General features: G+C 66.7%; 100 protein-coding genes and 2 tRNA genes (2 of these 102 cut by a window edge). 48 read left to right on the plus strand and 54 right to left on the minus strand.

Annotation, left to right across the window (positions count from 1 at the left end):
- On the minus strand, positions 1-1,327 hold the 5' portion of the coding sequence (locus tag AC1DZT_RS03315; RefSeq protein ID WP_478005178.1) for a glycogen/starch/alpha-glucan phosphorylase. It extends 1,079 nt beyond the left edge of the window; 1,327 of the gene's 2,406 nt are visible here — the first part of the coding sequence; the start codon lies at positions 1,325-1,327; its stop codon lies beyond the left edge, outside the window.
- A 475-nt stretch (positions 1,328-1,802) separates the two neighbouring features.
- Here AC1DZT_RS03315 and AC1DZT_RS03320 point away from each other — a divergent pair, with 475 nt between their 5' ends.
- Together AC1DZT_RS03320 and AC1DZT_RS03325 are read left to right on the plus strand one after the other, a co-directional pair.
- Positions 1,803-1,943: a hypothetical protein gene (locus AC1DZT_RS03320; protein WP_478005179.1), complete on the plus strand. Its 141-nt coding sequence runs from the start codon at positions 1,803-1,805 to the stop codon at positions 1,941-1,943.
- 111 nt (positions 1,944-2,054) lie between these two features.
- The gene (locus tag AC1DZT_RS03325; RefSeq protein WP_478005180.1) at positions 2,055-2,384 is read left to right on the plus strand and encodes a TfoX/Sxy family protein; all 330 of its coding nucleotides are present in this window, start codon (positions 2,055-2,057) and stop codon (positions 2,382-2,384) included.
- Between the two features lie 16 nt (positions 2,385-2,400).
- Here the strand turns inward: AC1DZT_RS03325 and ndk are convergent, their stop codons facing one another.
- A complete protein-coding gene (ndk, locus tag AC1DZT_RS03330; protein ID WP_478005181.1) occupies positions 2,401-2,823 on the minus strand; it encodes a nucleoside-diphosphate kinase in 423 nt (140 codons plus the stop codon).
- 538 nt (positions 2,824-3,361) lie between these two features.
- Here ndk and AC1DZT_RS03335 point away from each other — a divergent pair.
- From AC1DZT_RS03335 to AC1DZT_RS03345, 3 genes are all read left to right on the plus strand, one after another.
- Positions 3,362-5,215 (plus strand): ABC-F family ATP-binding cassette domain-containing protein, encoded by a 1,854-nt coding sequence (locus AC1DZT_RS03335; RefSeq protein ID WP_478005182.1) that lies wholly within the window; start codon positions 3,362-3,364, stop codon positions 5,213-5,215.
- Positions 5,216-5,292: 77 nt separating this feature from the next.
- The gene (locus AC1DZT_RS03340; RefSeq protein WP_478005183.1) at positions 5,293-5,919 is read left to right on the plus strand and encodes a MarC family protein; all 627 of its coding nucleotides are present in this window, start codon (positions 5,293-5,295) and stop codon (positions 5,917-5,919) included.
- Positions 5,919-6,491, plus strand: a complete 573-nt coding sequence (locus tag AC1DZT_RS03345) for a retropepsin-like aspartic protease family protein (protein WP_478005184.1) — start codon at positions 5,919-5,921, stop codon at positions 6,489-6,491. Before AC1DZT_RS03340 ends, AC1DZT_RS03345 begins: the two co-directional genes overlap by 1 nt.
- Here AC1DZT_RS03345 and AC1DZT_RS03350 read toward each other — a convergent pair.
- Both AC1DZT_RS03350 and AC1DZT_RS03355 read right to left on the minus strand, forming a co-directional pair.
- Positions 6,488-7,237 (minus strand): hypothetical protein, encoded by a 750-nt coding sequence (locus AC1DZT_RS03350; RefSeq protein ID WP_478005185.1) that lies wholly within the window; start codon positions 7,235-7,237, stop codon positions 6,488-6,490. The genes AC1DZT_RS03345 and AC1DZT_RS03350 overlap by 4 nt on opposite strands.
- Positions 7,234-8,052, minus strand: coding sequence for a sulfite exporter TauE/SafE family protein (locus tag AC1DZT_RS03355; protein WP_478005504.1), 819 nt, complete (start codon positions 8,050-8,052; stop codon positions 7,234-7,236). Before AC1DZT_RS03355 ends, AC1DZT_RS03350 begins: the two co-directional genes overlap by 4 nt.
- 118 nt (positions 8,053-8,170) lie before the next feature.
- On the opposite strand from AC1DZT_RS03355, the gene AC1DZT_RS03360 reads away from it, so the two are divergent.
- Complete coding sequence (locus AC1DZT_RS03360) at positions 8,171-9,346, plus strand: multidrug effflux MFS transporter (protein WP_478005186.1); 1,176 nt, start codon at positions 8,171-8,173, stop codon at positions 9,344-9,346.
- Positions 9,347-9,355: 9 nt separating this feature from the next.
- On the opposite strand, the gene dusA is transcribed toward AC1DZT_RS03360, so the two are convergent.
- Complete coding sequence (dusA, locus tag AC1DZT_RS03365; RefSeq protein WP_478005187.1) at positions 9,356-10,387, minus strand: tRNA dihydrouridine(20/20a) synthase DusA; 1,032 nt, start codon at positions 10,385-10,387, stop codon at positions 9,356-9,358.
- Positions 10,388-10,633: 246 nt separating this feature from the next.
- On the opposite strand from dusA, the gene AC1DZT_RS03370 reads away from it, so the two are divergent.
- From AC1DZT_RS03370 to AC1DZT_RS03380, 3 genes are read left to right on the plus strand one after another with little or no spacing between them, the layout of a single operon-like run.
- On the plus strand, positions 10,634-11,290 hold the full coding sequence (locus tag AC1DZT_RS03370; RefSeq protein WP_478005188.1) for a TerD family protein: 657 nt from the start codon (positions 10,634-10,636) through the stop codon (positions 11,288-11,290).
- 3 nt (positions 11,291-11,293) lie between these two features.
- Positions 11,294-12,247, plus strand: coding sequence for a hypothetical protein (locus tag AC1DZT_RS03375; protein ID WP_478005189.1), 954 nt, complete (start codon positions 11,294-11,296; stop codon positions 12,245-12,247).
- Positions 12,248-12,250: 3 nt separating this feature from the next.
- Positions 12,251-13,006 carry a VWA domain-containing protein gene (locus AC1DZT_RS03380; RefSeq protein ID WP_478005190.1) on the plus strand — a complete coding sequence of 252 codons (756 nt, stop codon included), beginning with the start codon at positions 12,251-12,253 and terminating at the stop codon, positions 13,004-13,006.
- Between the two features lie 15 nt (positions 13,007-13,021).
- Here AC1DZT_RS03380 and AC1DZT_RS03385 read toward each other — a convergent pair whose 3' ends face one another.
- On the minus strand, positions 13,022-15,412 hold the full coding sequence (locus AC1DZT_RS03385; RefSeq protein ID WP_478005191.1) for a heavy metal translocating P-type ATPase: 2,391 nt from the start codon (positions 15,410-15,412) through the stop codon (positions 13,022-13,024).
- A gap of 90 nt (positions 15,413-15,502) precedes the next feature.
- On the opposite strand from AC1DZT_RS03385, the gene AC1DZT_RS03390 reads away from it, so the two are divergent.
- Both AC1DZT_RS03390 and AC1DZT_RS03395 read left to right on the plus strand, forming a co-directional pair.
- Positions 15,503-15,961: a MerR family transcriptional regulator gene (locus tag AC1DZT_RS03390; RefSeq protein ID WP_478005192.1), complete on the plus strand. Its 459-nt coding sequence runs from the start codon at positions 15,503-15,505 to the stop codon at positions 15,959-15,961.
- A gap of 3 nt (positions 15,962-15,964) precedes the next feature.
- A complete protein-coding gene (locus AC1DZT_RS03395; RefSeq protein ID WP_478005193.1) occupies positions 15,965-17,305 on the plus strand; it encodes an MFS transporter in 1,341 nt (446 codons plus the stop codon).
- A gap of 43 nt (positions 17,306-17,348) precedes the next feature.
- On the opposite strand, the gene AC1DZT_RS03400 is transcribed toward AC1DZT_RS03395, so the two are convergent.
- The 6 genes from AC1DZT_RS03400 to AC1DZT_RS03425 all read right to left on the minus strand — a co-directional run bounded on the left by AC1DZT_RS03400 (position 17,349) and on the right by AC1DZT_RS03425 (position 22,489).
- Positions 17,349-18,440, minus strand: a complete 1,092-nt coding sequence (locus AC1DZT_RS03400) for a FliM/FliN family flagellar motor switch protein (RefSeq protein WP_478005194.1) — start codon at positions 18,438-18,440, stop codon at positions 17,349-17,351.
- 154 nt (positions 18,441-18,594) lie between these two features.
- Positions 18,595-19,575, minus strand: coding sequence for an ABC transporter substrate-binding protein (locus tag AC1DZT_RS03405; RefSeq protein WP_478005195.1), 981 nt, complete (start codon positions 19,573-19,575; stop codon positions 18,595-18,597).
- 18 nt (positions 19,576-19,593) lie between these two features.
- A complete protein-coding gene (locus AC1DZT_RS03410) occupies positions 19,594-20,439 on the minus strand; it encodes an ABC transporter permease (RefSeq protein WP_478005196.1) in 846 nt (281 codons plus the stop codon).
- A complete protein-coding gene (locus AC1DZT_RS03415; protein ID WP_478005197.1) occupies positions 20,436-21,320 on the minus strand; it encodes an ABC transporter permease in 885 nt (294 codons plus the stop codon). Before AC1DZT_RS03415 ends, AC1DZT_RS03410 begins: the two co-directional genes overlap by 4 nt.
- On the minus strand, positions 21,317-21,652 hold the full coding sequence (locus AC1DZT_RS03420; RefSeq protein ID WP_478005198.1) for a hypothetical protein: 336 nt from the start codon (positions 21,650-21,652) through the stop codon (positions 21,317-21,319). Before AC1DZT_RS03420 ends, AC1DZT_RS03415 begins: the two co-directional genes overlap by 4 nt.
- A 45-nt stretch (positions 21,653-21,697) precedes the next feature.
- A complete protein-coding gene (locus AC1DZT_RS03425; protein ID WP_478005199.1) occupies positions 21,698-22,489 on the minus strand; it encodes an ABC transporter ATP-binding protein in 792 nt (263 codons plus the stop codon).
- Positions 22,490-22,545: 56 nt separating this feature from the next.
- Here AC1DZT_RS03425 and AC1DZT_RS03430 point away from each other — a divergent pair, with 56 nt between their 5' ends.
- Positions 22,546-22,941: a cupin domain-containing protein gene (locus AC1DZT_RS03430; protein WP_478005200.1), complete on the plus strand. Its 396-nt coding sequence runs from the start codon at positions 22,546-22,548 to the stop codon at positions 22,939-22,941.
- A gap of 5 nt (positions 22,942-22,946) precedes the next feature.
- On the opposite strand, the gene AC1DZT_RS03435 is transcribed toward AC1DZT_RS03430, so the two are convergent.
- The 3 genes from AC1DZT_RS03435 to AC1DZT_RS03445 form a co-directional block, all read right to left on the minus strand.
- Positions 22,947-23,327, minus strand: coding sequence for a hypothetical protein (locus AC1DZT_RS03435; RefSeq protein WP_478005201.1), 381 nt, complete (start codon positions 23,325-23,327; stop codon positions 22,947-22,949).
- A 19-nt stretch (positions 23,328-23,346) separates the two neighbouring features.
- Complete coding sequence (hydA, locus tag AC1DZT_RS03440; protein WP_478005202.1) at positions 23,347-24,798, minus strand: dihydropyrimidinase; 1,452 nt, start codon at positions 24,796-24,798, stop codon at positions 23,347-23,349.
- A 70-nt stretch (positions 24,799-24,868) separates the two neighbouring features.
- On the minus strand, positions 24,869-26,119 hold the full coding sequence (locus tag AC1DZT_RS03445; RefSeq protein ID WP_478005505.1) for a Zn-dependent hydrolase: 1,251 nt from the start codon (positions 26,117-26,119) through the stop codon (positions 24,869-24,871).
- A gap of 139 nt (positions 26,120-26,258) precedes the next feature.
- Here AC1DZT_RS03445 and AC1DZT_RS03450 point away from each other — a divergent pair, with 139 nt between their 5' ends.
- The 4 genes from AC1DZT_RS03450 to AC1DZT_RS03465 all read left to right on the plus strand — a co-directional run bounded on the left by AC1DZT_RS03450 (position 26,259) and on the right by AC1DZT_RS03465 (position 30,336).
- Positions 26,259-26,891, plus strand: a complete 633-nt coding sequence (locus AC1DZT_RS03450) for a TetR family transcriptional regulator C-terminal domain-containing protein (RefSeq protein WP_478005203.1) — start codon at positions 26,259-26,261, stop codon at positions 26,889-26,891.
- 85 nt (positions 26,892-26,976) lie between these two features.
- Entirely contained in the window at positions 26,977-27,435 is a 459-nt protein-coding gene (locus AC1DZT_RS03455) for a heme-degrading domain-containing protein (protein WP_478005204.1), read from the plus strand.
- A gap of 105 nt (positions 27,436-27,540) precedes the next feature.
- A complete protein-coding gene (locus AC1DZT_RS03460) occupies positions 27,541-28,146 on the plus strand; it encodes a TetR family transcriptional regulator C-terminal domain-containing protein (protein WP_478005205.1) in 606 nt (201 codons plus the stop codon).
- A gap of 141 nt (positions 28,147-28,287) precedes the next feature.
- Positions 28,288-30,336, plus strand: coding sequence for a potassium transporter Kup (locus tag AC1DZT_RS03465; RefSeq protein ID WP_478005206.1), 2,049 nt, complete (start codon positions 28,288-28,290; stop codon positions 30,334-30,336).
- 139 nt (positions 30,337-30,475) lie between these two features.
- Here the strand turns inward: AC1DZT_RS03465 and iolB are convergent, their stop codons facing one another.
- The 12 genes from iolB to AC1DZT_RS03525 all read right to left on the minus strand — a co-directional run bounded on the left by iolB (position 30,476) and on the right by AC1DZT_RS03525 (position 47,054).
- Positions 30,476-31,291 (minus strand): 5-deoxy-glucuronate isomerase, encoded by an 816-nt coding sequence (iolB, locus tag AC1DZT_RS03470; protein WP_478005207.1) that lies wholly within the window; start codon positions 31,289-31,291, stop codon positions 30,476-30,478.
- A gap of 99 nt (positions 31,292-31,390) precedes the next feature.
- Positions 31,391-33,223, minus strand: coding sequence for a 3D-(3,5/4)-trihydroxycyclohexane-1,2-dione acylhydrolase (decyclizing) (gene iolD, locus AC1DZT_RS03475; RefSeq protein WP_478005208.1), 1,833 nt, complete (start codon positions 33,221-33,223; stop codon positions 31,391-31,393).
- Positions 33,220-35,139, minus strand: coding sequence for a bifunctional 5-dehydro-2-deoxygluconokinase/5-dehydro-2-deoxyphosphogluconate aldolase (locus AC1DZT_RS03480; protein WP_478005209.1), 1,920 nt, complete (start codon positions 35,137-35,139; stop codon positions 33,220-33,222). Before AC1DZT_RS03480 ends, iolD begins: the two co-directional genes overlap by 4 nt.
- A 127-nt stretch (positions 35,140-35,266) precedes the next feature.
- Complete coding sequence (locus AC1DZT_RS03485) at positions 35,267-36,106, minus strand: MurR/RpiR family transcriptional regulator (RefSeq protein ID WP_478005210.1); 840 nt, start codon at positions 36,104-36,106, stop codon at positions 35,267-35,269.
- 147 nt (positions 36,107-36,253) lie between these two features.
- Positions 36,254-37,678 (minus strand): trehalase family glycosidase, encoded by a 1,425-nt coding sequence (locus AC1DZT_RS03490; RefSeq protein WP_478005211.1) that lies wholly within the window; start codon positions 37,676-37,678, stop codon positions 36,254-36,256.
- 90 nt (positions 37,679-37,768) lie between these two features.
- Positions 37,769-38,083, minus strand: a complete 315-nt coding sequence (locus AC1DZT_RS03495; protein WP_478005212.1) for a 2Fe-2S iron-sulfur cluster-binding protein — start codon at positions 38,081-38,083, stop codon at positions 37,769-37,771.
- A 144-nt stretch (positions 38,084-38,227) separates the two neighbouring features.
- Positions 38,228-38,440 (minus strand): hypothetical protein, encoded by a 213-nt coding sequence (locus AC1DZT_RS03500; RefSeq protein WP_478005213.1) that lies wholly within the window; start codon positions 38,438-38,440, stop codon positions 38,228-38,230.
- Positions 38,441-38,465: 25 nt separating this feature from the next.
- Positions 38,466-39,683, minus strand: coding sequence for an acetate/propionate family kinase (locus tag AC1DZT_RS03505; protein WP_478005214.1), 1,218 nt, complete (start codon positions 39,681-39,683; stop codon positions 38,466-38,468).
- Positions 39,680-41,071, minus strand: coding sequence for a bifunctional enoyl-CoA hydratase/phosphate acetyltransferase (locus tag AC1DZT_RS03510; protein WP_478005215.1), 1,392 nt, complete (start codon positions 41,069-41,071; stop codon positions 39,680-39,682). The genes AC1DZT_RS03505 and AC1DZT_RS03510 overlap by 4 nt, the downstream gene beginning before the upstream one ends.
- A 24-nt stretch (positions 41,072-41,095) precedes the next feature.
- Positions 41,096-41,863: an enoyl-ACP reductase FabI gene (fabI, locus tag AC1DZT_RS03515; protein ID WP_478005216.1), complete on the minus strand. Its 768-nt coding sequence runs from the start codon at positions 41,861-41,863 to the stop codon at positions 41,096-41,098.
- 2 nt (positions 41,864-41,865) lie between these two features.
- Positions 41,866-43,623, minus strand: coding sequence for a PHA/PHB synthase family protein (locus tag AC1DZT_RS03520; protein ID WP_478005217.1), 1,758 nt, complete (start codon positions 43,621-43,623; stop codon positions 41,866-41,868).
- Between the two features lie 137 nt (positions 43,624-43,760).
- Positions 43,761-47,054: a beta strand repeat-containing protein gene (locus AC1DZT_RS03525; protein ID WP_478005218.1), complete on the minus strand. Its 3,294-nt coding sequence runs from the start codon at positions 47,052-47,054 to the stop codon at positions 43,761-43,763.
- Positions 47,055-47,314: 260 nt separating this feature from the next.
- Between AC1DZT_RS03525 and AC1DZT_RS03530 the strand changes: the two genes are divergently transcribed.
- Complete coding sequence (locus AC1DZT_RS03530; protein WP_478005219.1) at positions 47,315-48,073, plus strand: heparan-alpha-glucosaminide N-acetyltransferase; 759 nt, start codon at positions 47,315-47,317, stop codon at positions 48,071-48,073.
- A gap of 190 nt (positions 48,074-48,263) precedes the next feature.
- On the opposite strand, the gene AC1DZT_RS03535 is transcribed toward AC1DZT_RS03530, so the two are convergent.
- From AC1DZT_RS03535 to AC1DZT_RS03545, 3 genes are all read right to left on the minus strand, one after another.
- Positions 48,264-48,338: transfer RNA gene (locus AC1DZT_RS03535), tRNA-Asn, on the minus strand.
- Positions 48,339-48,461: 123 nt separating this feature from the next.
- Positions 48,462-49,331: an MBL fold metallo-hydrolase gene (locus AC1DZT_RS03540; protein WP_478005220.1), complete on the minus strand. Its 870-nt coding sequence runs from the start codon at positions 49,329-49,331 to the stop codon at positions 48,462-48,464.
- A gap of 116 nt (positions 49,332-49,447) precedes the next feature.
- Positions 49,448-52,090: a PAS domain-containing protein gene (locus tag AC1DZT_RS03545; RefSeq protein ID WP_478005221.1), complete on the minus strand. Its 2,643-nt coding sequence runs from the start codon at positions 52,088-52,090 to the stop codon at positions 49,448-49,450.
- Between the two features lie 711 nt (positions 52,091-52,801).
- Between AC1DZT_RS03545 and AC1DZT_RS03550 the strand changes: the two genes are divergently transcribed.
- From AC1DZT_RS03550 to glpD, 5 genes are all read left to right on the plus strand, one after another.
- A complete protein-coding gene (locus AC1DZT_RS03550) occupies positions 52,802-53,830 on the plus strand; it encodes a UDP-2,3-diacylglucosamine diphosphatase (protein ID WP_478005222.1) in 1,029 nt (342 codons plus the stop codon).
- Positions 53,831-53,864: 34 nt separating this feature from the next.
- Positions 53,865-55,013: a glycosyltransferase gene (locus AC1DZT_RS03555; protein WP_478005223.1), complete on the plus strand. Its 1,149-nt coding sequence runs from the start codon at positions 53,865-53,867 to the stop codon at positions 55,011-55,013.
- Entirely contained in the window at positions 55,010-55,576 is a 567-nt protein-coding gene (locus AC1DZT_RS03560) for a DedA family protein (protein WP_478005224.1), read from the plus strand. Before AC1DZT_RS03555 ends, AC1DZT_RS03560 begins: the two co-directional genes overlap by 4 nt.
- Positions 55,573-56,247, plus strand: a complete 675-nt coding sequence (locus AC1DZT_RS03565) for a glycosyltransferase family 2 protein (RefSeq protein ID WP_478005225.1) — start codon at positions 55,573-55,575, stop codon at positions 56,245-56,247. Before AC1DZT_RS03560 ends, AC1DZT_RS03565 begins: the two co-directional genes overlap by 4 nt.
- An 88-nt stretch (positions 56,248-56,335) precedes the next feature.
- Positions 56,336-57,895 (plus strand): glycerol-3-phosphate dehydrogenase, encoded by a 1,560-nt coding sequence (gene glpD, locus AC1DZT_RS03570; protein WP_478005226.1) that lies wholly within the window; start codon positions 56,336-56,338, stop codon positions 57,893-57,895.
- A 97-nt stretch (positions 57,896-57,992) separates the two neighbouring features.
- Here glpD and AC1DZT_RS03575 read toward each other — a convergent pair whose 3' ends face one another.
- Positions 57,993-58,370, minus strand: coding sequence for a VOC family protein (locus tag AC1DZT_RS03575; RefSeq protein ID WP_478005227.1), 378 nt, complete (start codon positions 58,368-58,370; stop codon positions 57,993-57,995).
- Positions 58,371-58,533: 163 nt separating this feature from the next.
- Between AC1DZT_RS03575 and AC1DZT_RS03580 the strand changes: the two genes are divergently transcribed.
- Positions 58,534-58,932 carry a winged helix-turn-helix transcriptional regulator gene (locus tag AC1DZT_RS03580; RefSeq protein ID WP_478005228.1) on the plus strand — a complete coding sequence of 133 codons (399 nt, stop codon included), beginning with the start codon at positions 58,534-58,536 and terminating at the stop codon, positions 58,930-58,932.
- A 65-nt stretch (positions 58,933-58,997) separates the two neighbouring features.
- Here the strand turns inward: AC1DZT_RS03580 and AC1DZT_RS03585 are convergent, their stop codons facing one another.
- On the minus strand, positions 58,998-60,026 hold the full coding sequence (locus AC1DZT_RS03585; RefSeq protein ID WP_478005229.1) for a LacI family DNA-binding transcriptional regulator: 1,029 nt from the start codon (positions 60,024-60,026) through the stop codon (positions 58,998-59,000).
- A gap of 331 nt (positions 60,027-60,357) precedes the next feature.
- On the opposite strand from AC1DZT_RS03585, the gene AC1DZT_RS03590 reads away from it, so the two are divergent.
- The 5 genes from AC1DZT_RS03590 (at position 60,358) to AC1DZT_RS03610 (ending at position 65,368) form a co-directional block, all read left to right on the plus strand.
- The gene (locus AC1DZT_RS03590; RefSeq protein WP_478005230.1) at positions 60,358-61,317 is read left to right on the plus strand and encodes a substrate-binding domain-containing protein; all 960 of its coding nucleotides are present in this window, start codon (positions 60,358-60,360) and stop codon (positions 61,315-61,317) included.
- A 94-nt stretch (positions 61,318-61,411) separates the two neighbouring features.
- Positions 61,412-62,476 carry an ABC transporter permease gene (locus AC1DZT_RS03595; RefSeq protein WP_478005231.1) on the plus strand — a complete coding sequence of 355 codons (1,065 nt, stop codon included), beginning with the start codon at positions 61,412-61,414 and terminating at the stop codon, positions 62,474-62,476.
- Positions 62,473-63,300, plus strand: a complete 828-nt coding sequence (locus tag AC1DZT_RS03600) for an ATP-binding cassette domain-containing protein (RefSeq protein ID WP_478005232.1) — start codon at positions 62,473-62,475, stop codon at positions 63,298-63,300. Before AC1DZT_RS03595 ends, AC1DZT_RS03600 begins: the two co-directional genes overlap by 4 nt.
- Before the next feature lie 89 nt (positions 63,301-63,389).
- On the plus strand, positions 63,390-64,412 hold the full coding sequence (locus tag AC1DZT_RS03605) for a Gfo/Idh/MocA family oxidoreductase (RefSeq protein WP_478005233.1): 1,023 nt from the start codon (positions 63,390-63,392) through the stop codon (positions 64,410-64,412).
- A complete protein-coding gene (locus AC1DZT_RS03610; RefSeq protein WP_478005234.1) occupies positions 64,409-65,368 on the plus strand; it encodes a sugar phosphate isomerase/epimerase family protein in 960 nt (319 codons plus the stop codon). Before AC1DZT_RS03605 ends, AC1DZT_RS03610 begins: the two co-directional genes overlap by 4 nt.
- A 280-nt stretch (positions 65,369-65,648) precedes the next feature.
- On the opposite strand, the gene AC1DZT_RS03615 is transcribed toward AC1DZT_RS03610, so the two are convergent.
- A tRNA-Thr gene (locus AC1DZT_RS03615) sits at positions 65,649-65,724 on the minus strand.
- 50 nt (positions 65,725-65,774) lie between these two features.
- Positions 65,775-67,403 carry an ABC transporter permease gene (locus AC1DZT_RS03620; RefSeq protein ID WP_478005235.1) on the minus strand — a complete coding sequence of 543 codons (1,629 nt, stop codon included), beginning with the start codon at positions 67,401-67,403 and terminating at the stop codon, positions 65,775-65,777.
- Between the two features lie 124 nt (positions 67,404-67,527).
- Between AC1DZT_RS03620 and AC1DZT_RS03625 the strand changes: the two genes are divergently transcribed.
- The gene (locus AC1DZT_RS03625) at positions 67,528-68,415 is read left to right on the plus strand and encodes a hypothetical protein (RefSeq protein ID WP_478005236.1); all 888 of its coding nucleotides are present in this window, start codon (positions 67,528-67,530) and stop codon (positions 68,413-68,415) included.
- A 70-nt stretch (positions 68,416-68,485) separates the two neighbouring features.
- On the opposite strand, the gene AC1DZT_RS03630 is transcribed toward AC1DZT_RS03625, so the two are convergent.
- Entirely contained in the window at positions 68,486-68,740 is a 255-nt protein-coding gene (locus AC1DZT_RS03630; protein ID WP_478005237.1) for a DUF2312 domain-containing protein, read from the minus strand.
- Positions 68,741-68,869: 129 nt separating this feature from the next.
- Between AC1DZT_RS03630 and AC1DZT_RS03635 the strand changes: the two genes are divergently transcribed.
- The gene (locus AC1DZT_RS03635; protein WP_478005238.1) at positions 68,870-69,094 is read left to right on the plus strand and encodes a hypothetical protein; all 225 of its coding nucleotides are present in this window, start codon (positions 68,870-68,872) and stop codon (positions 69,092-69,094) included.
- Positions 69,095-69,100: 6 nt separating this feature from the next.
- Here the strand turns inward: AC1DZT_RS03635 and AC1DZT_RS03640 are convergent, their stop codons facing one another.
- The 3 genes from AC1DZT_RS03640 to AC1DZT_RS03650 form a co-directional block, all read right to left on the minus strand.
- A complete protein-coding gene (locus AC1DZT_RS03640; RefSeq protein WP_478005239.1) occupies positions 69,101-70,978 on the minus strand; it encodes an enoyl-CoA hydratase-related protein in 1,878 nt (625 codons plus the stop codon).
- Positions 70,979-71,077: 99 nt separating this feature from the next.
- A complete protein-coding gene (locus tag AC1DZT_RS03645) occupies positions 71,078-71,299 on the minus strand; it encodes a hypothetical protein (protein WP_478005240.1) in 222 nt (73 codons plus the stop codon).
- Positions 71,296-71,613, minus strand: coding sequence for a TraR/DksA family transcriptional regulator (locus tag AC1DZT_RS03650; protein WP_478005241.1), 318 nt, complete (start codon positions 71,611-71,613; stop codon positions 71,296-71,298). The genes AC1DZT_RS03645 and AC1DZT_RS03650 overlap by 4 nt, the downstream gene beginning before the upstream one ends.
- 148 nt (positions 71,614-71,761) lie before the next feature.
- Between AC1DZT_RS03650 and AC1DZT_RS03655 the strand changes: the two genes are divergently transcribed.
- The 4 genes from AC1DZT_RS03655 to AC1DZT_RS03670 all read left to right on the plus strand — a co-directional run bounded on the left by AC1DZT_RS03655 (position 71,762) and on the right by AC1DZT_RS03670 (position 76,015).
- Positions 71,762-72,625, plus strand: a complete 864-nt coding sequence (locus AC1DZT_RS03655; protein WP_478005242.1) for an MBL fold metallo-hydrolase — start codon at positions 71,762-71,764, stop codon at positions 72,623-72,625.
- Between the two features lie 38 nt (positions 72,626-72,663).
- Positions 72,664-73,086 (plus strand): YeeE/YedE family protein, encoded by a 423-nt coding sequence (locus AC1DZT_RS03660; protein WP_478005506.1) that lies wholly within the window; start codon positions 72,664-72,666, stop codon positions 73,084-73,086.
- Position 73,087: 1 nt separating this feature from the next.
- Positions 73,088-73,951, plus strand: a complete 864-nt coding sequence (locus AC1DZT_RS03665; RefSeq protein ID WP_478005243.1) for a DUF6691 family protein — start codon at positions 73,088-73,090, stop codon at positions 73,949-73,951.
- A gap of 291 nt (positions 73,952-74,242) precedes the next feature.
- Positions 74,243-76,015: a cation:proton antiporter domain-containing protein gene (locus tag AC1DZT_RS03670; RefSeq protein WP_478005244.1), complete on the plus strand. Its 1,773-nt coding sequence runs from the start codon at positions 74,243-74,245 to the stop codon at positions 76,013-76,015.
- A gap of 18 nt (positions 76,016-76,033) precedes the next feature.
- On the opposite strand, the gene AC1DZT_RS03675 is transcribed toward AC1DZT_RS03670, so the two are convergent.
- Positions 76,034-78,067 (minus strand): calcium-binding protein, encoded by a 2,034-nt coding sequence (locus AC1DZT_RS03675; RefSeq protein WP_478005245.1) that lies wholly within the window; start codon positions 78,065-78,067, stop codon positions 76,034-76,036.
- 290 nt (positions 78,068-78,357) lie between these two features.
- Between AC1DZT_RS03675 and AC1DZT_RS03680 the strand changes: the two genes are divergently transcribed.
- The 4 genes from AC1DZT_RS03680 (at position 78,358) to trpE (ending at position 83,629) form a co-directional block, all read left to right on the plus strand.
- Positions 78,358-78,690, plus strand: coding sequence for a DnaJ family domain-containing protein (locus AC1DZT_RS03680; RefSeq protein WP_478005246.1), 333 nt, complete (start codon positions 78,358-78,360; stop codon positions 78,688-78,690).
- Between the two features lie 248 nt (positions 78,691-78,938).
- Positions 78,939-80,123 (plus strand): aminotransferase, encoded by a 1,185-nt coding sequence (locus AC1DZT_RS03685; RefSeq protein WP_478005247.1) that lies wholly within the window; start codon positions 78,939-78,941, stop codon positions 80,121-80,123.
- Positions 80,124-80,228: 105 nt separating this feature from the next.
- The gene (locus tag AC1DZT_RS03690; protein WP_478005248.1) at positions 80,229-82,118 is read left to right on the plus strand and encodes a SurA N-terminal domain-containing protein; all 1,890 of its coding nucleotides are present in this window, start codon (positions 80,229-80,231) and stop codon (positions 82,116-82,118) included.
- Between the two features lie 2 nt (positions 82,119-82,120).
- Positions 82,121-83,629 (plus strand): anthranilate synthase component I, encoded by a 1,509-nt coding sequence (gene trpE / locus AC1DZT_RS03695; protein WP_478005249.1) that lies wholly within the window; start codon positions 82,121-82,123, stop codon positions 83,627-83,629.
- A gap of 302 nt (positions 83,630-83,931) precedes the next feature.
- On the opposite strand, the gene AC1DZT_RS03700 is transcribed toward trpE, so the two are convergent.
- Complete coding sequence (locus AC1DZT_RS03700; RefSeq protein ID WP_478005250.1) at positions 83,932-85,287, minus strand: divergent polysaccharide deacetylase family protein; 1,356 nt, start codon at positions 85,285-85,287, stop codon at positions 83,932-83,934.
- Between the two features lie 578 nt (positions 85,288-85,865).
- On the opposite strand from AC1DZT_RS03700, the gene AC1DZT_RS03705 reads away from it, so the two are divergent.
- On the plus strand, positions 85,866-86,453 hold the full coding sequence (locus AC1DZT_RS03705; protein WP_478005251.1) for an anthranilate synthase component II: 588 nt from the start codon (positions 85,866-85,868) through the stop codon (positions 86,451-86,453).
- Positions 86,450-87,466 carry an anthranilate phosphoribosyltransferase gene (gene trpD, locus AC1DZT_RS03710; RefSeq protein WP_478005252.1) on the plus strand — a complete coding sequence of 339 codons (1,017 nt, stop codon included), beginning with the start codon at positions 86,450-86,452 and terminating at the stop codon, positions 87,464-87,466. Before AC1DZT_RS03705 ends, trpD begins: the two co-directional genes overlap by 4 nt.
- A gap of 155 nt (positions 87,467-87,621) precedes the next feature.
- On the opposite strand, the gene AC1DZT_RS03715 is transcribed toward trpD, so the two are convergent.
- Positions 87,622-88,404, minus strand: a complete 783-nt coding sequence (locus AC1DZT_RS03715; RefSeq protein WP_478005253.1) for an SDR family oxidoreductase — start codon at positions 88,402-88,404, stop codon at positions 87,622-87,624.
- Positions 88,405-88,531: 127 nt separating this feature from the next.
- On the opposite strand from AC1DZT_RS03715, the gene AC1DZT_RS03720 reads away from it, so the two are divergent.
- Positions 88,532-89,557: a Hint domain-containing protein gene (locus AC1DZT_RS03720; RefSeq protein WP_478005254.1), complete on the plus strand. Its 1,026-nt coding sequence runs from the start codon at positions 88,532-88,534 to the stop codon at positions 89,555-89,557.
- Positions 89,558-89,655: 98 nt separating this feature from the next.
- On the opposite strand, the gene lpxB is transcribed toward AC1DZT_RS03720, so the two are convergent.
- The 11 genes from lpxB to frr form a co-directional block, all read right to left on the minus strand.
- Positions 89,656-90,780, minus strand: a complete 1,125-nt coding sequence (lpxB, locus tag AC1DZT_RS03725) for a lipid-A-disaccharide synthase (RefSeq protein WP_478005507.1) — start codon at positions 90,778-90,780, stop codon at positions 89,656-89,658.
- On the minus strand, positions 90,777-91,583 hold the full coding sequence (locus tag AC1DZT_RS03730) for an LpxI family protein (RefSeq protein ID WP_478005255.1): 807 nt from the start codon (positions 91,581-91,583) through the stop codon (positions 90,777-90,779). Before AC1DZT_RS03730 ends, lpxB begins: the two co-directional genes overlap by 4 nt.
- Entirely contained in the window at positions 91,580-92,368 is a 789-nt protein-coding gene (gene lpxA / locus AC1DZT_RS03735; RefSeq protein WP_478005256.1) for an acyl-ACP--UDP-N-acetylglucosamine O-acyltransferase, read from the minus strand. Before lpxA ends, AC1DZT_RS03730 begins: the two co-directional genes overlap by 4 nt.
- Before the next feature lie 4 nt (positions 92,369-92,372).
- A complete protein-coding gene (fabZ, locus tag AC1DZT_RS03740; RefSeq protein ID WP_478005257.1) occupies positions 92,373-92,840 on the minus strand; it encodes a 3-hydroxyacyl-ACP dehydratase FabZ in 468 nt (155 codons plus the stop codon).
- Between the two features lie 128 nt (positions 92,841-92,968).
- Positions 92,969-93,739, minus strand: a complete 771-nt coding sequence (locus AC1DZT_RS03745) for an OmpH/Skp family outer membrane protein (protein WP_478005258.1) — start codon at positions 93,737-93,739, stop codon at positions 92,969-92,971.
- The gene (gene bamA, locus AC1DZT_RS03750) at positions 93,739-96,216 is read right to left on the minus strand and encodes an outer membrane protein assembly factor BamA (RefSeq protein ID WP_478005259.1); all 2,478 of its coding nucleotides are present in this window, start codon (positions 96,214-96,216) and stop codon (positions 93,739-93,741) included. The genes AC1DZT_RS03745 and bamA overlap by 1 nt, the downstream gene beginning before the upstream one ends.
- A gap of 178 nt (positions 96,217-96,394) precedes the next feature.
- The gene (gene rseP / locus AC1DZT_RS03755) at positions 96,395-97,735 is read right to left on the minus strand and encodes an RIP metalloprotease RseP (protein WP_478005260.1); all 1,341 of its coding nucleotides are present in this window, start codon (positions 97,733-97,735) and stop codon (positions 96,395-96,397) included.
- 13 nt (positions 97,736-97,748) lie between these two features.
- Positions 97,749-98,933, minus strand: a complete 1,185-nt coding sequence (gene dxr / locus AC1DZT_RS03760; RefSeq protein WP_478005261.1) for a 1-deoxy-D-xylulose-5-phosphate reductoisomerase — start codon at positions 98,931-98,933, stop codon at positions 97,749-97,751.
- Positions 98,934-98,941: 8 nt separating this feature from the next.
- Positions 98,942-99,790 carry a phosphatidate cytidylyltransferase gene (locus AC1DZT_RS03765; RefSeq protein WP_478005262.1) on the minus strand — a complete coding sequence of 283 codons (849 nt, stop codon included), beginning with the start codon at positions 99,788-99,790 and terminating at the stop codon, positions 98,942-98,944.
- A complete protein-coding gene (uppS, locus tag AC1DZT_RS03770; RefSeq protein WP_478005508.1) occupies positions 99,787-100,464 on the minus strand; it encodes a polyprenyl diphosphate synthase in 678 nt (225 codons plus the stop codon). The genes AC1DZT_RS03765 and uppS overlap by 4 nt, the downstream gene beginning before the upstream one ends.
- A gap of 142 nt (positions 100,465-100,606) precedes the next feature.
- On the minus strand, positions 100,607-101,173 hold the full coding sequence (frr, locus tag AC1DZT_RS03775; RefSeq protein WP_478005263.1) for a ribosome recycling factor: 567 nt from the start codon (positions 101,171-101,173) through the stop codon (positions 100,607-100,609).
- A 582-nt stretch (positions 101,174-101,755) separates the two neighbouring features.
- On the opposite strand from frr, the gene AC1DZT_RS03780 reads away from it, so the two are divergent.
- On the plus strand, positions 101,756-103,315 hold the full coding sequence (locus AC1DZT_RS03780) for a calcium-binding protein (protein ID WP_478005264.1): 1,560 nt from the start codon (positions 101,756-101,758) through the stop codon (positions 103,313-103,315).
- 62 nt (positions 103,316-103,377) lie between these two features.
- On the opposite strand, the gene pyrH is transcribed toward AC1DZT_RS03780, so the two are convergent.
- Complete coding sequence (pyrH, locus tag AC1DZT_RS03785) at positions 103,378-104,106, minus strand: UMP kinase (protein WP_478005265.1); 729 nt, start codon at positions 104,104-104,106, stop codon at positions 103,378-103,380.
- Positions 104,107-104,247: 141 nt separating this feature from the next.
- On the opposite strand from pyrH, the gene miaA reads away from it, so the two are divergent.
- The 6 genes from miaA to AC1DZT_RS03815 all read left to right on the plus strand — a co-directional run bounded on the left by miaA (position 104,248) and on the right by AC1DZT_RS03815 (position 112,615).
- Complete coding sequence (gene miaA / locus AC1DZT_RS03790) at positions 104,248-105,111, plus strand: tRNA (adenosine(37)-N6)-dimethylallyltransferase MiaA (RefSeq protein WP_478005266.1); 864 nt, start codon at positions 104,248-104,250, stop codon at positions 105,109-105,111.
- Between the two features lie 116 nt (positions 105,112-105,227).
- On the plus strand, positions 105,228-106,025 hold the full coding sequence (locus tag AC1DZT_RS03795; RefSeq protein ID WP_478005267.1) for a helix-turn-helix domain-containing protein: 798 nt from the start codon (positions 105,228-105,230) through the stop codon (positions 106,023-106,025).
- Positions 106,026-106,379: 354 nt separating this feature from the next.
- The gene (locus AC1DZT_RS03800) at positions 106,380-108,020 is read left to right on the plus strand and encodes an ABC transporter substrate-binding protein (RefSeq protein ID WP_478005268.1); all 1,641 of its coding nucleotides are present in this window, start codon (positions 106,380-106,382) and stop codon (positions 108,018-108,020) included.
- Between the two features lie 122 nt (positions 108,021-108,142).
- Positions 108,143-109,228, plus strand: coding sequence for an ABC transporter permease (locus AC1DZT_RS03805; RefSeq protein WP_478005269.1), 1,086 nt, complete (start codon positions 108,143-108,145; stop codon positions 109,226-109,228).
- Between the two features lies 1 nt (position 109,229).
- Positions 109,230-110,396, plus strand: a complete 1,167-nt coding sequence (locus AC1DZT_RS03810; protein ID WP_478005270.1) for an ABC transporter permease — start codon at positions 109,230-109,232, stop codon at positions 110,394-110,396.
- Positions 110,397-110,530: 134 nt separating this feature from the next.
- Positions 110,531-112,615 (plus strand): dipeptide ABC transporter ATP-binding protein, encoded by a 2,085-nt coding sequence (locus tag AC1DZT_RS03815; RefSeq protein ID WP_478005271.1) that lies wholly within the window; start codon positions 110,531-110,533, stop codon positions 112,613-112,615.
- Between the two features lie 73 nt (positions 112,616-112,688).
- Here the strand turns inward: AC1DZT_RS03815 and AC1DZT_RS03820 are convergent, their stop codons facing one another.
- Positions 112,689-112,716, minus strand: partial view of an ion transporter gene (locus AC1DZT_RS03820; protein WP_478005272.1) — the end only. Its footprint extends 839 nt past the window's final position; 28 of the gene's 867 nt are visible here — the last part of the coding sequence; the start codon falls outside the window, past its right edge; its stop codon occupies positions 112,689-112,691.

Genomic DNA, 112,716 nt, shown 5'->3' on the forward strand with positions numbered 1-112,716 from the left:
CGTTCAGTTCGGGGAAGAGCGAGGATTTGACGAGGTCGGAGTGCAGCGCCGAAACCCCGTTGACCTTGTGCGCCATGACGAAGGCCAGTTCGCCCATCCGCACCTCGTGGTGCTTGACGATGCCGACGTAATGCGGCCGGGTCGGATAGGTGTTCTTGTGCCAGGCGTCGATCCGCTCGACGATCTGCATGTGGCGCGGCAGGACATTGCCGAAGGTGAAGGTGGCCCAACGCTCCAGGGCCTCGGGCAGAAGCGTGTGGTTGGTATAGCCCAGGCAGCCACGCGCGGTGTTGACCGCGTCGTCGAAGGGCATGTGGTGTTCGTCGGTCAGAAGCCGCACCAGCTCGGGCCCGGCGATGGCCGGGTGGGTGTCGTTCATCTGGATCGCCACGAACTTCGGCAGGGCCTTGAGGTCGGTGTGGTTGGCCAGATAGCGGCGCAGGATGTCCTGCAGCGCGGCCGAGGTCAGCAGGAATTCCTGCTTCAGGCGCAGCTCCTTGCCCTGGTAGGTCGTGTCATCCGGGTAAAGCACGCGGCTGAGGGTGCGGGCCAGCGCCTCCGGCTCGGCGGCGGCGGCATAGTCGCCGCGGTTGAACCGGTCGAGGTCGAAGAGCGTGGTGGGCCGGGCCGACCAGAGCCGCAAGGTATTGGCCCATTTGCCCTGCCAGCCGATCACCGGCATGTCATAGGCCGAGGCGAAGACCGTCTCGCCCGGCACCCAGACCTCGCGCCCGTCGCGCATTTCGACGGTGCCCTTGAAGGGAATGGTGTAATTGGCCTCGGGGCGCTCGAACTCCCACGGATTGCGGTGCTGCAGCCAGTCTTCCGCCGCCTCCACCTGCTGGCCATTGACGAAACGCTGGCGGAAGAGGCCATGTTCATAGCGGATGCCGTAGCCGTAGGCCGGACAACCCACCGTCGCCATGCTTTCGATGAAACAGGCGGCCAGGCGGCCAAGCCCGCCATTGCCGAGCGCGGCATCGGGCTCGTCCTCGACGATCTCGCGGAAGTCCTGGCCAAAGCCCGCCATGACCTCGATCGCGGTGTCGCGCAGGCCGAGGTTGACGGTGGCATCCTCCAGAAGACGCCCGATCAGGAATTCCATCGACAGGTAATAGACCCGCTTGCGGTCTTCGCCCCAGGTCCTGCGGGTCGAGGTGAACCACGGGTCCACGATCCGGTCCCGGATCGCGTAGGACAGCGCCATGCGCCAGTCGAAAACGGAAGCATTGGGCACGTCCTTGCCCAGGGTCGAGGTCAGATGCCGCAAGACATCTGCCTGCAAGATCTTCGGGGTGAGGCTCAGATCGTTCACTGTCTTGTCCACCGGGTTATTATTCTTCACGATCAAGCCTAGTGAGCTTTACGCCACCGTCAAGCAGCGAGGCCCTGCGGCAGGGCCAAAGCATGCCGTTTCAAACCGCTTTACTGTTACCGCAAACAGTTCGGGAAATCTTCCCTAATCGCATAGTTTTACAGCATTGGTGATTTTTCAAATCGCTTTGGGAACTTAGGTGATGCTGCAGGGCAGCATTTCGCCGGATCGCGCTTGGAATCGGCCTGCGCCGGCGCCCGCAGGCCCGGCCCTGCGCCCCGGCGCTGAAACAGCCCGTGCAGACCTCGGCGGAAGGTCGCGCAGAGGTGATCGGCAGCGCCTCTGCTAGCGCTCGCAGACCGTTGCAACCGTGACAAAGCCCCACTAAATGACGCGAATATACCTTGGTTCAGACCTCAAGAGGCCCCAGACCCGGTAGATAACGAAAAGACAGGCGGAATGCCGCAACCGGACCATGGAGCAGATCATGTCCCACACGACCACGCAACAAGGCAGCGCCCCGGCGCCGCAGGGCCAGCAATCGGGCCAGAGCCAGACCACCCCGCAGCAGACCGGCGGCGCGCAACCGGCGCCCAAGCCGATCATCCGCGACTGGGCGGCCTTCTGACCCGCGCCTTGCGGCGCGATCACCTCAGAAGCGACTTGGCAACACCGGGGGTCCGCCGTTAGGCTGGCCCCTGTTCTGTTTGCGGATGAGACAAAGGGTGAACGTGGCGTGATGGCAGCCATCTCGACGATCAAGAACCTCGGCCCGGCCTCGGAGGCGCAATTCGCCCGCGCCGGCATCACCACGGCGGAAGAGTTACGCGAGCTTGGCGCCCACGAGGCCTATCGGCGCAGCCTCTTGACCGGAACGCCGCCGCATTTCATCGGCTATTATGTGCTGGTCATGGCGCTGCAGGGCCGGCCCTGGAACGATTGCAAGGGCGAGGAAAAGAAGGCGCTGCGCGTGAAGTTCGACGCGCTGCTCCTTGAAACCCATGCAAAAGGCCGCTCCGAGCTGGAAGCGGCCCTTGATTTCTTCGGGGTGGTCCAGCGCCGGGCCTGACCCGGCGCCGCTGGCGTCAGCCTACCAGTTCGAGGCCCGAGAAGAAGAACGAGATTTCGCGCGCGGCGGAGGCGGCGCTGTCCGAACCATGGACCGAGTTCTCGCCGACCGAGAGGGCGAATTCCTTGCGGATCGTGCCTTCCGCGGCATTGGCCGGGTTGGTGGCGCCCATCACTTCGCGGTTCTTGGCAATGGCGCCTTCACCTTCCAGAACCTGCACGACGACCGGTTCGGAGGACATGAACTCGCAGAGCTCGCCGTAGAAGCCGCGCTCCTTGTGCTCGGCATAGAACTCGCCAGCCTGACCGGCGGTCAGGTGGATGCGCTTGGAGGCGACGACGCGCAGGCCGGCATCCTCGAACTTGGCAACGATCTTGCCGGTCAGGTTGCGCTTGGTGGCGTCGGGTTTGATGATCGACAGGGTACGTTCGATGGCCATGTGGGCTACTCCATAGAAAAAGGCGCGGAACGGGGCCCCACGCCGGAAAGATTGCCGCGCCTCTAGCATGCGGGCCGGAAATTGGAAAGCAGCAATCCTGTGACAGGAGTGCCGGAGGGGAATTGTCCGGCGGCTGGCCTGCCGGAAAGCCGCGCGCGCAATTTTCACACCCTGCGCCCCGGTGATGAAATTCTAGGCGCATCTGCCGGGAAATGCACCGGTCTGCGGCTTGCCAGGTCCCGCAAAGATGGGCGCATCGCCCATCCTACCGCTGAACGTCGGCGCGGTGGAAACCGGGGCGCGCGCGGTGACTGCGCGGTCATCCTGTGCCTGCGGCGGGAGGGCTGTCCGCCCTCCCGTGCCCTCCCGAGAGTATTTGGCAGAGAGCAAGGGAAAGGGGCTCTTGCCTTTGCGCTTTGTCCAAATACTCCGCAGGGAGGTCCGGAGGGACGCGAAGTCCCTCCGGCTTGGGTCCGGGCGCGCGCTTTCCCGCCTTCCCCGCTTGACCCCGGCGCCAAGGTGGGGCAAGGCCCTGCCCATGCTCAAGATAGACAACATCACCTATTCCGTCGAAGGCCGGCCTTTGTTTGAAGGCGCCTCTGCCACCATTCCCACCGGCCACAAGGTCGGCATCGTGGGGCGCAATGGCGCGGGCAAGACCACGCTCTTCCGCATCATCAAGGGCGAGCTGGCGCTGGAGGGCGGGTCGATCTCGATGCCGAGCCGTGCCCGCATCGGCGGGGTGGCGCAGGAGGTGCCGGGGTCGGATGTGTCCTTGATCGACACGGTGCTGGCGGCCGATACCGAGCGCGCCGCCCTGATGGCCGAGGCGGAGACCGCGCATGATGCGCACCGCATCGCCGACATCCAGGCGCGGCTCAATGACATCGACGCCTGGTCGGCCGAGGCGCGGGCCGCTTCGATCCTGCGCGGCCTCGGCTTTGATCCCGAGGCGCAGCGGCGGCCCTGTTCGGATTTCTCGGGCGGCTGGCGGATGCGGGTGGCCTTGGCGGGGGTTCTCTTCTCGCAGCCCGATTACCTGCTGCTGGACGAACCGACCAACTATCTGGACCTTGAAGGCGCGCTCTGGCTGGAAAGCTATCTGCAGAAGTACCCCCATACCGTGCTGATCATCAGCCACGACCGCGGGTTGCTGAACCGCGCCGTTGGCGCCATCCTGCATCTGGACCAGAAGAAGCTGACGCTGTGGAACGGGCCCTATGACCAGTTCGCCCGCCAGCTGGCCGAGCGCCGTGCCAATCAGGCCGCCGAGGCCAAGAAGCAGGACGCCCGCCGCGCCCATCTGCAAAGCTTCGTCGACCGCTTCAAGGCCAAGGCCTCCAAGGCCGTGCAGGCCCAGTCGCGCGTCAAGATGCTGGAGAAGATGACCCTGATCACCCCGCCGGAAGAGGCGCGGGCCGTGGTCTTCACCTTCCCCGAGCCCGAAGAGCTGGCGCCGCCGATCATCAACATGGACAATTGCGCCGTGGGCTATGGCGGGCCGCCGATCCTGAAGCGGTTGAACCTGCGCATCGACCAGGACGACCGGATTGCTTTGCTGGGCCGCAATGGGCAGGGCAAATCGACCCTGTCGAAGCTGCTCGCCGGCAAGCTCGAGGCGTCGGAGGGCAAGATCACCCGCTCCTCCAAGCTGCGCATCGGCTATTTCGCCCAGCACCAGGTCGATGAGCTGCATATCGACGAGACGCCCTTGCAGCACATCCAGCGCGTCAAGCCGACCGAGATGCAGGCGCGGTTGCGGGCCCGGCTGGCCGGGTTCGGCCTTGGGCCGGATCAGGCGGAGACCGCGGTGGGCCGCCTGTCGGGCGGGCAGAAGGCGCGGCTGTCGCTTTTGCTGGCGACCATCGAGGCACCGCATCTGCTGATCCTCGACGAGCCGACCAACCACCTCGACATCGAAAGCCGCGAGGCCCTGGTGGAGGCCTTGACCCAGTACAAGGGTGCTGTCGTGCTAGTCAGCCATGACATGCACCTTCTGGGCCTGGTGGCCGACCGGCTATGGCTGGTCAAGAACGGCGCGGTGACGCCCTATACCGAGGATCTGGAGGCCTACCGCAAGCAGCTTCTGGCCGGTGACGAGGTGGAGAAACCCGTGCCGAAAGTCGTGGAAAAGCCCAAGAAAACCTCGCGCGAGGAGATGTTGGCCCTGCGCGCCGAGGTCCGCAAATGCGAGGACCGGCTCGCCAAGCTCAACGACATGCGCGACAAGCTGGCCAAGAAGCTCGCCGACCCCGAGCTTTACGAGGATGGCCGCAAGGGCGAGCTCGACACCTGGAACAAGAAATACGCCGAGGTGATGGAGGCGCTCGACAAGGCCGAGGCGATGTGGCTTTCGGCCTCGGAAAAGCTGGAGCAGGCCCAGGCGGCCTGATCCCGCCGGGCGGTTTTCGTGCTGGGCCGCCGAGGCTTCCCATTGACCGGACGCCATAAAACCCTGAGGGTGGCGGGATGAACCCGCTTCTGATCAGTGCCTTCGCCACGCTTTTCGTCGTCATCGACCCGCCCGGTCTGGTGCCGCTCTACATTGCCCTGACGCAAGGGATGGAGCCGGAGCGGCGGATGGCGATGGGGCGGCGGGCCTGTCTGATCGCCTTTGCCATCCTCGCCCTCTTTGGCCTGTCGGGCGAGGCGGTGCTGGGCTTCATCGGCATCTCGATCCCGGCCTTCCGCATCGCGGGCGGCATGCTCTTGTTTTTGACCGCACTCGACATGCTCTTCGAACGGCGCACCCAAAGGCGCGAGGGGCAGTTGCCCGACCCCGACCATGACCCATCGGTCTTCCCGCTGGCCACGCCGCTGATTGCCGGGCCGGGGGCGATCACCTCGATGATCCTGCTGATGGGGCAGGCGCCGGAATGGCCGGGCAAGATAGCGATCCTCGTCCTTTTGGCGGTGATGATCTTTGCCACCTTCCTGTTCCTTCTGGCCGCCCCGCCGATCGAGCGTCTGATGGGGCGGACCGGCACCCTGGTGGTCACCCGGCTGCTTGGCATGTTGCTCGCCGCACTTGCGGTGCAATATGTCGTCGATGGCATCCGCGGCACCGGGCTGATCCCGACGGGGCTTCTGGGCTGATGCCGGACGACAGCGTGATGCGGATCGTCTACCTCGCGCTGCTTCTGGCGGCGCTGGCCGGCTGGGCGATGGTCGAGCTGCGCAAGAACTTCGGCAAGACGCTGAAGCTGGTGCTGGCCTGGGGCATGATCTTCATCGGGATGATGGCGGTCTATGGGCTTTGGGGCGATCTGCAGCGCGGGATGAAGCCGCGCCAGCAGGTCGGCGCGGGCGAGATCACCCTGCCCCGCGCCCAGGACGGCCATTACTATGCCGATCTCGTGGTGGGCGGCGTGCCGGTCACCTTCATGGCCGATACCGGGGCCTCCTCGGTCGTGCTGACCGAGAAGGATGCCCGCAGGGTCGGCATCGACCCCGGCGCGCTGGCCTATATGGGCGAGGCTTCGACCGCCAATGGCATCGTGCGCACCGCCCGCGTCACGCTGAAGGATGTCAGATTCGGCCCCTTCGAGGATGCGAGTCTGCCTGCCTCGGTCAACCGGGGGGAGATGGATATCTCCTTGCTGGGGATGGATTATCTCGGCCAGTTCCAGATCAGCATCGCCGGCGACGAGATGGTGCTGCGCCGTTAGGGGCGCAAAAGCCAATCCTGGACCGAGGCCATCAGCGGGCGAAAATAGGCGATGATCCTGCCCTCGGGCGGGGCTGCGGCGCCTTCGGTCCAGGGCGCCACGCCATGCAGGGTCAGGCGGTGCAAAAGCAAGGCCTCGCCCGGGGCGGTGGGCAGGGGAAGGCGGGTGCAACTGGCAAAGACCTCGCGGCGCGCCGCGGCATAGGCTTCGGTTAGGTCGATATCGCCCCAAAGCGCCGGATCATGTGGCGACAGGGCCTTGAGCAGGGCCGCGCGCAGGATCTCGTGGCTCCCCTCCCAGACCACGAGGGGCGAGGCGGCACAGGGGTTGAGCGGCAGGCCGAGGATCCAGCCATGCGGCTCCTTGACCATGCGCTGGCGGTCGGGGCCTACCGGCAACAGCCCGTCCAGATGCGCCGCATCGCGGTTGCGGCGAAAGGCAAAGGCGCTGGCGCTTTCCTCCGCCGAAGGCTGCGGATAGCCGGGGTGGATGGTGGAAAGCTGGGCGCGGTGCAGGGGCTCGGGTGGAAGGCCGAGATCGGCCCAGGGCAGATCCACCCCCGCGATGCGGCCCGTGGCGTCATTGGGCAGAAGGTCGAGGCCGACCGCCCAAGTGCCGCCACAGCGCAAAGGCTCGGTCGTCGCGGCCAGCGCCACCTCGGCCAGCGGCCTTGCCGCCGCGGCCCAGGCGGCGATGCCCGGCGTCGGGCCGATCCGCCGCCAGCCTGTGGCGCCCGCCGTGCTCAAAACCCCGCCGCCTTGCGCAGCATGTTGCCCCCGACCAGGATGATGAAGATGGCAAAGGCGCGTTTCAACGGCTTGGGGTTCATCGCATGGGCCAGCCGCACGCCCAGAGGCGTGGTGAACAGCGTCATCGGGATGATGATGGCAAAGGCCGGCAGGTTGACCGCCCCGATCGAGAAGGGCGGCGCATGGGGCACCGACATGAAAAGGAAACCCACCAGCGAGGGGAGCGAGATCAGAAGGCCAAAGCCCGCCGCCGTGGCCACCGCCCGGTGGATCGGCAGGGAATAAAGCGTCATCAGCGGCACGCCGAAGGTGCCGCCGCCGATCCCCATCAGGGCCGAGCAGAAGGCCAGGATAAAGCCCTCCACCGCGCGCAAGGGGTTCTGCGGCATCGCGCTGCCCAGCCGCCATTCGGACCTGCCGAAGGCCATGTAAAGCCCCGCGATCATCGCCAGCGCGCCGAAGATCGCCTTCAGCGCCGTGGTCGACAGGAAATAGGTGGTCAGCATGCCGCAGAAGGCACCCACAGCGATGAACAGGGCCCAGTCCTTCAGGATCTGCCAGTCCACCGCGCCCTTCTTGTTGTGCAGAAGGACCGAGCGGACCGAGGTCACCACGATGGTCGCCGCCGAAGTGCCGATGCAAACCTGCATCAACTGGTCCGACCCGAAGCCGAGCTTGTCGAAGATATAGAAGAAGGCCGGCACCAGCACGATGCCGCCGCCCACGCCCAGAAGCCCGGCAATCACCCCGGTCACCGCGCCGAGCACCAGCAGAAGCGCCAGCATCGGCAGTAGAGTCGCATAATCCATGATCACCTCGCGCGGATTTCGCGCCAGCCTAGCCGCAGCGCGGCAAAGGCGCCAGAGCCGGTCTTGCCCTTGGCCGCCCCGCCCGATAGGCAGGCCGCACCCCTCGCGCGAAAGGTTTCCCATGTCCGGCTCTCTGGCCCGCCCCGCCCTTGTCCTGGGGCTTTTGTCCTGCATCGGTCCCTTCGCCATCGACATGTATCTGCCCGCGATGCCGGTCATCGGCAGCGACCTCGATGTCTCGCCCCAGGTCGTGCAGGGCACGATCACTGCCTATTTCGCGGCCTTTGGCGTGGCGCAGATGTTCTATGGGCCTTGGGCCGACCATTCCGGGCGCAAGATGCCGCTTTATGCCGGCATCGCGATGTTCGTCCTGGGCACGATCCTGTGCCTGAGCGCGCAAAGCGCCACCGGCCTGATCGCCGGCCGCTTCGTGCAGGGCTTGGGCGGCGCGGCCCTGGGCGTGGTGCCGCGCGCCATCGTGCGCGACATGTTCACCGGGGCGCAGGCGACGCGGATGATGGCGGCGATCATGCTGGTCTTCTCCGTCTCGCCGATGCTGGCGCCACTGGCCGGATCGGCCCTGCTGACGGTGACCGGCTGGCGCGGCATCTTTGCGGCGCTTCTCGTCGCGGCCATGGCCAGCCTCGCGCTCCTCGCCTTCGCCCAGCCCGAGACCCTGGCCCCGGAAAACCGCCGCGCCTTCAGCCTGGGCTTCGTGCTCAAGGGCTGTGCCGGGCTTTTCACCGACCGCGCCTTCCTGCTTCTGACCTTCATCGGCGCCTTCGGCTTTGGCAGCTTCTTCATCTTCCTCGCCGCCGCCCCCTTCGTCTATCAGGAGGGGTACGGTCTGTCCGCCAACCAGTTCTCCCTGGCCTTCGCGGTCAACGCGATGGCCTTCATCGGCGCGAGCCAGGGGGCGAGCCGGGCCAGCGTCCGCTTTGGCACGGTGCGGGTGCTGAAGGCCGCGAGCCTGCTTTTCGCCTGCGGCACCTGCGGCCTGTTGGGGTTGAGCCTGCTTGGCCTTGCCACCCTGCCCTTCTGCATGATCGGGCTGGCCCTGGGCAATTGCGGACTGGGGCTGATCCTGCCCACCACGATGGTGCTGGCGCTGGACGATCAGGGCGACAAGGCGGGGCTGGCCTCCTCGCTCGGCGGGACCTTGCAGATGCTGACGGGGGGCGTGTTGGTGGCCGCCCTTGGCCCCTGGCTCGGCGCCGATCCCCAGCCGATGATCGCGGGCATCGCCTTTGCCGCCGCCGTGACGCTGGTCCTGACGCTGATGGTGCGCAAGTCCTGAAACCGGACCTCAGGCGGCCGAGCGCGCCCCGGCCTGCACTTGCGCCAAGGCCTCGAGCACCAGATCGGTGCCGGCCCCGGGGCGCGAGGCGCCTTCCGACAGCACCCGCCGCCAGCCCCGCGCGCCCGGACGCCCGGTGAAAAGGCCAAGCATGTGGCGCGTGATCTGATGCAGACGCCCGCCCTCCGCCAGATGGTGCGCGATATAGGGCAGCATCGACAGGACCACATCGAAGGCATCCGGCGCGAAATCCTCGCCCCAAAGCGCATCGGCCCCGATCAGCACCGCCGCCGGGTCATGATAGGCCGCCCGCCCGATCATCACCCCGTCCAGCCCCTGATCGAGCAGGCCTTTCGCCTGCGCCAGCGTGGTCACCCCGCCGTTGAGGCAGATCGTCAGCTCCGGAAAGTCGCGCTTCATCTGCAGGACGAGCGGGTAGTCGAGCGGCGGAATCTCGCGGTTTTCCTTGGGGCTGAGGCCCTGAAGCCAGGCCTTGCGGGCATGGATCACGAAATGCCGCACCCCGGCCGCCGCCACGGTTTCCAGAAAGCGCGGCAGAACCTCGGCCGGGATCTGGTCATCCACCCCGATCCGGCATTTGACCGTGACCGGCACCGGGCTTTCGGCCTGCATGGCGGCGACGCACTCGGCGACCAGCGCCGGACGCTCCATCAGCACGGCACCGAAACAGCCCGACTGCACCCGGTCCGAGGGGCAGCCGCAGTTGAGGTTGACCTCGTCATAGCCATAGGGCAGCGCCGCTTTGAGCGCAGCCGCAAGCTCGCGCGGGTCCGATCCGCCAAGCTGCAGGGCCACCGGATGCTCGACCGCGTCAAAGCCCAAAAGCCGGTCGCGGTCGCCATGCACCACGGCGGGGGCCGTCACCATCTCGGTATAGAGCATGGCGCGGCGGCTCATCTGGCGGTGAAAGACCCGGCAATGGCGGTCCGTCCAGTCCATCATCGGCGCCACCGAAAGCCGGTGCGCGCCAAGAGAGGCGCCTTGCGCGGGAACGGGGGCTGGGGTCCGGAAGGGTGTCACGGCCAGATCTTCTTTCGTCACGCGGGTTTGGGGGCCAGGGAGAAGGCTCAGACCGGCGCTGATACAGCAAATCTTGCCGAGCGTCCAGAAAGGCCGGGCGGTGCGGGCCCTGCGTGACGTCAACCGATGATTGTTCCCCCCTTGTCGCAGTTGAAACCCCGCGCCCGCCGCCATAGCTTGGCCCTTGGATGCGACGCGGTGCCGATGTGTGCCGCGCGCCGGATCATCCGGGAAAGGGGAGACGCCGTGCTGACGCTTGCGCTTGATAAACCCGGGCTGAAGGCGCCCAAGCTGGTCCTGTCGCTGAACAAGGGGGCGCGGTTCACCGTGACCGTGGCCTGGTCCTGCAACGCCGACCATCAGGACGATGTCGACATCCACGCCCTTGCCGCCCGCAACATGGGCGACGGCGCCCGGGTGCAGGCGCTGGAGGATGTGCTCTCGACCTACAACACCAAGCGGATGAACCCGCGCGGCGGGGTTCTGCCCAACAACCCGGACGGCTCTTTCCAGACGCCGGATGGCGGGCTGTCGCACAGCGGCGACATGCGGGTGCAGAACAACAGCGAAAGCATCGTGATCGACGGATCGAAACTCGCCCCCGGCGTCAACGAAGTGCCGATCTTCGCCACGGTCCACGAGGCCGACCACGGCGGCGGCCATGCCGAAGAGGCGGATGAGGACGAAGAGGGCGCGGCCTTCGGCGACATCGACCTGTGCACCATCACCCTGACCGATGACAGCGGGCGCGAGATCGGGTCGTACCGGCTTTCCGACGAGTTCCGCCATTTCAACGCGGTGCAGCTGGGCAATATCATGCTCGGGCCGCAGGGCTGGGAATATGTCGCCGTCGGGCGCGGCTTCAACGGCACGCTGAACGACGTTCTGGCGCATTTCTCCTGACCTATGGCGCAGGACCCGCCCGACCGGCCACCCAAGCCCCTGCGCGCCACGGTGATGCCCGAGGGTCCGGGCAAGCCTCTGGCGCGCAAACCCGCACCGAAAAGCCCCGAGGCCGGCGCCCTGCCCCGGCTGGCGCCCACCGCCATGCCGGGCAGCGCGCCGCAGCGGCTGGCGGTCGCGCCGGACCAGCTCCGCCGCCTCGCCCCCAAGGCCGCGCCCGCCATGCTCGAGGCGGCGATGGCCCTGTTGACCCGGCTGGTTCCGGCGCATCTGAGCGACCGCGACGCGCTGTTCTGGGCGCAGGACCTGCAGGAGGATCATGCCGCACTGGTCAACGATCGCCTCGCCCTCCTGCGCGCGCCCGAACTGCGCGAGGTGCCGGTGCATCTGGCGCGGCTGAAGGCGCTGCTCGGCCGCTTTGACCTGACCGCACTTTGCAGCAAGGGGCTCATGTCCGCCGCCTTCCGCAAAGCCTCGCGCGTGATAGACACCGGCGAGGAGATCCAGGCCGCAAGGGTCGAGATCGCCGAGCTGATGGCGCATCTGACCGGCGCGCTCGACGGTCTGGCGGCGCTCAAATCCCGGCTGGAGGCGCAGGCCCTGGCCCTGCAGGCGCTGGCGGTCAAGGTCGAGGCGGCGCTGATCGCGGCGGCCTTCCTGGCCGAGGCTGCCCCGCCGCATCTGACCCGCAGCTTTCAGGACCGCCGCCACAGCCTTGGCCTCACCCTCGTGCAGATCCGCACCGCCGACCTGCAACACCCGGTCGAGGCGAGCCTGCCCGCGCGGCTGGTGGTGGCGATCCAGAACATCGTCCTCGTGGCGCTTCCGGCCTGGCTGGAAAGCCTCGGCCACTTCCAGTCGCGGCTGGACCGCGGCATGGGCCCCTCGCTGACCGAGGCGCGCGACCTCACCTTTCGTCTTGCCGATCTGATCCCGCTTTTTCCCCAAATGGAGTAGACCATGCCGCTTTCCCTGGACCTGACCAAAGCCGCCCGCTCGCTGCGCCTCTCGCTGGACAAGGCGGGGGTGGCCTCCGATGTGAAGGCAGAGTTGATCATCGACATCGACGTGTCGGGGTCGTTCGAGCATGAACATGAGGAGGGGACGACCAACCGCCTCGTCTCGCGCCTGGTGCCTTACGGCATGGTGCTGGACCCCGATGGCCAGGTCGATGTCTTCACCTTCAGCCACGGGGCGGAGAACGCGCATTACGTCGGCACGGTGAACCCCGAAAGCTCGGACCGGTTCGTTCTGGACCGCGTGGTGCAACGGGTGCCGGGCTGGAACGGCGGGACGACCTACAGCTATGTGCTGGAACGCAACCTGCAGCATTTCGGCTGGCTGCCCTTTGCGCAAAAGCCGCAGGGCTTTCTCAGCCGCTTTCTCGGCCTGCCCGCGGCCCCGGCCCCGGCCCCCGCCCCGCGCAAACGCTCCATCGTAATCTTCATCACCGATGGCGAGAACCACGCCACCGACATGGAGCGCACGGCGAATATCCTCGCCGCCTCGCAAAAGCGCGGCGACGAGGTCTATTTCCTCTTCATGGGCGCCTGCGAGCATGAGGTGGAGTTCAAGTTCCTCCATACCATCGCGAAGAACTATGCCAATACCGGGGTGGTGATCATCAATGACCTCGACAGCTTCGTCGAGCTTTCGGATGAAGAGCTGAACGAAAGGCTCCTGGTGCCCGAACTGCTGGACTGGCTGCGCAAGTAAGCCGGGCGGCTGCGCTTATTTCCGTTCCGGATCAAAGCGCAGCATCCGCAGCGCGTTCAGCGTGACCAGGACCGTGGCCCCGGTATCGGCCATGATGGCAATCCAAAGCCCGGTGACGCCCAGGATCGTGGTGACCAGGAACACCGCCTTCAGCCCGAGGGCGAGGGCCACGTTCTGCCGGATGTTGGTCATGGTCGCCCGGGCCAGCCGGATCATCGCGGCCACATCGCCGACACGGTTGCGCAACAGCGCGGCCGAGGCGGTTTCCAGCGCCACATCGGTGCCCGAGCCCATCGCCACGCCGACCGAGGCCGCCGCCAGCGCCGGGGCATCGTTGATCCCGTCGCCGACCATGATCACGCCGCCGCGGCGCGCCATCTCCTTGATCGCAGCCACCTTGTCCTCGGGCATCAGATCGGCGCGGTGGCTCATGCCAAGGGCGCCGGCGATCGCGGCCCCGGTGCGGGCATTGTCGCCGGTCAGCATGACCGAGGTCACACCCATCGCGGTCAGTTCGGCAACCGCCTTGCGAGCATCCTCGCGCGGCTCGTCGCGCAGCGCGATGAGGCCAAGTGCCCGGCCGGGCCGGAAGACCACGACCACGGTCTTGCCCGCAGCCTCCATCTCCCCGGCGCGCGCCATGCCCGCCGCATCCAGCGCCCCCGCCTCAAGCGCAAACCGCGGGGCGGCCACCCAGGCCTCCTCGCCCGCGACCAGCGCGGTGGCGCCCTTGCCGACGAGAGCCTTGGCCCCGCTGGAGGGCAGCGCCGCCACCCCGGCCTGTTCGGCATGGCGCAGGATCGCCTCGGCCAGGGGATGGCTCGACCCGGTCTCGACCCCGGCGGCCACGGCGAGGAGATCGGCCTGCTCCCCCGCCAGCACGACGATATCGGTCACCAGGGGCCGCCCCGCCGTCAGCGTGCCGGTCTTGTCGAAGGCCACCTGCACCGTGCGCGCCACAGCCTCGATCACCGAGCCGCCCTTCATCAGGATGCCGCGCCGCGCCCCCGCCGACAGCGCCGAGGCGATCGAGGCCGGGACCGAGATCACCAGCGCGCAGGGGCAGCCGATCAGCAACAGCGCCAGCCCGCGGTAGATCCAGGTGTCCCAGTCCTGCCCAAGCGCCAATGGCGGCAGCAATGCCACCAGAAGCGCGAGCCCGGTGATCGCCGGCATATAGGCCCGGCTGAAACGGTCGATGAACCGCTCGGTCGGGGCGCGGGCGGTCTCGGCCTCTTCGACCAGCGCGATGATGCGGGAAATCGTGTTGTCTTCGGCCTCTTTGCCGACGGTGATCCGCAAGGCCGCCTCGGCATTGATCGAACCGGCAAAGACCGCAGCCCCCGGCCCCTTGGTCCGCGGCATGGATTCGCCCGTCACCGGGCTTTCGTCGATGCCCGAGGTGCCCTCGGCAATCGTGCCATCGGCGGGGATGCGGTCGCCGGGACGGACCAGCACCACCTGGCCGATCCGCAGGCTGGCGGCATCGACCTCGCGCGGCGTATCTCCCTCGACCAGGAGCGCGGTCTTCGGCACCAGATCCGACAAAGCGCGGATCGAGGCGCGGGCGCGGTCGGCCGCCACACCCTCCAGCACCTCGCCCACCGCGAAGAGGAAGACGACGAGCGCCGCCTCCTCCGCCGCGCCGATGAAAAGGGCCCCGATGGCGGCAATGGTCATCAGGCCTTCGATGGTGAAGGGGATGCCGGCGCGCAGGGCCAGAAAGGCCCGCCGCGCCACCGGCGCCACGCCGATCACACAGGCCGCGACAAAGGCCCAATGCGCCACCTGAACCGAGGCGAAAAGCTTGACCGCCGTCGCCAGCGCCAGCAGGAGGCCGGTGCCGATCACCAGCCGGCCCTTGGCGGTCTGATACCAGGCCTTGCCCAGATCCTCGGGCGAAGTGGCATGGCTGTGACCCGGACCACCGTGGCCGGACGCCTCTGCCTCGGCCTCATGGTCATGACCATCGTGATCATGACCCTCATGATCGTGGCCTTCGTGGTCATGACCCTCGTGATCGTGACCCTCGTGATCGTGACCCTCATGGTCGTGACCTTCATGGTCATGGCCCTCATGGTCGTGACCTTCATGGTCATGGCCCGCATGGTCCTCCACCGGCGCCTCGGGCAGGACGAACTTGCGCTTTGTCCCGGCCTGACCCTTGGGCAGGATGCCAAAGCCGAGCGTCTTGACGACATCCTCCACCGCCGCGGGTTCGGTGGTGCCGGGCTGCAGGCGCAGGCTCAGCCGTTCGGACATCACGCCGACCTGCACATCCTCGACCCCGGGCAGGCGCCCCAGCGCCGTGGTGATCTTGGTGGCGCAAGAGGCGCAGTCCATGCCGGTCACGGTCCAGTCGTGACGCTCGGTCGTCTGGCGCGCGCGCTCGTCCTTGGCGGTCATGTCATGTCCTTTCGCCGCCCAAGGCAGCGCTTGTTTCGCTCTGACCCCAGATGTAATCTCTCTAGTAACTAGAGGTTCAAGGGGCTTTTCATGCTGACCATCGGAAAACTTGGCGCGGCCACCGGGGTCAAGGTGCCGACCATCCGCTATTACGAACAGATAGGGCTGCTTCCCGGCGCGGAAAGGTCTTCCGGCAACCAGCGGCTTTACCCCAGTTCCGTGCAGGACCGGCTGACCTTCATCCGCCACGCCCGCGACCTTGGCTTCACGCTGGAGGCGATCCGCGACCTTCTGGGCCTGTCGGACCGGCCCGACCAGTCCTGCGCCGAGGTCGATGCCATCGCCCGCGCCCAGCTGCACGCGGTCGAGGGGCGGATCGCCCGGCTGCAATCGCTCAAGGCCGAGCTGGAGCGGATGGTCGATCACTGCGCCGGCGGCCGCATCGCCGATTGCCGGGTGATCGAGGTTCTGGGCGACCACAAGCATTGCAGCGGCGACCACGCGCGCGAGGGGGAGGCGGCCTGGGACCTGCACCGGGCGGCGGGTTAGGCCATGCTCGGGCTCCTGAATGACCCGACTTTCCGGCGGCTTTACGCGGCGCAGGTGATCTCGCTGATCGGGACCGGGCTTGCCACGGTGGCGCTGGGGCTTCTGGCCTGGAAACTGGCGGGGGCAGAGGCCGGGCTGGTGCTGGGCACGGCTCTGGCGATCAAGATGGTGGCCTATGTCGGGCTTGCGCCCCTCGCCGCGGCGCTGGCGGGGCGGGTGCCGCGCCGGGCTTTCCTCGTCAGCCTCGATCTGATCCGCGCCGTCGTGGTGCTGTTCCTGCCCTTCGTGACCGAGGTCTGGCAGATCTACCTGCTGATCTTCCTGCTGCAGGCCGCCTCGGCAGGCTTCACCCCGGCCTTTCAGGCCACGATCCCCGATGTCCTGCCCGAGGAGCGTGATTACACCCGGGCCCTGTCCCTGATGCGGCTGGCCGAGGATCTGGAGCAGGTGCTGAGCCCGATCCTCGCCGCCGCCCTGCTGACGCTGGTCAGTTTCCCGGTGCTCTTCGGCGGCACGGTGGCGGGGTTCTGCGCCTCGGCGGCGCTGGTGCTGGCAAGCCGCCTGCCCGCCCGCTTGGCCGTCCCGGAGGAGAGCCTGCGCCATGCGGCGTTGAAGGGGCTGCGGATCTACCTTGCGACGCCGCGCCTGCGCGGGCTGATGATGATGGAGATGGCGGTCGCCGCCGCAGGGGCGATGGTCTATGTCAACACGGTGGTTCTGGTGCAGGCAAGGCTGGGGCTTGGCCCCTCGCAGGTGGCCCTGGCCTTTGCGGCCTATGGTGGCGGCTCGATGCTGGCGGCGCTGGCCCTGCCCCGGCTTTTGCAGCACCGCGCCGACCGTCCGGTCATGCTGACCGGCGCCGGGCTGATGGTGGCGAGCCTGACGCTGGTGCCACTGGTACATGGGCTTGGCGGGCTGATGGCGCTTTGGGCGCTGATCGGCTTTGGCTATGCGCTGAGCCAGACGCCGATCGGCCGCATCCTCAACCGTTCGGCCCAGGCGCAGGACCGTCCCTCGGTCTTTGCCGCGCAATTCGCCCTGTCACATGCCTGCTGGCTGATCGCCTATCCGATGGCCGGCGTGATCGGCAGCCGGTTCGGGCTGGCGGCGGCGGCCTTCAGCCTGGCAGGGCTCGGCGCCCTGGCCCTGGCGCTGGTGCTGGCCCTGTGGCCGGCGCAGGACCCCGTGGAGCTGGCGCATGACCACGCCGACCTGCCGCCCGACCACCCGCATCTGGCCGCCCATCGAGGCCAAGCGCCTGCACGCCATGCCCATGCGGTGACGATCGACGCCCTCCACCCGCGCTGGCCGGCCCGCAGCTTGCCCGACACGGGAGAGCTTTGAGCGCAGGGACACGCCGCGCCCCCTGCACCGCCTGCGCGGACCGTCAATCGGTTCCGGTGGCAAGGAAATCCGGCATGTCCCCGGCCCCGAGCGCCGGGAAATCCATCGCGGGGAAATCCATCGCCGGAAAGTCCTGTTCCAGCCCGCCCGCCGCCAGCGGCGCCTCGCCCAGCCCGGGGAAACCCATCCCGCCCAGGGCCGCCTCGCCACCGCCATAGCCGGCAGCACCCATCTCACCCTCCGCAGCGCCCTGCGCGCCGCGTTCGGTCAGCCGCACCGCGCGCATGCCGCGGTTCTGGCCAAGCTTGCCTTCCGCAACACGGCGGCCATCGAGCCCTTCGAGGCTGATCCGGTCGATGGCGGCATCGTGCAGCGGCAGGATCATCCCCTCGCTCAAGCCCATGACCTGGGCCAGCGGCATGGTCAGACGGGCCAGCACCGCCTCCACCCGCGACTGGGCGCCGTTGATCCGTTCGGCCAGCGCCTGCATGAAGGCCGGGCCATGATCCTCCAACAGGCCATCGGTCTGCGGCGGCGCGGGACGCGGACCGCGCCCCTCGGCCGGCAGGGCCAGAAGGACCTCGCCGTTGCGAAAACCGCCGGCCAGCGCCACCTCGGCCCGCATCAGGCGCAGCGGCGCATCTTCCAGCAGCAGGGGCAAGGGGCGCGGATCGTCGAGGAAAGAGGCATAGCGAAAGCCGCCGGCCCAGACCAGATCGGCCTCTTCGGCGAGGGCCTGTTCCATGCCGGACAGGGCCGCGTCGATCACGCCCACGACCATCGCGGCATCGGTGCGCGTCGGCTTGCGCGGCACGAGTTCCTGGTTGCGCACCCTGCCGATCGTCTGCGCCTCGATCAGACCGGCGAGGACGGGCTGGTCGATGATGATGGCGCCAAGCCCCTCGGCCGGGCCTTCCAGAATGGCGACCAGCGCGAGATCTGGCACCAGTTCGGCCAGTTCGGCCAGCGAGCGGCGCTCCACCGTCAGCTTGCGCACATCGAGCGAGACCTTGAGCACGTTCTGCGCCGCCCGCGCCAGCCCGACCCGCCAGCCGCGATCCGCCCCCGGCCCGCCTTCGGCCGAAACGACGCGCTGCGCCGCCAGCTTGCGACGGATGATTCCAGCCTCTGCCATCACGCACCCTGCCTTGACTGGGCCCACTCTGGTCGAAGCCGGTTAGCAAATGGTTGAGATCGTAACACCGCCCGGCCGGTTTTTGCCCGCGCCGCAGCCGCCATGCAAAAGGGCGGCCACCGGGGCCGCCCTTTCCTCCGCTTCAGCCTTGAGCTTACTTCAGCGCGGCATCGGTGATGACATGGGTGAAGGCGCCTTCCGGCTGCTTGGTGATCACCGGGTCCGAACCGCCCGCCATCAGGGTCGCCACGGTGCGGGCATAATCCGCCTCGTCCAGCGCGCCATTCGAGCCTGCGGTCAGTTTCGCCACTTCGCCCATCATGAACTTCTGGTGCGCTTCGGTCTGGGCGCCGGTCTGGTCGGCCTCCAGCACGATGCCCGCAGCCTCATCCGGGTTCGATTCGGCATATTTCCAGCCCTTCATCGAGGCGCGGACGAACTTCACCATCTTAGCGTCGAAGGCCTCGTCCTTCAGGTTCGGCTCCAGCACATAAAGCCCGTCCTCCAGGGTCGAAACCCCCATATCCTCGTATTTGAAGGTGACGAGGTCCTCCGGCTTGATCCCGGCATCCAGCACCTGGCCATATTCGTTATAGGTCATGGTCGAGATGCAGGCCGCCTGCTTTTGCAGCAGAGGATCGACGTTGAAACCCTGCTTCAGCACGGTCACGCCATCCGCGCCGCCGGTGGTCGGCAGCTTCAGCTGGCTCATCCAGGACAGGAAGGGATATTCGTTGCCATAGAACCAGACGCCCAGGGTCTTGCCCTTGAAATCGGCCGGGGTGGCGACGCCGGAGTCCTTGAGGCAGGTCAGCATCAGGCCGGAATGCTTGAAGGGCTGGGCGATGTTGACCAGGGGCAGGCCCTTTTCACGGGCAGCCAAAGCGGCCGGCATCCAGTCCACGATCACATCGGCGCCGCCGCCGGCGATGACCTGCTCGGGCGCGATATCGGGGCCGCCGGGCAGGATCGTGACGTCCAGACCCTCGTCCTTGTAATAGCCCTTGGCCTCGGCGACGTAATAGCCGGCGAACTGGGCTTGGGTCACCCATTTCAGCTGCAGCTTGACCGTGTCATTGGCCTGGGCCGCCGTCGCCAGCGCCATGGCCGCCGCCGTGATCAGAAACTTCTTCATTTTAACCTCCATGTTGTATCACCTCCCTCTTTGTGAGGGATGCCAGAAGGTGACGGCCTTTTCTGCCGCCGCCACCAATGCGTAAAAGACCGAGCCTGCGACCGCCGCCACCGCAATCTCGGCCCAGACCAGCGGCAAGGCCAACTGCCCCACCGCGGTCGAGATCCGGAACCCCATGCCCACCGTCGGCGAGCCGAAATTCTCGGCCACGATAGCGCCGATCAAAGCGAGGGTCGCGGCAATTTTCAAGCCGTTGAACAAAAAGGGCATGGCGGCGGGCAGGCGCAGTTTGAAGAGGGTCTGCCAGTAGCTCGCCCCCCAGGTCGCCATCAGATCGCGCTGCATCCGGTCGCTGGCCGACAGGCCTGCCACCATGTTGACCAGCACCGGGAAGAAGACCATGACGACAACGACCGCCGCCTTGGAATGCCAGTCAAAGCCGAACCACATCACCATGATCGGCGCGATGCCGACGATGGGCAGGGCCGCAACGAAATTGCCGATCGGCAAGAGACCGTTCCTGAGGAACGGCACCCGGTCGACCAGCACCGCCACCACGATCCCCGCGCCGCAGCCCATCAGATAGCCGAAGAGCCCGCCCTTCAGGATGGTCTGGACGAAGTCGATCCAGAGTACCGGCAGATTCTCCGCAATCGCCGTGGCGATCCGCGAGGGCGCTGGCAGGATCACCTCGGGCACGGCAAAGCTGGTGACGATCCCCTGCCACAGCACCAGGATCGCGAGGCCGAACAGGGCGGGAATGGCGATCCGGACCCAGGCCTGCCCGGCAAGCCGCGACCGGGCGAGGAGGGCATTCACCCCCCAGGCCGCAAACCAGATGACGAGCGCCAGAGAGATGCTCATGCCCTGACCCCCATCCGCCGCACCACAAGGCTTTCGAAAAGCCGCACCACCAGGATCAGCACCCCGGCCAATATCGCCGCCGCAAAGAGGGCCGCCCAGACGATGATGGGTGATCCGAACTGGCTGCCGATCAGCATCCGCGCCCCCAACCCCTCGATCGCCCCGGTCGGCAATTCGCCGACAATGGCGCCGACGAGGCTCGCCGCGATCCCCACCTTCAGCGAGGTGAAGAGATAGGGCACCGAAGACGGCAGACGCAGCTTCATGAACCCCTGCAGTTCCGAGGCGTTATAGGTCTTGAGCTGATCCAGCTGCATCTGATCGGGGCTTCTGAGCCCCTTGATCATGCCGACCAGCACCGGAAAGTAGCTGAGATAAGCCGCGATGATGGTTTTCGAGACCAGCGCATTCGACACGCCCAGATGGTCGCCAAAACCCAGGGAGTTCGACAGGACCACGATCATCGGCGCAATCGCCACCACCGGCACGGTCTGGCTGATGACGGCCCAGGGCATCATCCCCAGCTCCAGCGTCCGGCTGCGCACGATGCCGACCGCCATCAGGATGCCAAGGACCGTGCCCAGCAGGAATCCCCAGAAGGTCGCAACCAACGTCACATAGCCATGATAGACCAGACTTTTCTTCGAAGTGACGCTATAGGCGGTCAACCCCTTCCAAAGCTCCGCCGCGACCTGATGCGGCGCGGGCAAGACCGGGCGGTCCTGCGCCATCGTATCGGCCAGAAGGCTCGCGAAAGTGACCTCGCCCCCTGACCGCGCCGCCTGATCATAGGTCCAGGCCGCATTCATCGCGACCGAGCCCGCATACCAAAGCGCCAGGATCACCACCAGAACCGCCAGAACCGGACCTGTCTGCCTCATGCCGCACCGCCTTGCGGCCAGACGATCATCGTCACCGCCACCACCCCCAGAACCAGCCCCGCGATCTGCAGGGGCGTCGGTCTTTCGCCAAAGACCACCACCGCCATCAGCGTGATCGCGATCAGCTGGAAGATCAGCGACAGCGCGATGGCAAGGCCGAGGCCGTTCTCGCGCATCACCCGGACCATCAGGAAATTACCGACACAGAAGAGCGCCAGCGCGCCGGCCAGAACCCAGGGGCCGCCCTGCGCCGCATAGGTCTTCAAGGTCGCATTCGCCGCCATGAAGACCGCGGTCGAACCGGCGAGGTAAGCCAGAATGACCCCGTTCATGTCTTCACCCGGGGAAGACCAAAGGAAGACGCATGGAAGACCGGTTCACTCATCGGAATGCCCCGCTCTCAGGCCCTCGCGGACGCGGTGGGCGATCTCGATGAATGCCTTGCTGTCGCGGATGTCCAGCGGGCGCTCGCGCGGCAGAGGGCTGTCGATCACATCGGTGATCCGGCCCGGACGGGGCGACATCACGACGATCTTGGTCGAAAGATAAACCGCCTCGGGGATCGAATGGGTGACGAAGCCGATGGTTTTCCCGGTGCGGTTCCACAGCTTCAGCACCTCCTCGTTCAGGCGGTCGCGGACGATCTCGTCCAGGGCGCCGAAGGGTTCGTCCATCAGCAGGATATCCGCGTCGAAAGCCAGCGCCCGGGCGATCGAGGCGCGCTGCTGCATCCCCCCCGACAGCTGCCAGGGGAATTTCTTGCCGAAGCCCTTCAGCTCGACCAGATCCAGCACCCGCTCGACACGGGCTGCCTGCTCCTCGGCCGAAAATCCCATGATTTCAAGCGGAAGCGCGATGTTCTTCGCAATGGTCCGCCAGGGGTAAAGCCCCGCCGCCTGAAAGACATAGCCATAGGCCCGCTTCCGCCGCGCCTCGTCCGGCGTCATGCCGTTGACGGTGAGCGTGCCGCTCGTCGGATGCTCCAGCGCCGCAATCGCGCGCAGGAAGGTCGTCTTGCCGCAGCCCGAGGGCCCGATGAAGCTGACGAAATCCCCCCGGTTGACGGTCAGGTTCACGTCCTTGAGCGCATGAACCGGGCCGTCATTGGTCTGGAAGACCAGATTGACTTGCCTTGCCTCGATGACCGGAGCGGCTGTCGTATCTTTCATCAAATTCTACCCATTTCTGCGCTACACTCCCGGCCATACCCCAAAGGAGCACCGCCATGAAGGACTGTCGCAAACTCCGCCCCACCGGGCTTTTTGCCGGAAAACAAGGGTTTACCTATAACGAGGGCGTCTCGAAGGAATCGGTCGGCGCCGATGCCATCTGCATGCACCTCTTGACCATCCCCCCCGGCGGCCGCGCCAGGGCCCACAAACATGCCACCCACGAGACCGCCATCTACATGCTGGAGGGCGTGACGATCATGCACTGGGGTCAAACCCTTGAAAACACGATGGAAGTGGTCGCTGGCGACATCCTCTACATTCCCGCCGACATGCCCCACCTGCCCTACAACCCCGGCCCCGGCATCGCCACCGCCGTGATCGCCCGCACCGACCCGCATGAGCAGGAAAGCGTGGTCCTGCTGCCGGAATTGGAGGGGTTGGTGGGGTGAGAGGGTCATGCCACACCTCCACCATTTGCAATGCTTGCTTTGCGTAGATGCAGGAACGCCCGCAATGCCAGGATCAAAGTCACGATAGCAAGACCCGGACCAATCACCCCAAGATAAAAGTAATCCACCACTCCACCCGGGCCATCGCAGTTGAAGATCATCATGCCCTCGCTACCAGCTGCCGACTGAGCCTCAGTCGGAGCGACATAGGTCGGCTCAGCCGAGCAGAAACGTTTGAGCCGGACCAAGTCGTAGATCAGCCACGCATAGGCAGCCAAGGAAAGACCGAGTTCCCATTTTGCACCCAGCCAGCGCCGCACCGCCCACAAGATCATGACAGAGGCCAAGACCACCAGTACAGAGGCGACCACCATCGCAAGGATCATGATGAAGGCGGTTGCCAGATTACACCCCCGTCGCCGGAATCCCCGTCCGCACCACCGGGCGCGGGGCGGTCAGGCCCTTCCAGGCGCTCAGCGCCCGGTTCACCGCCGGGCGCGCCTCGCGGGCGACGAACTGGCCGTGGCCCTCGCGGGTCTTGACTGTGCCCTCCTCGACCGCCACCACGCCCCGGGTCAGGGTAAAGCGCGGCAGGCCCTTGACCTTCTGGCCCTCGAAGACGTTGTAGTCGATCTTGGACTGCTGGGTTCCGGCCGAGATCACCTTTTCCTTCGCCGGGTCCAGCACCACGAGGTCGGCATCCGCCCCCACCAGTACCGCGCCCTTCTTCGGGTAGCAGTTCAGGATCTTCGCGATATTGGTTGAGGTTACGGCGACAAATTCATTCGGCGTCAGCCGACCCGTCGCCACCCCATGGGTCCAGAGCATCGGCATCCGGTCCTCCAGCCCCCCCGTCCCGTTCGGGATCTTGGAGAAATCGCCAAGGCCGAAGCGCTTCTGCGTCGTGGTAAAGGCGCAGTGGTCGGTCGCCACGCAAGACAGGCTGCCGCTTTGCAGACCGGCCCAAAGACTGTCCTGATGCTTCTTGTCGCGGAAGGGCGGCGACATGACGCGGCGGGCGGCGTGGTCCCAGTCGGAGTTGAAATACTCGCTTTCGTCCAGCGTCAGGTGCTGGATCAGGGGCTCGCCCCAGACGCGCTTGCCCTGCATCCGGGCGCGGCGGATGGCCTCATGCGCCTCCTCGCAGGAGGTGTGGACGACATAGAGCGGCACCCCGGCCATGTCGGCGATCATGATGGCGCGGTTGGTCGCCTCGCCTTCCACCTGCGGCGGGCGGGAATAGGCATGGGCCTCGGGGCCATTGTTGCCCTCGGCCAAGAGTTTCGCGGTCAGTTCGGCCACCACATCGCCGTTCTCTGCATGGACCATGGCGAGGCCGCCGAGATCGCCAACCCGTTTGAAGGATTGATACATTTCGTCGTCATTGACCATCAGGGCGCCCTTGTAGGCCATGAAATGCTTGAAGGAGGTCATGCCGGCCTTGACCGAGGCCTCCATATCCTCCCAGACCTTCTGGCCCCACCAGGTGATCGCCATGTGGTAGGAATAGTCGCAATTGGCCCGGGTCGATTTGTTGTGCCACATCTGGGCGGCATCCATGAGGCCCTGACCCTGCCCCGGCAGCACGAAGTCCACGACCATCGTCGTCCCCCCCGCCAGCGCCGCCCGCGTGCCGCTCTCAAAATCATCGGCAGAATAGGTGCCCATGAAGGGCATCTCGAGGTGGGTATGCGGATCGATCCCGCCGGGCATGACATAGCAGCCGGTGGCATCCAGCACCCGCTCGCCGGTGAGGTTCGGCCCGATCTCGGTGATGATGCCGCCTTCGATGCGGACATCGGCCTTGTAGCTGAGGTCCGCGGTGACGATGGTGCCGTTCTTGATGATGGTGGTCATGATCCGTCCCTCGTATTTCATTGGTCCATAAATATCCCGGGGGTCCGGGGGCTGGCCCCCGGCCTTGGCGTCAGGCGACGACCTCCGCCACCTCAAGCACGGCGTGCAGCAGAACATCCGTCCCGGCCGCCGCCCATTCCGGCGAAATCTCCTCGGCCTCGTTGTGGCTCAACCCATCGACGCAGGGGCACATGACCATCGTGGTCGGCGCCACGCGGTTGATCCAGCAGGCGTCGTGGCCGGCGCCGCTGACGATATCCATATGGGAATAGCCAAGTTTCTCAGCGGATTGGCGGACGATCTTCACAAGGCCGGGGTCGAAGGTAACGGGGTCGAAATGGCCGACCTCCTCGATGCTGCAACCAAGGCCCAGTTCGGCTGCGACGGCATGGGCGTGGCGGATCACCTCACCTTTCATCAGGTCCAGCTTGGCCTGCTCGGGGCTGCGGATGTCCACCGTGAACACAACCTTGCCGGGGATCACGTTGCGCGAATTGGGGAAGACCTTGACCTGGCCCACCGCACCCACGGCATTCGGCTGGTGCGCCATCGCGATCTGGTGGACGCGTTCGGTGATCCGCGCCATGCCGAGGCCGGCATTGACCCGCATGTGCATGGGCGTCGAGCCGGTATGGGCGTCCTTGCCGGTCAGCGTGATCTCCAGCCACCAGAGACCCTGGCCGTGGGTGACGACGCCGATGGTCTTGCCCTCGGCCTCGAGGATCGGGCCCTGTTCGATGTGCAGCTCGAACATCGCCTTCATCTTGCGGGCGCCGACCTTCTCATCCCCGACCCAGCCAATGCGGGCCAGTTCCTCACCGAAGACCAGACCGTCCAGATCCTTGCGGCTTTTGGCATAGTCCTCGGTATGAAGCCCGGCAAAGACGCCGGAGGCGAGCATGGCCGGGGCAAAGCGCGCGCCCTCCTCGTTCGTCCAGTTGGTCACGACGATCGGGTGCTTGGTCTTGATCCCCATGTCGTTCATCGAGCGCACCACCTCCAGCGCGCCCAGAACCCCCAGCACGCCGTCATATTTGCCGCCCGTCGGCTGGGTGTCGAGGTGCGAGCCCATGTAGACCGGCAAAGCCTCCGCATCCTCACCGGCGCGGGTGGCGAACATGTTACCCATCGTGTCGAGGCCCATGGTCATGCCCGCCGCCTCGCACCAGCGCTTGAAGAGGTGGCGGCCCTCGCTGTCGGCATCGGTCAGGGTCTGGCGGTTGTTGCCACCCGCCACACCAGGGCCGATCTGGGCCATCTCCATCAGGCTGTCCCACAGGCGTGCCGAATTGATGCGCAGGTTTTCCCCCGCAGAGGGCATCTTGGGTGCAGGCATGGTCGTCTCCCTTGGACTACAGGGGTCTTGATGCCCCTTGCAGCGAATCTTTTCCTGACCGTATGGTCAAATGAAACGCACCATAGCCTGACCAAGCGGTCAAGAAAATTCTGATGCCCCGCCGATGACCGAAGCCCAACGCCCGATCCGCCGCACCGAAATCCGGCAGCAGAATGAAACGCTGATCCTGCAGGCGGCCGAGAAGGTCTTTGCCGAGGCCGGATTCGGCGGGGCCACGATGCAGCTGATCGCCGACATGGCCGGGCTGCCGAAGGCCAACCTGCATTACTACTTCGCCACCAAGGAAGAGCTTTACCGCCGCGTCGTGCAGGAGATCTTCGAGATCTGGCTCAAGGCCGCCGAAAGCATGGATGACGCGCCCGGACCGGCGGAAGGCATCGGCGCCTATATCGACGCCAAGATGGAAATCTCGCGCTCTCACCCCGATGGGTCGAAGGTCTGGGCCTATGAGGTGATGCATGGCGCGCCGGTGATCCAGGATTACCTGGAGACCACCTTGCGCGACTGGACGGCGGGGCGGGTGCGGCTCATCGAACGCTGGATGGACGAGGGCAAGATGGCGCGGGTCCAGCCGGAGCATCTCCTCTACATGCTTTGGGCCACGACCCAGCATTACGCCGATTTCAACCACCAGATCGCGACGCTGAACGGCGGCACCCCCCTGTCCGAGGCGCAGTGGCAAGAGGCCAAGGACAGCGTGAAGAGCATGATCCTGCGCGGGATCGGGGTGCTGTGATCCACCCGCCATATCCAAACCGGCAGAGGCCGCCTATGCTGCGCGCAAAACCATAAGCCCGCCCATCCTTCAGCCTGAGGACATCATGACCGAACTCACCATCGCCGCCCTTGAGGCCGAAGCCGCCCGCCTGATCCTGCCGAGCTTTGACGAGACGGTCGCCTGGCATCTGGGCAGCCTGCTGGTCGGTCTGGCCCAGGTGCGCGGCCTGCCGGTGGTCATCAACATCCGCTCCGCCGGGCGCACCTTCTTTCACGCGAGCCTGCCCGGATCTTCGGCCAACAATGACAATTGGGCGCGGCGCAAGTCGAATGTGGCGCTGCTGATGGGCTGCGCCTCGCTGATCGTCGGCATGAAGAATGCCGAAAAGGGCCGGACCCTTGCCGCCGAGGGCCTGGCCGAGGCCGATTATGCCGACCACGGCGGCGCCGTGCCGCTGGTCGTGGCGGGGGCCGGGATCGTCGCGGTGGCCACGGTGTCCGGCTTGCCGCAGGTCGAGGATCACAAGCTGGTGGTCGAGGGGATCCTCGCGCTGATCGCCTGAGCCGCCCCGCCAGACACCCCCACGAAACCCGTTTGCATCCCGCGCCAAACTGCGGAACTCTGCGCCAGTGCCGGAAAGTCCGGCCCGAGTGATCCGGGACCCAAGATGCTCAAAGCCAAGACACGCATCCAGGAACGCAACTCCCGCGCCATATTGGAGGCGGGGCTGGAGGTGTTTTCCGCGCAGGGGTTTCGCGGCGCGACACTCGACCAGATCGCAGAGGTGGCGGGCCTGTCCAAGCCGAACCTGCTTTATTACTTCCCCTCCAAGGATGCGGTCTATCACGCGCTTTTGGAGCATCTTCTGCAGACCTGGCTTGACCCTTTGCGCGCGATGAACCCCGAGGGCGAGCCGGTGGCCGAGATCCTCGCCTATGTGCAGCGCAAGCTGGAGCTGGCGCGGGATTTCCCGCGCGAAAGCCGGCTTTTCGCCAACGAGATCCTGCAGGGCGCGCCCCGGATGCTGGACGAGATCGAAGGCCCGCTGAAAACCCTGGTCGAGGAGAAATCCGCCGTCCTGACCCGCTGGATGAACGAGGGGCGGATCGCGCGGATGCATCCGGTGCATCTGATCTTCTCGATCTGGTCGCTGACCCAGCATTACGCCGATTTCGACGTGCAGGTCCGCGCCGTGCTCGGGCCGGGCCATGACCCCTTCGCCGAGGCGGGAAGTTACCTTGACCAGCTTTTCCGCAAGATGCTTGCGCCTTAGGAGCAAGGCCGCACTGCGGGACTTTTTGGTGACGTTTTGGCGGCGTGTCACGCCCATCTCACGCCCCGGTGAAAGGCCGTGCTGGACGCGGAGCCGGTGCGGGTGTAGCTAGCCGGTCAAATGGGGCCACAGCCACAAGTCATGATTGATAAAAGCACGACACCCGAAACGGCTTCTTCTTCGGACGAATCCCAACCGACATTGCCCGCAGCCGGGGTCAATCCCCCCGCAGGTGCGGCGAAACCGGCGGCAGGGCCGGCGGGCGGGGCTCCCGCAGGCGCCACACCGCCCGATTCCCCCAAACCGCCGCCCGCCCCGCCGGAAGACCCGCATCATCCGCCGCAGAACCTGTGGAAGCTGATTCTGGGCTCGATCGGTGTGGTCTATGGCGATATCGGCACCTCGCCGCTCTATGCCTTGCGCGAATCCCTGCATGGCGCGAAATGGGACGGCAAAAGCCCGGAAGAGGTGGTGGGGATCGTCTCGCTGCTCTTGTGGACGCTGGTTCTGATCGTCACGGTCAAATATGTGCTTCTGGTCATGCGCGCCGACAACCGTGGCGAGGGCGGCACGCTGTCGCTGGTGGCCTTGGTGCAGCAGGCGCTGAAAAAGCGGCCGGGCTGGCTGATCGCGATCGGGGTCATCGGCATCTCGCTCTTCTTCGGCGATGCGATGATCACCCCGGCCATGTCGGTTCTGTCGGCGGTCGAAGGTATGGCCATCGCCGTGCCACGGTTCTCGCCCTATGTGGTGCCGGTCACGTTGGCCATCATCATCGGGCTGTTCCTGTTCCAGGCCCAGGGCACCGAGCGGGTCTCGATCCTGTTCGGGCCGATCATGGTGGTCTGGTTCCTGACCATGGCCGTGGTGGGGTTGATCCACCTCGGCGACGACTCGCGCATCCTGGCCGCGCTGAACCCCTTGCACGCGCTGGAGTTTCTGGGGCGGCACAAGCTCGGGTCCTTCTTCGTCCTCGGCTCGGTCTTCCTTGCCGTCACCGGGGGCGAGGCGCTTTATGCCGACATGGGCCATTTCGGCCGCCGCCCGATCCGCCTGGCCTGGGCCGGGCTGGTCTTTCCGGCGCTGGCGATCAGCTATCTCGGCCAGGGCGCCTTCGTGCTGAACCATCCGGAATCGGCCTATGACCCCTTCTTCCTGATGGTGCCCAAGGCCTTCCTGCTGCCCCTGGTGCTTCTGGCGACCGCGGCCACGGTGATCGCCTCGCAGGCGGTGATCTCGGGCGCCTTCTCGATGATGCAGCAGGCGGTCCAGATGGGCCTTCTGCCGCGGCTGGAGATCCGCCACACCTCGGAAACCCAGCACGGGCAGATCTACATGCCCAAGGTCAACATGATCCTGCTTTTCGCGGTGATCTGCCTGGTGATCGCCTTCGGCTCCTCGACACGGCTCGCCTCGGCCTATGGCATCGCGGTGACGGGGGATATGGTGATCACCTCGATCCTGAGCTTCGTTCTGCTGCTGAAGGCCTGGAAATGGCCGCTGGCGGTGGTGGTGGGCATCATCGCGCCGATCCTGATGGTGGAGGCGATGTTCCTTGCCGCCAACCTCGTGAAGCTGGTCGACGGCGGCTATGTGCCGGTGGCGATTGCGGCGACGATGTGCCTGCTGATCTGGTCCTGGGTCCGCGGCACGGCGCATGTGAAGCGCAAGGCCTCGGATTCGGCGATCCCGCTGGTCAAGCTGATCGCGATGCTGGACAAGTCGCAGCCGATGGAAGTGCCGGGAACGGCGGTGTTCCTGACCCAGGACCCGGATGTGGCGCCCTCTGCCCTCTTGCACAACCTCAAGCACAACCGGGTGCTGCACAGCCAGAACTTCATCGTGACGGTGCAGGTCGCCAATACGCCGACCGTGTCGGACGACAAGCGGATCGCGATGGAGCGGTTGTCGGAGCATTTCGTCCGCGTCATCATGACCTTCGGCTATATCGAGACGCCGAACGTGCCCAAGGCCCTGTCGCTGGCGCGCAAGCGGGGCGAGAAGTTCGACATCATGACGACGAGCTTCTTCCTCAACCGCCGCACCTTCCGCTCGGCCCGGCATCAGGGCCTGCCCTTCTGGCAGGAGCGGCTTTTCATCGGCCTGTCGAAATCGGCGGCGGATGCGACGGCCTTCTATTGCCTGCCTTCGAACCGGGTGGTCGAGATGGGCCAGCAGATGGCGATCTGAACCGTCGGGCCGGAAGGCGCGCGGCGGCCCCGGCTGGGGGGCTGTCTGCCCCCCAGACCCCCCGAGGATATTTGCATCTGGATGAAATGGGAAAAGGGCGCGAGGGGGAACCTCGCGCCCTTTGTCTTTGGGGTTTGCGTCAGACCGGCGGCGCGTCGCGCTTGGCGATCCAGTCGTGGTCGGGGTCATTGGCGAAGCGCCATTTGCGCAGCGGGCCGGCCATGACGTTGAGGTAGTAAAGCTCGTAGCCATAGGGCGCGCCACAGGGGTGGTGGCCTTTCGGGACCAGAGTCACGTCGTGGTTCTTGACGCTCATCGTCTCGTCCAGGCTGCCGTCCTCGGTATAGACGCGCTGGATGGCGAAGCCCTGGGCGGGGTTGAGGCGGTGGTAATAGGTCTCTTCCAGATAGGTCATCCGGGGGAAGTCGTCCTCGTCATGGCGGTGGCTGGGATAGGAGGACCAGTTGCCCGAAGGGGTGAAGACCTCGGTCACGAGGAGCGAGCCTGCGACATCGCGGCCCTCCATCGCGATGTTGTTGACAAAGCGGGTATTGGCGCCGGTGCCGCGCGGCAGCATCGAGATGCCCTCCGGCCCGATCCTGCGCGCCGGGTAATCGCCCTGCGCCGGGGCGGTGCAGACGGCCAGCGTGCAATCGGTGGTGGCGGTGGCCTGCCACTCCACCCCGCCGGGCAGGTAGAGGCAATGCGGCGGGGTCTTCTCGAAGACCGACATCCGCTCGCCCATCTCGCCGAAATCCTGGCCCGCGCCGCTGATCCGTGCCTTGCCCTCGACCAGCACGAGGATGACCTCGCGGTCGCCGGTCACCTCGGACACGGACTCACCCGCAGCAAGCCGGTAGAGGCCGAAGCCGACGTAGCCCCAGCCTGCGCTTTCGGCACTGATGTCATGCACTTTGCCATGGATGCCGTTCGGCTTGCGCAAAAGATCGGGCATCTTCGCCTCCTTCATTGGTCCATAAATATCCCGGGGGGTCCGGGGGGCTGGCCCCCCCGGCTTGGGCTTGGTCCGGGGGGCTGGCCCCCCGGCTTAGCTTCAGTTCACCAGCGCTTGGCGCCGGATCGCGGCCTCGTAGCCTTCGCGGGCCGCGCGCACCTCGGCTCGGTCCGAGACTTCGGGCACGGCCACGTCCCACCAGGTGCCGCCGGCGCCGGTGCCCGGAACCGGGTCGGTGTCGATCACGATGACGGTCGGGATGCTGGCGCCCTTCGCCTTCTGCATCGCAGCCTCGAGTTCGGCGACCGAGCCTGCCTTGACCACCTTTGCTCCCATGGCACCGGCATGGGCGACGAAGTCGATGTTGGCCGGGTTCACATGATAGCTGTCGTCCAGCATGTTGTTGAAGGGCGCGCCGCCGGTTGCCTGTTGCAGCCGGTTGATGCAGCCGTAGCCGCGGTTGTCGGTCAGGACCACGGTGAAGGGAATGCCCATCATCACCGCCGTCGCAAGCTCCGAATTGGCCATCATGTAGCTGCCATCGCCCACCATGCAGACCACATCCGCGTCGGGCCGGGCCATCTTGATCCCCATGGCGCCGGCAATCTCGTAGCCCATGCAGGAGAAGCCGTATTCCATGTGATAGCCGGCCTGCGCCGCCCGCCACAACACGTGGAGCGCGCCCGGCATCGTCCCCGCCGCACACATGACGACCGAGGACTTGCCGGTGTTGCGCTGCACGGCGCCGATCACCTGGGCATCGGTCGGCAGGTCATTGCCCGAAGGCTCTGCCATCAGACCGTCGGTCGTGGCGAACCAGGCCGCACGCGCCGCGAAATCCGGGTCGGCGAAGCGGTGGCTGCCAAGGGCGGCGCCGATCTTCTCCAAGGCCACCCGCGCATCGGAGACAAGGGCCTGCGCCCCGCGCTTGTCCGCATCATAGCCGTGGATGTTGATCGACAGAAGCTTGCGCCCCGGGGCCGAGAAGACCGTCCACGACCCGGTGGTGAAATCCTGGAACCGCGTGCCGACGCCGATCACCAGATCCGCCTCGGCCGCCAGCTTGTTGCCGCAGCCGGTGCCGGTCACCCCGGGCGAGCCAAAGTGCAGGGGATGCTCCCAATCCACCGCGCCCTTGCCGGCCTGGCTTTCGACCATCGGGATGTTGTGCCGGGTCGCAAATTCCGCCAGTGCTGCCTCGGCGCCGGAATAGATCACCCCGCCACCGGTCACGATCAGGGGCTTCTTGGCGGCACGGATCGCGGCCACGGCGGCCTCCAGCTCGCGCTGGTCGGGCTCGAGGCGGCGGATGTACCAGACCTTCGGCTCGAAGAAGGCGACCGGATAGTCATAGGCCTCGGCCTGGGTGTCCTGGCAGAAGGCCAGGGTCACCGGGCCGCAATTGGCCGGGTCGGTCATCACGCGCAGCGCGCGCGGCAGGGCCGTCAGCAGATGTTCGGGGCGCGAGATGCGGTCGAAATAGCGGCTGACCGGCTTGAAACAATCATTGGCCGAGACACTGCCATCGTCGAAATCCTCGATCTGCTGCAGCACCGGGTCGGGCGCGCGGTTGGCGAAGACATCGCCGGGGATCAGCAGAACCGGCAGCCGGTTCACATGCGCCAGCGCCGCCGCCGTCACCATGTTCAAGGCCCCCGGCCCGATCGAGGAGGTCACCGCCATCGCCCGCCGCCGCTTCATCGTCTTGGCATAGGCGATCGCCGCATGGGCCATGGTCTGCTCGTTCTGGCCACGCCAGGTCGGCAGCGCCTGACCGATGCCGTGCAGGGCCTCGCCGATGCCGGCCACGTTGCCATGGCCGAAGATCGCCCAGACGCCTTCGATGAAACGCTCGCCCTCTTCGGTCCTCTGCACCGAGAGCCATTTCATCATCGCCTGCGCGGCGGTGAGCCGGATCGTCTGGGTGGTCATGCTGCTTCTCCCTTGCCCAAACGGGCCTCGTCCCAATAGCCGCAGAGGCGGCGGAAATTCGCGGCCATTGTGGCCACGGCGGTCGCGTCGTCAATCTTGCCGGCGATCCAGTCGCGGCCCACATCGCCATGGATGGTGCGCCCCACGGCAAAGCCCTTGACCAGCGGGAAGGGCGCCGCCAGCCGGAAGGAGGCGGCAAGCTCCTCCTCGCTCTGGCCAAGGCCGAGGATCACGATGCCCTGCACATGGGGGTCATTGGCCTCGATCGCGGCACAGGTGGCGGCCCAGGCTTCGGTGGTCTGCATCGGCTCCAGCTTCCACCAGTCGGGGAAGACCCCGATGTCATACCAGCGCTGGATCAGCCGGGCATTGGTCAGATCATCGACCGGGCCGACCTTGGAGGGGATGATTTCCAGAAGCATCTCCAGCCGGTTGCGGCGGCAGGCGGCGAAAAGGCGGGTCACGGTGTCCTCTTGCGCGGCCCGCATCTCGGGCGTGTCATCCGGGTGACAGAAGCACAGGACCTTGACCACATGATCCAAGGGCCATTCCGAGAGGCCGCCGAAATCGGGGCCGATCTCGGGCTCAAGCGTCAGGGGGCGCGAGGCGGGCCATTCGACCGGACGCCCGATCCAGAGCCCCTGCCCTTCGGCGCGGTAGAGGGCCGAGCGGCCGAGACGGCTGTCGCACAGCAGGCCGTATCCCTCGCGGCCGGCGGCAACCTCGGTCGTCACATCGACGCACAGCTCCTTGAAGGCGGCGATCTTTTCCGGCGTGGCGCCGGGGATCTCTTCCATCTGGATGCGGTGGTCATAGGCAAAGGCGCGCACTTCGGTCCAGCGCTTGCGGCGGTTGGTCGACCAATGCACCTGCTCCAGCGCCAGATCCTTGCGCAAGGCCTTGTTGACGATGCCGCGGTTGAGGAAGAACTGCAGCTCCTCCCAGCTTGGGTAAGCCGGGGTGCAGCCATGGCGGCTGACCGCGAAGGCCCCGCAGACATTGGCGTATTTCAGAGCGGTCGGCCAGGGTTCGTCATCCAGCCAGCCCTTGATCAGGCCCGACATGAAGCCATCGCCGGCGCCCAGCACGTTGAAGACCTCGATCGGAAAGCCCGGGCCGGTCTGGCCATCGTCCAGCGAATCCGGGATGTCGCCCTCGAAAGCCACGGCCCCCATCGGCCCACGCTTGCAGACCAGCGTGGCCCTGGACACCGCCCGCACCGCGCGCAAGGCGGCGATCGTGTCGGTGGAGCCGCCGGCGATGTGGAACTCTTCCTCGGTGCCGACGATCAGATCGAAGAAATGCAAGCTGGATTGCAGCTTGGCGGTGACCGCGGCGCTTTCGATGAAGCGGCTTTCGCCGTCGCCATGGCCGGCCAGACCCCAGAGGTTCGGGCGGTAGTCGATGTCCAGCGCGGTGCGCGCGCCATGCTTGCGGGCCAGCGTCAGGGCCTTCAAGACGGCACTTTCGGTGCGGGGATGCGACAGATGGGTACCGGTGGCCACGACCGAGCGGCTTTCGGCGATGAAGCCCTCGTCGATATCCGCCTCGCAGAGCGCCATGTCGGCGCAGTTTTCACGGTAGAAGATCAGCGGGAACTGCTTCTCATCCCGGATGCCGAGCAGGACCAGCGCCGTCAGACGCTCCTTGTCGGTGATGACGCCGCGCACATCGACGCCTTCCTTGGCAAGCTCCTCGCGGATGAACCGGCCCATATGTTCATCGCCGACCCGGGTGATCAGCGCCGATTTCAACCCCAGCCGCGCCGTCCCCGCCGCCATGTTGGTGGGCGAGCCGCCGATATATTTCTGGAAGGAGCCCATATCCTCCAGCCGCCCGCCAACCTGCGCGCCGTAAAGGTCGACCGAGGAGCGGCCGATGGTGATGACGTCGAGGGGTTTCCCGGTGGTTTTCATGGTTTCTCCCAAAACAGAACGGCGGAAACGGAACAGAGGTGCCAAGACTCAGCGGCTGGCGCCGCTTTTGGAATATTTATTCTATTTTTGGCGAAAGGCAAAGCGAATTCTGCGCCCTGCCCCAAGGTCAGCCGCCGCGCGCCGTGCCCACCGCCACGGCCAGCGCCATGACCATGGCCATGGTCGCGGAAAGCGAGCGGAAGGCGCCGAAATCGACCTCGGACAGGGTCAGGATCGCGTCGCTGTAGCGCGCGAGGGGCGAGGTCATCCGGTCGGTCAGCGCCACGACGGGAAGGCCGCGCGCCTTGGCGGCCTCGGCCAGGGCGATGGTCTCTTCGGAATAGGGCGCGAAGGTGATGGCCAGCACCGCATCGCCACGGCGCAGCGCCGAGCGGTGGTCAAGCCGCCCCACCGCATCATGCAGCATCGCCGGAACCGACATCTTCTCAAAGACATAGGCCAGATAACAGGCCACCGGAAAGGCGCGGCGCAGGCCGACGATATGCACGGTCTTCGCCCCGGCCAGCAGGCCCACCGCCTGTTGCAGCGCCGCCTCGTCCGCCGATTTCGCCAGCGATTCCAGCGAGAGGCGCCCGGCCTCGATGAACTCGGCCAGAAGGGCGGTCGGGCTGCCCGCCCCGCCCTGCTTGAGGTTCTTCAGCCGGGTCGAATAATCCGGCCAGCCGGGGGTATAGGCCTCGCGGAACAGGCGCTGCATTTCGGAAAAGCCCGAAAAGCCGAGGATCTGGCAAAAGCGCATCAGGGCCGAGGGCGGCACATCGGCCCCGGCGGCAAGCTCGGCCACGGTGGAGACGGCGATCCGGTCGGTGTTGGCGGCGATATAGTCGGCGCATTGCCGCAAGCGGCGCGGCAGATCGTCCAGCACGCCGGTCAAGCGGATGCGAAACTCCTCCACCGTCGTCGGGGCGGTCTGGGGAAGCGCGCCAAGGGCTGAAGTCTCGTCCATCATGTTCCTGCGCCGGTCCTGCCAAGGTTTGGAACAGGCTAACAGTCTGGAACGAATATTCCAACCAAAAATGAAATCTGGCGGTCTGGAACGCGTCTTGAACCCGTCTTGCCCGCGTCTTCCTTTCGTCTCTACGCGGGGAAGACGCTAGGCGTCGGCAAGGTCGAGATAGACGCCATTGGTCCAGCCAAAACCGTCCTGCAGGGCATATTCCCCGCCGCCCGAGGCGGCCAGCGGGTCGAGCACGTTGTACTTCTCGACGAACTTGCCCGAGGCCGCAAAGACCGCATCGCAGGTGGCAAGCCAGCGGGTGCGCAGGGCCTCGGCCAGATCCTCCATCCCATAGCGGCGCAGACCCTGGATGGCGATCCATTGCAGCGGCGCCCAGCCGTTCGGCGCATCCCATTGCTGGCCCGAGGTCACGTCCGAGGTCAGAAGACCGCCCGGCGCCAGAAGATGCACCTCCATCCATTCCGCCGCGCGTGCTGCCTGATCGGGACGGGCCGCACCGGCATAGAGCGCGAACATCCCCGCCGCCGTGGTGATCGGCACCAGCTTGCCATCGGCAATCTGGACATCGCAGAAATAACCGCGCTCCTTGTCGAAGAACCGCTGCGAAATGGCGCGGCGCCGCGCATTGGCGGCGGTGACATAGCGGGTATGGCCGGTGGCCTGGGCCAGGATCTCTTCATAACGCAACAGCAGGCAGTTGAGGTCGATGGCCCAAAGCTCGGTCGTGCGCACGGTGCCGAGGTCGGCAGGATCGGTCAGCCAGCGCGACGAGAAATCCCAGCCGCTTTCGCAGGCCGCCCGCAGGTTGCGGAAGAAATCGGGGTGGCTGCGGGCATGGTCGAGCCATGCCAGATCGGTGCCATACATCTCGATCCGCGGGCTGTTGGCATCGTCCCAATAGCGCGCGAGCCCGCCGACATTATGCGAGGAGGACATGAAATAGCGGTATTCGGCCTGCATCGCGCCGCGGTAACGGGCATAGGCCCCGGCCAGATCGCCGGTCGCGCGGCCATAATCCTGCACCATGGCGGCGAAGAAGGGCGGCTGCGAGCGGGTCAGGAAATAGCTGCGAAAGCCGTTCGGGATATGGCCGATCGTGGCGATGGCATGGGCGAAATTGTCGAGGCTGGCGCGGACCAGATCATGCTGGCCGGACCGCAGAAGCCCGAGGTGGCTGAAGTAGCTGTCCCAGTAATAGGCCTCCTGGAAGCGGCCCCCGGCGACGATATAGGGGTGCGGCAGCGGAAAGCGGGTCGAGCGTTCCTGCGGGTCGTCGGCCGGGCGGATCAGATGCGGCCAGACCGCGGCGAGATGGTCCTGCGGGGCATGGGCAGGGTTGGTGCGGTAGGCGGAGGCGCCCGCCGCGACCGGGCGGAACCAGCGGGCGAAGAAGGCGGCAAGGTCGGGCGTGCCCGCCGCTTTGGCCTCGTCATAGGCGGCGAGGATCTCGCCCGCCGGGGCCAGAAGCACCGCGTCGGCGATCACCTTCTGATCCGGCCAGAGGCCGGAGGTCTGCAGATCGACAAACAGCCCTTTCAGGCTTTGGTCCAGATATTCCATTGGCCCCCCCGATCTAAAGCGCTTTGGGTGTGATCCACCTCGGGGCTTGCGTCAAGGATTCGGCTTGGCCGGGGCCATGGGGGCGCGGTTTCAGGCCTCGGGGACCGTGACGCGGATGCCGTCGAGCGCCGCACTCATCCGGATCTGGCAGGAGAGGCGCGAACAGGGCTGGCGTTCGGCATCGGTGCTGTCGAGCATGTCATCCTCCATCGTGCCCGGGCCGCCGGTCTTCGCGAACCAGTCGGGCGCCACCACGACATGGCAGGTGGCGCAGGCGAGCGCCCCGCCGCATTCGCCGATGATGCCGGGGATGGCGCGGGCAGTGGCGGCCTCCATCAGGGAGGTGCCGGGCTTCACATCCAGGGTGATCTCGCGCCCGTCGTGCAGGGTCCAGGTGGCTTTCATGTGTCGTCTCGTCCAGAAAAGGGCCCCGGCCTTGGCGGCGGGGGCGTTGCGCGGCCGCCCCGGCAGGCTGTGTCCCTGGGGCGGTCTCTGGACATTTCGCGCCGGCGCCGCCCCTTGTTACAGGGGGGCTTGGGCGGGGGGCGCTTACTTCGGCTCTTCCGCCTTCTTGGCGGCGGCGGCGGCTTTCATGCGGGCCAGCAGCTCTTCCTTCGTCATGCGCAGGTTGAGCGGCGCGCCAGGGGCGCCCTTGGCCTTGTGGCCCTGGACGCGCGGCGTGTTCTTGTCCGCCCGCGGGTAGCCAGATTTGCTGTAATCCATCGTGATCTTCCCTTGGCTGCCTATCAAGCCGCCGCTCATGCCTGAAACCGGGGCCTTCCGCAAGTCAGGCTTGCGGGGCCTGCAGAAGGCAGCGGAGGGCGCGTGCGATGGGAAGCTCTTCGTTGGTGGGCAGGACGAGGGCGGTGACCGGGCTGTCGGCGCGGCTGATCACCCCCTGCCCCGCCGCATTCCGCCTTGGGTCCAGCGCCAGCCCGAGCCAGCCGAGCCGGGTGCAGATGCCGTCGCGCACCCGGGCGGAGTTCTCGCCGATGCCCGCGGTGAAGACCAGCGCATCGAGGCCGCCGATGGCGGGCAGCAGGGCAGCGATCTCGCAGGCGGCGCGGTGGCAGAAGAGGTCGATGGCGAGCTGTGCCGCGGGTTCCGGGCTCTCCTCCAGCACCCGCATGTCGCCGCTGAGGCCCGAGACGCCGCGCAGGCCGGAGTGTTTGTAAAGCAGGGTCTCGACCTCTCCCGCGGTCATCCCGCGCTGCTGGATCAGGTGGAGGATGACGCCGGGGTCGATGCTGCCGCAGCGTTCCCCCATCATGAGCCCGTCGAGTGCGGTGAAGCCGGTGGAGCTGGCCTGACTGCGCCGCCCCAGCAAGGCGCAGGCGCTGGCGCCATTGCCCAGATGCGCCACGACCACCCGCCCCTCGGCCCGCGCGCCAAGATGGGCGGGCAGTTCGCCGGCGATATAGTCGTACGAAAGCCCGTGAAAGCCATAGCGCAGGATGCCCTCCTCGGTCAGCTGCCGTGGCAGGGCGAAGATCTGGTGCAGGCGGGGCTGGCTGCGGTGAAAGCTCGTGTCAAAGCAGGCGACTTGCGGCAGGTCCGCGGCCCATGCGGTGCAGGCGCGGATGCAGGCGAGGCTGAAGGGCTGGTGCAGCGGGGCGAGCGGGACAAGGGCGGTCAGATCGGCAAGCACCGCGGGGGTGACAAGCGCCGGGCCGGTATGGGTCTGCCCGCCATGCACCACGCGGTGGCCGATGCCGCGCAGGGTGATCCCGGCATGATGTGCGGCGATCCAGTCGAGAAGGCCCTTGATCAGCGCCGCCAGCCCGGCATCGGGGGCGATCTGCGCGAGGGCGCCGGGGTCCAGCGCCCTGCCCCCGGCATCCTCGGCCCGGAACTGCGGCGTGGAGCCTATGCCCGCGATCTTGCCCCGGATCAGCGCCGCAGCCTCGGCAAGAGGGTAGAGCGCGAATTTCAGGCTGGAGGAGCCGGCATTCAGGATCAGGAGGCCCTCGGTCTGCGGTTCTGCCGCCGGGACGGACGCGCTCATCCCGCTTTGCCCTGCGGGCGGGCGATGTAGATCTGCGCCAGGGCGCAGGAGGCGAGGCGGGTCAGCGTGTCATCGGCGCGGCTGGTCAGGATCACCGGCACCCTTGCGCCGATCACGATGCCCGCGGCCTCGGCCCCCGCCAGATAAATCAGCTGCTTGGCCATCATGTTGCCGGCCTCCAGATCGGGCGCCACGAGGATATCGGCCTGCCCCGCCACGGCGGAGGTGATGCCCTTGGTTGCCGCCGAAGCCATCGAGATCGCATTGTCGAAGGCCAGGGGCCCGTCCAGCACCGCCCCCTTGATCTGCCCGCGCTCGGCCATCTTGCACAGCGCCGCGGCATCGATTGTGGAACTCATCGCCGGGTTCACCGTCTCCACCGCCGAAAGGATCGCGACTTTCGGCAGGGCAATCCCCATCGCATGGGCCAGATCGACGGCGTTCTGCACGATGTCGCGCTTGGTCGGAAGATCGGGGGCGATGTTGATCGCGGCATCGGTGATGAAAAGCGGCTTGGGGTAATGCGGCGCGTCGAGCACATAGATATGGCTCATCCGCCGGTCGGTTCTGAGGCCAAGGGTCTTGTCGACGATGGCGGCCATCAGCTCGTCTGTGTGCAGGCTGCCCTTCATGATGGCCTGGGCGCGGCCCTCATGCACCAGCGCCACGGCGCGGGCGGCGGCGGCATGGCTGTGGGGGGTGTCGATCAGCTCGACCCCGGTGAGGTCACGACCTGCGGCGCGGGCGGCGGCCTCGATCTTGGCGCGGGGGCCGACCAGCAGGGGCAGGATCAGCCCGGCCTCTGCCGCCTCCATCGCGCCGGCAAGGGCGGCGTCGTCGCAAGGGTGGACGACGGCGACGGTGACCGGCGCGCGCACCCGGGTCGCGTCGATCAGCGAGCGGTAGAGCGCCCCGGTCTCGTGTAGATGGACCTCTGGCAACAGGGTGCGCGGGCGGCGGACCTTGACGGTGGGGGCCACCACCTCGGCCTGGCCCGCGATCACCACCTTGCCTGCCTGATTGGTGCAGGTGCAGTTCAGCGTCAGGCGGTTCTTCGGTTCCTTCGCCGTCACCTCGACCCGCACGGTGATCGTATCGCCGACCGAGACCGGCGCGTCAAAGCGCAGGCTCTGGGTGAGGAAGATCGTCCCCGGCCCCGGCAGTTCGGTGCCCAGAACCGCCGAGATCAGCGCCCCGCCCCACATGCCATGCGCGATGATGCGGTGGAACATGTCGGTCTTGGCATAGTCGGCATCGACATGGGCCGGGTTCACATCGCCCGAGACGACGGCGAAAAGCTCGATGTCGCGGGGTTCCAGCTGGCGGACCAGTTGGGCGGCGTCACCGACCGCGATCTCGTCATAGGTCTTGTTCTCGATATACTGCATCTTCAGGCCTTTTCTGTCAGGGGATCAGGCCAGAACATGCATTCCGGCATCGACATGGATCACGTCGCCCGAGACGTTGCGCCCGGCATCGCTGGCCAGAAAGGCCGCCATGGCGCCGACATCGGCGATGCTGACCAGATCGCGCAAGGGGGATCGGGTGCGGGCCGCCTCGATCAGGTCGTCGAAATGGGCGATGCCGGAGCCGGCGCGGGTCTGCAGCGGGCCGGGCGAGATGGCGTTGACGCTGATCCGCTTCGGCCCGAGCTCGGCGGCCAGAACCCGCACCGTGCTTTCCAGTGCGGCCTTGACCGGGCCCATCAGGTTGTAATGATCGACCACCTTTTCGGCGCCGTAATAGCTCATGGTCAGGATGGCGCCGCCTTCGGTCATCAGGGGTTCGGCCAGCCGGGCGAGGCGGATCAGGGAATGGACCGAAATGTCCATCGCAAGGCCAAAGCCCGCGGCAGAGCTGTCGGTGACGCGGCCATGCAGATCCTCGCGCGGGCAGAAGGCGATGGAATGGACGAGGCAATCCAGCCTTCCCCATCTTTCGGCGATGGCGGCAAAGACCGCTTCCATGGCGCCTTCGGTCTGCACGTTCATCGGCAGGACCAGGGCCGCGCCAAGCCTTGCTGCGACCGGCTCGACATGGGGGCGCGCCTTCTCGTCGGCATAGGTCACGACCAGGGTCGCCCCGGCTGCCGCCAGGGCCTCGGCGCAGCCGGTGGCGATGGAGTCCTCGTTGGCGACGCCGACGATCAGCGCCACCTTGCCTGTCAGGGAAAATGTCATGGTCATTCCTGCATCACATAAGTGCCCGGCGCCGCGCAGAGCGCCCGGTATTTGCCAGAGGCCTGCCCCAGCGGCGGCGGGTCCACCGGCGGAGATGAGCGCGCGTCGAGCCAGTCCGACAGCGCCTGCCACCAGGAGCCGGGGCGTTCGGGGCTGGCCGCCGCCCAGGCCTCGCCATCGCGGTAGGGTGCGCCGACCTTGGTCGTGTTGACCCGGTAATGCCGGTTCGGATGGCCGGGCGGTGCTACGATGCCGGCATTGTGCCCGCCGCTGGCCAGAACGAAGGTCACCTCGGTATCGGCCAGAAGATGCAGCTTGTAGACCGATTTCCACGGCGCGACATGGTCCTCCTCGGTGCCGACGGCAAGCACCGGCGCCGTGATGTCCGAGACGGTGACCAGCCCGCCCCCCGCCCGATAATGGCCGGCGGCGAGTTCGTTGCGCAAGAACAGCTGGCGCAGGTATTGCGCATGCATCGTCGCGGGCATCCGCGTGCCATCGGCATTCCAGGCCAGAAGGTCGAACATCTTCACCGGCTGCCCCATCAGGTAATCATGCACGTTCTTCGACCAGATCAGATCCGCCGAACGTAACAATCTGAAGGCACCGCCCATCTGATCGGTGGCCAGATAGCCCTGTTGCCACATCATGTCTTCCAGATAGCTGACCTGCGCCTCGTTGATGAACAGCGTCAGCTCGCCCGCTTCGCTGAAATCGGTCTGGGCGGCGAGCAGGGTCAGGGTCTTGAACCTAGCATCGCCATCGCGGGCCATCGTCGCCGCCGCAATCGCAAGAAGGGTGCCGCCCAGGCAATAGCCAAGCCCATGCACCGCCCCCTGCCCGGTGATGGCGGTGACCGCCTCCAGCGCCTCCATCACGCCGAGGCTGCGGTAATCCTCCATCGACAGGTCCGCATCCCCGGCCCCGGGGTTCAGCCAGGAGATCATGAAGACGGTATAGCCCTGCCCGACCAGGTAGCGGACCAGCGAGTTTTCCGGTGAGAGATCAAGGATATAGTATTTCATGATCCAGGCCGGAACCATCAGGATCGGTTCGGGGCGCGTGGTTGCGGTGGTGGGGGCATATTGGATCAGCTCGATCAGGCGGTTGCGGAAGACCACCTTGCCGGGGGTCACCGACAGATCGCGGCCGACCTGAAAGGCCTCGGCCCCGTCGGGGCGCTGGTGGCGCAGGGCATGGGCGATGTCCTGGGCCAGGTGCCCCGCGCCGCGGATCAGGTTCATGCCGCCTTCCGCGGCGGTGGCCTGCAGGACCTCGGGGTTGGTCAGCGGAAAGTTGGCGGGCGAGACGGTGTCGAGCATCTGGCGCATCACGAAGGCCGCCACCTTCTCATGCGCCTCGGTCACGCCGGGGACGGTGGTCAGGGCCTGATCCCACCAGCGTTCCTGCGCGAGAAAGCCCTGCGCCATCAGGTTGAAGGGAAAGCCTTGCCAGGAGGGGTCGGCAAAGCGGCGGTCGCCGGGCTGGGGCTGGGCCACAGGCACAGCCTCGGCGCCGAGGGAGGCCTGCGCGCCATAGCGGGCAAGCTCGGCGCCCATCCGCAGCGCCTGGCCCGCCAGCGCCATCTGGGTGCCGGGCGCGGTCGCCAGATGCTCGGCCCAGTCGGTGAAGGCCTGGGTCAGAGCCGATGGCGCGATGCCAAGCGTCATCCGCGCCATCATGGCGTGAAAGGCCTTGTCGATCACGGCATGGGCCGCAAGGGTCGGCACCTTCGCAGCTTCGGAAACTGGGGCGGGCATGGCGGGCTCCCTTCTGGAGAAGATGCAGAGACCCGCGCGGGGGCGACCTGCTTGTCGCCCCAGATTGCCCTTCTTGCCGCGCCGCGGCGTTGATCTGGATCAGACCGGGCGGAGGGATTGCCGCCGCCCGGACCGGATCAGAGGTTGAAATCGGCCGCGGTATAGGCCGAAGCCAGCACGCCGCCATCGGCGATCAGGATGACAACCTCGAAAGCCGCGTCATTGTCGGTGTTCAGGCGCACCAAAGTATCGGTGCCGCTGTCGACGACCGACAGCCCGCCAAGCCCGGTCGAGCCGAAGATGAAGCTGTCGTTGACGCCCAGATTGCCATCGGCATCGATCGCCGAGACGTCGATGAGGTCGCCCTTGCCAGCGCCCGCCGACTCGAAATCGGTGATGCGGTCCGGAGTCAGCGTGTTCGAGGAGCTGAGCGTGTCGAAGACGAAGGTGTCGCGCCCGATGCCGCCGGTCAGCTGGTCGACCCCGGCGCCGCCCACGATCACATCCGCCCCGGCGCCGCCGTCGATCGAGTCATTGCCGCCAAGGCCGGTCAGCGTGTCGTTGCCCTGATCGCCGCGCAGCGAATCCGCCCCCGAGGCCGCCGTGATGCTGTCATTGCCGCCCCCGCCATAGCCAAAGATCGTGGCGCTGAACCCGGTGTTGAAGCTGATCTTGTCGTCGCCAGACGAGCCCTGCAGCGAGAAATACGAGGTCAGGCCGGAGGAAAGCGTGATCGCAGCCGTGCCACCGACCGTCAGCCGGACCGCGGCGCCGGTATAGCCGACCCCATAGCCCTGAACGAGCGAGAAGCTGTTGAGCTGCGCCGCCGTCAGCATCACCGTGCCATTGGTCGCCAGCGTCTCGAACCCGGTGACCTTGCTGCCGGTGATGTCATAGCCATTCTCGAAGCGCAGCGTGTCATTGCCCAGACCGCCGTCCAGCAGCGCGGGCAGGCTCTCGGCCACGGCGACGAGGTCGTTGTTGTTGCCGCCATAGACGCTGTCGCCCAGCCGGGCGACCAGCACGTCATCCCCGACCCCGCCGACGATGGAATCGATGCCAGTGCCGCCGTCGATCGTGTCATTGCCGTTCTGGCCGTTCAACACGTCGTCGCCATTGCCGCCATCGATGGAATCGTTGCCGTTGTAGCCGAAGATGCTGTCGTTGCCGTCCTCGCCGCGCAGGCTGTCATTGCCCGAGGCCGCGGTGACGCTGTCATCGCCGCCGCCGGTATAGGCATAGATGATGCCGGTATAGGCCGGGCCGAAGGTCAGGATATCTGCATCCGAAGAGCCGGTCAGGCTGAAATAAGAACTGAGCGAGGCGGCCAGGTTGATCGTGGCGGTGCCGCCTTCGGACAGGGTGACGCCGGCGCTGGTATAGCCCGCGTTATAGGCGGAGACCGTGGTGAAAAGCCCAAGCTGGGTCGCGGTCATCGTGTCGTTGTTGTTGAGGTTCAGCTGCTCGATCCCGGTGATGGTCGAACCGGTGATGTCGTAGTTGCCCTCGAAGCGCAGGATATCGAAATTGGCGCCGCCATCCAGCGTGGCGGGGTAATTGTCGTTGACCGACAGAAGGTCGTTGTTGGCCCCGCCATAGGCGCTGTCCCAGAAGCGCAGGATCAGAAGGTCGTCGCCATTGCCGCCATAGAGCGAATCCACCCCGGTGCCGCCATCGAGGCTGTCATTGCCGAGCGAGCCCGCCAGCGTGTCGTCGCCATCGTCGCCGCGCAGGCTGTCATTGCCGCTGGAGGCGAGGATGCTGTCATTGCCGCCACCCATCGCGACATTGACCGCGCCGAGATAGCCGCCGGTGAAGGTCAAGGCATCGGCCTCGGCCGAGCCGGTGATGGCGATATAGCTCGACACGGAGGCCGCCACGGTGACATTGGCCGATCCGCCATGGGTCAGGTTCAGGGTCGCCGTGGTATAGGCCGGGCTGTAGCCCGCGACCGTGGCGAATTGCGCCAGCTGCGCCGTGGTCAGCGAGGTGGTGGCATAGGCGTTCAGCTGCTCGAACCCGGTGATCGTGGTGCCGGTCAGATCGAAGCTGTTCTCGAAGCGCAGCGTGTCATTGCCGGTGCCACCGTCCAGCGAGGCCGGCATGTTGCCGCTGAGCGAGAAGAGGTCGTCGCCGAGCCCGCCCAGAACGGTGTCGCCGTAGCCCGCGATCAGGAAGTCATTGCCCGCGCCGCCGTTGACCGAATCCGCGCCGCTGCCGCCGTCGATGGAATCGTCGCCGTTCATCCCCAGCAGCGTGTCATTGCCCGTCTCGCCCCGGATGCTGTCGGCCCCGCCCGAGGCCGTGACAGAGTCGTTGCCGCCGCCCATATAGGCGTAGATCCTGGCGTTGTAGCCGGGGGCGAAGGTGATCAGGTCAGCCTGCGACGATCCGGTCAGCGCGAAGTAATTGCTCAGCGTCACCGACAGCGTCACATCGGCCGTGCCGCCCTGGGTCAGCGTCACCCCCGCCGTGGTGTAATTGGTGTCATAGCCCGAAACCTTGGTGAACTGATCCAGCTGCGCCGCGGTCATCATCGCGTTGCTGCCCGCCAAGAGCTGCTCGAACCCCGAAAGGGTGGCGCTGCTGATGTCATAGGCGCCCTCGAAGCGCAGCATGTCGACATTGGCCCCGCCGGCGAGGATGGCCGCGCCATTGCCCGCGATCGAGATCAGGTCGTCGCCATTGCCGCCCGCAGCAGTATCGGCGCCATAGACGATGAGGTAATCATTGCCGTCGCCGCCCAGCATCGAATCCGCACCGACGCCGCCGTCGATGGAATCGTTGCCGCCAAGCCCGGCCAGCGTATCGCTGCCATCCTCGCCGCGCAGGGAATCGTTGCCGCCGGCCGTGGTCACCTTGTCGTTGCCAAGGCCCATATAGGCATAGATCGTATGGCCATAGCCCGGATCGAAAGTGATCCGGTCCGCCATCCCCGACCCGGTGAGCGAGAAGTAATTGGTCAGGGTGGAAGAGAGGACCACCGTCGCCGTGCCCCCTTCGCTCAGCGTGATCCCCGCCGAGGTATAGCCGGCGTTATAGCCCGAGATCAGCTGGAAGCTGGCCATCTGGGCGGTCGTCATCACCGCCGTGCCGGCAATCCAGGCCTGTTGCAGGTTGACGAGGGTGGAAGACGAGATGTCATAGCCGCCCTCGAAGCGCAGGATATTGGTGCCCGTGCCGCCATCCAGCACCGAAGGCCCGTCGCCCCCGACCGACAGCGTGTCGTCGCCGTCGCCGCCATAGGCCAGATCATCGGTCCGCGTCCACAACAGGTCATTGCCCGTGCCGCCGTAGAGCGTGTCGATGCCGCCATAGCCGCCGTCAATCGAATCGTCCCCGCCCAAGCCGGAGAGCTCGTCGTCCCCGCTTGTCCCGAAGATGGAATCGTTGAGGTCGGAAATTGCCAGTGAAGAAGATGCAAATGCCATCAGTCAGCCCCCGGAAAGGTGAGAAAAAGTGATCAATTACGTCGAAATTAAGGAACTCTAACAGCGCGGGTGATTCGTCGCCAGAGAGATCACCAGCGCAAAATCCGGAAACCAGCGCAACTTCCGGCTGGCCGGAATGCGCCGAAGGGCGGTTCACGCTAGGCGGTGCCGCGAACGCCGCCGCTTCGCCCTGTTCCTGCCACCGGCCCCGCCCTATAGACGCCCTATAGACTAGGCGTGCAAGCTCGGAGGCCGCGGCGATGACAGAGGCGAGACTGGACCGCGCCACGGCGCCGCGCGGCGCGCGGATCATCGGCCTCGACCTTGCGCGATCGGCCCTTCTGGTCGCGATGGCGGTGTTTCATACCGCCAAGGATCTGGAGATGTTCGGCCTGATCCCGCCGGGGACCACCTTCAGCGGCGGCTGGCCGATCTTTGCCAAGACCGTGGCGGCGGGGTTCCTGTTCCTCGTCGGGGTCGGCCTGCAGCTCGGCCATGGCGCGGGCATCCGCTGGACGCCGTTCTGGCGCAGGCTGGCGAAGATCGTGGCGGGTGCCGGCCTCGTCACGCTGGCCACGCGGATCGCCCTGCCGCAGGGATTCGTCTTCTTCGGCATCCTGCATTCGATCGCCGTGGCGAGCGTGCTGGGCCTGGCCTTCCTGCGCCTGCCCGCCCTCCTCACCCTCGCCGTGGCGGGCGTGGTCTTCGTGGCGCCGCAGGTCTACCATTCCGCCGCTTTCGATCCGGTCTGGCTGCAATGGATCGGCTTTGCCGACCGCCTGCCCCGCACCATCGACTTCGAGCCGGTCTTCCCCTGGTTCGCCCCCTGCCTTCTGGGCATCGCCGCTGCAAAGATCGCACGCAGCCTTACCCCCCGGCGTGTCACCGCCCCCCGCAGCGAACCCTCTGCGCTTCTGCGCCGCCTCGCCTGGCCCGGACGCCACGCGCTGGCGGTCTATCTGATCCACCAGCCGGTCCTGCTGGCGATCCTCTGGCTGGGCATCAAGCTTTTTCGCTGAACCACGCCCGACGGTGCGCGCAGGACTGACGCGCCCAGCTGATTGCAAAGACATATCAGCAGGTTGCAGGCCGAAGCTCACACACGCGCTGAAGAGCGCATCCTGGGTCAGAACGGGGATTTTCAGGGGATCTTGCCAGTTTCCTCCACGGAGAACCAAGGTGTATCACCTTGATTCTCCTGGAAGAAGTTGGCTCCGGCGGTAGGGATCGAACCTACGGCCAGCTGATTAACAGTCAGCTGCTCTACCGCTGAGCTACGCCGGAACATGGGGGTCCTATAGCAAGGGTGTTTGGGGGCGGCAAGGGGGGAGCGGGGGAAAAATGCGCGGGGCGACAACTTCTTGTCTGCGTCTTGCGGTTTGGGCCGTCCTTGGCGCGCGGCGCGGGTCAGGTCCTGTGGAAGCGCGCCTGCGCCAGGGGGCCCGGCCCGGCGGCGACTTCGCCGCGGGCCACAAGGTCGATCAGATGGGCCAGCACATTGCGCGTGGCGGCCGGGATCAGCGCTGGCGGCGTGGTGGTGTAGATGCGCCGCGCCAGCCCTTCCGCCGTATCGGGCCCCGCCGCCAGCGCCGCCAGAACCGAGGCCTCGCGGCCCTTGCGGTGGGCGATCAGCTCGGCCAGGCGCGCGGCGGGATCGGCGATCACCTCGCCATGACCGGGCAGGAAGCGGTCCCAGTCGCGCGACGCCAGAAGCTTCAGCGAGTGCATATAGGCCGCCATATCCCCCTCGGGCGGCGAGACGATCGAACTGGACCAGCCCATCACATGATCGCCCGACAAAAGCGTCTGCCCGAGCGCGAGGCTGATATGGCCGCCCATATGGCCGGGGGTATGGATCACCTCGATCATCATCCCAGCCAGATCCAGGATCTCGCCATCCGCCACCCTCCGGTCAGGGGCAAAGCCCGTGTCGCTGCCCTCGCCCCCGGTCAGCCCCTCTTCGGCCAGGCGCAGCATCAGGGGCGACAGGCCGGCCCTGGCATCGCCAAAGGCCAGAACCTCGGCCCCGGTCATTGCGGCGATGCGCGGGGCCAGGGCGGAATGGTCAAGATGGGCATGGGTGACGAGGATCGCCGCAAGCTTCGCGCCATTCAGGGCCTGCAGCAGCGCCTCCTGATGGCTTTGCAGATCGGGGCCGGGATCGACGAGGACCAGCCCCGTCTCGGGCCGGCCCAGAAGATAGCTGTTGGTGCCGGTTCCGGTGAAGCCTCCCGGATTGTCGGCGCGCAGCATCCGGATCGGCGGGGAGGAGGTCATCGGGCAGGCTCCGCAAAAGGGCTGTTCAGGGCCTTGGCCCCGCCCGCAGGATTGCGCGCGCGCCGCGCCACCTCAAGGCCAAAGTCGGGGCAAGGCGGCGCGGCTCTGGCCGGGTCTCAGGCCCCGGCGCCCGAATGGCCCTCTGGCGACGGCGCCCAGGCGCTGCTGCGCCGGCTTGGGCCTGATGCGAAGACCTCCTGCAGCTTTTCGGCCAGATCGCGCAGCTGGTAGGGTTTGGCGAGGAACCGCACCCCTTCGTCCAGCCTGCCGTTGTGGATGATCGCATTTTCCGAATAGCCCGAGGAAAACAGCACGCGCAGGCCGGGAAACTCGGCCAGGGCCAGTTCGGCAAGGTCGCGCCCGCTCATGCTGCCGGGCATCACGACGTCGGAAAACAGCAGTTGCACATCCGACCGGCTGCGCAGGATCGCCATGGCCTCCTCGCCGGTTTCGGCCTGGCTGGCGCGGTAGCCCAGCCGTTCCACCATCGCCACGACGAAGCGGCGCAGCTGCGGGTCGTCCTCGACCACCAGCACATGCTGGCCCTTGCCGAGGGCGATGCCGCCCGCCGTGACCGGTGGTGCGGCCGCAAGCCTGCCCTTGCTGCGCGGCAGGAAGAGCGAGACCGTGGTGCCGATGTTGACCTCGGAATAGACCCTGGCATGGCCGCCCGACTGCTTGGCAAAGCCCCAGACCATCGACAGGCCAAGGCCCGAGCCCTTGCCCAGGGGCTTGGTGGTGAAGAAAGGGTCGAAGGCCCGCGCCAGCACATCGGCCGTCATGCCATGCCCGGTGTCGGTGACATCGATCCGAAGGAACTCGCCCGGGCGCGCCTCGGGGTCGGACATCCGGTAGCTGTCGTCGATCACCCAGGGGCGGCTTTCGATGGTGATCCGCCCGCCCTCGGGCATCGCATCCGAGGCATTGACGCAGAGGTTGAGCAGCGCGGCGTTCAGCTGGGTCGGGTCGGCCTCGACCAGCCAGATATCGGGGGGAATCACGGTTTCCAGCTTGACCCCGGCCGGCAGGGTGCGGCGCAGCAACCCGTCCATCTCGGCAAAGACCGCCGCGATGTCGAGCGGGCGCGGCGTCAGCGGTTGCTGGCGGGCAAAGGCCAGAAGGCCCGAGGTCAGCTCGGCCCCGCGCCGCGCCGCGATGGCGACGTTGCGGGCCAGTTCGCGCTGCGCGGCGCCCAGGGTCGCATCGCTTTCCATCAGATCGGCGCTGCCGAGGATCACGGTCAGCAGGTTGTTGAAATCATGCGCGACGCCGCCGGTCAGCTTGCCGATCGCCTCGAGCTTCTGGCTCTGGCGCAGGCGGTCCTGGGCCGCGTATTCCTCGCTCACATCCTCGATGCCGCCGATGACCTGCAGGGCCTGGCCCGCGTCGTCCCGCAGAGAGATCATCCGCTCGCGGACCCGGGCATAGGTGCCATCGGCGCGGGCAAAGCGGTATTCCAGCTTGGCATAGCGTTCGGTCCCGCCGACGAAGTTCAGGAATTCGCTGCGGGCGCGTTCGCGGTCCTCGGGATGGACCAGCGGCTCCCAACGGGTCAGGGCGGGTTGCGGGTCGGACCAGTCATGGCCGAAGGTCTTGGCCATGCCGTCGGAATAGCGGAAGGTGCCCGCCGCCACGTCATATTCATAGACCGCATTGGCCGCGACCTCGACCACGGCATGAAGGCGCGCCTCCTCTTCGTGCAGCGCGGTCACATCGACGATGGAGCCGACGATGCGGATCGGCCGGCCCGCCTCGTCCCGGGTGATCTGGGCGCGGTCGATGACGCTGTAAAGCGCCCCCGCCGCGCCCTGCAGCCGATAGCGGATCTCGTAGCGCGGGGCATCGCCCTTCAGCGCCTGCTCGCGTTGGTGCAGGTAGGAGGGGCGGTCGGCCGGGGCGATCAGATCGACCCAGGCCGCCGGATGGCGCGAGACCATCGTCGGGTCATGGCCATAGCGGTTCTTCAGCGACTCGTTGAGCCAAAGATAGCCCGCCTCGAGGTCCAAGCTGTAGATCACGTCCTGGGCCGCGGCGGCGGTCTGGCTGAACATCAGCTCCACCTTGCGCAGTTCGGACACATCGGTCAGCGTCGAGATCGAGCGCGCCACCGTCCCGTCCGGCCGCCGGAAGAATCGGGCGCGGTCCAGCACGGTGACATAGCTGCCGTCGCCCTTGCGCATCCGGTATTCATCGACCCATTCCGCCGCCGTCCCGCGCCGCGCCGCCGTATGGCTGGCCATGATCCGCGCCTGGTCGGCCGGATGCACCAGATCGAACCAGCGTTCCAGCACATCGGGCTGCACCAGCGGTGCATGGCCGAAGGTCAGGGTGAAGGCCTGGCTCCACCAATGTTCGTTGCGGTCGAAGTCGAGAAGGAAGATCACCTCCCGCGTCGCCGAGGTGGCAAGGTTGAACCGCTCGATCGCCGAGGTATGGGCCGAGATATCGGTGATGACGCAGAGATAGCGCTGCTGGTCGGCATCGGGCAGGGCAATCGCCGCGCCGAAGATCGACACGGTCAGCATCTGCCCCGAGGCGCGTGACAGCCGGGCCGAGATCTGGAAGCGCGGCTGCCGTCGCGCCTCGGCCTCGTAAAGCGCCTGCAGCACATGCGCCCGGTCGTCGGGATGCAGGAAGGCCACGAGTTCGGCCAGCCCCGCCGGCGCCGCCCGCCGGTCCTCTGCCTTCCAGACCCAACCGGCCGAGGGCTCGATTTCCAGAAGCAATGGCAGATCCGAGGCGATGTAATTCCGTGACACGCGTCGACACTCCCCCGTCCCCGGCCCGAAATTGCCCACCGTCAAAGGCGAGCACGTCCCGGCCCCCACTCTACCTTGGCGCGAAACGCCCCGGGGCGCAAAGCCGTTCTGCGCCAGCCTTGCGTTTTTCTGCCCGCCCTTGCGCTTTGTGCAAATACTCCGGGGCACGGGGCAGCGCCCCGCCCTGGCCCCGGGCGACCGAGGGTGCAGTAGGATGGGCGATCCGCCCATCTTGCCCGCCCTGACGCCGGACCGACCGGAAGCCCCCTGCGCAGGACGCCCAAGAGACAGGCAATCAGCCCGCCCTTTCACCACGATCCGCCCCGACGCCGGGTTTCACCAGACGGAAGAGTCGCACGAGGCCAGAAGGCCGGGACGCGGCGGGCCGGAAAGGCGTAGGATAAGGTCATACCGCCCAGGGTGAGATCGGCCCAATCCCCCTGCGCCATCGCCGCGCAGGCCGCGCCCTGCCCCACCATCTCTGGTGCCAAGATGCAAGTTCTACACCGCCCCTGCCAATTCTGCGGAACCTGTCACACCGCCGTTGCGTTGCGCTTCTATCACCTCGCAAGGAAGGCCCGGTCACCTCTGACGCGGGTGCTTTCGCCGGAAAAGGACGGGCCCGACGTGAAACCCGCAGGATCCGGCGGGCGCGCGGGGCAGAACGAGGTGCGGCGCCTTGCGGGGCACGGCAGCAAAGGAGCGGACAAGATGGCACTGCACATGGCCGATTTCCTGCCGCCCGCGGCGCTGGACCGTGAAAACCACCCGTTCGAGGCGCTGAACCTCAGCGTCCTGGCGCAAAACCTCGCCCCCAATCCGCCCCCCGCCGCCCAGACGACCCCGCCGGCGCGGCATTTTCCGGTGCTTTTCCTCTCCGACCTCCACCTCGGCTCGCGCGCCTGCCGGGACAAGGCGCTTTTGTCCTTTCTGCAGGGCCATACCGCCGAGGTGATCTACCTCGTCGGCGACATCATCGACACCTGGCTGCCCCTCGGCGCGCATTGGACACAAGAGCAGCACCAGATCCTCGCCCTCCTCTTCGACCGCGCCCGCAGGGGCACGCGGCTGATCTACACGCCCGGCAACCACGACGCCTTCTTCCGCCGCTTCATCGGCTATGAACTGGTCGGGGTCGAAGTGGTCGACCGCATCGTCCATCAATCCGCCGATGGCACGCGCTACCTCGTGGTGCATGGCGACGAGGGCGATCTTTTCGAGCGGGTCTTTCCGCGCCTGTCGCGGCTGGGCACGAGGATAGACAATGCGGTGCGCGGGGCGATCGGCTGGGTCAACCGGCAGCGCGCCCGGGTCGGCTGGTCGGAATGGCAGCTGGTCGACCGTCTGGTCAAGGGTTTCAACGACGTGGTGCGCTCCTGCGACGCGTTCGAGGAGCGTCTGGCCGAGGTCGCCCGCGCCCATGGCACCGATGGCATCATCTGCGGCCATTTCCACAAGCCGGCGCTGCACCGCGACCATGGCATCGCCTATGCCAATTGCGGCGACTGGGTGGAAAACGCCACCGCGCTGGCCGAAACCGCCAGCGGCAGGCTTCTGCTGATCGACTGGGCCGCGCATGACAGCCTGCGCGGCGGCACCCGCGATGCGGCCGAGGCCGGCGCCACGGCCGAGCCCGGCTTTGCCCCGGCATTCGTGCAGGGCTTCGGGAAGGGCTTCGGGCTGGAAATGACCGGGGCCGAGGTGCAAATGGGTTTCGGATCCTTGCCCAAGCGTATATGACGCGCTGCGACAGACCCTTGCACAGGCATTCCTGATGGGCGGCGCCCTGATCTGGCTTTTCCTCTTCACGTCCTTCTGCCTCGCCTGCCAATGGGCGGGGCTGGCGCTGGCTTGGCTGGCCCTCGGCCGCAAACCAGCCGGCGATCCGGGCTTCCTGCCGCCGGTCACCGTGCTCCGCCCGGTCTGCGGGCTGGAGAATTTCCTCGAGGAAACCCTCGAGACCACCTTCCGCGCCGATTACCCTGAGTTCGAGCTGATCTTCTGTGCCGCCGATCCCGCCGACCCGGCCTGCGCGCTGGTCGAACGCCTGATGCAGCGCCATCCCGCTGTCGCGGCCCGGCTTCTGACCGGCGATGACCGGGTCTCGGGCAATCCCAAGCTCAACAACCTCGTCAAGGGCTGGGAGGCCGCGCGCTTCGACCATGTGCTGATGTCGGACAGCAATGTGCTGCTGCCGCCCGATTACCTGCGCCGCTGCATGGCCGAGTTCACACCCGACACCGGCCTCGTCTCCTCCCCCCCCATCGGGATCAGGCCCGAGGGCTTCTGGGCGCGGGTCGAATGCGCCTTTCTCAACAGCTATCAGGGGCGCTGGCAGATGGCGACCTCGGTGCTTGGCAATGGCTTTGCGCAAGGCAAGATGCTGTTCTGGGACGCGAAAGTGCTGCGCGACGCGGGCGGCATCGCGGTTCTGGGGCGCGAGATGGCCGAGGATGTCGCCTCGACCAAGACGGTGCGGGCGGCGGGCAAGGTCGTGCGCCTGCCGGGCCGGTTCTTCGAACAGCCGATCGGGCCGCGCGAGGGCGCTGTGGTCTGGGGCCGGCAGGTCCGCTGGGCCAAGGTGCGGCGTCTGGGCTTTCTGCGCTATTTCCTGCCCGAGCTTCTGGCCGGCGCGGCGCTGCCCTTTCTGGCCGTGCTGTTGGCCTGCCTGATCGGCGCGCCGCTTTGGGTCCTGCCCGGCTTCCTGATCCTGTGGTATGGGCCAGAATATGCCCTGGCCGCCGCGGCGGGCTGGCCGCGCGCGCCGGCCGATCTGGCCGCCTGGGTGACCCGCGACGCGCTTTTGCCGCTGTTGTGGTGCGCGGCCTGGCGGGGCAATTCCTTTGAATGGCGCGGCAATGCGATGACAGCCGCCGAAGTGAAAGCGCCGCCGGGCCCCGGCGCCGGGGACAAGAGCAGATGACCAAGGAAGCCGTGCTGGTCCTGATGCAGAACCACGGGCTGTGGCTCGTCGGGCCGATGTCGATCATCGAGGGGCCGATCGTCACCGTCATCGCGGCCTACCTGGCCAAGCTTGGCTATATGGCGGTGGTCAGCGTCTACCTCGTCTGCCTTGCAGGCGATCTGGTCGGCGACGGGATGTATTACTGGATCGGCCGCCTCGGCCCGGCGCTGCTGCCCGACCGCTGGCTGAACCGGCTGGGCATGTCGCAGGCGCGGCGGATCGCGCTGGAGGGGCATTTCGCCGAACAGGGCGGGCGCACCCTGCTGATCGGCAAATGGACCCATTCGGCGGGCCTGCCGATCATGCTGGCCTCCGGTGCGGCGCGGATGAATTTCACCGCCTATATGTGGTACAACCTGATCGGCTCGATCCCGAAGACCGCCTTCTTCACCGCGATCGGCTGGTTCATCGGTTCGGCCTATACCGCCATCGACACCTGGATCTGGCGCGGCTCGCTGGCGATCATCGTGGTGGCCTGCGTGATCGGGCTGATCCTGTGGCAGAGAAAGCGGCAAGCATGAGGCTGACCTGCGTCATCCCGGCCTATAACGAGGCGGGCCGCATCGGCAGCGTGCTGCAGGCGGTGCTGGGCCATCCCATGATCGACGAGGTTCTGGTGGTCGATGACGGTTCGGCCGATGCGACCTCTTCCGTGGTGGCGGGCTATCCTGCGGCGCGGCTGATCACCCTGCCCCGCAACGGCGGCAAGACCGCCGCCCTCGCCCGCGGCTTTGCCGAGACGGAGTCCGAAATCGTCCTTCTGATCGACGCCGATCTGGTGGGCCTGTCGCCCGAGCATCTGACCGCGCTGATCGCCCCGGTGAAGGCGGGCCGCGCCGCCATGTCGATCTCCTTGCGCGACAATGCGCCCTTCCTCTGGCGCTGGATCGGGCTCGACTATATCTCGGGCGAGCGCGCCCTGCGCCGCGACCTTCTGAAGGGTCAGGACGAGGCCCTGCGCCGCCTGCCGAAATTCGGCTTCGAGGTCTTCCTGAACGCGCTGGTGATCCGCGCCGGGGTGCCCTTGGCCGTGGTGCGGCTGCCGGGGGTGAAGAGCCCGCTCAAATCGGCGAAATACGGTGCCTGGGCCGGGATCAAGGGCGATATCGGCATGATGCGCGACCTGTTCCGCGCCGTGCCGCCGCGCGGTCTGCTGCGCCAGATCGTGGCCATGCGGCGGCAGCGGGTCTGAGGCGGGGCGCCATCCCTCGGACCGCAGCATTCAGCACCGCTTGACCGGCCCTGACAGGCCAAGCACAGTCGGCAAAAAGGGCAGAGCCATGGACCAGATCAGCGACCTCTTCATCATCGGCGGCGGCATCAACGGCTGTGCCATCGCGCGGGATGCCGTCGGGCGCGGCCTGAGCGTGACACTCGCCGAACAGGGCGACCTTGCGCAGGCGACCTCCTCGGCCTCGACCAAGCTGTTCCACGGCGGCTTGCGCTACCTTGAATATTTCGAATTCCGCCTGGTCCGCGAGGCTTTGGAGGAACGCGAGACCCTGCTGGCCGCGATGCCGCATATCTCCTGGCCGATGCGCTTCGTGCTGCCCCTCTCGCCCGAGATGCGGTTTGACGGCACGACGCCGACCTCGCGCCTGCTGGGCCTCTTCATGCCCTGGATGAAGGGGCGCCGGCCCGACTGGCTGATCCGGCTGGGCCTTTTCCTCTATGACCATCTCGGCGGCCGCAAGGTCCTGCCCGGCACCAGCGTCCTGGATCTGACGACCGATCCGGCGGGCAAGCCCCTGAAGCCGCAGTACAGGAAGGCTTACGAATATTCCGACTGCTGGGTCGAGGATTCCCGCCTCGTGGCGCTGACCGCCCGCGACGCGGCAGAGCGTGGCGCCCATATCCTGACGCAGACCCGCGTCACCAAGGCCAGCCGCGCCGGCGATGTCTGGGAGGTTGCGACCGAAAACGCCCTCGGCCACCAGACCCACCGCGCCCGTGCCGTGGTCAATGCCGCCGGCCCCTTCGTCGGCGCCGTGATGAAGGAGGTGCTGCCCACCACCTCGAAGGAAGGCGTCCGGCTGGTGCGCGGCTCGCATATCGTGGTGCGCAAGCTTTACGACCATGACCGCTGCTATTTCTTCCAAGGTCAGGATGGCCGGATCATCTTCGCCATCCCCTACGAGCAGGATTTCACCCTGATCGGCACCACCGATGCCGACCACAAGGGCAAGCCGGGCGAGGTCCGCATCTCGCCCGAGGAGGAGGCCTATCTCATCGCCTTCGCCAACCAGTATTTCCGCGAAAGCCTGACGGCCGAGGATGTGGTCTGGACCTATTCGGGGGTCCGCCCGCTTTACGCCGATGGGGCCAAGTCGGCGACGGCTGCGACGCGGGACTATGTCCTCAGCCTCGACAACCCGGGCAATGCGGCGCCGATCCTGAACATCTTCGGCGGCAAGATCACCACGCACCGCCGTCTGGCCGAACATGCGCTGGACAAGATGGCGCCGTTCTTTCCGGCGATGAAACCCGCCTGGACCGCCCGCGCCCCCCTGCCCGGCGGCAGGTTCGCCCTGACCGACAAGGCGAAACTGGCCGAGGATCTGCGCGCCGCCCATCCCTACCTCACCCCGCGACACGCCGCCCGCCTGATCCGCGCCTATGGCACCGACGCCGCCCTCATCCTCGGGCAATCGACCAGCGCCGAGGCGCTCGGGCTCGACTTCGGTGCCACCCTGACCGAGGCCGAGGTGCGCTGGCTGATGACCCATGAATTCGCCCGCCACGCCAGCGACGTGATCTGGCGCCGCAGCAAGCTTGGCCTGCGGATGACGGCAGCCGAGGTCGAGCGGCTGGACGCCTGGATGCAATCGGCGGAGCTCTAGGCCGGACACCCGCAAGAGCGGAACGGCGATCCCGGTCCCGGTGCCCGGACGCTGAGGAACCGGGTGGCCCGTTCACGCCCTTGGTCCCGCTGGCGCCTCACCCTTTGTGGACGACCTCGAAGGAATAGCCATCCGGGTCCAGCACATCGGCGGCGTAATAGCCGGGGTAGTATTCCAGCCTTGCCCGCGGGGAGATATTGTCCCTTGCCCCGGCCGCGATGGCGCAGGCATAGACCTCGTCGACGCGCGCCTGGCTTTCCGCCTTGAAGCCCCAATGGATCGCACCGGGCTGCGGGACCCCCTCCTTCAGCCAGAAGATCGCGCTTTGGCCATCGCCAAAGCCCCAGAGGTCGGGATGCCCGTCCTTCCCCTTGTAGGGCAGGAAGAAGGCGATGTTCAGCGGCTTCAGCGCCGCCTCGTAAAAGGCCAATGACGCCGGGATGTCGCGGACGGTCAGGATGATGTGGTCCAGCATGGATCTCTCCGTTGAGGTGCAGGCGGCAAGGCCTACTCCCCGGGGGGAGAAGCGATTGCCATGAACTGCGATTACAGCTAACGTTTCGTAAGTGACTTCTATATGGTAAGCTGCATGCCAACAAGAACGCACGTAAATCTCTGCCACTTACAAGGCTGTAAGCATGCGAAAAACCACCGCGAAACGTCAGCTTGAACCGGGGCTCTTGTGCCGCAACGAGGACCCTGTCCTCTTCCGCGAACTGCTGACCAAGGTTGGCGACAAGTGGAGCATCTTCACCATGCTTGCCCTGTCCATGCTCCCCGGCGCGCGCGCGCGGTTTTCCGAGCTGAACCGCTCGATCCCGACGATTTCCGAGCGGATGCTGGCACTTACCCTGCGCAGCCTGGAACGCGACGGCCTGGTTGCGCGGGAGATCTTTGCCGAGATTCCGCCCCGCGTCGAATATGAGCTGACCGCGATGGGCCGAAGCCTTCTGCCCGCATTGCAGGGCATGGTGGACTGGGTGGCCGAGAATTCCGAAAGGGTCAAAGCCGCCCGCAGCACCTTTGACGCAAAGTAGCGCGCCGGGCCGCCAAGACGGCGCCGAAGGTCATCAGGGGTGATCCCCCAAGGCGCTTGCGGGGATCAAATGCTTTCCGGGCTGTGCATCTCGAACCCGATGGTGACCCTGTAGACCCCCGCGCCGGGGCCGGCGGTCTTGGCCTTCATCAGGGTGGCGACGGTCTCGCGGGCGAAGCGTTCGATCGGGTGCGCGATGATCAGGGAAAAGGTCCCGTCGATCAGCGCGGCCCGCGTGTCGTCGAACACCTCGTAGCCCACGACGACGAAATCCTCCCGCTTGGGGGTGGCGCGCAGGGCGGCGATGGCGCCGGTGACACCGCCGCCGGAAATGAACATGCCGCACATGTCTGGGTGATCGGTCAGCAGCTTTTCGACATGTTCGCGGGCCACGACCGCCGATTCATAGGTCGGCAGCGGCTCCAGCAGGGTGAAGCCGGTGTTGTGTTCGCGGAAATAGGACCGGAAGCCGCTTTCGTTCATCTCCTGGTTCCGCAGCCGGTGGCTTCCGACGAGGATGCCGATCTTGCCCGGGACCCGCACCATGCGGTCGAAGGCCCAGGCCGCCGTGCGCCCGACCTTCCAGTTGTCAAGGCCAACGAAGCTGATGCTGCCCTTGGCTGACAGCGGGCCGATCAGCGAGACGACCGGAACGCCGCGCTCCAGAACCGTGTCGATCGCATCGGCAACCAGGGGATGCTGTGGCGCCACGATCGCCAGCGCCTCGCAGCGTTCCCCAAGCGAGATGATGTGCGGCGCGACCTTCTCTGGTGTGAGGTCCTCCAGAAACTCGACGGTCAGCTCGATATGGGCGCCGGGAAAGGCCTTGGCCGCCTCGGCAATGGCTTCGCCCAGGATGCGGTAGAAGGTGCGTTCCTTGCGTTGCAAGAGAACCCCAAGCCGGTGCGTGGCCTGCGGCACCTTCGCCGCCTGTTCGATGGTGCCGAGGCCATAGAAGCCGATCTGCTCGGCGGCGGCCAGAACGCGGGTCAGGGTCGAGCGTCGGACCGAGTCCGGCTGGTAGAGCACGCGGTTCACCGTCGAGACAGAGACGCTCGCGGCACGGGCAAGATCTGGGATGGTCGGCCGTTTCATTTCAAATCTCTCCAGCCTTTCTGCACGCGCAAACGTCAAAACACCTCAGATCGCAATCCAGACGAAATGATTTGAGACGATTTTTTGACGCGTTCAGCATCGTGATTGACCCGAAAGATGTCAACCATGCATGGAGAGGGCGTTGGCAGTGCTCACGGAGAATCGAGCCGCAACGCAAGGGGGAGGCCCATCGCAACCGCTGAAAAGACCCGCACCCGGCGCAAGCGCCCGGGGCTGGATCTTGCGCCCCAAGCGCAGGACAGCGGCCGATTGGCCAAACTTGATTGACGAGCCGCAATGACGCGGCATGAACCCGAGGGAGGACTTCGACATGAACTTCACCAAAACCATCGCCGCGGCGGTGACGGCCACGCTGATGGCGTCCGGCGCCTATGCGCAGGACATCGCCGTGATCGTGGGCTCGGCCCAGGATGGCTTCTGGAACATGGTCAAGAAGGGCGTCGATGACGCGACGCTGGTGGTCAAGGCCAATGGCGGCACCGTGAACTTCATGCAGACGCAGAACTACGACAACTTCGGCCCAGACCTGGCGGCCCTGATCGAGCAGGCCGTGGCGCAGGGCGCCAAGGGCATCGCCATCCCGAACTGGCTGCCCGAGTCGGAAACCCCGGCGCTCAAGGCGGCCCGTGAAAAGGGCGTCGTCATCATGTCCTTCAACGCCGGTCAAAGCGAGATGGGCAACTATGACGCGCTGAATTACTTCGGTTCGGACGAGTACATCGCGGGCAAGGAGGGCGGCAAATACCTCGCGGCCCATGGTGCGAAGAAGATCCTGTGCCACATCCAGAACCCGGGCGCGGTGAACCTGGAAACCCGCTGCAAGGGGGTCGAGGATGGTGCCAAGGAGGGCGGCGCAGCGACCTATATCCTGCGGGTTCCGGCGAACCTCGATCAGGACATGGTCGGCACGGCCGAAGCCATCAAGTCCGAGCTGATCGCCGATCCCTCCATCGACGCCGTGATCACCCTTGCCGCCTGGGCGGCGGATGCGGCCACCGACGCGATCAACCAGCAGGGTGCGACGGGCAAGATCCAGCTTGGCAGCTTCGATCTGTCCGCTGCGGTGCTGGATCGCATCTCGAAGGGCACCCAGACCTTCGCCATCGACCAGCAGCCCTATCTGCAGGGCTTCCTGTCGACCACGATGCTGTTCGACTACCTGAAGTTCGGCACCAGGATCGCCACCAGCCCGGTTCTGACCGGCCCGGCCATCGTCGATGCCTCGAACGTGGCGACCGCCATCGAAGGCGTCAAACTCGGCGCCCGCTGAGCTTTCCCCATGGCAGAGGGCCCGGCCAAGCTGCGGCCGGGTCCGACCAGCGCCCCGTTCAGGACCAATGCGAATGACAAAGGAACCCGTCCCAATGACCGATGCCAAAGCCGATATCGCCTCGGGTGACAGTCCGGCGATCCCGTTCAGATCCGGGGGCTTTTCCGTTCTTGCCTTCCTGCGCAGCCCCGCCGCCGGCGCCTTCATGGGCTTTGTCGCGGTTTTCATCCTGTTTTCGATCTTTGGCTACAGCCGAAACTTCCTCTCCGTCCCCGGCGTGACCACCTGGGTGAACTATGCCTCGCTGGTTGGCATGATCGCCATTCCGGTCGGCTTCCTGATGATCGCCGGAGAGCTCGACATTTCGACCGGCGCCGTGCTGCCCGCCGCGACGATGACCATGGCCATCGTGTCGGAACATTACCAGATGCCGGTTCTGGTCGGGGTGATCGCAGCCCTGGGGATCGGCGCGCTGATCGGTTTCATCAACGGATATATCGTGACCCGGACCCGGGTGCCGTCCTTTATCGTGACGCTGGCCACGCTGTTCGCGGTGGCGGGGGTCACGCTTTACCTGTCGATCTTCTTCATCAACAACACGAACTCGTTCTACCACGCCCCCGATTGGGCCAAGTCCTTGTTCGGCGGCAAGGTCTATGGCTTCAACTCCTCGGTCTTCTGGTGGGCCGGGCTGGTCGCGGCCTTCACCTTCTTCCTGCATCATTCGCCGAAAGGCTCCTGGGTCTTTGCCCTTGGCGGCGACCAGGAAAGCGCCCGAAATGCCGGCATCCCGGTGGCGCGGCTGAAGATCGGGCTTTTCATGCTGTGTTCGACCTCTGCCGCCTTTGCCGGGGTCTTGCAGGTCATCACCTTCAGCTCGGCCACCTCTCAGGCGAACTTCGGGCTGATCTTCAACACGATCATTTCGGTTGTGGTGGGTGGGGTGCTGCTGACCGGCGGGTTCGGCACGGTGATGGGCATCGTCTTTGGCGTCCTGACGCTGTCCATCGTGACCCAGGCCATCGGTTTCACCGAGATCGACCGGAACCTGTCCTTCCTGATCATCGGGGTGATGCTGCTGATCGCCGTCCTGCTGAATGACACGTTCCGCAATCTGGCGACCAGCTGGTCGGCGAAAAAGAAGGAGGGCGCGCGATGATGGCGGACAAGAAACCGGTTCTGGAACTGCGCAAGGTCGACAAATCCTTCGGGCCGATCGACGTGTTGCACGAAATCAGCCTGAAGGTCGGCGCGGGCGAGGTTCTGTGCCTTCTGGGCGACAACGGCGCCGGCAAATCGACCCTGATCAAGACGCTGGCCGGGGTCTATCGACCCAGCCGGGGCGAGATCCTGATGGACGGCCAGCCCACCACCCTGATCAGCCCGCGCGATGCGCAGGACCGCGGGATCGCCACCGTGCACCAGTTCGGCGGCACCTATCCGCTGATGTCGGTCGGGCGGAATTTCTTCATGGGGGCGGAGCCGACCCGGGGCTTCTGGCCGTTCAAGGTGTTCGACCGCAAGACCGCCAACCGCATCGCGGTGGAGGAGGTCCAGAAGATGGGAATCACCCGGATCACCGATGGCGACCGTCTGGTGGGCGGCCTCTCAGGCGGGGAGCGGCAGTCGCTCGCCATCGCGCGGGCGGTCTATTTCGGGGCAAGGGTGCTGATCCTGGACGAGCCGACGGCGGCCCTGGGCGTGAAGCAGGCGGCGCATGTGCTGCGCATCGTGAACCAGGCCAAGAAGCGCGGGCTGGCGGTGATCTTCATCACCCATCAGGTCATGCATGCGATGGCGGTGGGCGACCACTTCGCCGTGCTGATCCGCGGCGCCATCGCGGCCGATTTCCGCAAGGGCGAGAAGAGCCGCGAAGAGATCGCCGACCTGATGGCGGGCGGCGAATCCATGGCCGACCTCGAGGCGCATATCGACGGTGTCATGGACGCCCGCGCCGGGCAGCCGCCGGCGCCCCCTCTCTGACGGACCGGCGGGACAGGCCGCCGGACCTTCAACCACTTCAAAATCAAAGGGTCGATCTCTGGTCGCACCGAAGGAAAGGAAATTGTCCGATGACGCGACTGGCGATCATAGGCGCGGGTCTGATGGGTGAGGATCATGCAAGCATCGTGGTGCGGGAGCTGCCGGGGGCCACGCTTCAGGTGGTCTGCGACATGGACCCCGCCCGGGCGAAATCGGTGGCGAATGCCTTTGGCGCGAGGGATGTGGCGAGCGACCCGCAGGCCACGATTGCCCGTGCCGATGTCGATGCGGTGATCCTGGCGTCGCCGGATTTCACGCATGCGCCGCTGTCCCTGGCCTGTATCGCGGCGGGCAAGCCCGTGCTGTGCGAAAAGCCGCTCTCGCAGTCGCCAGAGGAATGCCGCGAGGTCATGGCGGCCGAGGCCCGATCCGGCCGCTCTTTCGTGATGCTGGGCTTCATGCGGCGTTACGATCAATGCTATATCGAGATGCGCCAGGCCCTGGCCGATGGCATTCTTGGCCGCGCCCTGATGATGCACAACTTCCACCGCAACGTGGAAACGCCTGCCGTCGATTTTACCGGCGCCATGGCGATCACCAATTCCGCCCCGCATGAATTCGACGTGGTGCGCCATGTGCTGGGCACCGAATTCACCGCCATCACCGCGCATCAGCCGCGCCGCTCCGACGCCCGGGTGGCCCCCGTCGTCATGGTGCTCGACACCGCGGATGGCCAGCTCGTCACCATCGAGGTCAACAACAACGCGGCCTATGGCTATGACGTGCGCGCCGAACTGGTGGGCGAGGCCGGGTCAATGGCGATGAACACCATGGCCCATACCCGCACCGACCTGCGGCTGGCCTCGTCCACCCGCTACGATGCAGATTGGCGGGGGCGCTATCACGAGGCCTATGTGCGGCAGAACCGGGATTTCCTGCGCTTTGTGCAAACCGGGGTCTTTCCGGCAATCGCCTCGAATGCCTGGGATGGCTACTGCGCGGCCGTGGTCGCCGCGGCCGGGGCAAAGGCGCTGGCCAGCGGGCAAAGACAGCCGGTCACGCTCATCGCCAAACCGGCATTCTACATGGGTCAAAAAGGAGCAGCGGCATGAAACTTGGCTTTGTATCCGACAGCCTTGGCGGCATGGGGTTCGAGGCGATGCTGGACCATGCCGCGCGCATGGGCGTCAGCGGCGTCGAGGTGAACACCTGCGGCTGGTCCACCGCGCCGCATTTCGACCTTGCGGCCATGGAGAAAGATGCCGGCGCGCGCCGCGGCTTCACAAGGGCCTTCGCTGACCGCGGGCTGGAGATCATCGCGCTCAATGCCAACGGCAATCCCTTGCACCCGACCGACCCGGCGCAGGGTCAGGGCCTGCGCGACACCATAAGGGTTGCGGGCGAGATGGGGATCAAGACCGTCTGCACCATGTCCGGCCTGCCTGCGGGCAGCCCCGGCGACACGATGCCGAACTGGGTCGTCTCCTCCTGGCCGCCCGAAACACAGGCGATCCTGCGCTATCAGTGGGAGGAGAAGCTCCTCCCCTTTTGGACCGAGATCGCGGCCCTGGCCCGCGAGAGCGGCGTCGAACGGATTGCGCTGGAGCTGCACGGCAACCAATGCGTCTACAACGTGCCCGCGCTGCTCAGGCTGCGGCAGGAAATCGGGCCGGTCATCGGCGCCAATCTCGACCCCTCGCACCTGTTCTGGATGGGCGCCGACCCGCTGGTCGCTGCCGAGGCATTGGGGGCCGCGATCTACCATGTCCACGCCAAGGACACTCTGCTGAACGCGCCCGTGCAGGCCACGACCAGCCTTCTGGAAAATGGTTCGCTGATGGATATTCCCGCGCGCAGCTGGTCCTATATCACCCTGGGCTTCGGCCATGGCGAGACCTGGTGGCGGCAGTTCTGTTACCGTCTGAAGATGGCGGGCTATGACGGCTGGCTGTCGGTCGAACATGAGGATGTTCTGCTCAACGCCTTGGAAGGGCTGGAGAAATCCGTGACCTTGCTGAAAGCTGTCATGCCCTCGGCCGCCGCCGATTACAAACCGCAGGACATCTGAGATGGCTTTGGCCTCGGCCTGAGGACCTGTCCCGCCGGGGTCTGGACGTACTGGAAAGGACCAGCGCGAACCCCCCATTCGGCGGGCTTGCGTCACGCCCCGAACATGCGACAGCTGTTCACCGGCTGTCCGCTTTGGGCCCGGGCAGGCCAGAACCTCTGCCGCAGGCTCCGTCTCTCTGTGCCATGATGGAATGCCGCTGAACGGCTCGGAGACGTCATCCGACGCAAGGGTAATGGTCCGGCGCCCAACACCCTGCTTCGTCCGACGATTCTGAGTGTGGTGCCCCCAGCAGGGATCGAACCCGCGACCCCCTGATTACAAATCAGGTGCTCTACCATCTGAGCTATAGAGGCTTGGCGCTGACATAGCGGCGAAACGGCCTTGGTGCAAGTCCCCGAAACGCTCAGGCGCGGGCGGCGCGGGCCATCACGGCCACGGCGACGAGGCTGACCGCGATGACCAGAAGGGCTGCGGGGGCGGCCTCGCCGATCTTCTCCAGGCTCGCGAGGTCATAGGCGCGGGTGGCCAGCGTGTTGAAGTTGAAGGGGCGCAGCATCAGCGTGGCGGGCAGCTCCTTGACGCAATCCACGAAGACCATGAGCAGCGCCGTGCTGACCGAACCGCGCATCAGGGGCAGATAGACCCGCGCCAGCACCCCGCCCGAGGTCTGCCCCAGCGACCGCGCCGCCATCGGCAGCGAGGGCGAGACCCGCCCGAAGGCCGCATCCACCGCGCCCTGGGCGATGCCGAAGAACCGCACCGCATAGGCCAGGACCAGCGCCGCCGCCGTGCCGGTCAGCAAGAGCCCGGGGTCATGCCCGGTCAGCGCCAGGATCGCATCGGCCAGCCGGTGGTCGAGGGCGGCGAGCGGGATCAGGATGCCCACGGCCAGGACCGCGCCGGGTGCTGCATAGCCCACCGCCGTCAAGGGCAGCACGAAGCGGGCGAGCCTGCGCCCGGCGAGCCGCATCCCATGCACGAGGAAGGTCGCCGCCGCCACCGTCAGCACGGCCGCCAGCCCGCCGACGACCAGCGTGTTGACCACCGCCCGCCCCAGACCCGGCGCCAGCCAGACCTGCGGCTTTTGCACCGCATGGCCCGCCATCACCGCCACCGGCAACAGGAACCCCATGGCAAAGGGCAGAAGGCACAGACCCAGCGCCAGAAGGCCGCGCCAGCCGCGCAGCTGCAGGGGCGAGACCGGCCGCACCGCGCGCGAGGGTTTGTGGAAGCGCGCATTCCTCCGGCTCGCCCGCTCAACCAGGATCAGGCCGAGGATCAGCACCAGGATCACCCCGGCCAGCTGCGCCGCCCCGCCGGCATTGTCACCGTTGAGCCAGGTCGAGAAGACCCCCGTCGTCAGGGTCTGCACCGCGAAATGCTGCACCGCGCCGAAATCGGCCACCGTCTCCATCAGGACCAGCGCCATGCCGACGGCGATGGCCGGCCGCGCCAGCGGCAGGCCGACGCGCCAGAACAGGCCGAAGGGCCCGGCGCCGAGGGCACGGGCAACCTCGTAGGTGCCGCCCGATTGCTCGCGAAAGGCGGCGCGCGCCAGAAGGTAGACGTAAGGGTAATAGGCCGCCGCCAGCACCACGATGCAGAAGCCCAGCGAATGAACCTCGGGGAAGGCATAATCCCTCGCCGTCTTCCAGCCCATCGCGAGCCGTAGCCCGACCTGCAACGGGCCGGAGTAATCGAGGAAATCGACCAGCGCATAGGCCCCGATATAGGCCGGGATCGCGAGCGGGAACAAAAGCGCCTGGTCCAGAAAGCGCCTCCCCGGAAAGCGGTACATCACCACCAGCCAGGCCGCCCCCGTCCCCACCGCCGCCGCAAGCAGGCCCACGCCCCCCGCGAGGATCAGCGTATTGGCCAGATAGCGCGGCAGGACCGTGGACAGAAGATGCGGCCAGATATTCTCGGTCGGGTGAAAGGCCAGCCAGACCACCGCCAGCACCGGCGCCACCACCACCGCCCCGATCAGAACCGCGCCAAGCGACCAGAGGTCAGGCAGGACGATCCGCTGCATGAAGGAAGGCTTTGCCTGAGCGTTTTGCTGGGTCATAACCGGCTGTTAACGGAAACCTGTTTCCCTGTCCAGAAAACCCCGTATATTCATCGCCAAAGAACAAAAAGCCGGGCAGGAACACAGGATGCGGATTGTCTACCACCTTGGCGCGCATTGCACCGATGATGAACGCCTGCTGCGCTGCCTGCTCAAGAACCGCGGCGCGCTTGCGGCGCAGGGCATCGTGGTGCCGGGGCCCACCCGCTACCGCCACCTGATGCGCGACACGGCCATAGCACTCAACGGGCAGGCGGCCTCGCCGGATACCCAGACCATGGTGCTGGACCAGATCATGGAAGAGGACCGCGCCGAAAGGCTGATCCTGTCCTGGGACAATTTCCTGTCCTTCCTGCCCTGGGTCGTCGATGGCGGGCTTTACCCCGCGGCGGGCGACCGCACCCGCGCCTTCGCCCAGATCTTCCCCCAGCTTCCGGCAGAGTTTCACCTGGCGATCCGCAACCCGGCGAGCTTTCTGCCCGCGGTCTATGAGAAGCAAAAGACGATGAAGGGCGGCAAGCCGAAGTTCGAGGATTTCCTCGGCGGGATCGAACCTTCCGCCCTGCGCTGGTCCGATGTCATCGCCAGCATCCGCGCCCAGAACCCCGAAGCTGCCCTGACCGTCTGGTGCGACGAGGACACGCCGCTGATCTGGCCCGAGGTTCTGCAGGCCGTCGCAGGCCACGCGCCCGGCACCGTGCTGGAGGATGAGAACGACCTTCTGGCCACCCTGATGCCGCCCGAGGGGCTGAAGCGGATGCAGGCCTATATCGACACCCATCCCGTCACCTCGGTCGAGATGCGGCGCCGGATCGTCTCGGCCTTCCTCGACAAGTTCGCCCTGCCCGAAAGGATCAATGTCGAGGTGGAGATCCCCGGCTGGACCGCCGCCACGGCGGAGCGTCTGACCCAAGGCTACCTGACCGATGTGGCGCGGATTGCCGCCATGCCCGGCGTGCGGCTGATCGCGCCCTGAGCCTGCCGCGCCAAAGAAAAGGCCGGCCCGAGGGGGCCGACCGGGGTGTTTTCAGTCGCTGACGCGGGCCTCAGCTCATGCCGAGCGCGGCCTTGTAGACTTCGAGGACGGCATCCTCCTCGGCCAGTTCGTCGGGCTTGCGCTTGCGCAGGGCGAGGATCTTGCGAAGGACCTTGGTGTCATAGCCGCGGCCCTTGGCCTCGGCCATCACTTCCTTCAGCTGCTCGGCCAGGTCCTTCTTTTCGGCTTCAAGCTGTTCGAGACGTTCGACGAACTGGCGCAGCTCGTCGGCGGTGACGGAATAGGGATCGTTGGGACTGGACATGGGCGGGCCTCGCAAATGGGGTTTGCCGTCCTCCTATCCCACGCGGCGGCAGGGGTGCAAGGCTGGACAGGCGCGCGGGAAGAAGCTAGGCGGCGCGGGACCGGATGTGCAACCGAAAGAGGCCTTGGGATGAATGCAGCGATCTTGGCAGGCTTGATCTGGGGCGGCGCCCTGGTGACCGTTCTGGGCGGCATCGGGCTTCTGGCCTGCGGCGTGGCCTCGATGCGGGCGCGCAGCATGGTGCCCGAGGCGGCGCGGGCCGTGATGCAGAAGGTCGTGGTCTGGAACCTCGCCGCGATGGGGGTCAGCGTGCTGGGGCTGGCCGCGCTCGTGACCGGGCTGGTGCTGCGCTGAACCCTGTCAGCCCTGATCGAGGTCGGCGAATTTCTGCCCCTCGCTGATCAGATCGTCGATCACCTGCGGCACGGCAAAGACCGGCGCGGAAAGCTTGCGCAGATCGGCACGCAGGACCAGAAGCCCGCGCTGATCGGCCAGGAACATCGGCCCGCCCTGCCAGCGCGGGATCAGACCCGAAAGCAGCGCCACCGCGTCGATGTCGCAGGGCCGGCGGGCGCGGCCATCCTGCAGCATCCGGGCGCCCTCGGCCGCGAGGGCGGCAAGGCAGGTCTGCACGATCGCCTGCCCGCCACGCGGCATCGCCGGCAGATGGCGCAGCGCGCCGACGCCAAGGCCGAAGGCGCGCAGCGCCGCCGCAATCGCCTCGGGCGTCTGGCCCTGCGCCTGCAGCGCCTGTTCGGCATCCTCCAGCGCCAGCCGCAGGCCCAGCTCGATCGGGCCGCCCGGCCCCGCCGTCACCACCCGCCAGTTGAGCCGCCGCCCCAGCGCCACCAGCCGCAGCACGAGGTCGGGCGCCGCCGTCGCGTCAAAGGACAGCTCCGCCAGCCCCCCCATCACCTCGGGCACGGTCAGCCCCGCACCGCAGAGGTCGCCCGAAGCCGCCACCGCCCCCATCACCGCTGAGGGCAGGCCTTCGGGAAGGGCGGCAATCGGCGTCTCGGCCCCGTCGAGGGCGCGGGCGATCTCCTCGCCGCCCAGAAACACCAGATCCACCCCGGCCAAAGCCTCGGGCGTCTGGGCCGAGGAGAGCCGAGCCCAGGCCGCATCGCGCAGATCCTCGGTCATCTGGCCCTCGGCCACCGCCTGATCCTGCTTGGCGGCGATCCGCCCCAGCGTATCGGCAAGTCGCGGCCGGTCGGCCTCGCACAGCGTGACCTTCATCCCCGCGGCCAGCGCCTGCAGGGCAAGGTCGGCGGCGGGGTCTTCGGCGCCGAGGATGCCGAGGCTTTCGACCACGGGCAGGCTGCGGCCCGCCACGAGGGGCGGCGGCTGCAGCGCGCGGCGTTCGGCGATGAAGGTGTGGTGCAGACCCTTGGCCTGCGGGCTGGCGGCCAGATCCTCGAAAGCGGCGGCCTCCATCGCAAGGCCCATCTCGAAGGGCAGAAGGGCTGCCGCCTCGACACAGTCGATGATCCGGGCGGGGGCCGGCAAGGGGCTGGAGGCGCCGGGCAGCACCGCGTCGGGTTTGAGGGCGGCGCGGGCGGCGGCGACTGCGGTCTGATGGCCCGGCATGTCGCGCAGGGGAAGGCCCGAGGTCGGGCGCGGCGGCAGCGCCTCCTGCGCCATGGCAAGGGCGGCCTCGCCAAGGTTTTCGGTCACCACGCGGTCGATCAGGCCAAGCGCCAGCGCCTCGCCGGCGCGGATCGGCAGGCCGACGAGCAAGAGCCGCAGCGCCTGCTCCGCGCCGATCAGCCGCGGCAGACGCTGGGTCGTGCCGGCGCCGGGCAGAAGGCCGAGGCCGACCTCGGGAAAGCCCAGCACCGTCGCGGCATTGGCAATCCGGTAATGCGCGGCCAGCGCCAGTTCGCAGCCGCCCCCCAGCGCCGTGCCATGCAGGGCCGCGATGACCGGCTTGGGGAAATCCTCGACCCGACGGCAGAGCCGGGCGAGTTCGGCCCGCCGCGCCTGCTGGCCCGCCTCGCGGATATCGGCGCCGGCGGAAAAGCCGCGCCCCTCGCCGCGCAGGATGACGGCGCGGATCTCGGGATCGGCGGCAATCTGGTCCAGCGCCTGCAGAAGCGCCCGTTGCAGCGTGCCGGTCAGGGTATTGACCGGCGGATGCGTCATCACCAGCACGGCCACCGCGCCGATCCGGTCCAGCCGCATCACGCCCGCATCTGCCGCCATCGCACCTTCAGAGGCCGAACCCGTTTCCTGCACCTTGTCCCCCTCCGCCTGCCCCGGCCCTGTTCGCCAGCCGGCCTTATTCAAGAGCCAAAGCCGGTCGCTTGTCCATGGGTCTGGCGGTGGATCAGGGCCTTAAAGCGGCATGTTGTCAAAGCCTTCTTCGATCCGCGCCTCGCGGGCCTGCGCTTCGGCCCGCTCCAGCGGCTCGGAGGTGCCGCCGAACAGCACGGCCAGACCCTGCATCTCGGCCTTGAGGGCGGCCAACCCTGCCGCCTCGGCGGCCACGGCAGCCTCGGTCCATTCGCCCATCAGTTCGGCCGCGACGACCAGGGCGGGGGCATTGGGATCTTTCATGTCGCATGTTCCTTGCAAAAGGGGGTGTAGGGCAGAAGGTCAAGCCGCGCGGGAGAGATGGCGGCGCCGCAGATCTGGCACTGGCCATAGGTTCCGGTCTCGATCCGCTTCAGGGCCGCATCGATGGCGCGCAGCTCGGTCTGGGCCTCCAGACCCAGGCCCTCCATCACCTCGTCATCCTCGCGCTCGGTGGCGCGCTCCTCCCAATCGGTCTCGGCATGGGAATCGAGGCTTGCGGCGATGCCGCCGATCCGGGCCCGAAGGTCACGGGCCCGCGTCTCCAACTGGATCTTGCGTTCTGCGATGGATGTCATGATCTGCTCCCTGATGCGCGATCCTGCGCCAGAAGGCAGGCGCGCGCCTTGATTCACATCAATTCGCGCGTCGCCGGATCAGGGCAGCCTTATGGCGGCGGCAAAGGCGTTATATGCTGCCCGGAGTTCCAACGCAGCGAGGTCAGCCATGCATCCCAGCGTTCATGCCTTTTTCGACGAGGCGACCAACACCGCGACCTATGTGGTGGTCGAGCCCGAGGGGAGCGCCTGCGCCATCATCGATTCCGTCCTCGATTTCGACTATGCCTCGGGGCGCACCGACACCCGCGCCGCCGATCAGGTGATAGCCTTCATCAAGGATAAGCGTCTGCGGCTGGAATGGATCCTCGAGACCCATGTCCATGCCGACCACCTTTCGGCAGCCCCCTATTTGCAGGAGGCGCTGGGTGGCAGGCTCGGCATCGGCGACCGGATCACCGTGGTGCAGGAGACCTTCGGCAAGGTCTTCAACGAGGGCACCCGCTTTGCCCGCGACGGGTCGCAGTTCGACCATCTCTTCAAGGACGGCGACAGCGTGATGATCGGCCAGATGCGCTGCGAAGCCTTGCACACGCCGGGCCATACGCCGGCCTGCATGACCTTCGTCATCGGCGATGCGGCCTTTGTCGGCGACACGCTTTTCATGCCCGACTATGGCACGGCGCGCTGCGACTTTCCCGGCGGCTCGGCCGCGGTGATGTATGACAGCATCCAGCGCATCCTTGCCCTGCCCGAGGCGACGCGGATCTTCGTCTGCCACGATTACAAGGCGCCGGGCCGCGAGGATTTCGCCTGGGAAACCACGGTCGGCGCGCAGAAGGCCCTGAACAAGCATGTCGGCGCCGGCCGCCCCAAGGCCGAGTTCGTCGCCATGCGCGAGGCGCGGGATGCGACCCTGCCGATGCCGCGGCTGATCATTCCCTCCTTGCAAGTCAACATGCGGGCGGGCCAGATGCCCGAGCCCGAGAACAACGGATTGTCCTATCTGAAGGTGCCGCTCAACGGGCTGTGACGGCACAGGCTCCGCACGACAGGGAAGATCGCGAGATGATGCATTGGGATTGGCTCTGGGGCTTTGCCGGCGGGCTTCTGATCGGCGGGGCGGCTTCGGCCTATCTCTTGCTCAATGGCCGGATCATGGGGATTTCGGGGATTTTCGGCGGGCTGGTCGATCGCAGCGGCTGGAGCGACTGGCAGGGCGCGCTGGCCTTTGTCGCGGGGCTGGTGCTCTTGCCCTGGGGTCTGTCGCATCTGATGCCGGCGGCCACGCATCTGACCGGGAATGTCGTGGTGATCGTGGCGGGCGGGCTTCTGGTCGGGGTCGGCACGCGGCTCGCCAATGGCTGCACCTCGGGGCATGGGGTCTGCGGCATGTCGCGGCTGTCGCTGCGGTCGATCGTGGCCACGGTCTTCTATGTGCTGACCGGAGGGCTGACGATGGCCGTGCTGCGCCATGTGCTGGGGGTGTTGTAGCATGGCGCGGCTTCTGGTCTGCCTGGCTTGCGGCGCGGTCTTTGGCGCGGGGCTTCTGATCTCGGGGATGACGGATACGCTGAAGGTGCAGGGCTGGCTGGATGTCTTCGGCGCCTGGGATGCGACGCTGGCCTTCGTGCTGGGCGGGGCGATCCTGCCGATGGCGCTGGCCTGGCGGGTCGCGGCGCGGCGCAAGGCCTCGGTCCTCGGCTTCGCCCTGCCCGCCCCGCCCAAGACCGAGATCGGCCCCGACCTCGTGATCGGCTCCACCCTCTTCGGTGCGGGCTGGGCCCTGGCTGGGCTGTGCCCCGGCCCGGCGCTGGCCTCGCTCGGCTTTGGCGGCTGGGGCGGTCTGGTCTTTCTTCTGGCCATGACGGCAGGTATGCTGGCCACTCCCCATCTGCGCGCCCGGTTCTCTGGCGCCCCCGTACTCAGGAGCAACATGGACATCCGCGCCATCACCCCGACCTATGCCGTCTCGCCGCAGATCACCCTGGCCGATCTGCCCGCGATCAAGGCGGCAGGCTTCACCACCGTGATCGACAACCGCCCCGATGGCGAAATCCCGGCCGCGATCCAAACCGCAGCGATGAAGGAAGCCGCCGAGGCGCTGGGCCTGACCTTCGTGGTCAACCCGATCCTGCCCGGCAATTTCTCGCAAGAGGTTCTCGCGACCCAGCGCGCCGCGATCGAGGCCGCCACCGGCCCGGTCTTCGCCTATTGCGCCTCGGGCAACCGCTGTTCCTGCGTCTGGGCGCTGGCCTATGCCGGCACGAGGCCCGCGGATGAGCTGATCGGGCTTCCGGCGCGCTTTGGTTACAACCTCGAACCGCTGCGCGACCGGATCGAGGCTGCAGGCGCCTGAGCCGCGCCACGGTCCGTCGCAAGGCGATTTTTCGCAGAAAAATCGGCCTTGCATCCGGATCACGATTTTTCTGCGAAAAATCGAGTTGCGCCGCTGGTCACGATTTTTCTGCGAAAAATCGATCTTGATCTGCCCCACGATTTCTTCAGCGAAAAGTCCCCCTGACCTTCCCTCACGATTTTTCGCCGAAAAATCGCTCCTGCGCCGGTGATTTGCCCGCGCAGGGTTGACCCGCGCGACGTGATGCAAGACCCTGTCTCCACAGTAAAATCCTCAACAATTGGAGCGGGCGTGGCAGCAGCGATCGATATTCAGACCTATAGTGACGTTTTGGTGGTTCTCGGCACGGCAGGGGTCGTGGTTCCGGTGGCGCGGCGCTGGGGGCTCAGCCCGGTTCTGGGCTATCTGGCGGCGGGGGCGATCCTCGGGCCGCTCGGCCTTGGCTCGCTCATCGCGCAGTTTCCGGTCCTTTATTGGATCACTGTGGTCGATGACCAGAACGTCGCAAGCATCGGAGAGCTGGGGGTCGTCTTCCTGCTGTTCCTGATCGGGATGGAGCTGTCTTACGAACGTCTGAAAACCATGCGGCGGCTGGTCTTTGGCCTGGGCGGCCTGCAGGTCCTGCTCTCCACCCTCGCGATTTCGGCCGTGGCGGCGCTGGCCGGTCTGGCGCCGGGGGTGGCGGTGATCGTGGGGGGCTGTCTCGCCCTGTCCTCCACCGCCATCGTGATCGAGGTTCTGTCGGCGCAGGGCCGGCTTTCGGCCGCCTCGGGGCGGGCGAGCTTTGCCGTGCTTCTGGCGCAGGACCTTGCCGTCATCCCGCTGCTTCTGTTTGTCACCATCCTCGCCGGCGGCGCGCATGGCTCGGTGCTGATGAGCCTTGGCTATGCGCTTCTCAACGCCGCCGTGGCGGTGGGCGGCATCGTGATCGTCGGGCGCCTTGCTTTCCGCCCGATCTTCCGACTGGTCGCCAGCACCGGCGCGGGGGCCGAGCTTTTCGTCGCCACCACGCTTTTCGTGATCATCGGCACCGGGGTGGTGGCGGCGCTGGCCGGCATGTCGATGGCGCTCGGCGCCTTTGTCGCAGGCCTCTTGCTGGCCGAGACCGAGTTCCGCAAGGCGATCGAATCCACCGTCGGCCCCTTCAAGGGCCTGCTGCTGGGCCTGTTCTTCTTCTCGATCGGCATGAAGATGGACCTGCGCGAGGTTCTGGCCCAGCCGCTCTGGCTTCTGGGCGCGGTGATCGGGCTGATCGGGATCAAGACGGCGATCCTGGCCGGGCTTGGCCGCTATTTCCGCCTGTCCTGGCCTGCCGCCCTCGAGGCGGCCCTGCCGCTTGGCCCCGGGGGCGAATTTGCCTTCGTCGGCATCGGCATGGCCTCGGCCCTCGGGCTGATCGGGGCGGAGGCCTCGAGCTTCATCCTCACCGTCACCTCGATCACCATGGCGCTGATCCCGGCGCTGGCCTGGCTCGGCCGCAGGCTGGCGGTGAAACTGCCCGAGACGCGGCCGCTCGACCCCGAACTTCTGGTCCGCCCGGAGGTCGCAGCCCAGGGCGCGGCCGGGCATGGCCACAGCATCGTCATCGGCTATGGCCGCGTCGGCCAGGTGGTCTGCGCCATGCTGGAAGAGCACCGCCTGCCCTATATCGCCGTCGACAATGACATGCGCGCCGTGCCCGCGCACCGCCGCAACGGCAGCTCGCTCTACTACGGCGATGCGACCGACCCGGTGTTTCTGGAGGCCTGCGGTCTGGAAGAGGCCGAGGCGGTCATCGTCACCGTTTCGGTCGCCTCCGAGATCGATGCCATCGTGGCCCATGTCCGCCGCCTGCGGCCCGATGTGCTGATCGTCTCGCGCGCCAAGGATGCCTCCCATGCCGAGCATCTCTACACCGTCGGCGTCACCAATGCCGTGCCCGAGACGATCGAGGCCAGCCTGCAGCTGTCGGAAGCGGCACTTCTGGGGCTGGGGCGGGCGGCGGGGCTGGTCATCGCCTCGATCCACGAAAAGCGCGACGTCTTCCGCAAGCAGCTGCAGGAGGCGGCGCGAAGCCGCCGGTAGGGTCAGGTCAGGCGCGGGTCAGAGGAGCGTGATCATCTGGCCCGAATTGGCATCCTGAAGCTCGAGGGCGCCGATTGCGCCGGCATCCTTCAATTGCCAGAGGATCGGCCCACCCGCACCAAGCCGGATGATCAGATCCGGCGTCGCCTCGTCGCCCAGGCCATGGACCGCGCGGATCTCGACCGCAAAATCGTCGCGCGACATGGTCTGGGCGCCGTCATAGACGAGGTAATCGCCCTCGGCATCGGAGAAGTCGCAGATCACATCCGACCCGCGGTCGCCGCCGCGGAAGACGAAGCCATCCGCACCGCTGCCGCCCCACAGCCGGTCGGCGCTGTCGCCGCCCGCGATCAGATCGTCGCCATCGCCGCCATAGATGAGGTCGCCGCCCGCCTTGCCGTCGATCACGTCATCGCCGGTCCCGCCGTAAAGCGCATCGCGCCCGACACCGCCGACCACCCGGTCATTCCCGGCGCCGCCAGAGATCGAATCATTGCCCGAGCCGCCGAACAGCGTGTCATTGCCCGCCATCCCGTCGATCGCATCGCTGGAGGCGAGGGAATCGATCCGGTCATCGCCCGCCAGCCCCTGCATCGAATCCGACCTCATGCTGCCCATGGTGAACTTGGCGAGGGCAAATTCCAGCACCAGGGTCTCATGCGCATTGAGATATTGCGCCAGCTGCCCCGAGGCGAGCAGCGCCGAGATATCGGCCGGTGTAAGCTTGATCGCGGCATCGGCCTCTTCCCAGGGCTGCAGCCCGGTCACCCCCTTGTAGCTGCCATCCGCGGTGGCCGTGTCCACCTGCATCAGCTGTGCCGAGGTGACCTCGTATCGGTCCATATAGGCCGAGAGGTCCATCTTCACCCGCATGCCCTGATCGATCAGCGAAGAGACGAAGACCACCGCATGGCCATGGCCGGAAAAGGCATGGATGTCGAAATTGTCGGAATGGACCGGGACTTCGGTCGCCTTGGTGCCGACAAGGTCGCGCGCCATGATCTGGAACAGGGTGCCGGCGGCCTGCAGCTCGCCATGGTAATCGCCAAGGCTGGTCGCATTGTACATGGTGGACCAGAAATCCAGCTGATCCACGCCACCTTTCACGAAAGTCGTGAACATTTCCAGCATGACCGGGATTTGCTGCAACCCGTAATCGGCGGCATCGCGGTAATTGACGTTCCATTCCGAATAGATCGTATCCATGGGGCGCCCGGTCAGGGCGGACCATTCCTGCATCATGCTGAGAGAATAACCGATCGAGGCCGAGATATTGGTATAGGTGTGGTAATTCTCCTTGCCGGCATTGATGCCCTCCCAATAATAGAAATGGTCGGTGACAGCGGTGATGGCCGAAAGCTCCTCGGCGCTGAACTGGGCCATGACGGTGTGGTTGCGCGCGGCGAGATCGGTCAGCGAGAAGGTGCCGCCCGCGCTTTGCCCCCAGACCTGAACCGCGACCTCCGGCTTGGTCGCGTCATGGCCGGGATGGGCGTCGTAATATTTCTCGATCTCCTGATGGACGATCAGGCCGACGGCGCTGGCGACCTTGCCATATTCCGACGCGAGCATGAAGGTCGCATATTCGTTCCCGAGTTCAAAGGTTTGAATGCCTTCGGGGCCGGCCTTTTCCAGCAGGTGGTCGACGTAATCGCGGACGAGATCGGCCTTGGAGACATCGAAATCCCGCACCCCGACCCGGCCTTCGGTCAGAAGCTGGGCCACCGGCAGGTTGATCGTGGCCTTGGTATGGGTCGTGGCGCAATAGTCCAAAAAGGCATCCGGCGTGATCAGCTGCAGGATCGACCCGTTCGACGCCACTGCCGAGGTCGCATTGGGATTGGCATAGTCGAAAAGCTGTTCGGACATCGTGCCGCCGGGAAAGCGGATCGCATGCGAGCCGACCGCGGACTGGATCTCGTCGAATTTCTCCCAGGGCTGGCTGCCGAACCGTTCATAGCCCAGAACGATGTTCATGCCGAAATGCGCCTCGGTGATCTCGCTGCCCTTGCCGGCCAGCGGCGCGACGATGATCGATTCGGAAATGGTCATGACAGCCCCCGTCGGTCTGATGCGACGGGGCCACTCTCGATCAGGGCTCAGCGGGGGGCGTGGCGCAATTGTGGCAGGGGTCCGGCTTAAGCTTCGATTTGAGACTTTCGGCAATTTCGGCGATTTTTAGTTATTTTAATTTTCGGATATATTTATTTTAATGCCACGACCTACGCCCAGGTCGCACTGCACCGATCCCCCGGGTTTCTGCGCGACAAGGGCCAACCGCCCTTCCCATCCGGGGCCAGGCCTCCTATCCTCATCCCCGCGCAATGATGCAGGAGCGGTAGATGTCCTGGCTTTCCCGGCTGGCAGAGCGGCAGATCCTCAAGGCCCGGATGGCCGGCGGGCTTTCCGGGTTGGAGGGCGAGGGCAAGCCCTTGCCGGATCGTCCCGGCGACGCCTTCGTCAGCGCGGGCGATGCGGTGGGTTTCCGGATCATGGCCGAGGCCGGGGTGCTGCCGGAAGAGATCACGCTGAAGAAACAGGCCGCGGCCCTGCGCGCGCATCTGGCGACCCTGACCGACGAAGCCGCGCGCAAGGATGTCATGGCAGAACTGGCCCGGACCGAGATGCGCCAGGCCATCGCCGAGGAATCGCGCCGCCGGTTCCTGAAGGGGTAGGAACGGCCCCGACCCTTTGGAAGATGGGCAGATTGCCCATCCTACCCTCCCCCGTCAGCGCCGGGATCACAGGGCGCGACGTGACTGCGACGGCAGGTCCCGACACCGACCCTGGCCTGTAGGATGGGCAATCTGCCCATCTTCGCCGCCTGCCACATCGGCCGGACCGGCCCGGCGATGGCGCCCTCTGCCCCCTTGCGCTTGGCCGCGTCCCGCGCTTCAACTGGGCCAAACGCAAGGACGCCCAGATGACCCAACTCACGCCGCTCAATCCCGCCATGGCTGCCACCGATCCGCCGCCCGTCATGGAAGCCCGGCGCTGGATCGCGGGGCTGACCTTTCCGGCCGACCGCCCCCTGATCAACGTGAGCCAGGCCGCACCGGTGGACCTGCCGCCACGGGCCCTGCGCCAGGCGATTGCCGAGGCGGCGCTGAACGACCCGAACGCCCATCTCTACGGCCCGGTCCTCGGCCTGCCCGCCCTGCGCGCCGAGATCGCCAGCCAATGGAGCCTGGGGTATGGCGGAGCCGTGGCCCCCGAGCAGGTCGCCATCACCCAGGGCTGCAACCAGGCTTTCTGCGCGGTCCTGTCCACCCTTGCCGGCGCGGGGGATGAGGTGATCCTGCCCACGCCCTGGTATTTCAATCACAAGATGTGGCTCGACATGGCGGGCATCGGCGCTGTGCCCCTTTCCACCGGGGCGGACCTGATCCCCGATGCCGGCAAGGCCGCCGCCCTCATCACCGACAGGACTCGCGCCATCGTACTCGTCTCGCCCAACAATCCGGGCGGGGTGGAATATCCGGCCGAGACGCTCGCCGCCTTCCGCGACCTGGCCCGCGCCCGCGGCATCGCCCTGATCGTGGACGAGACCTACCGCGACTTCGACAGCCGCACCGGCCGCCCGCATGACCTTTTCGCCGATCCCGACTGGGCCGATACGCTGATCCAGCTGTACTCCTTCTCCAAGGCCTATCGGCTGACCGGGCACCGCGTCGGCTCCATCGTCGCCTCGCCCGCGCGTCTGGCCGAGGTCGAGAAATTCCTCGACACCGTGGCGATCTGCCCAAGCCAGCTGGGCCAGATCGCGGCGCTTTGGGGGATGCGCAACCTGGCCCAATGGGTGGCGGGGGAGCGGGACGAGATCCTGTCACGCCGCGCCGCGATGGTGGAGGGCTTCCACGCCCTGCCCGGCTGGAAGCTTCTGGGCTGCGGCGCCTATTTCGCCTATGTCGAACATCCCTTCCCGCTCACCTCGACCGAGGTCTGCAAGGCGGCCGTCACCCAGGCTTCGGTCCTGATGCTGCCCGGCTCGATGTTCCAGCCCGAGGATGCGCCCGAAGGCCAGCGCCAGATCCGCATCGCCTTTGCCAATGTCGATCGCGACGGCATTGCCGAGCTCTTCCGCAGGCTCGCGGCCTTCCATCCCTGAAACGCGGCCAAAGCCGCCTCAGTCTCCAGCCCGGGGGGTGCTCTGCCCTTGCCCCTTCCGGCGCTTTCAGCTTAAACCCTTGCTACTTTGCAAAGGACGCCGGACATGGCCAAAAGCCCTACGCCCAAAGACGAACACGAGATCATTCCGCGCAAGAAATCGCGCGTCGGCACCAGCGTGCTGGCCTTCGTCATGCTGGGCATGATCGTCATCGGTCTGGGCGGCTACGGCGTGACCAACTTCGGCCATTCGGTCGATACCGTGGCCTCGGTCGGCAAGGCCGAAATCACCACCTCGGACTATGGCCGCGCCCTGCAGAACCAGGTCCGCCAGATCAGCCAGCAGTTCGGCCAGCAGATCACCTTCAAGCAGGCCCAGATGTTCGGCGTCGATCAGAAGGTGCTGCAGGATCTGGTCTCGAACGCGGCGCTCGACAACGAGGCGATGCGGCTTGGCCTTTCGGCGGGGGACCGCGAGGTGGCGCAGCAGGTTGCCACCTCGAAAGAGTTCTTCGGGGTGACCGGCAAGTTCGACCGCACCGTCTATACCCAGCTTCTGCAGCAGAACGGCGTCACCGTGAAGGACTTCGAAACCGGCGTGCGCCGCGATCTGGCGCGCCAGGTCCTGCAGGCGGCCATCGTCGGCGGGGTCGAGGCGCCCAAGTCCCTCACCGACACGATCCAGGCCTATCAGGGCGAAACCCGCGGCTTCACACTGCTGAAGCTGACCGAGGCGAGCCTGCCGCAAAAGCTGCCGGCGCCGACCGAGGATGAGCTCAAGGCCTATTACACCGCGCATATCGCCGATTTCACCCGCCCCGAGGCCAAGCGCGTCGCCTATGCGATCCTGCAGCCCGCCGACATCGCCAAGGATCAGAAGGTCGAAGAGGCCGATATCAAGGCCGCCTATGATGCCGCGGCCGAGACCTACAACGTCCCCGAAAAGCGCCTCGTCGAACGGCTGGTCTATCCTTCGGAAGACGAGGCCAAGGCCGCGCGGGCCAAGCTCGACGCCGGCACCTCCTTCGAGGATCTGGTCAAGGCGCGCGGCCTTGCCCTGACCGATATCGACATGGGCGATGTGACCGCGGCGCAGCTTGGCGCTGCCGGCAAGGATGTCTTCGCCCTGACAGCCCCCGGCGTGGTGGGGCCCCTGCCCTCCGACCTCGGGCCGGCGCTGTTCCGGATGAACGCGATCCTGCCCGCGCAGGTGACCACCTTCGAGCAGGCGCATGACAAGCTGAAGGCCGATCTGCAGCTGAAGGCCGCGGGCAAGGTCGTCTCCGACAAATACGAAGCGGTGAGCGATCTTCTGGCCGGCGGCTCCTCGGTCGCGGAAGTGGCCAAGGATCAGGGCATGACCGCGGGCACCACCGATTACGCCAAGGGCGCCGATGACAACGACCCGGTGACCGCCGATCCCGCCTTCGGCAAGGCCGTGACGGGGATGGAGGCCGGCGATTTCCCGCAGGCCGTGGGCCTTGCCGATGGCGGCCTGGCCGTGCTGCAGGTGACCGAGGTGGTGCCCCCCACCCCCGTGCCCTTCGAAAAGGCGCATGACAAGGTCGCCGCCGCCTTCCACGCCGATGCCCTGGCCAAGGCTCTGGGCGCGCTGGCCGATGCCGACCTGACCGCCGTCAAGGGCGGCGCCGATCTCGGCACGCTCGGCATCACCGACCGCGTGGCCTCGACCACCCGCGCCGCCACGCCCGACGGCATCCCGGCCGAGGCGATCACCACGGCCTTCACCCTCAAGCCCGGCGAGGTGGTCAAGATCGACACCAAGGCTCTGATCGCCATCCTGCGTCTGGACAGCGTGACCCCGGCCGACATGACCAGCGACGCGGCCAAGGCCGCCGCCGCCAAACTTGCGACCCAGGCCGCCCAGTCGATCGCGCAGGATGCCTATGACATCTATGCCTCGGCCATGACGACCCAGGGCGGATTGAACATTGACCAGGCGGCGATCACCGCCGTCCAGGCGCGGATGAACTGACCATGAAGCTCGACCCCGGTTATGCGGAATTTGAAGCGGGCTGGGCCCAGGGGCGCAATCAGGTCGTCTCGGCCCGGCTGGCGGCGGATCTCGACACGCCCGTTTCGCTGATGATGAAACTGGCCGAGGCGCGCACCGACACCTTCATGCTGGAAAGTGTGACGGGCGGCGAGATCCGCGGCCGCTATTCGGTGGTGGGGATGAAGCCCGACCTGATCTGGCAATGCCAGGGCAAGGTGGCGCGGATCAACCGCACGGCGCGCTTTGACGCGACGAGCTTTGTCGACGAGGCGCTGCCGCCGCTCGACAGCCTGCGCGCGCTGATCGCCGAAAGCCGGATCGACCTGCCCGAGGGGCTGCCGCCGATCGCGGCGGGCCTCTTTGGCTACCTCGGCTATGACATGATCCGCCTGGTGGAACACCTGCCGCATGTGAACCCCGACCCGCTCGGCCTGCCCGATGCGGTGCTCTTGCGCCCCTCGGTCGTGGCGGTGCTGGACGGGGTCAAGGGCGAGGTGACGGTGGTCGCCCCCGCCTGGGTCGCCTCCGGTCTTTCCGCCCGCGCCGCCTATGCCCAGGCGGCTGAGCGCGTGATGGACGCGCTGCGCGATCTGGACCGCGCGCCCGCGGCGCTGCGCGATCTGGGCGAGGCCGCCCCGGTCGGCGAAGCGCAGTCGAACTTCACCCACGAGGGCTACAAGGCCGCGGTCGAAAAGGCCAAGGATTACATCCGCGCCGGCGACATCTTCCAGGTCGTGCCGAGCCAGCGCTGGACGCAAAGCTTCCCCCTGCCGCCCTTCGCCTTTTACCGCAGCCTGCGGCGGACCAACCCCTCGCCCTTCATGTTCTTCTTCAACTTCGGCGGGTTCCAAGTCGTGGGGGCCAGCCCGGAAATCCTCGTCCGCCTGCGCGAAGGCGAGGTGACGATCAGGCCCATCGCCGGCACCCGCAAGCGCGGCGCCACGCCCGAGGAAGACCGCGCGCTGGAAGCCGACCTCTTGGCCGACAAGAAGGAGCTGGCGGAACACCTGATGCTCCTCGACCTCGGCCGCAACGATGTGGGCCGGGTGGCCAAGATCGGCACCGTGCGCCCGACCGAGAAATTCATCGTCGAACGCTATTCCCATGTGATGCACATCGTCTCCAACGTCGTGGGCGAGATCGCCGAGGGCGAGGACGCACTCTCGGCCCTCCTCGCCGGCATGCCCGCCGGCACCGTCTCGGGCGCGCCCAAGGTGCGCGCGATGGAGATCATCGACGAGCTGGAACCGGAAAAGCGCGGCGTCTACGGCGGCGGCGTCGGCTATTTCGCCGCCAATGGCGAGATGGACTTCTGCATCGCCCTGCGCACCGCGGTCCTGAAGGACGAGAAACTCTATATCCAGTCCGGCGGCGGCGTGGTCTATGACAGCGACCCCGAGGCGGAATATCAGGAAACCGTCAACAAATCCAAAGCCCTGCGCCGCGCCGCCGAAGACGCCGGCACCTTTGCGAGACGTGGCAACACCTGAGCCAAGATGGGCAGATTGCCCATCCTACATATCCCCGCCCGAACGGCCGCCCGCGGCGAGGCTCTGACCCCAAGGCGCCTCCGGCGGGAGTATTTGGGCAAAGAGCAATGGCAGGGGTGCCAGGACGACCGGGAGCAGCCCTCCCCCTGCCTACTATTTGCTCTTTGCTCAAATACTCCCCCCGGAGGGAACGGCCCGAGCCGGTTGGCGCGCAGCGCCAGAGGCGAGACAAAGGGAATGCGCGCGAAGCGCGCGCCTTTGATTACCCGGTCAGCCGCCGCGATGACCGCAGCCGCCTGCCGCTACTTGTGCGCCATCAGCGCGGTGATCGGGGCCAGGGCGACGCTCGAGGCCTTGCCTTCGATCGTCCATTGCAGGATCGCCGCCACCGTTTCGGGGCGCGTGTCGCCGATCACCACCACCGCCCCCTCCTGCGCCGCCTTGAAGGCCGCGCGGTCGAGGTAGCGGCGCATGATGGGCTGGCTTTCGCCCGCGCCGTCCAGCTTGCGGAAGATCACCGCCGCCGGCAATCCATCGCGGCGCGCGATCTGGTCGGCGGCATTCAGCCCGCGGTCATAGGTCACGAGGCCCCGGCCCTGATCCGCGATCACCGGCAGCACCAGCCCTGACAGGGCCCGGTTGTCCTGAAAGCCCAGCGTCGCTTCGTCGATCACGCCGACCGTCTCGGGCAGGATATCCTGCAGGGTCTGGAAGGTCTGTTCCACATCGCTCGCCGTGGCCCCGGTCGGGATGCCATTGGCCAGCATCAGCACCTCTTGCCCTGCCGCGCGGTAGATGTCTTCGGCTTCCCTCGCGTCCTGTGCCAGCGGGTCCACGACGAAAGTCACCGGGAAGGGCAGCTTGGCGAGCTCCGCCCGGTCCATCCCGGCAGCGCCGATATCCTGCAGCAGGATGGCAAACAGCGGCTTGCCCTGCGCCCCGTCGAAACGGCGGGCATATTTGCGCAAGGGCTGATCCTCGCCCCCTTGCGCCGCCACATCGCTCTCGCTCTTTGGCGCATCGCCGACATGCGGCAGCGTGTTGGTGGCCACCCCCGGCACCGAGCCGATCGGTTGCACCGGCTTCAACAGGCTGGGCGCCGGTTCCTGCTTTGCAAGGCCAGAGCCCGCCGGCACGCCCGGCATCTGCGGCTGATCCGGCGTGAAGACGCGGGGCGCCACCGGCCCGGGCGCCGCGGGGGCCGCGTCGCTGGGCGCTGGCTCCGCCACCGGCGCCGGAGTCTCGGCGGGCGCGGGCAGGCCGGCGGTCTCGGGCGCAGGCTGGGGCGTCGGCACGAGCGCAGGTACGAGCGCAGGTTCGGGGGCCAGCATTGCCTCTTCACTCGGCGTCAGCGGAGGCGCGATCTGCGGCAGGCGCGAGGGTTCGGTCAGCCCGGCCCCCTGCGAGGGCTGCAACAGCGCATCCTTGGCCCCCGGAGGCTCCGGCACCGGCTGCGGCGGGCTGGCAGGTTTCTGATCCGGCCCGGGCGCCGTCAACGCGTCGTCGAGCGCCGAGAGCGCCGGAGGCGCCTCAACCGCCGCCGGGGTTTCGGGCAGGGGCGGCAGGGCCGCCATCGCCCCCGCATCGGAATTGGCCGAGGGCACGGTGTCGGATGCCGCCGGCAGCGCCGCAGCGCCAGAGTCAGCTCCGTTCGCCACAGGCGCGGGCGCCTCGGCCTGCGGTTGCGGCGCAGGTTGCGATGCCGCCGGGTCGGGTTGCGCAGTGGGCTGGGCGTCAGACTGCGAGACGGGCGGGGCCGCGGCACCGGCTTGAGGCTCCGAGGGTAGAGGTGCCGTCTGGGCCGCGTCCGGCGCTGCCGGCTCCGGGACCGCCGTCTCCCCTGCGGAAGTCCCTGCGGCCGGGGTCTGCGGCATCGCGGCTTCAGGCGCAGCTTCCGGGCTGGTCGCGGGGGGCGGTGCGGAATCGGGCTGGGACTCGGGGGTACCGGAGGCGCCCTCTGCCCCGCCCGCGGCCGCAACCTCTTTCGGCGCATGCGCCCCCTGCGGCGGCGGCGCCAGCTGCGAGATCACGACGAAACCCGCGCCAACCGCAACAATGCCCCAAACGAGACCGCTCGCATAACTCCGCGCCACTCTATGCTCCCTGCCTGCCTCGGCCTCTAAGCCGCGAAGCGTCGGTTCCGTTTACCGGTATCCCTTGACGCCCCCGGACCATCCTGTACCTGTATACAACTGTCTCACGCAGGGTTCACCCCCCAATGGCAAAGGCGCGCCGGATGCTGCTTCTGATCGATAACTACGACAGCTTCACCTATAACCTCGTCCATTATCTGGGCGAGTTGGGGGCGGATGTCAAAGTCCTGCGCAACGACGCGCTGGATGTGCAGGGCGCCATGGCGCTGCGGCCAGAGGCGATCGTGCTCTCCCCCGGGCCCTGCGACCCCGATCAGGCCGGCATCTGCCTGCCGCTGACCCTCGCCGCGGCCGAGACCGGGACGCCGCTTCTGGGCGTCTGCCTTGGCCATCAGACCATCGGCCAGGCCTTCGGCGGCAAGGTGGTGCGCTGCCACGAGATCGTGCATGGCAAGATGGGCCGGATGATCCACGAGGGCCAGGGCATCTTCGCCGGCCTGCCCTCGCCCTTCCTCGCCACCCGCTACCATTCGCTGGTGGTCGACCGCGCGAGCCTGCCCGACAGCCTGGAGGTCACAGCCTGGCTCGAAGACGGCACGATCATGGGCCTGCGCCACAGAACCAAACCGATCGAGGGCGTGCAGTTCCATCCCGAAAGCATCGCCTCCGAACATGGCCACAAGCTGTTGCAGAACTTCCTGGAGCGGGCGAAGGTCTCGGTGACGGCATGAGTGACGCGCTCAAGCCCCTGATCGGCCTGGCCGCCACCCGCCCCCTGACCAGGGCCGAGGCCGAGGTGGCCTTCGGCGCCCTCTTCGAAGGGGCGGCGACCCCGGCCCAGATGGGCGGCTTCCTGATGGCGCTGCGCACAAGGGGCGAGACGGTGGATGAATTTGCCGCCGCCGCCTTCGTGATGCGCTCGAAATGCCATGTGGTGCGCGCACCCGCCGGTTCCATCGACATCGTCGGCACCGGCGGCGACGGCAAGGGCACGCTCAACATCTCCACCGCCACGGCCTTCGTCGTGGCCGGCGCCGGGGTGCCGGTGGCCAAGCATGGCAACCGCAACCTCTCCTCCAAATCCGGCGCCGCCGATGCCCTGACCGAGATGGGCCTCAACGTCATGGTCGGCCCCGAAGTGGTCGAACGCTGCCTGGCCGAGGCCGGGATCGGCTTCATGATGGCGCCGATGCACCATCCCGCGATGCGGCATGTCGGCCCGGTGCGCGCCGAACTCGGGACAAGGACCATCTTCAACATCCTCGGACCTTTGACCAATCCCGCCGGGGTGCGGCGCCAGCTGACCGGCACCTTCTCGACCCAGCTGATCCGCCCCATGGCCGAAACCCTGCGCGCCCTCGGCTCGGATGCCGCCTGGCTCGTCCATGGCAGCGATGGCACGGATGAGATCTCGATCGCCGGCACCACCGATGTGGCCGCCCTCGACAAGGGCGAGATCCGGGAATTCACCCTCCACCCCGAGGATGCCGGCCTGCCCGTCCATCCGTTCGAGGCGATCCTCGGCGGCGCCCCGTCCGAGAATGCCGCCGCCTTCCGCGCCCTTCTGCAAGGGCAAAAGGGCGCCTACCGCGACGCCGTGCTGCTGAACTCCGCTGCGGCGCTTCTCGTTGCGGGCAAGGTCGAGACCCTCAAGGACGGCACTGAGCTTGCCCGCGCCTCGATCGATTCCGGCGCCGCCCAGGCCAGGATCGACGCCCTGCGCCGCATCTCGCCCATCACCTGAAGCAAAGGGCCGCAGAGGGGATCACCCCCTGCGGCCCCGATTTGCTCTTTGCCCAAATACTCCCGCCGGAGGCCCTTCGCCTGAGCCGGTTGGCCGCAGGCCAGAGGCGAGGACCAGACCTGCGCCGCAGGCGCTCCTTCAGACAGGAGGCAGCGTCACAGCGTCGAATTCATCGCCCCGCCATCCAGCAGGATGTTCTGCCCGACGATGAAGCCCGCGTGCTGGCTGCACAGGAACGCGCAGGCCGCGCCGAACTCGGCCGGGGTGCCATAACGGCGGGCCGGGATCGTGGCCATCCGCGCGGCGCGGGCCTCTTCCATCGAGATGCCCTCAGCCTTGACCACACCGCCATCCAGCGCCGTGGCGCGGTCGGTGTCATGGATGCCGGGCAGGAGGTTGTTGATCGTCACCCCCTTCGGCGCCACCTGCCGGGCGGTGCCAGCGACGAAACCGGTCAACCCGGTGCGCGCCGCGTTCGACAGGCCGAGGGAGGCGATCGGCGCCTTGACCGACTGGCTGGTGATATTGACCACGCGGCCCCAGCCCTTGGCCATCATCCCCGGCATCAGCGCGGTCATGAGCGAGATCGGCGTCAGCATGTTCGCCTCGATCGCCTTGAGGTAATCGGCGCGGCTCCAGGTCTCCCAGGACCCGGGCGGCGGGCCGCCGGCGTTGGTCACGAGGATATCGACGCCCGCGGGCCCGACCGCCGCCAGAACCGCGGCCAGCCCCGCTTCGGAGGTCACATCCGCCACCACGGTCGCGACCTTCACGCCACGGCTGCGCAGCGCGGCAGCGGTGGCCTCCAGCGCCTCGGCCCCGCGCGCATTGATCACCAGATCGACCCCCGCCTCGGCCAAGGCCTCGGCACAGCCGCGGCCAAGCCCCTTGGACGCCGCCGTCACCAGCGCCCGCTTGCCCTTGATCCCCAGATCCATCCTTGCCTCCATCGTTTCGCAAATGCCGCGGCCCTGCCGCAAACCTGACCCTTTGTTGACGTTTCGTGCGGCGATTGCTAGCCCGTAAATCTCCCGCCCGCGGGACTGTCCGGTATGAGGAGCCGCCATGTCACCCCAAGCCTCAGCCCCTCCCCCTTCCGGCACCGGTCCGGACGCGCCCGGCCATGCCGCCCAGGTCTTTGCCGCCGAAGAGATCTATGCCGTCCAGGGCGCCAACCAGGGCGATGCGCTGTCGGGCCCCGAAGAAATCTGCGCCGGCGACATCTACCGGCTGACAGCGGCGGCACGGCCCTTGCGGCTGGCGCTGCGCCAGCCCGATGCAAGGACCCAGGCCGTGGCCGCCGGGTCCGAGATCGGCGCCCCGGGCGCGCTGATCCGGCTCGAGGCGCGCTATGCGATGATGGCGCCGGATGGCGACCGGGTCGATCTGCTCTTCCTGCGGCTCGAGGATGGCACCGGCCTTGCCCTGCCGCTGTCGCCCCTGGGCGCCGGGGTCGATTACACGCTCCTCTCGGTCGAGCCCGCCCCCGAGGGGATGCACCTGGCCGACCTGATGTGCCTGTCCTTCGCACGCGGCACGATGATCACCCTGACCGATGGCAGCCAGCGCCCGATCGAGGCGCTGGTGCCGGGCATCGAGGTGCTGACCCGCGACCATGGCCGCCAGACCGTGCGCTGGATCGGCCATGCCCGCCTGCGCGCCGTGGGAAGCTTTGCCCCGGTGGTGATCACCGCCGGCACCATCGGCAATGCCGGCGATCTGATCATCAGCCAGCATCACCGGGTCTTTCTCTATCAGCGCAACCGCCTGCCGGGGCTGGCCACGTCGGAACTTCTGGTCCAGGCCCGCGACATGGTCGACGGCGAGGCGGTCTATCTGCGCGAGGGCGGCTTCGTCGATTACTTCAGCCTGGTCTTCGACCGCCACGAGATCATCTATGCCGAGGGCGTGCCTTCCGAAAGCCTGATGGTCAATGATGCCACCGTCAACCGCCTGCCACCCGAGATCGCGGCGGATGTGAAGGCCCGCTTCCCCGGCCTCGCCCAGGCGCCGCATTTCGGCACCGAGGCGAGCCGGGAGTTCCTGGCCGAGATCGGGGCAGCGCAGTTGATCGGGGGGCGGCGGGGCTGAGAGGCTTGCGCTTGTGGCCGGCCGTTGGAAGCGGGGGGTTTCACACCCCCCGCACCCCCCGTGGGATATTTATGGACCAATGAAAAGGAAGCGAGGGTTCAGGGCTTGAGGTGGGCCAGGACCGAGCGGGCGGCGCGCAGGCCGGGGTTTTCGGCGCCGCGGCCGAGGCGGAGCATCGTGGTTTCCATCGCGGTCTTCTGGGCGGCGCTGTCGGCCAGGACCTGTTCCATCGCGGCGGCGATCGCCGGGGGGCGGCAGGCGGGGCCGAGGAATTCGGGAATGTGGCGGGTTTCCGAGACGAGGTTGACCAGCGTCACCGTGTCGATCAGGGCGGCGCGTTTCATCAGCCACCAGCTGAGCGGGTGCATGTCATAGGCGATCACCATCGGCGTCGCATTGGCGGCAAGCTCCAGCGAGACGGTGCCCGAGGCGGCCAGCGCCAGATCGGCCTCGGCAAAGGCGGCGCGCTTTTCGGCCGGATCGAGGATCAGGCGCGGCTGGACCGGCCAGTCTTTCGTGAGGTCGCGGACCATGGGTTCCAGATGTGCCAGCGTCGGCAGAGCGACGCTGAGGCCGGGATGCCGCGTCTGCAGGCGGGCGAGGCTTTGGCCGAAGGTGGGGGCGAGGCGGGTGATCTCTGACCGGCGCGAGCCGGGGAGGCAAAGGATCAGGGGGCGCGGGCTGTCCGCAAGGAGGGCGCGCTCCTCCGGTGTGGCGAGGGGCTCGGCCACCACCGGGTGGCCGACGAAATCGCAGCTCATCCCCGCCGCGGTCATAAATGGCGGCTCGAAGGGCAGCAGCGCCAGGACATGGTCGATCACCCGCGCCATCTTGGCCGCCCGCCCCGGGCGCCAGGCCCAGACCGAGGGCGCGACGTAATGGATGGTGCGCAGCTCGGGCCGCGCCGCCTTGACCAGCCCGGCCACCCGCAGGCAGAAATCCGGGCTGTCGATGGTGATCAGCGCGGCGGGCGCCAGCGCCAGGGCGGCGGCGGCAGCCTCGCGGATCCGGCGCTTGAGCTGGCGGTATTTCGGCAGCACCTCGGCGATGCCCATGACCGAAAGCTCCTCCATCGGGAAGAGCGAGGTCAGGCCTTGCGCCTGCATCAGGGGGCCGCCGATGCCGTGGAAGCTGACCTCCGGCACCAGGGCCTTCAAGCCCGCCATCAGGGCAGCCCCCAGCCTGTCGCCCGAAGGCTCGCCCGCGATGAGGAAGAGGCTCAGCGCGCCCACAGGAAAAGGCCCGTTTCCGCGGCAATCGCCCGCATCTGCGGCAGATCGAGACAGATCACCGAGCCGGCCTGAAAGGCGAGGCCGGACAGCCCCGCCGCAGCCACGGCGCGCAGGGTCGCAGGGCCGAGGGTCGGCAGATCGACGCGGCGGTCCTGACCGGGCTTGGCGGCCTTGTAGAAGACGCCGCGCCGCTTGGGGCGCAAAGCCTCCGGCAGGGCGGCGATCTGGGCCAGCATCACATCGGTGCCGGGCAAGGCCTCCACTGCGAGGCAGAGGCCACCGGCCACCACGGCGCCTTGCCCGACATCGACGGCACCCAGCGCCGCGACGATCTCCGCCGCGCGGGTCGCATCGGCCTCGGCCTGGGGCGAGACCTCGCCGGCCAGAACCCCGGCCGCGGGCAGAAGCTCGGGCGCCAGGGCCTCGACACCGACGACGGCGAAGCCCTCCTCCTCGAAGAGGCCAAGGATGGCGCGCAGCGTCGCATCATCGCCGCCGGCAAAGGCCGCCATCAGCTGCGGCACCAGTTGCGCGGTGGCAGGGTCAAAGAGCGCGGGGTCGAGGCGCGGGCGGCTGACGCCACCGGCGAAGGCGACATGGGTGATCCCCTCGTCGCCGAGGTGGCGCAGGAAGGGCACCAGACGCTCCAGCCGGAAGGTCAGGTCCACCGCCACGCCCTGCGGCACATAGCCGTCGAGCACGCAGACATAGGGCCGCCGCCCGGCAGCCTCTTGCGAAGCGACCAGAATGGCGGGCAGATCGCCCGTCCCGGCGATGAGGGCGAGCCGGGTCATTTCGGCGTCAGGAAGGAACGGTCCGAGGCGGCGAGGATGAACCCCACCATCTCGCGCACCGCGGCGGCGGGGCTGGTCGCGGCCAGACGCTCGGCCCGTTCGTGGAAGGTGCCGGTGCCGCGGGCGAGCTCCTCGTAAGCGTGGCGCAGGGCGGTGATCTCGGCCCGGTCCATGCCGCGGCGCTTGAGGCCGACGAGGTTCAGCCCGTCAAGCTCGCCGCGCGGGCCCTGGACGAGGCCATAGGGGATCACGTCATTGGTCACCATGGTCACCGCGCCGATGATGGCGCCATGGCCGATGCGGACCCATTGGTGGATGCCGGAGAGGCCGCCGACGATCACGTCATCGCCGATCTGGCAATGGCCGGCGATGGCGACGCAATTGGCCAGCACGATCCGGTTGCCCAGATGGGCGTCATGGCCGATGTGGACGCCGGTCATCAGGAGGCAGTCGTCGCCCACGGTCGTCACACCGCCACCACCCGCGGTCCCGGTGTTGAGGGTGACACTCTCGCGGATCCGGCAGCGCGCGCCCACGATCAGCCTTGTCCGCTCGCCCTTGAACTTCAGGTCCTGCGGCACCTCGCCCACGGTGGCATGCGGGAAGATCACCGTATCGGCCCCGACCGAGGTCCAGCCGGTCACCACGGCATGGGACTTGATCTCGACCCGGTCGCCGAGGGTGACCTCGGGGCCGACGATGCAGAAGGGGCCGATGCGGACGCCCTCGCCCAGCTGGGCGGCGGGGTCGACGATCGAGGAGGGATGGATGAGGGGCGCGCTCATGCGCTCAGGCCTTGGGCAGGTCGAACATGGCGGTGAAGGTGGCCTCGGTGGCCAGCTCGCCGTCCACGGTTGCCCGGCCTTCGAACTTCCAGACCTTGCCGCCGCCCCGGATGGCGCGGACATGGAGTTCAAGCACATCGCCGGGGATGACCTTGCGGCGGAACTTCACGCCATCAACGCCCATGAAGAAGACCTTGGCGTTCTTGTCGACGAGGTCCATCGACAGGCCGACCAGCACGCCCGAGGTCTGCGCCATGGCCTCGATGATCATGACGCCCGGCATGATCGGCATGTCGGGGAAATGGCCCTGGAAATGCGGCTCGGTGTTGGTGACGCATTTCACCCCGACGCAGCTTTCGTTGATGACGATGTCGCGCACCTTGTCGATCAGCAGAAAGGGGTAACGGTGCGGGATGATCCGCTTGATCAGGGCAAGATCGGCGTCCTGCACAGGTGTGGTGATGTCGGTCATGTCGTCCCCCTTTAGCACCCCTCTGATGGGCGGCTTTGACCCTGACTAGCAACTTGGGCGCACGGGGACAAGCAGGGCGGCAGGGTCCGTGCGAGAAGCCGGCCGCGCTGGCCCGGCTTGGGGTCAGGTCAGGGCGCGGGGGGCACGGCATCCTGCGGTGCAGTGGGGGTGGGTGCGGGTTGATCAGGCGCAGGCTGGTCGGGCGCGGGCTGGGTTGGTGCAGGCTGGGTGGGCGCGGGTTGGGTGGGCGCGGGCTGCACCGGCCCGGGCAGGCGCGGCCCTTGCGGCACGTTGCTGCCATCGCCCAGCTTCTCGTCCAGCGCCTTGATCGCGCGGTCGGTCACGTCGATCGAATCGAAGGACAGGACCACCGCGTCATGGTTCAGGATCGCCAGCGCGCCGATGTCGTGCATGAGGTCGCCCAGCACCGGCACGGCGGCCTGGAAGAAGGTCTTGCGGCCGGCATCGCGCTCAGCCTTCAGGGCATCGGCCTTGGCGGCCTGGTCGGCACGCAGCTTTTCGACCTTGGCATCAAAGGCATCGGCGAGGGTCTGGAAGCTTGCCGCCGGCATGGTGGCGCGCTTCTTGGTCAGATCGGCCTCTTCGGCGGCGAGATCCGCCTCGATCTGGCGGTTCTCGGCGGCCAGAACCCGGCTCGCGGCCAGGGCCCGCGCCTCCATCGCCTTGCCGAAGAGCGAATCCGTATAAAGCCGGTCCTGATCCAGCGTCAGGATCTGCGGCGTGGTGCCAAGCGACTGCGCCGCGGCGGGCGCGCCCGCGCCGACAAGCGCCGCCCCCGCCAGAGCGGCGCTGCACAAAAGGGCCAGAACCAGCCGGCGCGACGCCGCAAGGACGGCGGCGCCGGGCGGCACAAGCCGCTGGCCGGGGCCGCCCTGCATCAGAACTTGGTCGAGATGTTGAAGTTGAAGGTCTGCTCCTTGTCGTAGCTTTCCTTCTTCAGCGCATGGGTGAAGTCGAAGCGCAGCGGACCGATCGGCGTCTTCCAGAACAGCGACAGGCCGAGGACGGCGCGCAGATGCGCCGAATCGTCCACCGGACCCGCGGTGCCCGCCCGGTCCTTCAGACCCCAGACCGACCCAACGTCGAGGAAAGAGCCGCCCGACATGTTGTATTCATCCGGCAGACCCAGCGGGAATTCGCTTTCGAGGTGCGCCACGGCGTAGAAATTGCCGCCCAGAGCGTCCTGGTTCGTGGCGGTCAGGTCGCGCGGCCCAAGGCCGTTCGCCTCGAAACCGCGGATCTTGTCGGCCCCGAAGAAGCGGTCGGTCACCCGGGTGGTATAGCCGCCGAAAGCGGTCAGCGCCCCGCCCTCGAAGGAGGCCCGCAGCGTCACCGCGTCATGGGCGATCTTGGTTTCCTTCACCGCCCGGATCGAGGTGTTGACATATTTCGCCGTCCCGCCGATGCCCGCGAAATCCTGGCCGAACTGCAGCAGCGTGCCGTTGTTCGGGTGCAGCGGGGAATTGCGGTCGTCCCAGGTATAGGTATAGCCCACCGAGGAGAAGGTCTCGCCGCCCTGCTCGCGCTGCAGGATGGCGGAAGAGCCGTTCGAGGTTTCATCCTCGGTCGTGGTCGGATCGTCCACCACCGGACCATCGACATTCGACAGGATCTTGCGACCCAGCGCATAGCTCAGCTGCAGCTTGCCGATCTCTCCCAAGGGGAAGGTCAGGCTGGGCGAGAGGCTCATCGTCTTGGTGTCGTAGAAGGCGTTGTTCTGGTGATCGGTCGTGGCATAGATCGCCGTGGTCGAGAACAGCAGGTCACGGCCCAGGAAGGCCGGTTCGCTGAACGAAATCTGACTGTCCACATTGTCGACGCCGGTCTGCACATTGACCGTCAGCCCCTGGCCACGGCCGAGGAAGTTCGATTCCGAGAAGCCGACCGCGATGCCGAAACCGGCCTGCACGCCATAGCTCGCGCCGAGGGTGATCGAGCCGGTCGGCTGTTCGGTGACGGCAACCTTGACCACGCCCTCATCCGGCGCGCTGCCCGGTTCCTGGGTGACCGAGACATCCGAGAAGAAGCCAAGCGCGCGGATGCGCTCGGCCGCCTGGGCAATCTCGTGCGGGTTCATCGGGTCGCCCTCGACGGTGCGGAACTGGCGGCGGACCACCGAGTCGAGCGTCGTGGTATTGCCCTCGATGTCGATCCGCTCGACGAATTCGCGCTGGCCCTTGACGATGGCGAAGGTCACATCGACCGTGCCGTCGCGGTCGTTGCGCTTCATCCGCGGCTCGACCGTCACGAAATTCAGGCCCTTCTTCAGCGCCAGCGATTCCATGATGTCGACATTGCTTTGAATGATCGTCGGGCTGTAGGTCACCCCGGGGCGCAGGCGGCGCTGCTTGTCGAAATCGGCCGGGTCGATGCCGGGCACTTCCGAGACGGTCGTGACATTGCCGATCTTGAAGCTCTGGCCTTCCGAGATGGTGAAGGTCAGGAAGGTGGCATTGCGGTCGCGCGCATAGGTGGCCCCGGCGTCGAGGATCTTGAAGTCAAGGAAGCCGCGCGACAGGTAGAAGTCTGACAGCAGCTTCTTGTCGACCTCCAGCCGGTCGGAGTTGTAGGTGTCCTTCTGGATCAGAAGGTGCAGGATGCCGGCCTGCTTGCTTTCCAGAACCTGGCGCAGGCGGTAATCCGAAAAGGCCTTGTTGCCGACAAAGCTGAGGCGGGCGATCTCGGCCACCTTGCCCTCGGCGATCTCGAAGACCAGATCGACGGAATTGTCGGCGCGGCGGATGATGCGCGGGGTGATCGTCGCCGCCATCCGGCCCTGGATGCGGTAGATGTCGGTGATCATCGCCGCATCGGCCTCGGCCTGGGCGGGCGAATAGACGCCATGCGACTTGGATTTGATCGCCCCGGTCAGGGTTTCATCCTTGATCCGGGCATTGCCCTGGAAATCCACCACGCCGATCGTCGGATTCTCGACGACCTTGACCAGCAGGGTGGAGCCCTTGGGCACCATCTCGACCCGGGCGAAGAGGCCCGACCCGAACAGCCGCTGGTAAGCGTCGTTCAGATCCGCGGCCGTGGCGCGCTGGCCCTTGGACAGCGCAAGATAGGCGATCACCGTGGCGGTATCGACATGGGCATTGCCCTGCACCGTGACGGCGTTGACGACAAAGCCCTGCGGCACCGGCGCCACCCGCTTTTCCGGCGGCGCTTCGGTGATTCCAAGCGAGAAGGCTTCGGGCGCGCTGCCATCGGCGGTCTGGGCGAACAGGTTCTGCGGGCCGAAAAGACCGGCGCCCGTCAGCGAGACACCGGCGGCCAGCACCAGCCCCCCTGCCCCCAGACGCATCCCCCTGCGCGACAGTCCAGCGCCCTTGCCCATGCTTTTTTTGCTCACGTCTCGCGCCCCACGTCAATCACCGGCCCTGGCAGGCCAAATCCATTTCGCCAATAGAACCTGACTAGCTTCTTGTCCGGCCCTTGTCAAAAGCGCCCTCTTCGATGGGAAGCGAGGCTCGGCGGCTTTCGCCCGTTTCCTGTGGATAAGTCCGGCGGCGCGGCGGCGCAAGCCGAAGTCACCCGCAGCGGAACAGATCGTTGGAGACGGCAAAGACCATCACCGCCGCCAGAAGCCCCAGACCGAGGGTCATCAGCACCTGCAACACCCTTTCGCTGGGCGGATGGCCGGTGGCGGCCTCGTAGATGTGAAAGACCAGATGGCCGCCGTCCAGCACGGGAATCGGGAAGAGGTTCAGAAGCCCGATCGACAGGCTGACCAGCGCCAGCGTCTCAAGGAAACTTTCCAGCCCCGACCGCGCCGCAGCCCCCACCACCTTGGCCATGCCGATGGGGCTCGAGACGTTGCAGCTGCTGATCTTGCCCGCGACGATGGCGCCAAGGCCCGACAGCGTGGTCTTGGCCATGTACCAGCCTTGCGTCCAGGCGATCGAGGCCGCCTCGCCGAGGCCAGGCTGGCGCGTCACCGGGTCGAACAGCACCCCGCCCGAGACGCCGATCATCCAGCGCGTCTCGAATCCGCCATCGGGCGCCGGCAGGTCGCGGCGGCGCGGCGAGAGAGAGACGTCGAAGGTCTTGCCCGCGCGCCACAGAGTCAGGGCGATGGGCTGGCCCGCGGTCGCCTCGACGATCTTGGGCAGCTGGCTGAAGCTTGCGACCTCCTGCCCCGCGGCCTTGAGGATCACATCGCCCGGCTGGATGCCGGCATCGAGCGCCGCCCCCTGCGGCAGCACGCTTTCGGCGATGGGCGGCAAGGGGTTCGGACCTTCCAGCGTCAGGTTCTGCCCGGCGCGGACCACCTGATAGGTCACCGTCTTGGCATCGGTCAGCGTGTCGGCCACCGTGAAGAAGGTGCCCAGATCCGGCGTTTGCTGGCCGTTCATCGCGGTGATCAGATCGCCGGTCTGCAGGCTCGCCCCGTCGAAGGGCACGGTCTTGAGCGCGCCGATCATCGGCTGGTCCACCGCCACGCCGCGCCACAGGATCACCCCGGCAAAGATCACGAAGGCGAGGATGAAATTGGCCATCGGCCCCGCCACCACGGTGGCCGACCGCGCCCAGAGCGGCGCGCCATGCATCGTGTGGCGCTTCTCCTCCGGGGTCAGGCCTTCCATCAGCCCCTGATCGGGGCGCGAGGCGCTGTCGCTGTCGCCAAGGAACTTGACGAACCCGCCCAGGGGCAATGCGGCCAACTGCCAGCGCGTGCCGTGCCGGTCGGTGCGAGACCACAGAACCTTGCCAAAGCCCAGCGAGAAGATCTCGGCCTTGATGCCGGTCAGGCGGCCGATGATGTAATGGCCATATTCATGCACCGTGACGATGATGGCGATGGCGATCAGGAAGGACACCAGCGTCCAGGCCGTGCCCCCGAGATTCGATGCGAGTTCCGCGAGATTCAAGATGGCCCCTGCCCTATGTCCTTGCGTGCCGGGGCGCGAGGTCGCGCGCAGCACGTCTTGCGAGTTGGTCCATTGCCAGCACTTCGTCAAGGCGCGTCGCAGGCTTTGTCATGCCACTTTCGGCTGAAACCCGCGTAAGCGTGGCTTCGACAAGGTGCGACATGTCCAGAAAGCCGATCTGCCCGGCGATGAACTGATCCAGCGCCACTTCCTTGGCCGCGTTGAAGACGCAGCCGGCGAGCCCGCCCGCGGCCATCACCTCCTGCGCCAGCCGCAGTGCGGGATAGCGGGCAAGGTCGGGCGCGCGGAAGGTCAACCGGCCAAGAGCCGCGAAATCCAGCCGCGCCACCGGCAGCGGGCTGCGCTGCGGCCAGTTCAGCGCATAGCCGATGGCATGGCGCATGTCGGGCGCGCCCAGATGCGCCATCACCGCGCCGTCGCAATAGCCCACCGCGGAATGGATGATCGATTCAGGGTGGATCACCACCTCGATCTGATCGGGGCGAACGCCGAAAAACTCCCGCGCCTCAATGACTTCCAAGGCCTTGTTGAACATCGAGGCGCTGTCGATCGTGATCCTTTGCCCCATGACCCAATTCGGATGCGCAAGGGTATCCTGCAACCGCGCCGCCGCCAGCCGCTCCAGCGGCCAGTCGCGCAAGGCGCCGCCCGAGGCGGTCAGGATGATCCGCTCCACCGTGGCCATGTCCTCGCCCGCCAGCGCCTGGAAGACCGCCGAATGTTCGCTGTCGACCGGCAGGATGCGCGCGCCATGCGCGGCCGCGGTGGCAAGCATCAGGGGCCCCGCCGTCACGAGGCTTTCCTTGTTGGCCAGCGCCAGCGTGGCGCCGGTCTGCAGCGCCGCAAGGCCCGGTGCGAGGCCCGCCGCCCCCACGATGGCCGACATGACCCAATCGGCGGGCCGCGCCGCCGCCTCGGCAATCGCCCCGGCCCCGGCGGCGGCTTCGATGCCGCTGCCCGCCAGCGCCGCGCGCAGATCGCCCAGCAGCGCCTCTTCGGCCACCACCGCCACCTCGGCCTGCAGGGCGCGGGCCATCTCGGCCAGCCGCGCCACATTGCGCCCGCCGGTCAGGGCCACGACCTCGAAAGGCGCGGCCTCGGTCCGGGCCAAGAGGTCATAGGTGCTTTGGCCGATCGAGCCCGTGGCCCCGAGAATGGAAATCCGCCGTCTGGTCACGGAAGCGCTCACCCCGCCAGCCCCAGCGGCAGGCGCACGAAGAATTCAAGGAAGCCCACCGCCAGCATCGCGCCGATCAGCGCGTCGAAGCGGTCCAGAACGCCACCATGCCCCGGGATCAGGTTGGAGGCATCCTTGACCCCGGCCCGGCGCTTGATCAGGCTTTCGACGATGTCGCCCATCTGGCCGGCAAAGGCCACGAGGGGCGAGATCAGCACCAGCGACCAGCCGCCGCCGGTCCACAGCGCAAAGCCCGCGCCAAGGCAGGCCGCGCCGATCCAGCCCGCGATGGTGCCGGCCCAGGTCTTCTTCGGGCTGATCGCCGGCCAGAACTTCGGCCCACCGATCAGCCGGCCGGCGAAATAGCCAAAGACATCCGAGGCGACCACGACGCAGACCAGCCAGACCACGATGATCCCGCCGCGCAGATCCAGCGCCACGAAGACGGTGGCGGCCAGCAGCATCACCAGCGCATAGACGGCGAGCAGCGCCTTGTCGCGGCGCTCGGTCAGGACCAGCGCCAAGGGGGCCAGCAACAGCCCCGCACAGAAGATCCCGCCCCATTGCGCCAGCGCAAGGCCAAGCCCGGCGAGGCAGCCGATGACCAGTCGCTGCACCGGATGGCCGCCCTCCTGCCCCTTGGGATGATCGGTCAGCGCCGCCAGTTCCCAGCCCATCACCGCGAAGATGAGGACGGTCATGCCGAGGAAAAAGCTGCCACCGACGAGGACCGACAGCGCGCCAAGCCCGGCCAGGATCAGCCCCGACACCACCCTGACCCCCAGATCGCCCCAGCGACCGCCCCTTCCGCTGCCATGTCCGGCGCGCGACGCCTCTGACGGCCCGTCGCGCCTCATGCCCGCACCACCCCGCCGAAGCGCCGGTCGCGGTCGCCGAACCTTGCCACGATCTGCGCCAGCTCCGCCGGGGTGAAATCGGGCCAGAGTGTCCGGGTGAATTCATATTCGGCATAGGCCGCCTGCCAGGGCAGGAAGTTCGAGGTCCGCGTCTCGCCGCTCGTGCGGATGACAAGATCGGGATCGGGCAGATCGGCGGTGTCGAGCCGCTGCGAGATCAGTTGATCCGTCACCGCATCTGGCGAAAGGCGCCCCTCGGCCACATCGACGGTGATGGCGCGGATGGCGCGGGTCAGCTCGTCCCTGCCGCCGTAGTTGATGGCCACGGTCAGGTTCAGGCGCGAATAGGGCGCGGTGCGCGCCTCGATCCCGGCCATCAGGCGCTGCAGCCGCGGGTCCAGCCGCGAGCGGTCGCCGATGAAGCGCATCCGGACGCTTTCGGCGGCCAGCCGGTCGGCTTCACGCTCGATATACCTGGCGAAGATCGACATGAGGCCAAGGACTTCCTCGGTCGAGCGTTTCCAGTTCTCGGTCGAAAAGGCGTAGATGGTCAGCCACTTGATGCCAAGGTCGGGGGCGCAGCGGACGATTTCCTTGACCCGCTCGGCGCCCTTCCTGTGGCCGACGAGCCGGGGCCAGCCCTTCTGGGTCGCCCAGCGGCCATTGCCATCCATGATGATGGCGACATGTTCGGCAACCTGGGCCGGGGCGCCGCCCGACCCGCTCCGGGATGCGCGCGGCTCTGCTGCCTTGCCTTTGTCGCCTGCGCCCACCGGATGCCTCCCCACCTTCGCTGTATGGTCTGCCGTCAAAGGGCTAGACCTGCATGATCTCGAGCTGCTTGGACTCCAGCGAGCGGTCGACCTGAAGGATCGCCTTGTCGGTCATCTCCTGCACTTCCTCGGACCACATCTTCTGATCGTCCTCGCCCATGCCGGCGGCCTTGGCCTTCTTGATCTGGTCCATGCCGTCGCGGCGCACGTTGCGGATCGCGACCTTCGCACTTTCGGCATATTGGGCGGCGACCTTGGTCAGCTCGCGCCGGCGCTGTTCGTTCAACTCGGGGATCGGCAGGCGGATCAGCGGCCCGTCCGAGATCGGGTTGATGCCAAGCCCGCTTTCGCGGATCGCCTTTTCCACCTTGTTGATCATGCCCTTGTCCCAGACATTGATCACCACCATCCGCGGCTCGGGGACGTTGATCGTGCCCAGCTGGTTGATCGGCGTCATCTGGCCATAGGCATCGACCTGGATCGGGTCGAGCATATTGGCCGAAGCGCGCCCGGTGCGCAGCGAGGCAAATTCGTTCTTGAGCGCGTTGAGCGCCCCGTCCATGCGGCGCTGCAGGCCGTCGGTGTCAATCTCAAGATCGTCTTGCGCCATGGGAACCTCATCTCAATTGCCCCGCTGACGGGGTCTTGAGGCTCTATAACAGCATCCAAGCGGGGGCGTACAGGGGCAGAAAGCCCATGACCCCGCCGAGGCGCTCCCCACGCGCGGGCGCGGCAGGCGGCCGCACCCCGACTTACACCCCCGCGCCACGTGACGCCAATTTACCGATCATCCGCGGCATCTCGGTAAATATCCGACCCTTTACCGGCGCCGAGACCGCCATCCCGCCTGCGATCCTCAACCGCTTATCAAGCCTGCTGGCGGCCGATTTGGACCTTTCCTGACCGCCCGCAAAGTATGGAGCGGCAAAGGCGCGGCATTTTTAGCGCGAACCGGCCCGGCCTTTCGCCCGATTGCCGTAAATTGGATCACTCGCCAGAGGCAAATACACCCCCTGATTGCAAGCCCGCGCTGCTACCGTCAAGCCAGCGTTAAAACGGTGGCGCCGCCGGGCATCCCATCGAATTGCGTGCGGAGCTTAGGGCGCCCTCTGTTATCCTCCGCCCCGTTCGCCTTTCAGAAACAGGACCATCATCACATTCAGCAAAAACCGAACTCAACGTGGGGGAAAACATGGCAATCGTGACACTGACAGACCTCTATTCCAATCTCGATCACTGGCCCGGCGATCTGATGACCGCTTCGGACGGGGTCACCATCGGCACCAAGACTGCGACCTCCTTTGCCTTTACCTTCAATGCCGGAACGCTCTTTGCCGGATACAGCCTGACGGCGACGGGGAAGGGCTTTGCCTATGACGGCACGACGCCGATCGACGGGACCATGTCGGACTTCGCGATCCGGGATGCGGGCGGGCATCTGGTGCTGTCGGTCAGCGGCATCGCGGCCAACAGCCTTGCCAGCGATCTGTCACTGCTTGCGGCCTATCAGTTCGGCTGGACCGACCCGGGCGGCGGCGGCTCCACCGGGCAGCAGAAGAATGCCTGGTCGCAGCTGTTGTCAGGCAACGACACCTATATCGGCACCGAGGGCAACGACCGGCGCGGCATGGTGGGGGTCGATGCCGGCAACGATGTCTTCAACATGGGGGCCGGGGATGACGTGGTCAACGGCGGTCTCGGCGACGACACGATCAATGGCGGCGATGGCTGGGATCGGCTGAGCTATGAAGAGACCCAATGGAACGAGGGCATCCCGATGGTGCGCGGCATCACCGTGGACATGACGGCAGGCACGGTCCTCGACCCCTATGGCTATACCGACCATTTCACCGGTCTCGAAGAGATCTTCGGCTCGGCCACACGGGATGTCTTCAAGGGCGGCGCGGCCGCGATGGATTTCGCGGGCCTGCGGGGGGCCGACAAGATCATCGGCGGCACGGGCGGCGATTTTGCGGTCTATTACGAGGACACCTGGCTTGGCGGCAATCGCGGCATCGTGGTCAATCTGCAGACCAGCACCTCGGGCACAGACATCCTCGGGACGATCCGCGACGGCTTTGGCAATCTGGATCACACGGTCAATATCTTCAACGTGGCCGGCACGATCTACCGGGACAGTTTCACCGGCTCGGGCAAGGATGATTACTTTGCCGGTGGCGAGGGCAAGGACGTCTATTACGGCAAGGGCGGCTTTGACTATGTGAATTTCGGCTGGACCTTCGGCGACAGCTCGCAGCACGGCATCTCGGTCAACCTGTCGAAAGCCAGCGGCCAGATCATCGACGACGGTTTCGGCAATACCGAATCCGCCTTCTCGATCGAGGGTATTTCGGGAAGCAACCTGAATGACCGCATCATCGGCTCGACCCGCGACGAAGACCTGCGCGGCCGCGGCGGCGACGACACGCTGACCGGCGGCGGCGGCAGGGACATTTTCATCTGGCGCAATTTCAGTGAAATCGGCGGCCATGATGTGGTGACAGATTTCCACGCCGGCGTGGGCACGAACCGCGATGTCCTGTCCCTGAACACCACGGACTGGGGCGGCTCGACGACCCTGCATCTGGTCATCGGGGCGGCAGCGACCCAGGCAGTCGAGACCTTCATCTTCAACCCGACGACCCATCTTCTGTCCTGGGACAAGGACGGAACCGGCGGCGCCGCTGCCATCTCCATCGCCGTGCTCAACAACGTCAGCAACCTGACCGCGGCGAATTTCGACCTGTTCTGACGCCCGACTTCTGGCGCCCGACACGGACAACCGGCGAAGGATGCGCCCCCCACGGGCGCGTCCTAGCCGTGGACGCGGGTATAGGTGCCCTGGCCCGAGAGGATGCCCTTGAAACCGCCGGGCTCGTCCAGCGAGAAGACGATGATCGGCAGGTCGTTGTCGCGGGCCAGCGCGATGGCCGAGGCGTCCATCACGCCGAGGTGCTTTTGCAGCACCTCGTCGTAGCTGACCGTCTCATACCGTTTCGCATCCGCGTGTTTCTTGGGGTCCTTGTCATAGACGCCATCGACCTTGGTGCCCTTGAAGATCGCCTCGCAGGCCATCTCGTTGGCGCGCAGCGTCGCTGCGGTGTCGGTGGTGAAATAGGGGTTGCCGGTGCCTGCGGCAAAGATCACCACGCGCTTCTTCTCGAGGTGGCGGACGGCGCGGCGGCGGATATAGGGCTCGCAGACCTGGTCCATCGGGATGGCCGAGATGACGCGGGTGAAGACGCCGAGCGATTCGAGCGCTGCTTGCATGGCAAGGGCGTTCATCACGGTGGCGAGCATGCCCATATAGTCGGCGGTGGTGCGCTCCATCCCCTGCGCGCTGCCCTGCAGGCCGCGGAAGATATTGCCGCCACCGATCACCATGCAGATCTCGACCCCGAGATCATGCACCGATTTCACCTCCTGGGCGATGCGCTGCACGGTCGGCGGGTGGAGGCCGAAGCCGAGATCGCCCATCAGCGCCTCGCCCGAGATCTTCAGCATGACGCGGGAATAGGTGATCTTGTGGTCGGTTTCGGTCATGGCTGTTCCTATGTCGTGCGCGCGTGCTTTTTGGCCGTGGTTGGCTTGGGCGCCAAAATGCGGCAAAACGCCGGAAGGTTCAACCTGTGGAAAGGGGGAGCCGGGGGCCAGCCCCCGGACCCCCGGGATATTTAGACCAAAATGAAAGAGATTTCCCGCGAAAGGCCGGTCTTGATCGCGGGGCCGACGGCCAGCGGCAAGTCGGCGCTGGCGATGGAGCTTGCGGCGCGCGACGGGCGGGTGATCGTCAATGCCGATGCCTTGCAGGTCTATGACTGCTGGCGGGTGCTGACGGCGCGGCCCTCGGTGGCGGAGGAGGCGGCGCTGCCGCACAGGCTTTATGGCCATGTCGGGCGCGATCAGGATTATTCGGTGGGGATCTGGCTGCGCGAGGTCGCGGGCCTCGTGGCGGAGCGTCCGGTGGTGATCGTCGGCGGCACCGGGCTGTACTTTGCCGCCCTGACCGAGGGGCTGGCCGATGTGCCGCAGATCCCGGCCGCGGTGCGGGCCGAGGCGGATGCCTTGCGGCTGTCCGGCCAGGTCGATCTGATGCGGGCGGGGCTGGATGCGGCGACGGCGGCGCGGACCGATTTGCGCAACCCGGTCCGGGTGCAGCGCGCCTGGGAGGTGCTGCGCGCCACCGGGCGCGGCCTTGCCGACTGGCAGGCGGCGGGGGCGGCACCGCTTCTGCCCTTGCCCGCGGTCGAGGCGATCGTGATGCGGCCGAGCGTGCCCTGGCTCGATACCCGCATCGCGCAGCGGTTTTCCGTGATGTTGGAGGAGGGCGCCCTGGACGAGGCCCGCGCCGCCCTGCCCCATTGGCAGCCCGCCCGCCCCTGGGCCCGGGCGATCGGCGCGCCGGAACTTGTGGCCCATCTGCAGGGCCAGACGACGCTGGAGGCGGCGCGCGCCGCAGCCATCCTCGCCAGCCGGCAATATGCCAAGCGCCAGCGCAGCTGGTTCCGCAGCCGCATGGCCGACTGGCAGGAGGTGGTGCCGGGCTGAGCGACCTGTGGCATTCTGCCCAAGGTTGCAGCCTCTTGTCCCCGGGCCGGCATTTTTCGCTTGGGGACGGCACGAGCCCGCGTTATCTGTGAGCCCTCATCAGATGGCGAGACGCAATGACCCTGGCTTCCCCTCCTTCGCCCTTTCGTCTGGTGGCCATCCCGCGCCTGGCCGCCGGTGGCCGCTGGCGGGTCGAGGCGATGCGCGCCCTGTCCGAGCCGTGCTTCTTGTGGTTCACCAAGGGTCAGGGCCGGATCACCCTGGCCGGCCAGACCCGCGGCTATACCGCCCACAACGGCATCTTCATCCCCGCAGGCGTCATGCACGGCTTTGAGGTCGGCCCGCAAGTCTTTGGCACCGCAGTCTTTTTCGGGCGCGACACCGGCGTCTCCCTGCCGAAGGAGCCGTTGCACCTGCGCATCCGCGAGGTCCATGCCCAGCAAGAGCTGAACGTCACGCTCGACTGCATCCAGCGCGAGCTCGACGCCGATACCGTGGGCCATGAACGCGCCGCCCTCGCCCATCTGGGGCTGCTCGGCGTCTGGATCGAGCGTCAGGCCGCCAAGGCCAGCGCCGAGGCGCCCAAGCCCGATGCCGCGCGCAAGCTCGTCGCCCGCTTCACCGAGGTGATGGAGAAGGGCTTCCGCTCGGGCGCCGGGGTGGGCGAGATGGCGGCGGAGCTTGGCGTCACCGCGACCCATCTGACCCGCTGCTGCCGCCAGACCTGCGGGCGTTCGGCGATCGATCTGTTGCAGGACCGCCGGATCTTCGAGGCGCGCAAGCTCCTGGCCGAGACCGCGCTGCCGATCAACCGGATCGGCGCCAGCCTCGGCTTTGCCTCGGCCGCCTATTTCACCCGCGCCTTCCAGCACCGCACCGGAAACTCGCCCACCGCCTTCCGGCGCAGCCTTTAGCCGATTCGCACCGGCCCCCGGCGGAACATCCTCCGTTCTAACGGAATAGCGCGGAAGGCCCCGGCGGGGCGGTCCGCGATCCCGCCCCCGTGCCGCCGCGCCGGAAAGTGTCGCAACTTTCGCATGGAGCGGGACTTCAGGTCGCAAACGTTACAGGAACTGTCGAAACCAAGCGTTGACGGATGGCGGGAAAAGGTGCGGAATGAAGGCGTGAGCACCTGCACCGCGCCGATCTGAACTTCCCCTCCCTGCGCCGCATCGCTTGGCGCAGCCGCTTCGTGGCATGGGAAGCCGGCGCGCAAGCAGTGCCTCGGAAAAATGAAAACAAGGCAATGGCCTGACAGGGAGACTAGGATGAACGAGATGACCGAGATCAAGGGCTTGCACCCGTCCACCGGGATGCACCTGAAAGATCTGCGCGCCGGCAAGCTGAGCCGTCGCGAATTCCTGACCCGGACCACCGCGATGGGCGTCACCGCCGTTGCAGCCTATGGGCTGATGGGCTTCAGCGCCCCGGCCCGCGCCGAGGATGCCAAGATCGGCGGCGTGCTGCGCATGTCGATGGAAACCAAGGCGCAGAAGGACCCGCGCCTGGCCGACTGGCCGCAGATTGCCAACGTCTACCGCGGCTGGCTGGAATATCTGATCCAGTACAACCCTGACGGGACCTTCGAAGGCCGCCTGCTGGAAAGCTGGGAAGCCAATGCCGACGCCACCGAATATACCCTCCATGTCCGCAAGGGCGTGAAGTGGAACAACGGCGACGATTTCACCGCCGATGACGTGGTGGGCAACTTCAAGCGCTGGACCGATGGCACCGTCGAAGGCAATGCGATGGCCTCGCGCTTCCTCGGCCTCGTCGACGAGAAGACCAAGCAGCTGCGCGAAGGCGCTGTCGTCAAGGTCGATGACATGACCGTGCAGCTGAAGATGTCGCTGTCGGACGTGGCCGTGGTCCCGAACCTCGCCGACTATCCGGCCGCCGTGGTCCACAAGTCCTTCAAGGACGGCGACGATCCTTCGGTCAACCCGATCGGCACCGGCCCCTATGTGCCGGGCGAAATCTCGGTCGGCCAGAAGATGACCCTGGTCCGCGCCCCGGAATCCCACAAGTGGTGGGGTGGTGTCGCACCGCTCGACGAGATCCACTACATCGACTTCGGCACCGACCTCTCGGCCATGGTCAACCTCGCCAACTCGGACGAGATCGACGCCAACTACGAGACGACCGGCGACTATATCGACCAGCTGAACACCCTCGGCTGGACCAAGTACGAGGCCGTCACCGCCTCGACCATCGTCATGCGCTTCAACTCGGCCACCTCCGATCTCTACAAGGAGAAAGAGGTCCGTTCGGCCCTGCAACTGGCCGTCGATCCCAAGGTCGTGCTGGAGCTGGGCTACAAGGGTCTCGGCACCACCGCCGAAAACCACCATGCCTGCCCGGTGCACCCGGAATATGCCAAGCTGCCGGCCCAGACCTTCGACAAGACCAAGGTCAAGGACGTTCTGGCCAAGTACAAGCTGGCCGATGCCGAGTTCGAGCTGATCTCGCTCGACGGCGGCTTCGAGCTGGATACGACCGACGCGGTCGCAGGTCAGCTGCGCGAAGCGGGCGTGAACGTGAAGCGGACCGTGATGCCGGGCTCGACCTTCTGGAACGACTGGCAGAAATATCCCTTCTCCTCGACCACCTGGAACCACCGTCCGCTGGCCGTGCAGAACATGTCGCTCGCCTATACCTCGACCGGGTCGTGGAACGAGACCGGCATGGCCAACAAGGAGTTCGACGACGCGATGGCCAAGGCGCTCGGTCTGGCCGATGCCGACAAGCGCCGCGAAGTCGCCGCCGTGCTGGAGAAGATCCTGCAGGATGAAGGCTATATCATCCAGCCCTACTGGCGTTCGCTGTTCCGCCACGCCAAGCCCAATGTGAAGGGGATGGAAATGCACCCCTCCTTCGAGCATCACCACTACCTGTGGTCGCTGGCCTGAGGCTTGCCTGATCGGGGCGGGTGCGCGCATCGTGGCGCGCCCGCCCCTCTTCTTTTCGCATGTATCGCGCGGCCGCCTGCGGCCCCGTGGTCTGGCACGAGGTCTGCAGCGGTGGGACATAGATGCTCAAATTCGTGATGCGGCGCCTGGGCGTGATGGTTCTGACGGCGCTGGTCCTGACCTTCGTTGTCTTCTACCTGACCAACCTGCCGCCCAACCTGGAAAAACTCGCCCGGGCCGAAGGCTCGGTGCGGATGACCGATGAGGCGGTCGCCGCCTGGATCGAGGACAATGGCCATGGCGGCTCGGTCTTCTACCGCTATGCCGAATGGCTGGGCGTGGCGCCCGGCTGGACGCGCACCGACGACAAGGGCGTGACGCGCGGCCTCTGCATCCGGCAGAACGATGACCCGGCGCTGGCGCCGCGGTTCTGCGGCATCTTCCAGGGCAACTGGGGCTTTTCCACCGTGTTCAAGAAGCCGGTTCTCTACCAGCTTGGCGTCGCCATGGCGGCGACCGGCTGGCTGATGCTGGCGGTCATGCTGATCATGGTGCCGGTGGCGCTGGTGATCGGGGTTGTGGCCGGGATGCGCGAGGGGTCGCGGAACGACCGGGTGCTGTCGACCTTCTCGATCATGTCCTCGGCGACGCCGGAATATGTCTCGGGCGTGATCCTGGTGGCACTCCTGGCCTCGCCCGCCGCTGGGCTGTCGCCTCTGCTGGCCAGCTGGGGCTGGATCAGCGGCAAGATCCTCTTCCAGGGTTCGGCCACCTCGGCCATGGACCATATCACCTTCTGGAACTTCACCCTGCCGGTGGCGACGATCGCGCTCTACGGCGTCGGCTACATCGCCCGGATGACCCGGGCCAGCATGACCGAGGTGATGACCCAGCAATATATCCGCACCGCGCGTCTGAAAGGCGTGAACTTCAAGCAGGTCGTGATGCGCCATGCGCTTCGGAATGCGATGATCGCGCCCTTCACCGTGATCATGCTGCAGTTCCCCTATCTCTTGAACGGCGTGGTGATCACCGAGACTCTGTTCAATTACAAGGGCTTCGGCTGGATGCTGGTCACCGCCGCCTCCAACAACGACATCGACATGCTTCTGGGCGCCTCGGTCGTCGCCGTGGTCTTCGTGCTGCTGACACAGCTGATTTCGGACATCGGCTATGTCTTCCTCAATCCCCGTATCCGGCTGGGCTGACATGACAGATATTCTCTCCTGGCCGATGATCTTCGCGCTGATGGCCAAGCAGTTCTGGCCGGTCTGGGTGGCCCTCGTGGTGACCTTTGGCCTGTCGATCCGCTTCAAGCGGCACCTCGGGCTTTACGGCAAGCTCTTTGACTCGCCGGTCGGCATGATCGGCTTCTTCATCGTGATGTTCTGGGTCTTCACCGCGATCTTCGCCGGGGCCATCGCGACCTTCGACCCGCTGGTCCAGCTCGGCTCGGTCAAGAACCCGCTGCCCGGCATGCCCACCCCGCCCGGCCCCGAGGGGCAATATCCTTGGTTCCTGCTCGGCGGCGACCACCTGGCGCGCGATGTCTTCTCGCGGATGGTGATGGGGGCGCGTTCGGTGCTGATCATCGCGCCGGCCGCCACCAGCTTTGCCTATGTGGTGGGCATCACGCTCGGCCTGCCGGCGGGCTATTTCGGCGGCAAGCTCGACACGGTGCTGAGCTTCTTTGCCAACCTCGTGCTGGCCTTCCCGGTGATCCTGCTGTTCTACCTGCTGGTGACACCCGAGATCCGCAACACTGGCATCCCGGTCGTGCTGGCGGCGGTGCTGTTCCTGATCCCGATCGGCTTCTTCGCGGTGCTCTTCAACTCGCGCTTCCACACCAACCCGCCCAAGCGCAACCTCTATGTCGGCCTGACCCTGGTGCTGGGCTTCTGGGCCTATTCCGGCCTCGCCTTCAACCGCGACCCGCTCGGCCTCTGGGGGATGGACCCGAACCTGCTGAACGTCTTCGTCTCGGTGGTCTTCGTCAACGCCCCCACCGTCTTCCGCATCGTGCGGGGCATCGTCCTCGACCTCAAGGCCCGCGACTATGTCGCCGCAGGCCAGACAAGGGGCGAGCAGGCCTGGTACATCATGCTGTGGGAGATCCTGCCCAATGCCCGAGGGCCCCTGATCGTCGACTACTGCCTGCGGATCGGCTACACGACGATCCTCCTCGGCACGCTCGGCTTCTTCGGCCTCGGCGTCTCGCCCGAAAGCCCGGACTGGGGCTCCACCATCAGCGCCGGCCGCAAGGTGCTGTTGAGCTTCCCCCACCCCGCCGTGGTGCCAGCCCTTGCCCTGATGACCCTCGTCCTCGGCCTCAACCTGCTGGCCGACGGCCTGCGCGAAGAAAGCCTGAAGGACTGATGCCCGACCTCTGAATCCGCCCCCCCGGCCCCCCTTCATTGGTCCATAAATATCCCACGGGGGGTGCGGGGGGTGTGAAACCCCCCGCTCCTGCCGCCGCCACCTGACCAAACCCTGCAGCATAGAGGCCCGCCATGACCACCCAATGGGACCCGAGCCAGCCGATCCTCGACATCGAGAATCTCTCGATCTCCTTTTTCACCCGGATGCGCGAGATCCCGGCGGTGATGGATTTCTCCTGCAAGGTCATGGCCGGCGAGGCGATGGGGCTGGTGGGCGAGAGCGGTTGTGGCAAGTCGACCGTGGCCCTGGGTGTCATGCGCGATCTGGGCAAGAACGGGCGGATCACCGGCGGCTCGATCAAGTTCAAAGGCCGCGACCTCGTGACGATGAGCGAGGAGGAATTGCGCCAGCTCCGCGGTTCGGAAATCGCGATGATCTACCAGGAGCCGATGGCCTCGCTGAACCCGGCGATGAAGATCGGCGCGCAGCTCGCCGAAGTGCCGATGATCCATCAGGGCATGGGCAAGGAGGAGGCCTGGAAGCTCGCCCGCCAGATCGTCGCCGACGTCCGCCTGCCCGACCCCGACCGCATCCTGCACGCCTTCCCGCACCAGCTCTCGGGCGGCCAGCAGCAGCGCATCGTCATCGCCATGGCGCTGATGTCGAAACCGGCGCTTCTGATCCTCGACGAGCCGACCACAGCGCTCGACGTGACGGTGGAGGCGGGGATCGTCGATCTGGTCAAGGATCTGGCCGAGAAATACGGCACCTCGATGCTGTTCATTTCGCACAACCTCGGCCTGATCATGGATGTCTGCGACAGGCTTTGCGTGATGTATTCCGGCGAGGCGGTCGAGACCGGCAATGTGGCCGAGGTTTTCGACACGATGCGCCACCCCTATACCCAGGCGCTGTTCCGCTCGATCCCCCTGCCGGGCGCCGACAAGAACTCGCGGCCCCTCATCTCGATCCCCGGCAACTTCCCCCTGCCGCATGAACGCCCCAAGGGCTGCAACTTCGGGCCGCGCTGCGATTATTTCGAGGCCGGGCGCTGCGATGCCCGGGATATCCCGATGTCGGACGTGCCCGGCGGCGACCGCCACGGCTCGCGCTGCCTGAAATGGGCCGAGATCAACTGGATGGCGCCGCCCGCCGCCCGCGTTGCCAAGCTGAAATCGCCGATCGGCGAGGTCGTCCTGAAGATGGAGGATCTGAAGAAATATTACTCGGTCTCCTCCGGCGCCTTCGGTGGCGGCAATGCCAAGGTGGTGAAGGCCAACGAGACGCTGAGCTTCGAGGCCCGCTCCGGCGAGACCCTCGCCATCGTCGGCGAAAGCGGCTGCGGCAAGTCGACCTTCGCCAAGGTGCTGATGGGGCTGGAGACCGCGACCTCGGGCTCGATCATGCTGTTCGACGAGAACGTGCAATCGACGCCGATCCAGAAGCGCAATGTCGATACGGTGTCTTCGGTGCAGATGGTGTTCCAGAACCCCTTCGACACGCTCAACCCTTCGATGCCGGTCGGGCGGCAGATCATCCGCGCGCTGGAGGTCTTCCACTTCGGCGCCTCGGATGCCGAGCGCAAGCAGCGGATGCTGGAACTGCTCGACCTCGTGAAACTGCCGCGCGCCTTTGCCGACCGGATGCCGCGCCAGCTGTCGGGCGGGCAGAAGCAGCGCGTCGGCATCGCCCGGGCCTTTGCCGGCGGGGCCAAGGTCGTGGTGGCGGATGAGCCGGTCTCGGCGCTGGACGTCTCGGTTCAGGCCGCCGTGACCGACCTTCTGATGGACATCCAGCGCGAAAACGGCACGACGCTTCTGTTCATCTCGCACGATCTGTCGATCGTGCGGTATCTCTCGGACCGGGTGCTGGTGATGTATCTTGGCCATGTGGTCGAGACCGGGACCACCGACCAGGTCTTCCAGCCGCCCTATCACCCCTATACCGAGGCGCTGCTTTCTGCCGTGCCGATTGCCGACACCAAGGTGATCCGCAAGCGCATCGTGCTGGAGGGCGACATTCCTTCGGCGATGAACCCGCCGCCGGGCTGCCCCTTCCAGACGCGATGCCGCTGGAAATCGCAGGTGCCGGACGGGCTTTGCGACCGCGAGATGCCGGCGGTCAAGACGCTGGAAGGCGGCCACCAGATCAAGTGCCACCTCTCGGACGAGATCCTGGCCGGGATGGAGCCGGTGATCAAGATCGCGGCGGAGTGACCCGACCCCGGAAGATGGGCAGATTGCCCATCCTACCAACCGGCCTTGCGCCTGTTGCCCGCGGTCCCGCGCCTCATTCCGAGGCGTTTTCGCCGAAGAAC

It is taken from the genome of Rhodobacter sp. P1_C2, from assembly GCF_056406375.1.

Excerpts from the sequence above, each read along its gene's own strand:
- AC1DZT_RS03625 (WP_478005236.1), top strand. The coding sequence starts at position 67,528 with ATGCGGATTGTCTACCACCTTGGCGCGCATTGCACCGATGATGAACGC.
- iolB (WP_478005207.1), bottom strand. The coding sequence starts at position 31,291 with ATGCCCGATCTTTTGCGCAAGCCGAACGGCATCCATGGCAAAGTGCAT.
- AC1DZT_RS03530 (WP_478005219.1), top strand. The coding sequence starts at position 47,315 with ATGACAGAGGCGAGACTGGACCGCGCCACGGCGCCGCGCGGCGCGCGG.
- AC1DZT_RS03575 (WP_478005227.1), bottom strand. The coding sequence starts at position 58,370 with ATGCTGGACCACATCATCCTGACCGTCCGCGACATCCCGGCGTCATTG.
- AC1DZT_RS03415 (WP_478005197.1), bottom strand. The coding sequence starts at position 21,320 with ATGAGGCAGACAGGTCCGGTTCTGGCGGTTCTGGTGGTGATCCTGGCG.
- trpE (WP_478005249.1), top strand. The coding sequence starts at position 82,121 with ATGAAGCTCGACCCCGGTTATGCGGAATTTGAAGCGGGCTGGGCCCAG.
- hydA (WP_478005202.1), bottom strand. The coding sequence starts at position 24,798 with ATGACCACCATCATCAAGAACGGCACCATCGTCACCGCGGACCTCAGC.
- AC1DZT_RS03620 (WP_478005235.1), bottom strand. The coding sequence starts at position 67,403 with ATGCAGCGGATCGTCCTGCCTGACCTCTGGTCGCTTGGCGCGGTTCTG.
- AC1DZT_RS03665 (WP_478005243.1), top strand. The coding sequence starts at position 73,088 with ATGGCGCGGCTTCTGGTCTGCCTGGCTTGCGGCGCGGTCTTTGGCGCG.
- AC1DZT_RS03565 (WP_478005225.1), top strand. The coding sequence starts at position 55,573 with ATGAGGCTGACCTGCGTCATCCCGGCCTATAACGAGGCGGGCCGCATC.
- AC1DZT_RS03405 (WP_478005195.1), bottom strand. The coding sequence starts at position 19,575 with ATGAAGAAGTTTCTGATCACGGCGGCGGCCATGGCGCTGGCGACGGCG.
- AC1DZT_RS03745 (WP_478005258.1), bottom strand. The coding sequence starts at position 93,739 with ATGCAGGGCGGCCCCGGCCAGCGGCTTGTGCCGCCCGGCGCCGCCGTC.
- AC1DZT_RS03680 (WP_478005246.1), top strand. The coding sequence starts at position 78,358 with ATGTCCTGGCTTTCCCGGCTGGCAGAGCGGCAGATCCTCAAGGCCCGG.
- iolD (WP_478005208.1), bottom strand. The coding sequence starts at position 33,223 with ATGACCACCCAGACGATCCGGCTCACCGCCGCGCAGGCGATGATGAAA.
- AC1DZT_RS03600 (WP_478005232.1), top strand. The coding sequence starts at position 62,473 with ATGATGGCGGACAAGAAACCGGTTCTGGAACTGCGCAAGGTCGACAAA.
- AC1DZT_RS03410 (WP_478005196.1), bottom strand. The coding sequence starts at position 20,439 with ATGAGCATCTCTCTGGCGCTCGTCATCTGGTTTGCGGCCTGGGGGGTG.
- AC1DZT_RS03490 (WP_478005211.1), bottom strand. The coding sequence starts at position 37,678 with ATGGAATATCTGGACCAAAGCCTGAAAGGGCTGTTTGTCGATCTGCAG.
- AC1DZT_RS03815 (WP_478005271.1), top strand. The coding sequence starts at position 110,531 with ATGACCACCCAATGGGACCCGAGCCAGCCGATCCTCGACATCGAGAAT.
- AC1DZT_RS03810 (WP_478005270.1), top strand. The coding sequence starts at position 109,230 with ATGACAGATATTCTCTCCTGGCCGATGATCTTCGCGCTGATGGCCAAG.
- AC1DZT_RS03385 (WP_478005191.1), bottom strand. The coding sequence starts at position 15,412 with ATGACCGCCAAGGACGAGCGCGCGCGCCAGACGACCGAGCGTCACGAC.
- AC1DZT_RS03345 (WP_478005184.1), top strand. The coding sequence starts at position 5,919 with ATGCCGGACGACAGCGTGATGCGGATCGTCTACCTCGCGCTGCTTCTG.
- AC1DZT_RS03590 (WP_478005230.1), top strand. The coding sequence starts at position 60,358 with ATGAACTTCACCAAAACCATCGCCGCGGCGGTGACGGCCACGCTGATG.
- AC1DZT_RS03555 (WP_478005223.1), top strand. The coding sequence starts at position 53,865 with ATGGGCGGCGCCCTGATCTGGCTTTTCCTCTTCACGTCCTTCTGCCTC.
- AC1DZT_RS03690 (WP_478005248.1), top strand. The coding sequence starts at position 80,229 with ATGGCCAAAAGCCCTACGCCCAAAGACGAACACGAGATCATTCCGCGC.
- AC1DZT_RS03505 (WP_478005214.1), bottom strand. The coding sequence starts at position 39,683 with ATGAGCGCGTCCGTCCCGGCGGCAGAACCGCAGACCGAGGGCCTCCTG.
- AC1DZT_RS03390 (WP_478005192.1), top strand. The coding sequence starts at position 15,503 with ATGCTGACCATCGGAAAACTTGGCGCGGCCACCGGGGTCAAGGTGCCG.
- AC1DZT_RS03795 (WP_478005267.1), top strand. The coding sequence starts at position 105,228 with ATGACCCTGGCTTCCCCTCCTTCGCCCTTTCGTCTGGTGGCCATCCCG.
- AC1DZT_RS03635 (WP_478005238.1), top strand. The coding sequence starts at position 68,870 with ATGAATGCAGCGATCTTGGCAGGCTTGATCTGGGGCGGCGCCCTGGTG.
- AC1DZT_RS03765 (WP_478005262.1), bottom strand. The coding sequence starts at position 99,790 with ATGAGGCGCGACGGGCCGTCAGAGGCGTCGCGCGCCGGACATGGCAGC.
- AC1DZT_RS03550 (WP_478005222.1), top strand. The coding sequence starts at position 52,802 with ATGGCACTGCACATGGCCGATTTCCTGCCGCCCGCGGCGCTGGACCGT.
- uppS (WP_478005508.1), bottom strand. The coding sequence starts at position 100,464 with ATGGATGGCAATGGCCGCTGGGCGACCCAGAAGGGCTGGCCCCGGCTC.
- AC1DZT_RS03375 (WP_478005189.1), top strand. The coding sequence starts at position 11,294 with ATGGCGCAGGACCCGCCCGACCGGCCACCCAAGCCCCTGCGCGCCACG.
- AC1DZT_RS03485 (WP_478005210.1), bottom strand. The coding sequence starts at position 36,106 with ATGGACGAGACTTCAGCCCTTGGCGCGCTTCCCCAGACCGCCCCGACG.
- AC1DZT_RS03425 (WP_478005199.1), bottom strand. The coding sequence starts at position 22,489 with ATGAAAGATACGACAGCCGCTCCGGTCATCGAGGCAAGGCAAGTCAAT.
- AC1DZT_RS03435 (WP_478005201.1), bottom strand. The coding sequence starts at position 23,327 with ATGATCCTTGCGATGGTGGTCGCCTCTGTACTGGTGGTCTTGGCCTCT.
- AC1DZT_RS03800 (WP_478005268.1), top strand. The coding sequence starts at position 106,380 with ATGAACGAGATGACCGAGATCAAGGGCTTGCACCCGTCCACCGGGATG.
- ndk (WP_478005181.1), bottom strand. The coding sequence starts at position 2,823 with ATGGCCATCGAACGTACCCTGTCGATCATCAAACCCGACGCCACCAAG.
- AC1DZT_RS03455 (WP_478005204.1), top strand. The coding sequence starts at position 26,977 with ATGACCGAACTCACCATCGCCGCCCTTGAGGCCGAAGCCGCCCGCCTG.
- AC1DZT_RS03495 (WP_478005212.1), bottom strand. The coding sequence starts at position 38,083 with ATGAAAGCCACCTGGACCCTGCACGACGGGCGCGAGATCACCCTGGAT.
- AC1DZT_RS03560 (WP_478005224.1), top strand. The coding sequence starts at position 55,010 with ATGACCAAGGAAGCCGTGCTGGTCCTGATGCAGAACCACGGGCTGTGG.
- AC1DZT_RS03325 (WP_478005180.1), top strand. The coding sequence starts at position 2,055 with ATGGCAGCCATCTCGACGATCAAGAACCTCGGCCCGGCCTCGGAGGCG.
- AC1DZT_RS03500 (WP_478005213.1), bottom strand. The coding sequence starts at position 38,440 with ATGAGCGGCGGCTTGATAGGCAGCCAAGGGAAGATCACGATGGATTAC.
- lpxA (WP_478005256.1), bottom strand. The coding sequence starts at position 92,368 with ATGAGCGCGCCCCTCATCCATCCCTCCTCGATCGTCGACCCCGCCGCC.
- AC1DZT_RS03720 (WP_478005254.1), top strand. The coding sequence starts at position 88,532 with ATGTCACCCCAAGCCTCAGCCCCTCCCCCTTCCGGCACCGGTCCGGAC.
- glpD (WP_478005226.1), top strand. The coding sequence starts at position 56,336 with ATGGACCAGATCAGCGACCTCTTCATCATCGGCGGCGGCATCAACGGC.
- miaA (WP_478005266.1), top strand. The coding sequence starts at position 104,248 with ATGAAAGAGATTTCCCGCGAAAGGCCGGTCTTGATCGCGGGGCCGACG.
- AC1DZT_RS03580 (WP_478005228.1), top strand. The coding sequence starts at position 58,534 with ATGCGAAAAACCACCGCGAAACGTCAGCTTGAACCGGGGCTCTTGTGC.
- AC1DZT_RS03510 (WP_478005215.1), bottom strand. The coding sequence starts at position 41,071 with ATGCAGTATATCGAGAACAAGACCTATGACGAGATCGCGGTCGGTGAC.
- AC1DZT_RS03450 (WP_478005203.1), top strand. The coding sequence starts at position 26,259 with ATGACCGAAGCCCAACGCCCGATCCGCCGCACCGAAATCCGGCAGCAG.
- pyrH (WP_478005265.1), bottom strand. The coding sequence starts at position 104,106 with ATGACCGAAACCGACCACAAGATCACCTATTCCCGCGTCATGCTGAAG.
- AC1DZT_RS03805 (WP_478005269.1), top strand. The coding sequence starts at position 108,143 with ATGCTCAAATTCGTGATGCGGCGCCTGGGCGTGATGGTTCTGACGGCG.
- AC1DZT_RS03540 (WP_478005220.1), bottom strand. The coding sequence starts at position 49,331 with ATGACCTCCTCCCCGCCGATCCGGATGCTGCGCGCCGACAATCCGGGA.
- AC1DZT_RS03730 (WP_478005255.1), bottom strand. The coding sequence starts at position 91,583 with ATGACCCGGCTCGCCCTCATCGCCGGGACGGGCGATCTGCCCGCCATT.
- AC1DZT_RS03585 (WP_478005229.1), bottom strand. The coding sequence starts at position 60,026 with ATGAAACGGCCGACCATCCCAGATCTTGCCCGTGCCGCGAGCGTCTCT.
- AC1DZT_RS03420 (WP_478005198.1), bottom strand. The coding sequence starts at position 21,652 with ATGAACGGGGTCATTCTGGCTTACCTCGCCGGTTCGACCGCGGTCTTC.
- AC1DZT_RS03400 (WP_478005194.1), bottom strand. The coding sequence starts at position 18,440 with ATGGCAGAGGCTGGAATCATCCGTCGCAAGCTGGCGGCGCAGCGCGTC.
- AC1DZT_RS03655 (WP_478005242.1), top strand. The coding sequence starts at position 71,762 with ATGCATCCCAGCGTTCATGCCTTTTTCGACGAGGCGACCAACACCGCG.
- AC1DZT_RS03335 (WP_478005182.1), top strand. The coding sequence starts at position 3,362 with ATGCTCAAGATAGACAACATCACCTATTCCGTCGAAGGCCGGCCTTTG.
- AC1DZT_RS03340 (WP_478005183.1), top strand. The coding sequence starts at position 5,293 with ATGAACCCGCTTCTGATCAGTGCCTTCGCCACGCTTTTCGTCGTCATC.
- AC1DZT_RS03610 (WP_478005234.1), top strand. The coding sequence starts at position 64,409 with ATGAAACTTGGCTTTGTATCCGACAGCCTTGGCGGCATGGGGTTCGAG.
- AC1DZT_RS03520 (WP_478005217.1), bottom strand. The coding sequence starts at position 43,623 with ATGCCCGCCCCAGTTTCCGAAGCTGCGAAGGTGCCGACCCTTGCGGCC.
- AC1DZT_RS03380 (WP_478005190.1), top strand. The coding sequence starts at position 12,251 with ATGCCGCTTTCCCTGGACCTGACCAAAGCCGCCCGCTCGCTGCGCCTC.
- AC1DZT_RS03645 (WP_478005240.1), bottom strand. The coding sequence starts at position 71,299 with ATGAAAGATCCCAATGCCCCCGCCCTGGTCGTCGCGGCCGAACTGATG.
- AC1DZT_RS03675 (WP_478005245.1), bottom strand. The coding sequence starts at position 78,067 with ATGACCATTTCCGAATCGATCATCGTCGCGCCGCTGGCCGGCAAGGGC.
- AC1DZT_RS03660 (WP_478005506.1), top strand. The coding sequence starts at position 72,664 with ATGCATTGGGATTGGCTCTGGGGCTTTGCCGGCGGGCTTCTGATCGGC.
- AC1DZT_RS03605 (WP_478005233.1), top strand. The coding sequence starts at position 63,390 with ATGACGCGACTGGCGATCATAGGCGCGGGTCTGATGGGTGAGGATCAT.
- fabI (WP_478005216.1), bottom strand. The coding sequence starts at position 41,863 with ATGACATTTTCCCTGACAGGCAAGGTGGCGCTGATCGTCGGCGTCGCC.
- AC1DZT_RS03705 (WP_478005251.1), top strand. The coding sequence starts at position 85,866 with ATGCTGCTTCTGATCGATAACTACGACAGCTTCACCTATAACCTCGTC.
- AC1DZT_RS03480 (WP_478005209.1), bottom strand. The coding sequence starts at position 35,139 with ATGAAAACCACCGGGAAACCCCTCGACGTCATCACCATCGGCCGCTCC.
- trpD (WP_478005252.1), top strand. The coding sequence starts at position 86,450 with ATGAGTGACGCGCTCAAGCCCCTGATCGGCCTGGCCGCCACCCGCCCC.
- frr (WP_478005263.1), bottom strand. The coding sequence starts at position 101,173 with ATGGCGCAAGACGATCTTGAGATTGACACCGACGGCCTGCAGCGCCGC.
- AC1DZT_RS03685 (WP_478005247.1), top strand. The coding sequence starts at position 78,939 with ATGACCCAACTCACGCCGCTCAATCCCGCCATGGCTGCCACCGATCCG.
- AC1DZT_RS03630 (WP_478005237.1), bottom strand. The coding sequence starts at position 68,740 with ATGTCCAGTCCCAACGATCCCTATTCCGTCACCGCCGACGAGCTGCGC.
- AC1DZT_RS03320 (WP_478005179.1), top strand. The coding sequence starts at position 1,803 with ATGTCCCACACGACCACGCAACAAGGCAGCGCCCCGGCGCCGCAGGGC.
- AC1DZT_RS03780 (WP_478005264.1), top strand. The coding sequence starts at position 101,756 with ATGGCAATCGTGACACTGACAGACCTCTATTCCAATCTCGATCACTGG.
- AC1DZT_RS03445 (WP_478005505.1), bottom strand. The coding sequence starts at position 26,119 with ATGCCCTCTGCGGGGGAAAACCTGCGCATCAATTCGGCACGCCTGTGG.
- fabZ (WP_478005257.1), bottom strand. The coding sequence starts at position 92,840 with ATGACCGACATCACCACACCTGTGCAGGACGCCGATCTTGCCCTGATC.
- AC1DZT_RS03465 (WP_478005206.1), top strand. The coding sequence starts at position 28,288 with ATGATTGATAAAAGCACGACACCCGAAACGGCTTCTTCTTCGGACGAA.
- AC1DZT_RS03360 (WP_478005186.1), top strand. The coding sequence starts at position 8,171 with ATGTCCGGCTCTCTGGCCCGCCCCGCCCTTGTCCTGGGGCTTTTGTCC.
- AC1DZT_RS03460 (WP_478005205.1), top strand. The coding sequence starts at position 27,541 with ATGCTCAAAGCCAAGACACGCATCCAGGAACGCAACTCCCGCGCCATA.
- AC1DZT_RS03525 (WP_478005218.1), bottom strand. The coding sequence starts at position 47,054 with ATGGCATTTGCATCTTCTTCACTGGCAATTTCCGACCTCAACGATTCC.
- AC1DZT_RS03595 (WP_478005231.1), top strand. The coding sequence starts at position 61,412 with ATGACCGATGCCAAAGCCGATATCGCCTCGGGTGACAGTCCGGCGATC.
- AC1DZT_RS03715 (WP_478005253.1), bottom strand. The coding sequence starts at position 88,404 with ATGGATCTGGGGATCAAGGGCAAGCGGGCGCTGGTGACGGCGGCGTCC.
- AC1DZT_RS03395 (WP_478005193.1), top strand. The coding sequence starts at position 15,965 with ATGCTCGGGCTCCTGAATGACCCGACTTTCCGGCGGCTTTACGCGGCG.
- AC1DZT_RS03650 (WP_478005241.1), bottom strand. The coding sequence starts at position 71,613 with ATGACATCCATCGCAGAACGCAAGATCCAGTTGGAGACGCGGGCCCGT.
- AC1DZT_RS03430 (WP_478005200.1), top strand. The coding sequence starts at position 22,546 with ATGAAGGACTGTCGCAAACTCCGCCCCACCGGGCTTTTTGCCGGAAAA.